The organism is Pseudomonas sp. MUP55 (assembly GCF_034043515.1).
In the GTDB taxonomy this organism is placed as follows: domain Bacteria; phylum Pseudomonadota; class Gammaproteobacteria; order Pseudomonadales; family Pseudomonadaceae; genus Aquipseudomonas.
Genome location: NZ_CP138214.1, coordinates 692,060 through 804,734 on the forward strand (window position 1 = coordinate 692,060; position 112,675 = coordinate 804,734).

Genomic DNA, 112,675 nt, shown 5'->3' on the forward strand with positions numbered 1-112,675 from the left:
TACCGGGCCGCCGATGCCGACGCGCAGGGGTTGTGTGTTCATATCGGGTTCTCCAAAAAAGCCTCAGGAACGGAACAGGCGGCTGTACTGGCGCTCGTGGGCCATGCACGCTAAAGACAGGCCGAAGGCGGCGCTGCCCAGATGATCGGGTTCGATGTGACCGGCCGCCTGCTGGGCCTGCTGCAACAACGGCAGCAGCTCGCTGGTCAGGCGCTGTGCGGCCTGTTGGCCCAGAGGCAGGGTCTTCATCAGCACGGCCAATTGGTTTTCCAGCCAGCTCCATAGCCAGGCGGCGAGGGCGTCGTCCGGGCTGATTGCCCAGGCCCGCGCGGCCAGCGCCCAGCCAAGGGCCAGATGGGGTTCGGGGTGCTGGCCAAGGAAGTCACGGGCGGCGGTGTCCAGCTCCGGCAAGCCCGTGAGCAGTTGTTGCAGGGAGTAGCCCATTTGCCGGCTCTCCTGGTACAGCTCGCGGGTTTCGCGGCTGGCACGGTGTTCTTCACACAACTGCGCCAGGCGTGGCCATGCCTGGTCAGCGGCGGCGCGGCAGTGGGCCAGCAGCAACGGCGCTTCGAACCGTGCGAGGTTGAGCAGCAATTGATCGCTGATCCAACGCCGCGCGCTGGCGGCATCGTTGACGCGGCCATTCTCCACGGCCATTTCCAGGCCCTGGGAATAGCTGTAACCGCCAATCGGCAACTGCGGACTGGCCAGGCGCAACAGCGCCCAGGCTGGGTTCATGGACGCACGCCGAACTGATGCAGCTTGGGTGCATAGTTGAAATCTTCATCGCCATGGCGCGAGTGATGATGACCGCCGCCGTAGGCGCCGTGTTCGGGCTGGAAGGGCGCCTCGATGGTTTGCGCATCGGCGCCCAGCTGTTCGAGCATGGCCTTGAGCACATAGTCGTCAAGCAGGCGCAGCCAGCCATCGCCGACCTGCAGGGCCACATGGCGGTTGCCCAGGTGATAGGCGGCGCGGGTCAGTTCGAACGCGTTGCGGCAGGTGACGTGCAGCAGTTGTTCAGGGCGTGCGCAGACGCGTACGACACGTCCGTCTTCGGCCTGTAGGAATTCGCCATCATGCAGCGGCGGTTGTCCACGCTCCAAAAACAGGCCGACGTCTTCTCCGTCAGCACTGAAACAGCGCAAGCGGCTTTTGCTGCGGGCTTCGAAGTTGAGCAGCAGTTCGGCGTCCCAGAGGGGTTGCGGTGCGATTCGGCGGTGGATCACCAGCATCGGAAGGTTTCCAGCTATGAACGATAAGGGAGCTAGAGCAAGGGCCTTGCCAACCGCGCAGGCGTGTAGGAAATCCGTGTAGGCAATTGCAGTATTGCCACCGAATAGGGCGTCAGCTCATTCACAAAATGTTTCAAATTGGTGCATGCCGAAAGGTATAGCACCGGAGGAGGGCGTTTTGCGCGCAAAGCGGCGGGTGTCTGCATGAAACTTTTTTCATCTTCTTCGTTGCGGCGGGTTTGGGAATTTTCCTACATGGCATGAGGATTTGGAGTTCAAGGCCTTACTTCGCGGTTGCTTAACATTCGCGCCGAATTTAACTCACCGCGATGTTTATCATGTTCAAGTCATTTATCTGCCTGGTTGTCGTCAGCCTGTCCTGTTTCATCAATTCTGCCGCTGCCAGTTTCCAGCATCGGGCACCCTTCGACGCTTCATTGCAATCCTCGCCGGTTGAGAATGTGATCGACCGTGCCCACCAACTGCTGGGCACGCCTTACAAGTGGGGCGGTACGTCGGCAAAGCAGGGTTTCGATTGCAGCAGCCTGCTGGTTTATCTGTTCAAGACCCAGGCCAATATCCAGCTGCCGCGCACGACCCAAGCGATGCATCGCTCCACCGCCGCCACCATCGGGCGTAACGCGCTCAAGCCGGGTGACGCGGTGTTCTTCAAAGGCAATGGGCGTGGGCAGGTCAGCCATGTCGGCCTTTATATAGGCGAAGGCAAATTCATCCATTCACCGCGTGCCGGCAAGAACGTGCGTATCGATTCGTTGAGCAATAGTTACTGGGACAGGAACTACACCACCGCCAAGCGCTTTCATAAGGCCGGTTGATCCGCTTACTCGGTACTGCCCAGGCCTTGCCAATGTTTGAGGCCGATAAAGATAAAGCGCAATTGCTGGGTGATCTTCGCCTGGGGCGTGAGGTGGGCAGGCAGGGCGTGGGCCGGTGGGTCGATGATGTCGGGCAGGGTGGCGAACACACTTTTGACGATGAGGTCAGCCATCACGTGCAACCCCTCGGCATCCAGGTGCTGCAGCTTGGGCATGCGCGTGAGGTCGGCCGCAAGGTCCGTGGTGATGTCTTCGCGCAGGGCTCCGATGGCTTGGCGCACGGCCAGGCAACCGCCATATTGTTCGCGGGCCAGGAACAGAAATTGGGAACGGTTGGCCGATACCACATCGAGAAAGATCCGCACGGACGCGTCGATGATCCCGCCCATGACGAATTCGTTGTGGCGCACCAGGCGAATCGTGGCGCGGAAGGTCTGCCCGACTTCACTGACCAGTACCAGCCCGAGTTGGTCCATGTCGGCGAAATGGCGATAGAAGCCGGTGGGCACGATGCCCGCTGTCTTGGCCACTTCGCGCAGGCTCAGGCTGCCAAACCCACGGCCGCACTCCATCAAATGACGAGCAGCGTCCATCAAGGCGAGGCGAGTCTGTTGCTTTTGTTCGGCACGGGGCAGCATGAGCGGATGGGCTTTGTCGGCAAGTACAGCGACGCACTCTAGCAAAACCGCTTCGCCGGCGTCGAACCTGGCAGGGGGCAGACGTGACGCGGTCTATAGAAAAGCGAAAGCCCGATCGACTGATCGGGCTTTTTTATGGGCCACCATGGGCTCAGCTCTGTGCTTGATGCAGTTCTTCCAGACGGTCGGCACCGCCTTCGGCAATACCCTGGGTGTAGGCGCGATCATTGGCTTGCTCGGCGCCGCCTTCGACCAGACCTTTTTCCTGCAGGCGGTCGTTACCACCTTCGGTCAGGCCTTCGGTGTAGGCGCGTTTGTTGGCCTGTTCCGAACCGTTTTCAGCGACAGCGCCTTTGGCGTAGTCACGGTTTTCGTCTTCTTGCGAACCGCTGCGCGCCAGGGTCTGGGCGGACTGGACGGCTTGGGCCTTGTTCTGTGGAGTGGCCTGTTCGGCGGCTGGCAGGGCAAAGGCACTGGAAGCCAGGATGGATAACAGGACGGTGGCGAGTACTTGGCGTTTCATGATGGTTGCTCCTTGGGAGGGCGATAAAGTGGGTACGGAGCTAATGCTACTCTTGATAAGTCGATATAAAAGTTCATAAACACAATGGTAATAATCAACAGAATTGATTGTTCTCGCCGGAGGCTCTAGAACGCGCCTCTCAAGCACGCGGTTTTGCACCGGTGTGGGTATTTTCGACACGAACCTGGGTAACAATGGTGCGCTGGGAAGGAGAAAATCTGTCTGCTTGATCAGGAAAATCGCTTTTTTCGGCTAAATCCGCCGTTGCGTTAAACGCTCGGGCACTTTGCCAGTCCTAGTCCTATAAGCTGTGTCAAAGGCTGTTGCCCAGCCAGTCGTATTCAGGAGTTTTGTGCAATGACGCGCACTCGCAAAATCGTCGCCTGGAGCTGCGCCAGCTTCGTTCTGTTAATTGCCATCGCGGTGTTGGTCCTGGTGTTTTTCGACTGGAACCGCATCAAGCCGCCCCTCAATGCCAAGGTCTCCGAAGAGCTGCACCGCCCGTTCGCCATCAATGGCAACCTGGCGGTGGTGTGGCAGCGTGAGCCCGATGAAGGCGGCTGGCGGGCCTGGGTGCCATGGCCGCATGTGATCGCCGAAGACCTGAGCCTGGGTAATCCCGACTGGTCCAAGCAACCGCAGATGGTCACGCTCAAGAAAGTCGAACTGCGTATTTCGCTCTTGGCGTTGTTGGCGCAGCGTGTGGTCATCCCGCGTATCGACCTCACCGAACCGAGCGCCGACCTGCAGCGCCTGGCCGACGGCCGGGCCAACTGGACCTTCACATTCGACCCCAAGGATCCCGACGCCGAGCCGTCCAGCTGGGTGGTGGATATCGGCGCCATCGGCTTTGACAAAGGCCACGTCACCCTCGACGACCAGACCCTCAAGACCCGCCTCGATGTGATCATCGACCCGCTGGGCAAACCGATTCCCTTCGGTGAAATCGTCGGTGACGCCGATGCCAAAAAGGCCCTGGAGAAGGGCTCCGCGCCGCAAGACTATGCGTTCGGCCTCAAGGTCAAAGGCCAGTACCACGGTCAGGCGCTCGCCGGCACCGGCAAGATCGGCGGCCTGCTCGCCTTGCAGGATGCGGCCAAGCCGTTCCCGCTGCAGGCTCAGGTCAAGATCGCCGACACCAGCATCGCCCTGGCCGGTACCCTGACCGACCCGCTTAACCTCGGCGCCCTGGACCTGCGCCTTAAGCTCGCCGGTGCAAGCCTGGGCAATCTCTACCCGCTGACCGGCGTCACGCTGCCGGATTCGCCGGCGTATTCAACCGACGGCCATTTGATCGCCAAGCTGCATGAAGCCAGTGGCGCGTCCTTCCGCTACGACAATTTCAACGGCAAGATCGGCAACAGCGACATCCACGGCAACCTGGCCTATGTCGCCAGCCAGCCGCGGCCCAAGCTCAGCGGCGCGCTGGTGTCCAACCAACTGCTGATGGATGACCTGGCGCCCCTGATCGGCGCCGACTCCAACGCCAAACAGAAAGCCCGAGGCGGTGAAAGCAAGCAACCGGCCACCAAGGTGTTACCGGTTGAAGAGTTTCGCACCGAGCGCTGGCGCGATATGGATGCCGACGTGGAATTCACCGGCAAACGCATCGTGCACAGCGCCGAGCTGCCCTTCACCGACCTCTATACCCACCTGGTGCTCAACGACGGCGAGCTGAGCCTTGAGCCCCTGCGTTTCGGCGTGGCCGGCGGCAAGCTCGACGCGCAGATCCGCTTGAATGGCCGTACCACACCGATGGAAGGCCGGGCCAAACTCACGGCGCGCAACTTCAAGCTCAAACAGCTGTTCCCCACCTTCGAACCGATGAAAACCAGCTTTGGTGAGCTCAACGGCGACGCCGATATTTCCGGGCGCGGCAACTCCGTGGCGGCGCTGCTGGGCACCTCCAACGGTGACCTGAAGATGCTGATCAACGACGGCGCCATCAGCCGTGGCCTGATGGAAATCGCCGGCCTCAACGTGGGCAACTACGTGGTGGGGCGTCTGTTTGGCGACAAGGAAGTGAAGATCAACTGCGCGGCGGCGGACTTCGGTATCAAGACGGGTCTGGCGACCACGCGCTTGTTCGTGTTCGATACCGAGAACGCGATCATCTACGTCGATGGCACGGCGAATATGGCGACCGAGCAGTTGGACCTGACCATTACGCCGGAGTCCAAGGGCTTCCGTCTGTTCTCCCTGCGCTCGCCGTTGTATGTGAACGGGCCGTTCATCAAGCCCAACGCCGGGGTCAAAGCCATTCCCCTGGCGCTGCGCGGAGCGGGCATGGTCGCACTGGGTGTGATCGCCGGTCCGGCTGCCGGGTTGCTCGCACTGGTCGCGCCAAGTGGCGGCGAGCCCAATGAGTGCGCACCGTTGCTGCAACAGATGAAAGAAGGCAAGGCGCCGAAAACCGTGAAGTAACTGAGCGAACCCGAAACCAAATGTGGGAGGGGGCTTGCCCCCGATAGCGGTGCATCAGCCAAACACTCTTTGACTGAGAAACCGCCATCGGGAGCAAGCCCCCTCCCACACGGGTATTGCAGTGTTGCGGATTACAGGTCCTGCAGAATATCCGCCATGTCGTCGGCGTGTTCTTCTTCCTGGGCCAGGATGTCTTCGAAGATGCGACGGGTAGTCGGATCTTTGTCGCCGATGTACTGGATGATCTCGCGATAGCTGTCCACCGCGATCCGCTCGGCCACCAGGTCTTCGTAGACCATTTCCTTGAGCGAGTTACCCGCCACGTATTGGGCGTGGGAGTTTTTCGACAACAGGTCGGGGTTGAATTCCGGCTCGCCGCCCAGTTGCACGATACGCTCGGCGAGTTTGTCGGCGTGTTCGGCTTCCTGGGTGGCGTGCTCCAGGAACTCATCGGCGGCGACGCTGGCTTTCAGGCCGCTGGCCATGAAGTAGTGACGCTTGTAGCGCAACACACAGACCAGTTCGGTGGCCAATGCTTCGTTGAGCAGGCGAATGATTTCTTCGCGGTCGGCGTCATAGCCTTCGGTCACGGCACCGTTTTCGACGTTCTGGCGGGCGCGGCTGCGCAGGGTCGCAACGTCAGTCAAGTGTGCTTCAGTCATCTCAATCTCCTGGGGCTAATCCGGTTATACGTCACACTCTGGCGGCGTGATCGCTCCAGGTTGTGAGTCCCGCAGGAGGCGAAAAGTTTTATCGGATTTAACAGGATGTGTCAGCAGAGCGCCTGACCGGTGTCGTCCAGCGTTCCGACAGGATCACCCCGCCCAGGGTCAGCAACCCACCCACCACGTGATACAGCGCCAGCTCTTCCTTGAGCACCACCGCTGCAATCAGCGCGGTAATCAACGGCAGCAAGTTGAAAAACAGCGTGGTACGGCTTGGGCCCAGGGCTTTGACCGAATGCATCCACGCCAGCGGCGCCAGCATCGACGCCAGCAGGCACGCATACAACACCAGCGGGATATTCGCCCAGCCCAGGCCGGCCTTGGCGGAGAACAGAAACAGCGGCAACAGCACCACCACCGCCACCAGCACCTGCAGGTACAGCAGCACCAACGGCGGCAGGCGCAGCTGCCATTTTTTCAGCAAGGTGCTGTAGACCGCGTAGGCCAGCGTGGCGATCAGCATCATGCCGTCGCCCAGGTTGACCCCATGTTGCAGCAACGTGCCCAGGCTGCCGGATGACACCACCACCACCACGCCCGCAAACGACAGCACCGCGCCCGTCAGCGCGCCAAAGGTCAGGCGCTGGCCCAGGCTGATGATGGCGGCGGTCAGTGCCATCAGCGGCATCAGCGAGAGGATGATGCCCATGTTGGTGGCGCTGGTCAGCGTGGCCGCGTAATAGGCCAGGCTCTGGTACACGGCCATGCCCAGCACGCCGAGAATGAAGATCTTGCCCAGGTTGGGGCGGATCAGCGGCCAGTTGGCGATCACCGGCTTGAGCATGAACGGGGTAAACAGCAGCGCCGCGAACAGCCAGCGATAAAAGCCGATTTCAGCGGGGAAGATCGAACCCACCGCCAGCTTGTTGACCACGGTGTTGCCGGCCCAGATAAAAATGGCCAGCAGGGGATAGGCGTATTGCATCGAAAACAATCCAGTGTGTTGATGAGGCGGGATTATCCCCTGTCTGGATCGAAGCCTATACTGCAATCCAGACAACCCGCCGCTGAATCCAGACAATATGTCCAGACACACCGTACGCCTGCCCGATTTCGCCAGCCTGCCCAGCCCCGTGTACTTCCGTTACTCCGACTTCGCCCCGGACACCGAATGCACCCCGCACCAGCACGCCTGGGGTTCGCTGGACTATTCGGCCAGCGGCGTGATGCGCATGGAAGTGGCCGGCAGCCGTTTCATGTCGCCGCCGCAGTACGCGGTGTGGGTGCCGCCGCATACCGAGCACAGTTCCTACAATGCCGAGGCGATCGTCTACCACTCGGTGGGCCTGGCGCCGCAGCTTTGCGAGCAACTGCCTCGGCAGCCTTGCACCCTGGCCATCAGTGACATCCTCAAGGCCATCCTCAAGGATTTTGCCCTGCGTGACGTCAATCAGCCGCAGACCGACGCCGATATCCGCCTGGCCCAGGTGCTGGTGGACCAGCTCAAGCAGGCGCCGATCCACGATGGCTTCCTGCCTTACGCGCGCCATGCCGGCCTGCTCGGTGTATTGGAAGGCATGCAGGCCGAACCTGGCGACAATCGCCCGCTGGCGCAATGGGCCGAACAGGTGCATGTCAGCGAGCGCACCCTGGCGCGTCAGTTTGTGCGTGAGCTGGGCATGAGCTTTGGTGAGTGGCGCCAGCGCCTGCGCTATCTGGCGGCCATCGAAGCCCTCGACAGCGAGCGCAGCGTGCAACACGTGGCGTTTGACCTGGGCTACAGCAGCGCCTCTGCGTTTATCGCGATGTTCCAGCGCCACGCTGGCTGCACGCCGGAGCACTACCGCCGGGCGAATATCCGTGGCCGGTGAAGTTGTAACCGGTTTTGACTACACTGCGCTGTAGGCCGCGCCCTTCGGTGCGGTAACAGGGAGAAAACTCCATGAAGATGCTGCGTATTCCGCTGTTGATGATGGGCCTGCTGCTGTGTTCCCAGGGTTTTGCCGCCACCGCCCAGCAAAACAAGATGACCACCTGCAATGCCGAAGCCTCCACCAAGACTCTCAAGGGCGACGACCGCAAGGCCTTCATGAAGACCTGCCTCTCGGCCCCGGCGGCCAATGACGCCAAGACCCTGACCCCGCAGCAGCAGAAGATGAAAGACTGCAATGCCTCGGCCAAAACCAAGGCGTTGGCCGGCGATGCGCGTAAAACCTTCATGAGCACCTGCCTGAAGAATTGATAGCCCCAGGCCATAGAGGCTGAGACACTCGCACACAGCCCCCTGTAGGAGCGAGCTTGCTCGCGAAGAACGCAATTACCCGCGTTTATTCAGAATAAACGCGTTATCGTTGGCGGCCTTCGCGAGCAAGCTCGCTTCTGCACACCTTTAACACCGTTCGTTTTGAGGCTGTATGCCAACGTTTTCTCAGCGTCATGTGTTGTTGCTTGCCAGCTACATCATTATTTTCGGCGGATTGCTGCTGGTGCTGCCGCTGAAGTTGCTGCCCAGCCTGCTGGCCGGCCTGTTGGTCTATGAACTGGTCAACATGCTCACGCCCCAACTGCAACGGCTGATCGAAGGACGGCGTGCGCGCTGGCTGGCGGTGGCCCTGCTCGGCACCCTGATCGTCAGCGTACTCACGCTGATCTTTGCCGGCGCCATCAGCTTCCTGCTTCACGAAGCGGAAAATCCCGGCGCCTCGCTGGATAAATTCATGCACGTGGTCGACCGCGCACGCGGCCAGTTACCTCCGTCCATCGATGCCTACCTGCCCGCCAGCGCCGCTGAATTTCGCGTGGCCATCGGCGACTGGCTGAGCAAGCACCTGAGCGAGCTGCAACTGGTCGGCAAAGACGCCGCGCATATGTTCGTCACTCTGCTGATCGGCATGGTGCTCGGCGCGATCATCGCCCTGCAGCGCGTGCCCGACCTGACCAAGCGCAAGCCCCTGGCCGCCGCATTGTTCGACCGCCTGCACCTGCTGGTCCAGGCGTTTCGCAACATCGTCTTCGCCCAGATCAAGATCGCCGCGCTCAACACCGCCTTCACCGCCGTGTTCCTCGCCGTGGTGCTGCCGTTGTGCGGTATTCACCTGCCGCTGACCAAAACCCTGATCGTGCTGACCTTCCTGCTCGGCCTGCTGCCGGTGATCGGCAACCTGATGTCCAACACCCTGATCACGATTGTCGCGTTGTCGCTGTCAATCTGGGTCGCGGTGGCGGCGCTGGGGTATCTGATCGTGATCCACAAGGTCGAGTACTTCCTCAACGCGCGCATCGTGGGTGGGCAGATCAGTGCCAAGTCATGGGAATTGCTGCTGGCGATGCTGGTATTCGAGGCCGCGTTCGGCTTGCCGGGGGTGGTGGCGGGGCCGATTTACTATGCGTATTTGAAGAGTGAGTTGAAGCTCGGCGGGATGGTTTAGGTTCTGTGTCGCCTGGGCTGAAGCCATCGGGGGCAAGCCCCCTCCCACACTTGATGGGAGCGATCTTCGGTGTCTCTGGGAGATGGTTTGACGCGTCAATGAAAGCCTTTGCGTCATGAGTTCTAAATGGATTACAGGGAGTTAAGCCGTGAATGACAATATCTACGCTCCGCCAACGGCGCAGCTGACCGAAGTGGTCAATGCCTCTTCCGAGTTTTATGTCATATCCAAAACGAAGTTGCTGACCCTGAGCCTGCTCAGTTTCGGGCTTTATACCTATATCTGGTCGTATAAGAACTGGAGCCTGTACAAGAAAGCCAACCAGCTGGATATCTGGCCTCTGGCGCGTGCGGTGTTCTTTATTTTCTTTATGCACCAGCTCTATCGCCGGGCCGATGATCGCATCGCCCGCAGCGGTCGCAAGTTCGATTTTGATTTCGAACAGTGGGCGACGGTATTCGTGGTGGTGACGGTCGGCTCGCGGCTTTTTGAAGTGGCGGCTAACCGAATCGAGGCGTGGTTTGCCTACAAGCCCTTGGTGCTGCTCGCGATTCCCCTGTGCGCCTACGTCCTCCAGCAGGCCCAAGGCCTGATCAACTTTGCCGCCGGTGATCCGGAGGGGCAAAGCAACGCTCGCTTTAACCTGTGGAACTACCTGGTGATCGTACCGGGTGTTGTCATGTGGGGCATGACACTCCTTGGACTGTGGGCCATTTATCATCGCTAGGCCGGGGTAATCGTCCCCTGTGGGAGGAGACAGGCGCCCCCCACATTCAGCGGGTGATGGTTTTGGGGCTGCTGCGCAGCCCAGCGGGAGCAAGCTCCCTCACCACGGGGAGCAAGCGCTCATTCGATCAGGAGCCGTAACGTTTGCTCGCCTCAATCGCCAACCCGCTGCCGATACTGCCGAAGATATTGCCTTCCACATGCCGCGCGTTCGGCAGCATCGCCGAGATGCTGTGACGCAGCGCGGGGATGCCGCTGGAACCGCCGGTGAAGAACACCGTGTCCACCTGGGCCACGCCCACCGATGCGTCATTGAGCAACTGGGTCACGCTGCCGCGTACCCGTTCCAGCAGCCCGTCGATGGCTGACTCAAACAGCGTGCGGCTCAATTCCACGCTCAATCCAGGCTCCACCCGGTCCAGCAGCACCAGGCGGCTGTCTTCGTGGGTCAGCTGGATCTTGGTTTCTTCGACTTCCATCGCCAGCCAGTGCCCGGCACGCTGTTCGATCAGTTTGAACAGGCGGTCGATGCCGCCGGTGTCTTCGATGTCATAGCGCATGCTGCCCAGGGCCAGCTGGGATTTTTGCGAGTACACCGAGTTGATGGTGTGCCAGGTGGCCAGGTTCATGTGGTGACTGGTGGGCATGTAGGCGCCGCTTTTCATGCGACTGCCGTAGCCGAACAGCGGCATCATGCCTTGCAGGCTGAGCTGTTTGTCGAAGTCGGTACCGCCGATGTGCACGCCGCCGGTGGCGAGGATGTCGCTCTGGCGGTTGTCGTTGTGGCGGCGATCCGGCGACAGGCGTACCAGGGAGAAGTCGGACGTACCGCCGCCGATGTCGACGATCAGCACCAGCTCTTCCTTCTCGATGGTCGACTCGTAGTCGAACGCGGCGGCAATCGGCTCGTACTGGAACGAGATGTCCTTGAAGCCGATCTTGCGGGCCACATCGACCAGGGTGTTTTCCGCTTCCTGGTCGGCCATCGGGTCGTCATCGACAAAAAACACCGGGCGCCCCAGCACCACTTCTTCGAACTCGCGGCCAGCGGTGGCTTCGGCACGGCTCTTGAGCTGGCCGATGAACAGCGCCAGCAGGTCGGTGAACGGCATTGCGGTGCCGAGCACGCTGGTGTCGTGCTTGATCAGCTTGGAGCCCAACAGACTCTTGAGCGAGCGCATCAAGCGGCCTTCGTAGTTTTCCAGGTATTCGTGCAGCGCCAGGCGGCCGTACACCGGGCGGCGTTCCTCGAAGTTGAAGAAAACCACCGACGGCAGGGTGATCTTGTCGTCCTCCAGCGCGATAAGCGTCTCCTCGCCGGGGCGGATCCAGCCGACGGTGGAGTTGGACGTGCCGAAGTCGATGCCGCAGGCACGGGCTGGGGATGGGTTTTTCATGTCTATCGGGTTCCGGTCGAAAAACGGCCGCGCAGTGTATGCCAGTCGACGCCGGATGCGTAGGCCGACCATCTGTTAAATCGTGCTTGAAAGTGCGGGATTTGCCCCCACATCTTGTGCATACGGCAAGTGCCGATAACACTTTGACGCACCCCCAGGGCGCAAGACTCAACACGTGCAAAGCAGCGCACCTTGTGTCCGGGCTGTGCGATCTCGATTAAGGATGGTGAACCACCGATGGATTTCAAAGACTACTACAAGATTCTGGGTGTCGAGCCGAGCGCCGACGACAAGGAAATCAAAGCCGCCTATCGCAAGCTCGCGCGTAAATATCACCCGGACGTGAGCAAGGAAAAAGACGCCGAAGCCAAGTTCAAGGACGCGTCCGAAGCCTATGAAGCGCTCAAGAGTGCCGACAAGCGTGCCGAGTACGACGAGCTGCGCAAGTATGGCCAGCATGGCCAGCCATTCCAGGGGCCACCGGGGTGGCAGAGCCGTGGCGGCTTTGGCGGTGGTGCGGGCACTGAGGATTTCTCGGACTTCTTCAGCTCCATCTTCGGCTCGCGCAGCGACGGATTCGGCGGCGGCCAGCGTCGCCCCGCCGGGCGCAAGGGCCAGGACGTGGAGATGCAGTTGTCGGTGTCCCTTGAGGAGACGCTGTCCACGGAGTCCAAGCAGATCAGCTTCCAGGTGCCTCAATACGACGCCTCGGGCCGGCATGTCAGCAACACCACCAAGAACCTGAACGTGAAGATCCCGGCCGGTGTGGCCGACGGTGAGCGCATTCGCCTCAAGGGCCAGGGCGCACCCGGCATTGGCGGGGGGGCCAACGGTGATCTGTACTTGATGATCAAGTTTGCGCCCCATGCCAGGTTCGAGGTGGATGGCGAAAACCTGATCATCAACCTGCCGCTCGCGCCGTGGGAATTGGCGCTGGGCGCGGAAGTCACGGTGCCTACGCTGACCGGCAAGATCAACCTCAAGGTGCCGGCCGGCAGCCAGAACGGCCAGCGCTTGCGCGCCAAGGGCCACGGGTTGCTCAACAAGGCTGGCCAGCGTGGCTACTTGTTCGTGCAACTCAAGGCAGTCATGCCCAAACAGGCCGACGACGAGACCATCGCGTTGTGGCAGGCATTGGCGAAAAAGGCCAACTTCAACCCTCGCGAAAACTTCTAAGCGAGCCGGTGCCGGGGCTGGCTAAGCGATATTTGTAGGAACGCGCTTGCTCGCGAAGCACTCAAGGTCACCGCGTTTATTCAGAAAGAACGCGTTGTCTGGGCGTTTTTCGCGAGCAAGCTCGCTCCTACAGTGAGGCGGTTGTCAGAACAGGAAATATCGCTGTGCCATTGGCAGCACATCCGCTGGTTCGCACCATAGCAACACGCCGTCAGCCTTGACCTGATACGTCTGCGGGTCCACCTCGATATCCGGCAGGTAGTCGTTGTGGATCAGGTCGGTTTTCTGCACATCACGGCACCCCTTGACCACGGCAATCTGCTTTTTCAAACCCAGCGCCTCGGGCAGGCCGGCGTCCTGCGCCGCCTGGCTGATAAAGGTCAGGCTGGTGGCATGCAGCGAGCTGCCGAAGCTGGCGAACATCGGTCGGTAGTGCACCGGCTGCGGCGTCGGGATCGAGGCGTTGGCATCCCCCATCAGGCTTGAAGCAATCGCCCCACCTTTGAGGATCAGCGTCGGCTTGATCCCGAAGAACGCCGGGCGCCACAACACAAGATCCGCCCATTTGCCGACTTCGATGGAACCGACGATGTGGCTGATGCCATGGGTGATCGCCGGGTTGATGGTGTACTTGGCGATATAGCGCTTGGCGCGGAAGTTATCGTTGCCCGCGCCGTCACCCGGCAGCGGGCCGCGCTGTTTTTTCATCTTGTCGGCGGTCTGCCAGGTGCGCGTGATCACCTCGCCGACGCGGCCCATGGCCTGGCTGTCGGAGCTGATCATCGAGAACGCGCCGAGGTCGTGGAGGATGTCTTCGGCGGCGATGGTTTCGCGGCGAATGCGGCTTTCGGCGAAGGCCACGTCTTCGGCAATGCTCGGGTCCAGGTGATGGCAGACCATCAGCATGTCCAGGTGTTCGTCGATGGTATTGCGGGTGAAGGGCCGCGTCGGGTTGGTGGAGCTGGGCAGCACGTTAGGAAAACCGCAGGCCTTGATGATGTCCGGTGCATGGCCGCCACCGGCGCCTTCGGTGTGGTAGGTGTGAATGGTGCGGCCCTTGAGCGCGGCGAGGGTGGTTTCGACGAAGCCGGATTCGTTGAGGGTGTCGCTGTGGATCGCCACCTGCACGTCGTATTCGTCGGCGACGCTCAGGCAGTTATCGATGCTGGCGGGCGTGGTGCCCCAGTCTTCGTGCAGCTTCAAACCGATGGCGCCGGCCTTGACCTGCTCCACCAACGGCTGCGGCAAGCTGGCGTTGCCCTTGCCGGTAAAGCCAATGTTCATCGGGAACGAATCGGTGGCCTGCAGCATGCGCGCCAGGTGCCACGGGCCTGACGTGCAGGTGGTGGCGTTGGTGCCGGTGGCCGGGCCGGTGCCGCCGCCAATCATGGTGGTGACGCCGCTGGTCAGCGCCTCCTCGATCTGCTGCGGGCAGATGAAATGCACATGGGAGTCGATGCCGCCGGCGGTGAGGATCATGCCTTCACCGGCGATCACTTCGGTGCTGGCGCCGATGGCCATGGTCACGCCGGGCTGGATGTCGGGGTTGCCGGCTTTGCCGATGGCGTGGATGCGGCCGTTCTTCAGGCCGACATCGGCCTTGACGATGCCCCAGTGGTCGATGATCAGCGCGTTGGTGATCAGGGTGTCGACCACTTCATGGGCGAGCAACTGGCTCTGGCCCTGGCCGTCACGGATCACCTTGCCGCCACCGAATTTGACTTCTTCGCCATAGACGGTGAAGTCCTTTTCGACTTCGACGAACAGCTCGGTGTCGGCCAGGCGCACCTTGTCGCCAACGGTGGGGCCGTACATGTCGGCGTAGGCTTGGCGGGTGATTTTCATGTGTGTGCACCTGATAAATATGTGTTGAATGTGAGACCGCTATCGGGGGCAAGCCCCCTCCCACATTTGGCCGTGTTCACAGATCAAAGGTGGGAGGGGGCTTGCCCCCGATGAGGCCCTAAAGGTCGCCCATGACCCGCCCGGCAAATCCGAATACCCGCCTTCCACCGCCCAAATCCACCAGCTCGACCTCCCGACTCTGCCCCGGCTCGAACCGCACCGCCGTGCCCGCCGGAATATTCAAACGCATGCCACGGCTGGCCGCGCGATCAAACTCCAGTGCGTCGTTGGTCTCGAAAAAGTGATAGTGCGAGCCCACCTGGATCGGCCGGTCGCCGCTGTTGGCCACGCTCAGGCTGAGGGTACGGCGGCCCACATTCAGTTCGATCTCGCCAGGCTGGATCTGATATTGGCCAGGAATCATGCAGGTTGCCCCAAGGTCTTGAAGTAGATAGCGGTCGGGCTGTAGCGCCCGTCCGGGCTTTGGCAGTAGTCGGGCAATTCGCCGACCTTGGTGTAGCGCAGCGATTGGTAGAAGGCCTCGGCGTCGGAGCCGGCTTCGGTGTCCAGGTACAGCAAGCCGCGCTTGTGCTGGCGCGCGGCGAGCTCCAGGGCATTCATCAATTGCTGGCCCAGGCCGTGGCGCCGCGCACTGCTGTGCACCAACAGTTTTTGCACCTCGGCGCGGTTCAGGCCGTTGGCTTTCTGGCACAGCGCCAACTGCACGCTGGCGACCACCTGTTCATCGCGCACCACCACCCACAGCAGCAGGCTGGCCTCTTCGATGCCGGCTTGCACGCCGGTCAAATACGCGCGCGCCTGCACCTCATCGAAGTCGGCCATGAAGCCGACCGAGGCGCCATGCCGGACCGCGTCCAGCAGCAGCTCGATCAAGCCGAGGCGGTAATGGGCAAAGCTTTCAGCATTGACTCGACGCAGTTGCGCAGCGCTCATCGATCTCACTCCTTGGGCGGTTCGGCGCCCGGATTCAAGGCCAGTTGCATGAAGGTCAGGTCGAGCCAGCGGCCGAACTTGATACCCACTTGCGGCATCTGCCCGGTGGTGATGAAACCCAGGCGTTCGTGCAGGCGGATCGAGGCAAGATTGCCGCTTTCGATAGCCGCGACCATCACATGCTTGTCGCCGCTGCGCGCGCGTTCGATCAGGGCCGCCATCAAGCGCGGGCCGAGGCCCTTGCCGCGCTGGTCGTTGCGCACGTACACCGAGTGTTCAACGCTGTAGCGGAAACCTTCGAAGGGCCGCCAGTCGCCGAACGAGGCGTAGCCGGTGACCTCAGCGTTTTCCACGGCCACCAGGACTGGATAGCCCTGCGCCTGGCGTGCACTGAACCAGGCCTGGCGGTTCGCCAGGTCCACCGGCTGTTCGTTCCAGATCGCGGTGGTGTTCAGGACGGCATCGTTGTAGATGTCGCGGATCGCCGGCAGGTCGTGTTCGGTTGCATCACGAATCATGGCCGTGCCTCAAGCGATGGGCTGGTGGACGGTGACCAGCTTGGTGCCGTCCGGGAAGGTGGCTTCCACCTGGATATCCGGGATCATTTCCGGGATGCCTTCCATCACTTGTTCACGGTTGAGCAGGGTGGTGCCGTAGTGCATCAGGTCAGCCACGGTACGACCATCGCGGGCGCCTTCCATCAGCGCGGCGGAAATATAGGCGATGGTCTCCGGGTAGTTGAGCTTCACACCCCGCGCCAGGCGGCGTTCAGCCACCAGGCCTGCGGTGAAGATCAGCAGTTTGTCTTTTTCCCGTGGGGTCAGGTCCATGGTTCAGTCCGTCTTGAAATACATTCGTTAATACAATGAAGGTCAAATGTGGGAGGGGGCTTGCCCCCGATAGCTGAGTGTCAGGCAATGCATCTGTCACTGAACCACCGCCATCGGGGGCAAGCCCCCTCCCACAGTTTGATCTTCATGTGTTCCAGATTCTCGGTGTGACCGCTTCGCGCTCAAGGACTGCCGGGCGGAGCAATTTCCATAAATCAATCAACCACCCCCGCGCCTGCAGCGCTTCACTGGCCAGGCAGCGTGCGACGAGCAAACCGGGCAGTTGGGTCAAGTCACCGCGCACCGCGTGGGGCAGTGAGCGACAGCGTTCCAGCAGTTGAGCATCAATTTCACCGGTCGCCAGCAAAGTGGCAAACACCGGTTGTCCATCCAGCCCGATGGGCGAATCCAGCAGCCCATCGCCGCCCACAATGCGCTGGCGTTCGTGCCAGAGCAACTGGCCGTCGCGACGGATATCCAGTCGGGATTGAAAGTGGCCGAGGTCGAAGCGCTCGTCACTGGCCGGGCGCCCGAGGGCGACCACGTCCCAGTAGAACAACCGCGCGTCGCCGTGCAGTTCGATGCGGGTGGTCAGTTCGGCCTGGGCGGCGCTGAACACAATGGTTTCCTGGGGCAGCCACTCCAGCGTCGCACCGGCTTGCACGGTCAGTTCAAGCTGCTGGAAGGCAGGGCCGCTGGCGCGGTACCACTTGGCCGCGCCGGGGCTGGTCAATTGGGCCCAGGCACCCTCGGCTACCTGCGCGCTGATGTCGAGGCGATCGCCGCCGGCAATGCCGCCGGGCGGGTGCACGATGATGTGCTGGCACACCTCGGGGCCTTCGGCGTACAGGTGTTTTTGCACGCGCAGCGGGCCGAGGTGGCGGCGCAGCACCGGGCGTGTGGTATCACCGAAACGCGCGTAGCCGAGTTCCAGCTTGGCGTGCCAGCTGGGGGTGAACAGGGCAGGGGTAACGGGCAGGTTCATGTTTTTTTGCTTATCGTTAGGACGCTACAGGTTAGATGGTTACCAGGCCGCGCACACCTTCGCTTTCCATATTTTCGCCTCGGCCCTGCTGCACGATTTCGCCCCGGGACATCACCAGGTACTGGTCGGCCAGTTCCGCGGCGAAGTCGTAGAACTGCTCCACCAGCAGGATTGCCATATCGCCGCGTGCCGCGAGTTTCTTGATCACAGCGCCGATTTCCTTGATCACCGACGGCTGGATGCCTTCGGTGGGTTCATCGAGAATCAACAGTCGCGGGCGGCTCGCCAGGGCGCGGCCGATGGCCAACTGTTGCTGCTGGCCGCCGGACAAATCGCCGCCGCGCCGGTGTTTCATCTGCAGCAGCACCGGAAACAGTTCGTAGATAAAGGCGGGCACTTCCTTGGCTTCGGAGCCTGGGAAACGCGAAAGGCCCATCAGCAGGTTTTCTTCCACCGTCAGCCGTCCGAAAATTTCCCGGCCCTGGGGCACGTAGGCGATGCCTGCATGCACGCGCTGGTGCGGCTTGAAGCCGGTGATCGGCTTGCCCTCCCAATTCACCGCGCCTTCCTTGGCCGGCAGCAGGCCCATCAGGCACTTGAGCAGGGTGGTCTTGCCCACGCCGTTACGCCCGAGCAGGCAGGTGACTTCGCCGATCTTCACGTCAAACGACAGCCCGCGCAGGATGTGGCTACCGCCGTAATATTGGTGAAGGTGTTGGACTTGTAGCATTGGAACTCCGTTAGTTGGGCTTCAAGTGGCAAGCTTCAAGCTGCAAGTAAGAGCGGGCGGGTGCCTGGCTTTGCTTCAAAACTTGCCGCTTGAAGCTTGTGGCTCGAAGCTGGCCGATGTATCACCGTCCTAAATACACTTCTATAACGCGCTCATCGGCCTGCACCTGCTCCAGCGACCCTTCCGCCAGCACGCTGCCTTGATGCAACACGGTGACGTGGTCGGCAATCGAGCCGACAAAGCCCATGTCATGCTCCACCACCATCAGCGAATGCTTGCCCGCCAGGCCCTTGAACAGTTCGGCGGTGAATTCGGTTTCGGCGTCGGTCATGCCGGCCACCGGTTCGTCCAGCAGCAACAGTTGTGGGTCCTGCATCAACAGCATGCCGATTTCCAGAAACTGCTTCTGGCCGTGGGACAGCAACCCGGCCGGGCGCTGTACCGAGGCGCTGAGGCGGATGGTGTTCAGCACCTCGTCGATGCGGTCTTTCTGCTCGCCGCTCAAGCGCGCCCGCAGGCTGGCCCATACGGACTTGTCGGTTTTCTGCGCCAGCTCAAGGTTTTCGAACACGCTGAGGGCTTCGAACACCGTGGGTTTCTGGAACTTGCGGCCAATGCCGGCCTGGGCGATCTGCACTTCGCTCATGCCGGTCAAGTCCAGCGTCTCGCCGAACCAGGCCTTGCCATGGCTGGGCCGGGTCTTGCCGGTGATCACGTCCATCAAGGTGGTCTTGCCCGCGCCATTGGGGCCGATGATGCAGCGCAGTTCGCCAACGCCGATGTAGAGGTTGAGGTCGTTCAACGCCTTGAAACCATCGAAGCTGACGCTGATGTCCTCCAGGGTCAGAATGGTGCCGTGGCGAGTGTTCAGGCCTTTGCCCGCGGCCTGGCCGATACCGATGGCCTCGCGACCGCTGCCCGCGTCGAAAACAGGTTCAAGCATGACGTTCCTCATTTCTTAAGCAGCCCGATAACGCCCTTGGGCAGGTACAGGGTGACGATGATGAACAGCGCCCCGAGGAAGAACAGCCAGTATTCCGGGAAGGCCACGGTGAACCAGCTCTTCATGCCATTGACCACCCCGGCGCCGAGCAACGGGCCGATCAAGGTGCCACGCCCGCCCAGGGCCACCCAGACGGCGGCTTCGATGGAGTTGGTCGGGGACATTTCGCTGGGGTTGATGATGCCCACCTGCGGCACATACAACGCCCCCGCCAAGCCGCACAGCACCGCGCTCAACACCCACACGAACAGCTTGAAGCCACGCGGGTCGTAGCCGCAGAACATCAGGCGGTTTTCCGCATCCCGCAGGGCGGTGAGCACACGCCCGAATTTGCTGCGGGCCAGGCGCCAGCCGATGTACAGGCTCGCCACCAGCAACAGCACCGTGGCCACGAACAGCACCGCCCGGGTGCCCGGCTCGGTGATGCCAAAGCCCAGGATGCTGCGAAAGTTGGTGAAGCCGTTATTGCCGCCAAACCCGGTCTCGTTGCGAAAGAACAGCAGCATGCCGGCGAAAGTCAGGGCCTGGGTCATGATCGAGAAATACACGCCTTTGATCCGCGAGCGGAAGGCGAAGAAACCGAACACCAGGGCCAGCAGCCCCGGCGCCAGCACCACCAGGCACAGCGCCCACCAGAAGTGTTGGGTGCCCGCCCAGTACCAGGGCAATTCGGTCCACGACAGGAACGTCATGAACGCCGGCAACGCATCGCCGGAGGCCTGGCGCATCAGGTACATGCCCATCGCGTAACCGCCCAGGGCGAAGAACAGCCCGTGGCCCAGGGACAGCATCCCGGCGTAGCCCCACACCAGGTCGAGCGCCAGGGCGACAATGGCATAGCAGAGGATCTTGCCGACCAGTGTCAAGGTATAGGCCGATATGTGAAACACATTTTCCGCCGGCAACAGCGACAGCAACGGCAGCGCCAGCAGCACCACAAGCAGGAGCGCGCCGACGGCAATCGTCACCTTGGGGCCGGCTTTCTGCGTGGCCGTAAGCATCAATGGCTGGTTCATCAGTCGATCACCCGTCCTTTCAGTGCGAAGAGTCCTTGCGGGCGTTTCTGGATAAACAGAATGATCAGCGCGAGGATCAGGATCTTGCCGAGCACGGCGCCGATCTGCGGTTCGAGAATCTTGTTGGCGATACCCAGGCCGAAGGCCGCCGTGACGCTGCCGGCGAGCTGGCCCACACCGCCCAGCACCACCACCAGGAACGAGTCGATGATGTAGCTCTGGCCCAGGTCCGGGCCGACGTTGCCGATCTGGCTCAGGGCGACGCCGCCCAGCCCGGCGATGCCCGAACCCAGGCCAAAGGCGAGCATGTCCACCCGCCCGGTGGGCACACCGCAGCAGGCGGCCATGTTGCGGTTCTGCGTGACGGCGCGCACGTTCAGGCCCAGGCGCGTCTTGTTCAGCAGCAGCCAGGTCAGCACCACCACGAACAGCGCAAAGGCGATGATCACGATGCGGTTGTACGGCAGCACCAGGTTAGGCAATACCTGAATGCCCCCGGAGAGCCAGGCGGGGTTGGACACTTCGACGTTCTGCGCACCAAACACCAACCGCACCAGCTGGATCAGCATCAGGCTGATGCCCCAGGTGGCAAGCAGGGTTTCCAGCGGGCGGCCATACAGGTGACGAATCACCGTACGCTCCAGCGCCATGCCGATGGCGGCCGTGACAAAGAACGCCACCGGCAGCGCGATCAGCGGGTAGAACTCAATCGCCTGAGGCACGTAGCGCTGCATCAGCATTTGCACCATGTAGGTGGAGTAAGCGCCGAGCATCAGCATCTCGCCATGGGCCATATTGATCACGCCCAGCAGGCCGAAGGTGATGGCCAGGCCCAGGGCAGCGAGTAATAGAATCGAACCCAGCGACATGCCACTGAACGCCTGGCCGAGTATTTCGCCGACCATCAACTTGCGTTTGACCTGGGCCAGGCTGGTTTCGGCGGCGGTGTGCACGGTGGCATCGGGTTCGACGCCGGGCGCAAGCAAGGTTTCCAGGCGGGTGCGGGCCAGCGGGTCGCCGGTGTTGCCGAGCAGGCGCACGGCGGCGAGGCGCACCACCGGGTCGGTATCGACCAGTTGCAGATTGGCCAGGGCCAGGCTGAGGGCGCTGTGCACATCCTCGTCGGTCTCGGCGGCGACCTGCTGGTCGAGGAATTTCAGTTGGGCCGGCACTGCCGTTTTTTGCAGGGTGCGCGCGGCATCAAGGCGCACCTTGGGGTCAGCCGCGAGCAACTGCTGGCTGGCCTGCACATTGTCGATCAGACCGCGCAGACGGTTGTTCAGGCGCAGGGTCTTGGTTTCGCCGTTGAGCGTGAGCTGGCCTTGTTGCAGCGCGTCCACTAGTTCGATACGCGCAGGATCTGGCTGGCCGGCCCAGTCCTGGAGGAGCTTGGCTTGCTGCGCCGGGTTGGCGTTGATGAAGTCTTCGGCATCGCTGGCGTGTGCGCCCAAAGGCAGCAATAGCAGGGCTGTAAGGATGAAACGGTGCAGGGCAGTGGGCATACAAATTGTCCTGAGCGTACGCGGTCAATTGTGGGAGGGGGCTTGCCCCCGATTGCGGTGTATCAGTGGGCACATTCGGTGCCTGACACTCAGCTATCGGGAGCAAGCCCCCTCCCACATTTGGCCTGTGGTGGGGCTTAGTTGCTCTTCACGGCGTAGTCCGGCTTTTTGTCATTGCCAGGGATGTACGGGCTCCACGGCTGTGCGCGGATCGGCTCATTGGTCTGCCACACCACCGAGAACTGCCCGTCGGCCTGGATCTCACCGATCATCACCGGCTTGTGCAGGTGGTGGTTGGTCTTGTCCATGGTCAGGGTGAAACCGGACGGTGCGGCGAAGGTCTGGCCGGCCAGCGCTTCACGCACTTTGTCGACGTCGGTGGACTTGGCCTTCTCTGCCGCCTGCGCCCACATGTGGATGCCCACGTAGGTGGCTTCCATCGGGTCGTTGGTCACTGCTTTGTCTGCCCCCGGCAGGTTGTGTTTCTTGGCGTAGGCTTTCCAGTCGGCCACAAACTTCTGGTTCACCGGGTTCTCCACCGACTGGAAGTAGTTCCAGGCCGCGAGGTTGCCCACCAGCGGCTTGGTGTCGATGCCGCGCAATTCTTCTTCGCCCACCGAGAAGGCCACTACCGGTACATCGGTCGCCTTCAGGCCCTGGTTGGCCAGTTCCTTGTAGAACGGCACGTTGGAGTCGCCATTCACGGTGGAGACCACCGCAGTCTTGCCGCCCGCGGAGAACTTCTTGATGTTGGCGACGATGGTCTGGTAATCGCTGTGGCCGAACGGGGTGTAGACCTCTTCGATGTCCTTGTCCGCCACGCCTTTGGAATGCAGGAACGAACGCAGGATCTTGTTAGTGGTGCGCGGGTACACGTAGTCGGTGCCGAGCAGGAAGAAGCGCTTGGCGCCGCCGCCTTCTTCGCTCATCAGGTATTCCACCGCCGGGATCGCTTGCTGGTTGGGCGCCGCGCCGGTGTAGAACACGTTGGGCGACATCTCTTCGCCTTCGTATTGCACCGGGTAGAACAGCAGGCCGTTGAGTTCCTCGAACACCGGCAATACCGATTTGCGCGACACCGAGGTCCAGCAGCCGAACACCACGGCGACCTTGTCCTGGGTCAGCAACTGGCGACCTTTCTCGGCGAACAGCGGCCAGTTGGACGCGGGGTCCACCACCACCGGCTCGAGCATCTTGCCGTTCACACCGCCCTTGGCGTTGATCTCGTCGATGGTCATCAGCGCCATGTCTTTGAGCGAGGTTTCGGAGATGGCCATGGTCCCGGACAACGAGTGCAGGATGCCGACCTTGATGGTCTCGGCGGCCTGGACGGTCCAGGTCAAGCCCATGGCGGCAATGGATGCCGACAAAGTGAAAGCCTTGATCAAGCTGCGACGCTTCATGGTGCGATCTCCGTAAAACCGATAGTTTTTGTTGGGCAGATACACACGACTTTGCAAAGGCTGTGCCTGCTACGCGAGGCGCGGGATTACAGGCGGTTCAGCGAGGCGAATCGGCACCGTGGCGCACCAGGATGGCGCCACGTTCCGTTGTTGAGTGCACGGCAAGCTTCAAAACAGGGCGTTGCGCACCAGGCCGTGCCGGCAGTGCGCAACCCGGTATTACGCGGTGACGCCGACCCGTGACAGCAGCACGCGGTCCAGCACCCACACCACCACCAGCGAGGCGCCCACCAGCGGGAAAATGATCGCCAACGCGAGCATGATCGCCATCGCGGTTTTCCACCTGGGCAGGTCATGGCGCAACGGCGGCACACCGAGCCCGCCCTGTGGCCGACGCTTCCACCAGATCACCACGCCGCTCACCGCGCTGAGCAGAATCATCAGGCAGATCACCAGCACGATCAGCTGATTGACCCAGCCGAACATCTTGCCCTCGTGCAGCATCACCCCGGTTTCGGTGGCACGTGCGACGCCGTTGTAATGTTCCCAGCGCACGTCGGCCAGGACCTTGCCGGTGTACTGGTCCACATGCAGCGTGGCGTCATTGCGAGGGTCGTTGGCGAATACGGCGATGGTGAACACGCCGGTGGCGGTGGTGGGGAAGGTGATGCTGTAGCCAGGTTCGACCTTGCGCGCAGTGGCCAGGTCGACCACCTGTTGCAGGCTGATGCCGGGCGCGGCGGGGCCTGCGTGCATGGCGCCGTGGTTCATGTGTTCGGCATGATTGCCGGACATCGGCATCGGCGTGTTTTCCATCGCCCAGGGCACTGTTTGCTGGCTGGCGGTATTGAGGGTGCGCGCCTGCTGGTCCGACTGCGGCACGTTGTTCCACATCGCCGCCGGGAAGGTGTTCCACAGGTCGGCGTATTGCTTGCCCCAGAAACCCGTCCAGGTCATGCCGCTGAGCAGCATCACCAGCAGGAACGCCGCGCCCCAGAAACCGGCGACAGCATGCAGGTCACGCCAGAGCAAGCGGCCTCGGCTGTTCAAGCGTGGCCATAACACCCCCGCCGGGGACCGGCCGCGCGGCCACCACAGGTACAGGCCGGACACCACCAGCATCACGCCCCAACCGGCGGCCAGTTCAATCAGCCGATCTCCGGTGGTGCCGATCATCAGCTCCCCATGCAGGGCGCGGGCGATGGCTTGCAGGTTGTCTTTGGCGTCCTGTTCTCCGAGCACGGTGCCGCGATACGGGTCGACGAATACGCTGATCTCGCGGCCCTGCTGCTGCATCACGAACTGCGCACTGCTGGTGGCATCGGCGGGTGGCAGGTATTTGCTGATCGCGGCCTGGGGGTAGACAGCCTTGGCCCGTTGCAACTGCTCGTCGGCGCTCAGTGCGTGCTCGGCTGCGGGTACTTTCAGCAGCTCGCCATACATCAGCGGGTCGAGCTGGGGTTTGAACAGGTAGATGATGCCGGTCAGGGCCAGCAGCACCATGAACGGGGCGACGAAGAGCCCGGCGTAGAAGTGCCAGCGCCAGGCCAGGTTGTAGAAGGAAACTGTTTGAGTGCTCATCGGGTGCTCCGCAAGGCTTTGATTTATCTGTGTCAGTTACACCGCTATCGGGGGCAAGCCCCCTCCCACACTTGACTGTGTTCACAATGCTCAATCTGTGAACCCAGTCCAATGTGGGAGGGGGCTTGCCTCCGATGCTCTTAGAAGCTCATGTCCACCTTGGTCCACAGGGTTCGCCCGGGCTCATTGATAGCCTGCGGGTCGTTCGCCGGGTAGCCGAACCCGGCGTTGCCGGCCAGGTTCAAATGCTCGGCGTAAGCCTTGCCGAACACGTTGTCGACACCGGTACTGACCTTGAAGTTTTTATTGATTCGGTACGCGGCGTTCAGCGAGAACACGCCAAAGCCACTGCTGGTGTCGTAATCCTTGCCCACCACGTTGCCTTTGTTCGGGTCGATGCGGTTCTGCGCCGCGACCACGCGCCACAGCGCGCCGGCGCTCCAGTCATCTTCGCTGTAGGTCAGGCCGAAGCGCGCATCCAGCGGCGGCATCTGCGGCAGGGCCTTGCCGTCGCTGCTGTTTTTGCCCCAGGCGTAGGCGAGGCTGGCGTCGGCTTTCCAGTGTTGCGTCAGCTTGTAGGCCGCGCCCAGTTCGCCGCCCATGATGCGGGCGTCGACATTGCGCGCCTGGGAGGTGGTGCCCATCATGCCCGGCCGGTAGTCGAACAGGATGAAGTCGCGCACCTGGCCGACGTAACCTGAGACCCAGGCTTCCAGGTCGGCGCTTTTGTATTGCGCGCCGAAGTCCAACTGCGTGGTTTTCTCGGGCTTGACGCCGTCGAAGGCGTTCACCGAACCGACCGCGCCGGTGTTGGGGGAAAACAACTCCCAGTAATCCGGGAAGCGCTCGGCGTGGCCCAGGCCCGCATACAGCGTGGTGGGGGTGTCCGCCAGATCGTGCTCGTAGCGTACAAAGCCGGACGGCAGGGTATCGGCGCGGGTGTCACCGGCGGTGGGGTTGGGGCGCGACATCATTGCCGAACCGGTGCGTTGGCGAAAATCCTTGGCCGAAGCACGGTCCAGACGCGCACCGCTGATCAGGCGGTCGCGGTCGGCGGCGTACCAGGTCAGCTCGCCGAACACGCCGTAGTTATGGAAGTTGGCGTCCTTGTCGCGGGGCAGGTCCTTGTAGGTGTCGACGCCCATGCTGCTGCGCGCGCGGTGTTCGTTGGTCTGCGCATCGAGGCCGCCGATCAGTTGCACATCGGCCCAGCGCCAGGTCGCCTTGATCCGGGCACCCAGGGTGCGGCGATCGACGTTGGACGCCATCGGCCCGGCCATCATCCCGGTGCCGGATGGCACGCGCAGGCTGTAGTTGTCCATCACGTGGTCGGCGTAGTTGTAGTAGACCTGAGCCTCGACCTTGTCCAGCACCTCGCCGAGGTTGGACTTCTCGAAGCGCAACCCCAGGCTTTCGCGCAGGAACTGCGAGCCGTCCATGCCGCGCCCGGCGTAACGCGCCTCGCCATCGCCACGGCCGGCGGTGAGTTCCAGCAGCGTATCCGCGTCGGGGGTGAAGCCTAGGGCAACGTCGCCATTCCATTTGTCGTAGCGCGAAGCGACGGTGTCGTGGTTGCCGTCTCTGTAATCGTCGGCATGGGCCTGGTTGCCGATCACCCGCACGTAGCCCAATGGCCCGCCGGCAGCGGCGTCGATGACCTTGTCGAAACGGCCGTTGGAGCCGGCCAGCACACTGGCGTTGACCCGCGTACCCAGCTCACCGAACTGCTCCGGCTCACGCTCGAACAAGATGGTGCCGGCTGAGGCACCGGGGCCCCACAGCACGGTTTGCGGGCCCTTGATCACGGTGAGCTTGTCGTAGGTTTCCGGCGAGATGTACGAGGTGGGCGCATCCATCCGGCCGGGGCAGGCGCCGAGCATCACGCCGCCGTTGGTGAGGATATTCAGGCGCGAGCCGAACATGCCGCGCAGCACCGGGTCGCCATTGGTACCGCCGTTGCGTACCAGGGCGAAGCCGGGGATGGTCTTGAGGTAGTCGCCACCGTCGCTGGCGGGCACCGGTTGGCGTGGGTCTTTCGGGTGGGTGACAACGGTGAGAGGCGAGCTGGGGGCAATCGCCGTGATCACCGTGGGGCTCAATTCGTGTTCGTCCGCGTGAGCGCAGGGGGCAAGCAGTGCGCCGCACAGTACGGCGAACACCGGGGCAGCGCCCAAACGGGTGTCGGCAGGAAACCTGGACATGACAAATTCCATCAATCAATCGTAAACAACACGGCCAGCAGCCTGCGGCTGTCTGTCTAAAGTCGGCCGGAGTGAAGTAACGCGATGAAGTGCTTACGAGGCGATGGGCGGCGCGCGGCTGCGGGCGCCGGGGAAGATGTTTTGCCGGGCATGGCCCAGGCGCGGCGCGCAGGGCAGGGCGTTGGCGGGTGGCGGGGCGTCGAGGCTGATGAAAGACGCGCCGCCGGGCAGGGCCGGGCAACTGAAGAGCAGGCTGCAATAGCCGCACTTTTCCCAGAGCACGTGGTGCTCGTCGGGGGCTTTGGTGGGGGTGGGCTCGCCATGGCAGCTGGGCATGTCCATCGACATACCGGCGTGATGGTCCATCGGCATCGCTTGGGAAATCAGCGGACCGATAAAAATCATCAGCATGGCGAACAGGCTGATCCAACTGCCGCGCATCAGGCGCGGGCGTTGAGACAACCTGGCGCGAGGGGCGCCCATCGAGGTGGTCCTACTGGGCGTGCTGATGCTCGTGGGCGACCATCGGCGGCGTCTTCTGGACCGACACGTTCACTTGGACCTTGCCGGCCTTTTCAAAGGTCAGGGTCAGCGGGAACTGCTTGCCGTCGGCCAGCAGGCTGCGGTCTTTGAGGCCCAGCAGCATCACGTGGTAAGCCATTGGTGCGAAGGTCAGGTCACCCTTGGCCGGCACGGCGACGCTGGGCACTTGTTGCATCTTCATCAGGTCGCCTTGCATCACGTGCTCGTGCAGCTCGGCTTTTTCGGCGACGCTGGTTTCAGCGCCGAGCAGACGGTCGGGGGCAGCGCCGGTGTTATGAATCACGAAATAGGCCGCAACAGTGGGCGCATTCGGCGGTAACTCCTGGGACCAGGGATCGCTGACCAGCAGGTCGCCGGCCTTGTAGTCATCGGCATTGGCGGCACTGAACACCGGCAGCAGCAATGCCGCCAGAAGCAGGGAAGATTTAAGCATGGCAGTTCTCCAGAACGGGTCTAAAACGCAGTTCACTTGCGAAGACGATCAAACCGTTGGAGAGGCGCGGGGATTGAGGCTCGGCCATTGCTGGCGTGGTTTGGGATTTTGCAAGGCAGGCGCAGGCAGGCTGCGCAGTGCTTCGAACCGCGTGACATACAACTGCGGCACATGCCCCGGCAACGCCAGCAACTGCGCGGAGCCCGAGCAACACCAGCAATGCTGCATGGCGGAGTGATCATCCTGTGGCGCCGGAACCTCCAGCTTGCCCAGGGCGATCGTCTTCAGGCTGGCGCCGTTGGAAGAACAAAAACTGCCCCACATCAGCCGCTTGACCGGGTCATCCGTCTGCTGCATCGCACTGGCCAACGGCATGGCAAACGCATTGAACAGCACTGCAAGGCAGGCGATCCAGGCAATTGCAAAGCGTTGACGGGCCATGGCGGATAATCCGTGGGGTTAATCGATCAGGCGGGTATTTAGCCTGATCGAAGGGGATAAGTAAAAAGGGGCGGTGTGGTTTGGTGTCGCAGTGCTATCAGATCGCCGTGGCGTGAAGCTTGAGGCCCAACGCCTTCATGACTTTCATGATAGTCGCGAACTCGGGATTGCCAGTGCTGGAGAGGGCTTTGTACAGACTTTCTCGTCCGAGGCCGGCATCGCGGGCTACCTGCGTCATGCCTTGGGCGCGGGCGATGTCGTTGAGAGCAGTGCGAATCAAAAGACCGTCACCCGCATCATCTTCGAAACAGGTCTCCAGATACGCGGCCATCTCCAAAGGTGTATTCAAATATTTTGCCGCGTCGAAGCGGGTAAAGGATTCGCTCATGATTTATTCCTCGCTACCAAATTCATTGCTATTTGCTTTGCACGCTTGATGTCTCGGCCTTGTGTTGATTTGTCACCGCCTATCAGCAGTAGATAAACCACTTCGTCGCGGCGGGTAAAGTAGACGCGATACCCTGGGCCGTAGTGGATTCGCATTTCGTACACTCCATCGCCTACAGGCTCACAGTCGCCGAAGTTTCCTGCTTCCGCCATTCGTAATCTTTTCACTACCCGAACTTTTGCGAATGGATCTCGAACTGCTTTTAGCCATTTGACAAACTCAATGGTTTCATCGAATTCAATTGTCATGAATCGTATTCCTTGGGATACGCGATGGCAAGCTGCGACGTGCTGCAAAAGCAGAGCGTCTCTATCGCGGGCGAAGACGCAAAACTGGGAGAGGGAGGTTAGGGCGCAGGGTTTTGGTTGAGCCAGCCAGCGGATTCGGAAGAGTTTGTAGGATGAATCGCCTTATTGAGGGCGCAGCTAAGCAACCAGCGTTTTCCAATTCGATCATTCCCACGCTCTGCGTGGGAATGCTGCCCAGGACGCTCTGCGTCTGCTCAAACAGAAATTTCCGACAAGGATTTGAGGTTGTCCCTAGGACACTCAATCTCTAGTCTCCGTACACCGCTGCAAACACAGCGGTCGGGCGTCGCGGCCCGGATTTCTATGGACGCTGAGCGTCATCGTCTGCTTTCAGTTGGCGCTTTTTTATCGTCTACTGTGCAGTGCTATGGCGGCTGTGCGCGGGATACCTCCGGGTATGCCGGGTTTCCTTAGGACCGGTCCGCGAACCTGCGTACAGCTGCCACCCCATCGCGTCGCGGCGATCAATGGCAGTTCCACTTTCCTAAGGAGCTCCACCATGATCAAACCCACCCCCAATCCCCCCATTCGGCTGTTCACCGTGGCCGACGGCATCAGTACCGAAGACCTGCTGGTCAACCTCAGCGAAACACTTGCCTCGGCCAATGCGCTGAGTTGCGACCTGGCCTTTGACCTGGAAGGATCGAAAAGAGAGGAGTTGCTGGGCGTCGCGCAGTTGATCGAGCTTGCCCAGTTGTTAGCCGAGCGGGCTCATGATGGTGTCGGGCAGGCCACAGCGGCAGGCGACTGAAAATCCGGTCCAAATGTGGGAGGGGGCTTGCTCCCGATAGCAGTGGATCAGCCAACAATTCAGTGAATGACTCGCCGCAATCGGGAGCAAGCCCCCTCCCACATTGGACCGGTGTTGTTCAGTGAGCGTGGATGGCCTCTAAGGCCGCTGCCACTGTAGTGAACTCCCGATCCACCGCCGCCAGCACCGGTCGCTTCAACACCAACACCGGTAGCCCCCGTTCCCGCGCCACTTCGAGCTTCGGCTCGGTGGCCGTGCTGCCACTGTTCTTGCTGATCAGCACATCAATCCCGCGCCGCTCAAACAGCGCGCGTTCTTCGTCGATCAGAAACGGCCCGCGGGCGCCGATCACTTCGCAGCGCTCGTTGCCCGGGTACACATCCAGTGCGCGCAATGTCCAGAATTGCCCCTCAGGGATTTCCTCGAGGTGCTGTAACGGTTCGCGTCCCAGGGTAAACAGTGGCCGCTTGAAAGGCTCAAGCGCTTCGATCAGCTCGGCCCAGCCAGACACTTCCCGCCAGTCATCCGCCGTTTGCGGCTGCCACGCCGGGCGCCGTAAGGCCCAGCACGCCACCCCGCACAACCGCGCGGCTTGAGCCGCGTTCCGGCTGATCTGCGCCGCATACGGATGAGTCGCATCGAGGATCAGGCTGATCCCCTCATCCCGAACATACTGCGCCAAACCCTCAGCGCCACCAAAACCGCCAACACGCACGTCGCAGGTGAGATCGGTGGGCACCCGCCCAACCCCGGCCAGGCTGTAAACATGCCCAGGTCCCAGGGTTCGCGCGATGGCCAGCGCTTCCGTCACGCCACCCAGCAGCAGAATCCTGTTCATACCGGCTTGACCACTTCCAGCAAGGTAATCGGCAGCGCCTGGCGCCACGTATCGAACTCGCCCAACGGCTGCGCCTGGGCCACATGGATGCGCGTCAGGTCACCACCGTGCTGGGCGCGCCAGTTCATCAGGGTCATTTCGCTCTGCAGGGTGACGGCATTGGCAACCAAGCGGCCACCTGGGCGCAGCTGTTGCCAGCAGGTATCCAGCACGCCCTCACGGGTGACGCCGCCGCCAATAAAGATCGCATCGGGCGCTTCCAGGCCGTCCAACGCCTGCGGCGCCGTGCCGCGAACCAGCTGCAGGCCGGGTACGCCGAGGGCGTCGCGGTTATATTCGATCAAGGCTTGGCGGCCTTCATCGGCTTCAATCGCCAACGCCCTGCAGCTGGGATGCGCGCGCATCCATTCGATGCCGATGGAGCCGCTGCCCGCGCCCACGTCCCAGAGCAGCTCGCCGGGCATCGGGGCGAGGCGGGCGAGGGTGATGGCGCGCACATCGCGTTTGGTCAGTTGGCCGTCGTGTTTGAAGGCCGCGTCCGGCAGGCCGGCGAGGCGTGGGAGGCGGGGTGCGTCGGGATCGGCCAGGCAGTCGATGGCGAGCAGGTTCAGGTCGGCCACCGCAGGCTCACCCCACGACTGCGCGATGCCGTCGATACGCCGCTCCTGCGCGCCGCCCAGGTGTTCAAACACGCTCAACCGGCTGGGGCCATAGCCGCGCTCGGCCAACAATGCGGCAATCAACGCCGGGCTGCTGCCGTCATTGCTCAACACCAGCAAGCGCACGCCACTGGCCAGGTGCGCATGGATCGCCGCCAGCGGCCGGGCCACCACGGACACGCTCACCACCTCCTGCAACGGCCAGCCCAGCCGCGCCGCCGCCAGGGATACGGAGGAAGGTGCCGGCAGGATCAGCAGTTCTTCGGCCGCCACCTGCCGCGCCAGACTGGCGCCCACGCCATAGAACATCGGGTCGCCACTGGCCAGTACGCACACCGGTTCACCGCGCCGCGCCAGCACCGGCTCCAGGGAAAACGGGCTTGGCCATAACTGGCGCTCGCCACTGATACACAGTGGCAAAAGGTCCAACTGGCGCTGAGCCCCTATAATGCGCGTGGCGCGCAGCAGGGCGTGCCGGGCGTTTCTGCCCAGGCCCTTGAAGCCGTCTTCACCGATGCCTACTACCGTCAGCCAGGGCGACATATCAATTCCTTGAACGACATCCGACGGGCAGGCTTTTCATGCCGTCGGACAAAGCAGGCATAATACCGCGCCTTTACCCGTCAACCGGTAGCCCCGTGAACCCAACGCCCGCTCTGAATACCTTGCGCCCCTCGGCTTGTCCGGGGTTGTTGCGTATCGTCCAGGCGCTGGACGGCGGCATCTGTCGGATCAAATTGGCCGGTGGCGCCATCAGCGCAGCCCAGGCCAACGCCGTGGCGGACGCTGCCCAGGCTTACGCGGGCGGGGTGATCGAGGCGACCAACCGCGCCAACCTGCAGATTCGCGGGATCGGCACCGAGCAGGACGCCCTCATCGCGATGCTGCTCGCCGCAGGCCTCGGCCCGAGCCACGCGGCCGGCGATGACGTGCGCAACCTGATGCTCAGCCCCAGCGCCGGCATCGACCCACAGATGCTGTTCGACACCCGCCCACTGGCCGGGCAGATCCTCGCCACCCTGGAAAACCATCCGCGCTTTCATGAACTGTCGGCCAAGTTCGCCGTGCAACTGGATGGCTTCGAAGCCTTGGCGATGCTGGAGCATCATCACGACCTGTGGCTATCAGCCTTCGAGCAGGCCGGTGAAACCCTGCTGGCGTTCGGCCTGGCCGGTTGTCCTGGGCGAGATGCGCCGCTGGCCGCTGTGCGCCTGGACCAGGGCCATGCGCTGGTGGTGGCGGTGCTGGAAGCCTTTCTCGACCTGGCCACGCCGGAACAAACGCGCATGCGCCACCTGGCTGTGGATAAGTTAATGAGCTGCCTGAAGGTGCCGCTACTGCCGGCGGACGGGTTCAAACGCCCGGCCAGCAGTGCGGCGGGCCACCTGGGCAGTTATCCACAGCACCAGCAAGACCTGTTCTATGTCGCCGCCGTCGCCCCCCTGGGCCGCCTGAACCCGGCGATGCTCAAGGGCGCCGCGCAACTTGCCGGCGAGCATGGCGACGCCACCTTGCGTTTCACTCCCTGGCAAGGCCTGTTGCTGCCCAACCTCACCCAGCCCGATGTGGTGATCGAGCAATTAACCCAATTGGGCTTTCTCTGCGCCGCCGACCAACCCCTGGCGCACATGATCGCTTGCACCGGTTCCAGCGGCTGCGGCAAAGGCCTGGCGGACACCAAGGCCGACGCCCGGCAGTTGGCCGCCCTGCAACCTGGCCACGCCGTTCACCTGTCCGGTTGCCCGCGCTCCTGCGCCGCTGCGCACACCGCGCCGGTGACCTTGCTGGCGGTGAGTCCCGGCCACTACGACCTCTATTTTCGCGACGCAGCCCATCCAGGTTTTGGCCGGCTGCACGCGCGCACCCTTTCTATTGAAGCGACGGGCGCCTTGCTGCGCGCTCGCCCACGGAGCAACACCGATGATTGATTACATCCGCGACGGTCAGGAGATCTACCGCAACTCCTTCGCCATTATTCGCGCGGAAGCCAGGTTGGAGCGCATCCCGGCTGATCTGGAAAAACTCGCGGTGCGGGTGATTCATGCCTGCGGCATGGTCGAGGCCATCGACGGCCTGCAGTTTTCCGAGGGCGCAGGCAAGGCCGGGCGCGAAGCGCTGGCGGCCGGCGCGCCGATTCTGTGCGACGCGCGGATGGTCTCCGAAGGCGTGACCCGTGCGCGCCTGCCCGCCAACAACCCGGTGATCTGCACCCTGCGCGACGACAGCGTGCCGGAGCTGGCGCGGGAGCTGGGCAATACACGTTCCGCGGCGGCCCTGGAGCTGTGGCGCCCGCACCTGGCCGGCAGCGTGGTGGTGATCGGCAACGCACCGACCGCTTTGTTCTACCTGTTGGAAATGCTTGATGCCGGCGCGCCGAAACCGGCGCTGATCCTGGGCTTTCCGGTGGGCTTTGTCGGTGCCGCCGAATCCAAGGCGATGCTCGCCGCCGACAGTCGCGGCGTGCCGTTCGTGATCATGCAGGGCCGCCTGGGTGGCAGCGCCATGGCCGCCGCCGCCGTCAATGCGCTCGCCACGGAGGTTGAATAATGCACGCACGCGGACGCCTGATCGGCCTGGGCGTGGGCCCCGGCGACCCGGAACTGATCACCCTCAAGGCGCTGCGCCTGCTGCGCGAGTCGCCGGTGGTGGCGTACTTCGTGGCCAAGGGCAAGAAGGGTAATGCCTTCGGCATCATCGAAGACCATCTGGTGCCCCAGCAAACCCTGATGCCGCTGGTGTACCCGGTGACCACCGAAGCGCTGCCGGCACCGCTGTCCTATGAGCAAGTGATCAGCGATTTCTACGACACGGCCAGCGTCGACGTGGCCGCGCACCTGGATGCGGGCCGCGATGTGGCGGTGATCTGCGAAGGCGACCCGTTCTTCTACGGCTCCTACATGTACCTGCACGACCGCCTCGCCGAGCGCTATGAAGCGCAAGTGATTCCAGGCGTGTGCTCGATGCTCGGCGGCGCTTCGGTACTGGGCGCGCCGCTGGTGTATCGCAATCAGAGCCTGTCGGTGCTGTCGGGCGTGCTGCCCCACGATGACCTCAAGCGGCGGCTGGCCGACGCGGATGCGGCGGTGATCATGAAACTGGGGCGCAACTTCCCCAAGGTGCGCCAGGTGTTGGAAGAACTCGGCCTGGCCGGGCGTGCGCTGTACGTGGAGCGCGCCACCATGGCCAACCAGAAGATCGTGCCCCTGGATCAGGTGGAGCCGATGTCGTCGCCGTATTTCTCGTTGATCATCGTGCCCGGTGAACGGTGGCAAGGTTGATGAGCCCGGCGATTGTCATTCTGGGCCAGGGCAGCCTGGCAACCGCGCGCCGGATCCAGCAGCTTTACCCGGCTGCGCTGATCCACGGCCTGGACGGTCGGGTTGAAGGGGCAGACCACAGCTACAGCGAATTCGGCGCCACGCTGCGCCAGCTCTACCAGCAGGGCACGCCGCTGATTGCGCTGTGCGCCGCCGGCATTGTCATTCGTACCCTCGCGCCGCTGTTGCTCGAAAAAGGTGAGGAGCCGGCAGTGCTGGCCGTCGCCGAAGACGGCAGCGCCGTGGTGCCACTGCTGGGTGGCCTGGGCGGCGTGAACGTGATGGCGCGGGACATTGCCGCTGCGCTGGGCGTGGCGGCGGCGATCACCACCAGCGGCGAGTTGCGCTTCGGCACCTGCCTGCTCAACCCGCCCCAGGGCTATGCATTGGCGGACCTGGAACTGGGCAAGCGCTTTGTCTCGGACCTGCTGGCCGGTGAAAGCGTGCGCATCGAAGGCGCGGCGCCCTGGCTGGACCAGGCCAACCTGCCGCAGGACCCCCACGCCCGCCTGGCGATCCATGTCGGCAGTGCCGAGCGTGCGCCCGCCGCCAACGAATTGCTGATTTACCCCAAGACGGTGTGCGCCACCTGCAAGCCGGGTGAGCATCTGGCGGCCCGTGTACGCACGGCCTTGAACGAAGCGGGCATTGCCGTGCAATCGTTGGCGTGCCTGCTGGCGAGCGACCTGCAGATGGCCGAGGCGTCGTTGCATGAGGCCGCGCTGGAGTTGGGCGTACCGCTGCGGTTTGCCCCGCTTGCGCCGCCTGCGGACATTTCCATCCGTGTGGCCGAGCAGCCGTTGGACCTGTCACAGGTAGGCCGCCCACGCGGGCGCCTCGCCGTGATCGGCCTGGGCCCTGGCGCCGCTGAATTGATGGTGCCGGCCGTCAAGGCCGAGTTGGCGCGTTGCACCGATGTGCTGGGCTATGAAACCTACGTGCGCATGGCCGGGCCGTTCCGTGATGACCAGGTGCAGCACTGCACCGACAACCGCGAAGAAATGCAGCGCGCCCGCCACGCCTTCGAACTGGCGGCCCAAGGGCGCTCGGTGGTGGTGGTGTCGTCCGGCGACCCGGGTGTGTTCGCCATGGCCGCTGCGGTGATCGAGGCGTTGCATGAGTCCAGCGACCCCGCGTGGCACCAGGTCGACTTGCAGATCCTGCCCGGCGTCTCGGCTTCACTGGCCACTGCTGCCCAGGCCGGCGCGCCGCTGGGGCATGATTTTTGTGTGATGTCGCTGTCGGACAACCTCAAACCGTGGTCGATCATCGAAAAGCGCCTGGACCTTGCGTCCCAGGCCGACCTGGCGTTGGCGTTCTACAACCCGATTTCCCGCGCACGGCCGTGGCAACTGGGGCGTGCGCTGGAGATTGTCGCGCAGCACCGCACCCCTGAAACACCGGTGGTGCTGGGCCGTGATATCGGTCGTCCCGGCCAGACATTGCGCGTCACCACGTTGGGGCAGCTCACCTCGGATCAGGTGGACATGCGCACCATGGTGCTGATCGGCTCGTCCACCACCTGCACCTTTGCGCGTGCCGGTGGCGGGGAGTGGGTATACACGCCGCGCTGGTACGGCGAAAAACCCGCCTCCTGAAAACGCCGAGGCGACGGCCGGAAAGCTCCGAATGACTCAAGGATTCTCCTGCGGTCGTTCGGGGCTTTTTCTTTTTTTTACGTCGAAACCACGAAGCCCTCCCTTGATGCCGCGCCGCTGCTGGGCGCTGCGTTTTGATTGGCTGGCCCAAGGCATGTTTGTCGCCTGGAAAGCCTGGCGGTGGGTGGACTAGTGTGGTTGCAAGCCCCGAGTCGGGGTGAACGTGGAGAATTGGAAATGGAGCGACATCATCGAAGGATCAATAGTAAAAAGAGGCGCAAGCTGATTGCCGCCTACAAATTGCCGGGCGCACCCGCAACGCCTGCGGCTCTGGCGCTGGACACCGAAGATGACTGCAATGCGGCGGTGGTCAACAACGGCGTGATTTCTTTTGCCGAGGGACTCTCCGGGCTTAACCGCGAGTACGTCCGCAAGAGCTACCTGTTGGCCAGCAGTTATGTGAGCGATGTACTGAACATTCGCCGGGGCACGGAGGCCTGGTACAACGAATTTATCAACGTGATGACCAGCTTGGGCTGGCTGCCGATGCGCAGTTGCTTCGAGCGGGTTTCGCGCTCGGGCAAAGGCCTGACGGTGCAACTGGCGGCACTCAACATCATCAGCGCGCTGCTCGCCTCGATGTCGTTGTCGGGGCCGTTGCTCGGCATGCTGCCGAAACTGGCGGCGGATGCGTTGGAAGCCTTGAAGCAGCAGCCGGCGTGTCTGGATCTGTTCAAGCGCAACAGCAGCTTGCACGAGGGCGGCGACTTCGGCGTGGCGTCCTGCGCTGAAACCAATGGCGAAGTCACGATGGTGCTGGTGACCTACAGCAGCCATGGCGTGGGCAAACAGGTGGGTTTGCCGTTTCTCGAGTGGGACAGTTCATCGTTCGAGGCCTTCAGCGGGCAGACCTGCCTGGTGCTGAATACCTCGGTGGTCAACGAAAAGACCCTGCAATTGATGCGCGACAGCGCGGGTGACAAAGTGCAGTCGGCCATTGCCAAGTACCGGATCTAGGGCACCAGATAGCCGCGGACCCCGGTAAAAATAATTTGCGCGGCCAGGGCGCACACAAACAAGCCCATCAACCGGCTGACAATCTGCAAGCCCTGGTCGCCGAGAATCCGTTCGATCCGATTGGACAGGTACAGCACCACGCCCACGGTGAGGCTGGCCAGCGCGATACTGAGGATGGCGGTGAGCTTGTCGTCCCAATGGGGCTGGCTCACGCCCATCACCAGCAGCGCACCGATGGTGCCGGGGCCGACCGTCAGCGGGATGGTCAGCGGCACGATGGTCACGTCCTGCTGCACGTTATCGGTCTGCACCGCCGACTTGCCTTGGGCCATGCCCAGGGCCGAGATAAACAGCACGCTGCCGGCACCGATGCGGAACGCGTCCACGGTGATGCCGAACACACTGAAAATCACCCGGCCGAACAGGTACAGCAGCACGCTCGACACCAGCGTCGCCAGTGCGACTTTCCAGGCCAGGCGTCGCCGCTCCTTGCTGGAGTAGCCACGGGTCAGGCTGATAAAGCAGGACAGCACGAAGAACGGGCTATAGAGCACCAGCATCTTCAGGTAAACGCTGAATAACACGTGGAGCATGAGGGCGGCTCGTGGCAGTAGAAGAGGTGTCGAGAGTCTAACAGGCGACATGACACAAATGTGGGAGGGGGCTTGCCCCCGGTAGCGGTTTGTCAGTTACAGGTACTGAGCCTGACACACTGCAATCGGGGGCAAGCCCCCTCCCACATTTGATCGCATTCCAAGTCAGGAGGGGGCGTGTTCGGGCCGCTGTTGGCGCTGCGCTACCCAGAACTCCACCAGCTCACGCAGCTGCGACAGCTCCACCGGCTTGGCCATGTGCCCGTCCATCCCGGCCTGGCGCGCGCGCTCCTTGTGTTCCGAGAGGATGTGCGCGGTCAGCGCCACCACCGGTGTGCGCACACGTTGGTGGCTGACTTCCCAGGCGCGTAGCTGCTGGGTGGCGGAGAAACCATCGAGGATCGGCATTTCACAGTCCATCAACACCAGGTCATAGCGCTGGGCTTTCATCGCCTCCAACGCTTCTTCGCCGTTGCTGGCGGTGTCGGGGTTGAGGTTGAGCTTGCCGAGCATGCCGCGTATCACTTTGGTGGAGATGCTGTTGTCTTCGGCCACCAGGATGCGGAAGTCGCTGGGCACCGTAATCGCTGCCGGCGCGACGGGGACGGGCCGAGGGTGGGTCACGCCCTTGCTGCGTTGGGTCAGCTCGTCGGCCAGGGTGGTCTTGAGGGTATAGCCGGCCACTGGTTTGGCGAGGATGCGCTTGATCCCGCAGTTGCGCGCGATGATCTTGCTCGGCGCATTGCTGATGCCCGTGAGCATGATCAGCAGGATGTCGTGGTTCAGGCTCGGGTCTTCCTTGATTTTCGCCGCCAGTTGCATGCCGGTCATGCCGGGCATGTTCTGGTCCAGCAGCACCACGTCGAAATAATCGCGCAGGTGCGCCTTGGTGCGCAGCAGGGCCAGGGCCTCTTTGCCCGATGCCACGGCGCTGACGTTCAGGCCCCAGGCCGAGCATTGCTGCAACAACACCTTGCGGCAGGTGTCGTTGTCGTCCACCACCAGCACGCGTGCGTCCTTGAGCGGGCCGTCGAGGTCGGAGGTCGGGTGTTCGAGGCGCTCCGGGTCCAGCGGCAGGGTCAGCCACAGGGTGCTGCCCTGGTGGCTGCCGCTTTTGATACCGAATTCGCCGTTCATCAACAGGATCAACTGACGCGCGATCACCAGGCCCAGGTGGCCGCTCAAGCGGGTCGCCGAGAGGAAGTTCTTGCTGTGCAGTTCGCTGTGCAGCAGGGCGTCGCGCTCGGCGGCTTCCATCGGTACGCCGCTGTCTTGTACCGCGATGCGCAGGCGTGGCTTGGCGCTGCGTTCGTCGAGGGCCACGACGATCAGCACTTCGCCTTCGTCGGTCTTGTGCAGGGCGTTTTCCAGCAGGCTCAACAAGGCCTGACGCAGGCGTGTCGGATCACCGCTGATCACGCGCGGCACCTGGGGCTGGATAAAGCTGATCAGTTCGACATTCTGCTGCTCGGCCTTGGCGCGGAAGATGCTCAGGCAGTCGTCGATCAGCGCGTTGAGGTCGAACTGCACATCATCGAGTTCGATCTGCCCCGATTCGAGCTTCGAGATGTCGAGAATTTCATTGATCAGCGTGAGCAACTCGTTACCGGCGCTGTGGATGGTCTGCACGTAGTCGCGTTGTTTCACCGACAACGGCGTACCCAGCAGCAACTCGGTCATGCCCAGCACGCCGTTCATGGGGGTACGGATTTCGTGGCTGATCTTGGCCAGGAATTCGGCCTTGGCGGCGATTTCGGCATTGCTCGCGGCCAGGTCGCGGCTGAGGCTGAAGCGGGTCTCGACAATGGCGCGCTGGCGCTCGCCGAGGGCCAGGCTCATCAACAGACCGCTGAGGCAGATAAAGCTGAGCAAGGTCACGATCAGGCCTTGCGGCGCCACCAGCGTGAGGCCGAGCAGGGCGGGCAGAATGATCAGCGTGCCGATGTTGAACACCACCATCCCCGCCACGAACAGGCGCGCCGGGCGGTAGCCTTTCTGCCAGTGATAGGCCGAGACAAACAGCATGCTCAGGCCGGCCAGCGCCACCAGGGCATAGGTGATGATGTTCAGCGGCAGGGTGTTGACGAACAGCAGCAGCAGGCCGCACAGCACGATCAACAGAATGTCGGCCATCAGCAGCTTGTTCAGCGGGTGCGGGCCCAGGGGCATGAAGAAGCGATAGGCAAACATCAGCCCGCACGGAGCGGTCAGCAGCAGTGCGAGGTAGGCACCGGGGGTTTGCAACGCGTGCCAGTTCGGCAGCCACGGGCCCATCACGTTGAGCAGCAATGCCAGGCTGAGCAGCAGCAGGCATTCGCAGGCGGCCAGCCACAGGCTGCTGCGCGAGCGGTGGTAGGCGAAGCGCGTCAGGTTATGCAGGATCAGCATCAGCAGCACGCCGAAGAGCAGGCCGTAGACCAGCGTCTGGTTCTGATTGGCGGCGGCCAGCACGGCCGGTTCCAGGGTGATGTAAGGGCGCAGCTCGTGCTCCGACACCAGGCGCAGGTAAACGTCGAGCGGGCGCTGGCTCTGTGGCATGGGCAGCATGAAGTCACTGCTGGGCAACGGGCGGTTGGCCTGGGGCTGGCGCGTGCCGGTGGTTTGCTGCTCCACCAGGGTATCGCCGTCCAGCACGTAGAGACTCAGGTGCGCCAGGTCTGGCGCAAATATGCGCAGCACTTGTTCATGCTTGCCCGGTTGCAGCTTGAAGCGTACCCACAACGCACCGTCCGGCTGCGCGGCGGTAATGCGGTCCAGTTCGATGGGGCTGAATTGATTGGTGTAGCGCGAGGAGCGGATATCGCTCAGTTGCAGGTCTGCCTGTTCATCGAGCAATACTGCCCAACCACTGCCTTGCGCAGCGGCTTGAGCCGGGGCCAGACAGAGCAGGGTCAGCAGGCTGACGGTAAAAGCTATGGCGATCCTGAGCCAGCGCACGGCGAAGTCCCTTCGTAGGTGAATGCACGGGTTAACTATGCGCGGGGCGGCATGAGTACGGCAAGGGCCAGAGGCCCTTACCTACCCGAACGGATAGCTACTCAGTTGCTCTCGCCACGTTCACGGGCAATGGCGCGGTAGCCGATGTCGGTGCGATAGAAGCAGCCTTTCCAGTCGATCTTCGCGGCCAGCTTGTACGCCTGTTGCTGCGCGGCGTCGACACTGGCGCCCATCGCGGTGGCGCACAGCACGCGGCCACCGGCGGTGACGACGTTGCCATCCTTCAGCGCAGTGCCCGCATGAAACACCTTGCCTTCCAGCGCCGCGGCCGCTTCCAGGCCTTCGATCACATCGCCCTTGGCGTAATCGGCAGGGTAACCACCGGCCGCCAGCACGATACCGACGCTTGGACGTGGGTCCCACTGTGCTTCGACCTTGTCCAGGGCCTGGGCCAGCGCGGCTTCCACCAGCAGCACCAGGCTCGACTGCAAACGCAGCATGACAGGTTGGGTTTCCGGGTCACCGAAGCGGCAGTTGAACTCGATGACTTTCGGGTTGCCGGCTTTGTCGATCATCAGGCCGGCGTAGAGGAAACCGGTGTAGACGTTGCCTTCGTCGGCCATGCCGCGCACGGTCGGCCAGATCACCAGGTCCATGACGCGTTGGTGCACCTGGGCGGTGACCACCGGTGCCGGGGAATAAGCGCCCATGCCGCCGGTGTTCGGGCCGCTGTCGCCGTTGCCGACGCGTTTGTGGTCCTGGCTGGTGGCCATGGGCAGTACGTTCTTGCCGTCGACCATGACGATGAAGCTGGCTTCTTCGCCGTCGAGGAATTCCTCGATCACCACGCGCGAACCGGCATCACCAAAGGCATTGCCGGCGAGCATGTCGCGCACGGCGTCCTCGGCTTCCTGCAGGGTCATGGCGACGATCACGCCTTTGCCGGCGGCCAGGCCATCGGCCTTGATCACGATCGGCGCGCCTTTTTCACGCAGATAAGCCAGGGCCGGCTCGATCTCGGTGAAGTTCTGGTAGTCGGCCGTCGGGATCTTGTGGCGCGCCAGGAAATCCTTGGTGAAGGCTTTCGAACCTTCCAGCTGAGCGGCGCCTGCGGTCGGGCCGAAGCAATCCAGGCCACGGCTGCGGAACAGGTCCACGACGCCCGCCACCAGCGGCACTTCCGGGCCGACGATGGTCAGTGAAACATTCTTCTCGGCAAAGTCTGCCAACTGCTCCAGCGCCAGTACGTCGATCGCGACGTTTTCGCACTTGGCTTCAATGGCGGTACCGGCGTTGCCGGGGGCCACGAAGACTTTCTGGACGCGTGGGTCCTGGGCAACTTTCCAGGCCAGGGCGTGTTCGCGGCCACCGCTGCCAATGATGAGGACGTTCAAGTCAGACTCCTTCGGAGGAAGTTACAAGCCACAAGCTGCAAGTTAGAAGCGATCTTCAGCGCTCCAAAGTGCAGCTCCAGCTTTGAATTAAAGATGCTGCAAGTGAGCGTAAAAGCAACACCGTCCTGCTTTTACTTGCCGCTTGCAGCTTGACCCTTGCCGCTCCACTTTAGTGACGGAAGTGGCGCATGCCGGTGAAGACCATGGCGATGCCAGCTTCGTCAGCCGCTGCAATCACTTCAGCATCACGCATCGAGCCACCCGGTTGGATCACGGCGGTCACGCCGGCTTTCGCGGCGTTGTCCAAACCGTCACGGAACGGGAAGAACGCGTCGGAAGCCATGACCGAACCTGCCACCTGCAAGCCGGCGTGTTCAGCCTTGATCGCGGCGATACGGGCCGAGTTCACGCGGCTCATCTGGCCGGCGCCGACGCCGATGGTCTGGCGGTTCTTGGCGTAGACGATGGCGTTGGATTTAACGTACTTGGCCACTTTCCAGGCGAAGATCAGGTCGTTGATCTCTTGCTCGGTCGGGGCGCGCTTGGTCACGACTTTCAAGTCGTCGCTGCCGATCATGCCGATGTCGCGGCTCTGTACCAGCAGGCCGCCATTGACGCGCTTGTAGTCCCAGGCAGCGGCGCGGTCGGCCGACCATTCGCCGCAGGCCAGCAGGCGTACGTTGGCTTTGGCAGCAACGATGGCGCGAGCCTCTTCACTGACGCTTGGCGCAATGATCACTTCAACGAACTGACGCTCGACGATGGCCTTGGCCGTCTCGGCGTCCAGTTCACGGTTGAAGGCGATGATGCCGCCGAATGCCGATTCGGTGTCGGTGGCGTAGGCCAGTTCGTAGGCCTGGCGGATCCCGCCTTCAGCGTCCGGGCTCACCGCCACGCCGCACGGGTTGGCGTGCTTGACGATCACGCAGGCCGGCTTGACGAAGCTCTTCACGCATTCCAGCGCGGCGTCGGTGTCGGCCACGTTGTTGTAGGACAGCTCCTTGCCTTGCAGCTGGGTCGCGGTGGCGATGCCCACTTCGGCAGGTTTGGCCTCAACGTAGAACGCCGCGCTCTGGTGCGGGTTCTCGCCGTAGCGCATTTCCTGAGCCTTGATGAACTGGCTGTTGAAGGTGCGCGGGAACTGGCTGCGGCCTTCTGTGCTCAGGGTGTCGGCGGCCTGGTTCACAGTGCCCATGTAGTTGGCGATCATGCCGTCGTAGGCCGCGGTGTGTTCGAATGCCTTGAGCATCAGGTCGAAACGCTGGGCGTAGGTCAGGCCGCCGGCCTTGAGGCTTTCGAGCACCTGGGCGTAGTCGCTGGCGTTGACCACGATGGCCACGTCTTTGTGGTTCTTGGCCGCCGAGCGAACCATGGTCGGGCCGCCGATATCGATGTTTTCGATGGCGGTCGGCAGGTCGCAGCCTGGCTTGTTGATGGTGGCTTCGAACGGGTAGAGGTTAACGGCCACCAGGTCGATCGGCTTGATGCCGTGCTCGTTCATGATGGCGTCGTCGATACCGCGACGGCCGAGGATGCCGCCGTGGATTTTCGGGTGCAGGGTCTTGACCCGACCGTCCATCATTTCCGCGAAACCGGTGTAGTCCGCGACTTCCACTGCGGCCACGCCGTTGTCCTGCAGCAGTTTGAAGGTCCCGCCCGTGGAGAGGATTTCCACGCCCAGGGCTTCCAGCTCCCGGGCAAATTCGAGGATCCCGGTCTTGTCGGAAACACTGATCAAGGCGCGGCGGATCGGCAGGCGGGTAGTCTGGTCGGTCATCTCAATTTCCATCAAAAGCAAAGGAGTCAGCAAAAAAGGCGACCGTTTTTACGCGGGCGCCTTTCTGGTTTGATTGAATGCTTACAGCAAATCGTATTGCTTGAGCTTTTTGCGCAAGGTGCCACGGTTGAGGCCCAGCAGCTCACTGGCTTTGGTCTGGTTGCCCTTGACGTAGTTCATCACGCTTTCGAGCAAGGGCGCCTCGACTTCGGAGAGCACCAGGTTGTACACATCCGTGACGGAAGCGCCCTCAAGGTGGGCGAAATAATTGTGCAGCGCCTTCTCGACACTCCCGCGAAGGGTCTGGCCTTCTTCGCTCGGCGTGTTGAGGTGCTGTTTCAAATTGACGTTGTCGCTCACGGGTGTTGTTCCACTCACTAAAGTCTCGGTCATCATCGTCATGCGGCCACCCCTTCTCCATCCCCTGTTCCCAGGCTCTTGTCACGTTCGGCGAAGAACTCACGAACGGTGGCGACCTGTGCCTGCGTTTCATCCAAACGGTTGAACTGAGCGCGAAATTCCTTGGCGCCCGGCAAGGTGGCGAGGTACCAGCCGACATGCTTGCGAGCAATGCGTACGCCCATCACATCCCCATAGAAGGCGTGCAGGGCGGCCAGATGCTCTAGCAGAATACGTTCCACCTCGGACAACTCCGGTGCCGGCAACACATCGCCGGTACGCAGAAAATGCTCGATCTCACGGAAAATCCATGGCCGCCCCTGGGCGGCCCGGCCGATCAACAAACCGTCGGCACCGGTTGCGTGCAGCACGCGCCGGGCTTTTTCGGCTGAATCGATATCGCCATTGGCAAACACCGGCATCGACACCGCCTGCTTGATCGCGGCAATCGTGTCGTACTCGGCTTCCCCGGTATAAAGGTCGGCGCGGGTGCGCCCATGCACCGCCAGCGCTGCAATACCTGCCTGTTCGGCGATCTTCGCCACCGTCAGGCCATTCTTGTTGTCCCGGTCCCAACCGGTACGAATCTTCAGCGTCACCGGCACATCGACTGCGGCGACAACGGCCTGCAGGATCTCGGCAACCAACTGCTCATCTTTCAACAAGGCGGAACCTGCGGCCTTGTTGCAAACCTTCTTGGCCGGGCAGCCCATGTTGATGTCAATGATCTGCGCGCCCAACTCCACATTGGCCCGGGCCGCGTCCGCCAGCATTTGCGCATCACCGCCGGCGATCTGCACCGAGCGTGGCTCGGGATCACCTTCGTGGATCATGCGCATCCGCGATTTGCGGGTGTTCCACAAGCTCATGTCGCTGGTGACCATTTCAGAGACTACTAGACCCGCGCCCAAACGTTTGCAGAGCTGACGAAAGGGCTGGTCGGTGACACCCGCCATCGGGGCGAGGATCAAGCCGTTGTGCAATGTATATGGGCCGATGCGTACCGCCGACATAGGACTTCCCTGTTGTGGGGCCGGATCATTAGAGTTCGAAAAAGGGTTGGCATGATACCCGCTCTCGATGACGGGTTAAAGGCTGAATTGGATAAAATCTGAACAGTTATTTTTTAATCGCCATCGGTTTGGTTGGCGCCTGAGCAGTCAATAATCCGCCGTCAAACCCTGGTTGCGGCGTGGCCTCATTCGGGGGAATGGAAGCTCAGGCTGTAATTCACCGCTTTGTTGCCTGGGTCGAGGATGTCCAGGGAGATGTGGATCGGTGTCTGCGAGGGCATTTCGCTGACGCCGGCCAACTCGCCGCTGAGGTACTCGGCGGGCTTGAAGCGCCGACTGGCGATCAGCCCGCCGTTCAGATCGGCAAAGCGCAGCTCCAGCAGCGGGAAGGGCTGGGAGAAGGTGGCGCGGTTGTAGATGATCGCGTCCACCACCAGCGCGCCGGCGAATTCCGGGTGGCTGCGCACCACCAGGTTGCTGCTCTTGATATGGGCGATATCGACCCGTGATGGCACGCTGCAGCCCAGTTTCGGGCACAGCTGCTGGAACCACGGGCGGTAGGCGTCCTGGCGGGCCAGTTCGTCGAATTGATAGGCGATGTACTGGCCGGCCAGGCCGGCGGCGGCGAGCAGCACCAGCACGATCCAGATCAGGCGGCGACCCAGGCCGGACGGGCGCTTCTGCGCATACAGGTGCAGCGGGTCGTCCTCCAGGTCCTGGAACACGTCGTCGTGGGCACTGGACTCGGTGCGCGCTCGCTTGCGTCGCGAGGGCGGGCGCTCATCGATGGCGTCCGCCGATGGCGTCAGGGGCGTAAACGGTGGGTCTGGATCGTCGTCCTCGTCGGGCGTCGAGCGCAGTGGTGGTTCGTCGTCGATGTCATCGCTGTGAAACGACAAGGACGGCTCGGTGCGCTCGCTCGGCTCCGGCTCGGCTTCAGCGGGCAGGGCGCGCTCCTGCGGCGGCTCGCTGAACAGGCTGGCGGCCCACTTTTCTTCCTCGGCCTTGACGGTATTGCGGCTGGCGCTGAGGGGTTCTTCCTTGTGCCGACGGTCGGTACCGGGCTGGCGGCGTTCCGCGCCAACGGGCTGGGTGTGCTGGATCTCGCGGCGCTCGAGCTTGGCCAGCTCTTCGTCCAGGTCGAGGTTGTCCAGGTCCAGTTCTTCGGCTGTCCACTGTTTCTGGCTGATTGCACGCGGCGGCGCAGGCGTTGGCTCAGCAGCAGTGGGCCGTTCAGCTTCCGTCGCCGACGCCTGGGCCCGTTGCTCCAGCAACTGGCGAGCGGCATTGAAGACCTGCAGGCACGAGCCGCAGCGCACCACGCCACGGGCCACGCTCAACTGAGCGTGGTTGACGCGAAAGCGTGCTTGGCAATGCGGGCACTGGGTGACGAAACTGTCGGTCATGCGGCCATCCGATTCAGACAAGCGCTCATTCTAGCGCCGACGACCGCTGATGCGTACCCAGCCGTCACGGTTGGCGATAGGGTCCAGCTCGAAATCCTTGGCGTAGGCCGCAGCGACGTCTTCACCCTGCTCGGCGAGAATGCCCGACAGCGCCAGGCGCCCGCCAGGCTTGACCAGGCTCGACAACTGCGGCGCCAGCGACACCAAGGGCCCAGCAAGAATGTTGGCGACCAGCACATCGGCCTGTACCTGGGGCAGGTCCTCAGGCAGATAGAGGGGGAATTTGCCTTCAGGGATGTGGTTGCGCCCGGCGTTGTCGCGGGAAGCTTCCAGCGCCTGCACGTCGATATCGGTGCCCACCGCCTCCTTGGCGCCCAGCAGCAGGGCGGCAATGGCCAGAATTCCCGAGCCGCAGCCAAAGTCGAGCACGTTGCTGTCGGTTAGGTCCTGGCCGTCCAGCCATTCCAGGCACAGCGCGGTGGTGGGGTGAGTGCCGGTGCCGAACGCCAGGCCCGGGTCCAGCAGCAGGTTGACCGCATCCGGCTCCGGGGCGGCGTGCCAGCTCGGGACGATCCACAGGCGCTGGCCGAAACGCATGGGCTGGAAGTTGTCCATCCAACTGCGCTCCCAATCCTGGTCTTCGATCACTTCGCTGTGATGCTCGGGCAGCGGGCCGCCGGTGAGCAATTCCATGTGGGCCAGTACGCTGGCGGCATCGGTGCCGTCTTCGAACAGGGCCAGCAGATGGGTATGGGACCACAGCGGGGTGGTGTTGAGTTCCGGTTCGAAGATCGGCTGGTCTTCGGCGTCCATGAAAGTCACGGACACGGCGCCGACTTCGAGGAACGCATCTTCGTAGGTTTCGGCTTGTTCTGGGCTGATGGCGAGACGGACTTGCAGCCAAGGCATGGCGGGCACCTTTGAAAAAATGGATGTGCAGCGGGGTGGGGCTGCGAAAGCGCGCAAGTTTACGCGAGCGAACAGCAGAAGACGACATTACTGAATGAATACGGACCAAATGTGGGAGGGGGCTTGCCCCCGATGGCGGTGGATCAGTTACAGGCACTGAGACTGACACACTGCCATCGGGGGCAAGCCCCCTCCCACATTTTGAACTGTGTACATCCAGTAAGCCGGGGTTCCAGAAACAACAAAGCCGCCCGAAGGCGGCTTTGTTGGGTGGAGCACTTACTGGTTGGCCAGCTTGTGTTCCAGGTAGTGAATGTTCACACCACCTTCGCAGAAGCCTTCATCACGAACCAGGTCCCGGTGCAGCGGGATGTTGGTCTTGATGCCGTCGACCACGATTTCGTCCAGGGCGTTGCGCATACGGGCCATGGCCTCGTCGCGGGTCGCGCCCCAGGTGATCAGCTTGCCGATCAGCGAGTCGTAGTTGGACGGAACCTTGTAGCCGCTGTACAGGTGCGAATCCACACGTACGCCGTTGCCGCCGGGCGCGTGGAAATGCTTGACCAGGCCAGGGCTTGGGATAAAGGTTTTCGGGTCTTCGGCGTTGATCCGGCACTCCAGGGAGTGGCCGTGCATCTTCACGTCGTCCTGGGTGAAGGACAGTACGTTGCCTGCGGCGATGCTGAGCATCTCCTTGACGATGTCGATACCGGTAACCATCTCCGAAACCGGGTGCTCTACCTGCACGCGAGTGTTCATCTCGATGAAGTAGAAACGGCCGTTCTCGTAGAGGAACTCGAAGGTACCGGCGCCACGGTAGTTGATGTCGATGCACGCCTTGACGCAGCGTGCCAGGACTTCCTGGCGAGCCTTCTCGTCCAGGCCCGGTGCCGGAGCTTCTTCCAATACCTTCTGGTGACGACGCTGCAGCGAGCAATCGCGGTCGCCCAGGTGGATGGCGTGGCCCTGGCCGTCGGACAGTACCTGCACTTCCACGTGACGTGGGTTGGTCAGGTACTTCTCCAGGTAGACCATCGGGTTGCCGAACCAGGCGCCCGCTTCGGAGCGGGTCTGCTTGGCGGCTTCGATCAGGTCTTCTTCCTTGTGCACCACGCGCATGCCGCGACCACCACCGCCACCGGCGGCCTTGATGATCACCGGGTAACCGACTTCGCGACCAATGCGCAGAGCGGTTTCCTCGTCTTCAGGCAGCGGGCCGTCGGAGCCGGGAACGGTCGGCACGCCGGCCGCGATCATGGCGTCCTTGGCCGATACCTTGTCGCCCATCAGGCGAATGGTTTCGGCTTTCGGGCCGATGAAGGCAAACCCGGATTTTTCCACCTGTTCGGCGAAATCGGCGTTTTCGGCAAGGAAGCCGTAGCCTGGGTGAATACCATCGGCGCCGGTCACTTCAGCCGCGGCGATGATGTTCGAGACTTTCAGGTACGAGTTCGTGGCCAGTGGCGGGCCGATGCAGATGCTTTCGTCCGCCAGTTTCACGTGCATCAATTCGGTATCGGCCGTCGAGTAAACAGCGACGGTCTTGATGCCCTCTTCCTTACAGGCGCGCAGGATACGCAGCGCGATCTCGCCGCGGTTGGCGATCAGGACTTTTTGCAGTTTCTTCGCAGGTTTCAACATCGAAGGCGCTCCGCGGTTCAAACGATGGTGAACAGCGGCTGGTCGTACTCAACCGGCTGACCGTTTTCTACCAGGATGGATTCAATGACGCCGGCTTTTTCAGCGGTGATGTGGTTCATCATCTTCATCGCTTCAACGATGCAGATGGTGTCGCCCACTTTCACGGTCTTGCCCACTTCAACGAAGGCTGGCGAGGTCGGTGCCGGGGTGCGGTAGAAGGTACCGACCATAGGCGACTTGACCACGAAACCGTTCAGCGCAGGGGCTGCCGGAGCGGCAGGCGCGGCGGCTGCTGGAGCGGCGGCAGGGGCGGCAGCGGCTGGAGCCGGTGCTTGCATCTGTGGCGCGTAGAACTGTTGAGCCGGGGTCTTGCTGTGGCGGCTGATCCGTACGGACTCTTCGCCTTCCTTGATTTCCAGCTCGTCGATACCGGATTCTTCCAGCAGTTCGATCAGTTTCTTAACTTTACGGATATCCATGAATCATCAACTCCCAAGGGTCGGTCAGGGGCGTTTAGCCTGTTCTTCAACGTGTTCCAGGGCGGCCTCCAGGGCCAGTCGGTAACCGCTGGCGCCAAGGCCGCAGATCACTCCTACCGCTACGTCGGAGAAGTAAGAGTGATGGCGGAAAGCTTCGCGTTTGTGCACGTTCGATAAATGCACTTCGATGAATGGGATGCTCACCGCCAGCAGCGCGTCACGTAATGCAACGCTTGTGTGCGTGAAAGCGGCGGGATTGATCAGAATAAAGTCCACGCCTTCGCCACGCGCGGCATGGATGCGATCAATCAACTCATACTCGGCATTGCTTTGCAGGTAGAGCAAATGGTGACCGGCAACACGGGCCCGCTGTTCCAGATCGAGGTTGATCTGATCCAGGGTCACTGCCCCGTAGACGCCCGGTTCACGGGTGCCGAGCAGGTTCAGGTTGGGTCCATGAAGAACCAGTAAGGTCGCCATCGGCTGTTCCTTGTTATTGGGTGGGGTACGGCAGAACCCGGCGACTATGCCGCAAAGCCTTTGTGACTGTCCAGTTCTATGCAGTAGCCAACACGATTAGCGAGGATAGCGAAAAATTTGTGACTGTGGCCTTGGATCTGGTCATTGGTAATACAGTCACAAGATCGCGCCGGATCCAATGTGGGAGGGGGCTTGCCCCCGATAGCGGTGCATCAGTTACAGATACTGGGACTGACACACTGCAATCGGGGGCAAGCCCCCTCCCACATTTCGATCTTCACTGGATGGAAGATCAGACGCGGAAGGCCTGCACCGCGGTGTTGAGCTGCCCGCCCAGCACCAGCAGGTGTTCGCCCTGGCGACGGCCTTGGCCGATACGCAGCAGGTTGTCCTCGCCCAACTGGTGAATCCGCTCGCTGTTGTCGCGGATCTCGCTCACCGCACCGCTTTGCTGCGCAGTCACATCCGCGATGCGCACGGCGGTCTCGGAGATGGTCTGGATCGCCCCGACGATTTCATCCAGCGCGCCATCGGCGGCCTGGGCTTGTTCGGCGGTGGCTTCGGCGTGTTCGACCTGCGCACGCATGCCCTGCACCGATTGGTGGGCGGCGGTTTGCAGGCCGGCGATCAGGCCCTGGATTTCGGCGGTGGCGCCCGCGGTGCGTTGGGCCAGGGAGCGCACTTCGTCGGCGACCACGGCAAAACCGCGTCCGGCTTCACCGGCGCGGGCCGCCTCGATTGCCGCGTTGAGCGCCAGCAGGTTGGTCTGGTCGGCGATCGAGCGGATCACCGTGAGTACGCCGCCGATGGTGGCGGACTCTTCGGCAAGTTTCTCGATCATCTGTGCGTTTTGCTGCACTTCACCCACCAGCGCATGCAGGCCGGTCAAGCTCAGGCCTATGACGCGCTGGCCTTGTTCTACTGCTATGCCCGCACTGCGACTGGCGCCTGCGGCCTGGCTGGCATCGCCCGCCACTTGCTGGATGGTCGCCTCCAGCTCGCCCAGGGAGTCACGGATCTGCGCGGTGTCCCCGGCCTGGCGTTCGGCGCCATCGTGCAGGCCGCTGCTCAGTTCGGCGAGGGCGCGGCTGCTGCCGGCGACGGCTTCGGCGTTGCCGCGAATCGTGCCGACGAGGGCCACCAGGTAGTCGCGCAGGCGGTTGAGCGAGGCTTCGATATCGTGCAGTTCACGGTTGGTCCGGCCCAGGGCGATCGGCTGGCTGAAGTTGCCTTCGGCCCAGGTGGACAGCGCCGGCGCGAGGTTGGTCAGCACCCGCGCCAGGCGGCGCTGCAGGGTATCGATCAACAGGGCGATCAGCAGGATCAGGCCAATCATCAGTCCCTGCATCAGGCGCACTTCGCCCTGGATCCTGGCGTGTTGCGCGCGCACTACCGGCTCCAGGCCGGCGATGGCTTGTCGCACCTGGGCGATCTTGATGTGGGTGGCGGCGGCAAGGTCGGTGCGTTGCTGGATCTGTTCGCGGGTGCGCTTGAGTTCGGCGGGGTAGCGGGTCAGCAGGCTGTTGAGTTCGCGCTTGAGGTCCACGCCGGTGTCCTGGGCTTCGGTTTTTTCGCTGTTCTGCAGGCCCATCAGCGCCGAAAAATCGTCGCTGCTGGATTCGACGCTGGCTTTGACGCCCAGCAAAGGCAACTGCGCCAACCGGTCGGCCTGGGTGCGGATAGCGGCGATTTCGCGTTCAACCTCATCGGCCAGTTCGGCGCGCCCGCTGCTGACCAGTTTGTCGCGGGCCAGGGACAGCTTGCCCAGGTGTTGCGCGGCGCCCAGTAGCGGTGGCAGATAGCGCGCCGCGTCCGCAGAATCGATAGCGCTGGCGTACTGGCTCAGTTGCTCCAGGTTCGCTCCCAGTTCGCGTTCGGCTTGCAGTAACAGCGCTTGCGGGTCGCCGGCCAGTTTGCCGGCGGCGAGCAGGTCGGTTTTGCTGAAGGCATCCAGCTCCGCGAGGCTGGGGCGCAGGCTCTGCGCCAACTCGGGCGGCAAGGGGGCGAGTTGCTGCAACAGGTCTTCCAGGCTCTGGGCGGCGCTGCTCAAGCGCAAGGCGTCGCCGCTGGCCAGGTAGTCGTCGATATTGCGTGCGGCCTGGTTTTCAAAGGCCTGGGACAGTCCCAGATAGCGTTCCATCAACAGGTACGGGCGCTCCAGCGCCCGTTGCGACCACCACAGCGTCGCCCCGAGGGCCAGGCACACGGCCACCAGCAGAAGGGTATTGAGATTGGTCAGCAGCTTCAGGCGCATGCGTGGTTTCAACCGACAGCAAAAGATAAGTGCCTGAAGTTATTGCGCTTTCGTTACAAAGTTATGACCGATTGGGTGGATTCCGGTGAAAAGATGGCACTTTGCTTTGATGTGCGCGCGGCTTGCACGCGGTTGCGTCCGGCATTCTTGGCACGGTACAGCGCCTCGTCGGCCTGGGCGGCCATCGTCAGGCTGTCGGAGCCGTCGCACAGCTCCACCAGCCCCGCGCTGAAGGTGCACCATAAATCCTGCGGCTGAGCCGGGTAGTGAATTTCGGCAAAGCGCCCACGAATTTCGTCCAGCACATTGCACGCCGATTCGAGGTCGGTGTCAGGCATGACGATGGCGAATTCCTCACCGCCATAGCGGCCGATGAAGTCGGTCTTGCGCAAGCGCTGCTTGAGAAACAACGCCAGGCTTTTGATCACGCGGTCGCCCATGGGGTGACCGTGGCTGTCATTGACCCGCTTGAAGTGGTCAATGTCGAGCATGGCAAAGCTCAACGGCTTGTTCTCGCGACGGGCGCGGAAGCTGCAGTCTTCGAGCAATTGCAGGATATGCGTGTGGTTGTACAGCCCGGTCAGGCTGTCGCGCACCATCCGCGCTTTCAAATTGCGAGCACGCGCGGCGCGGTTGCGCACGGTGGTGATCAGATGGCGCGGCTTGATCGGTTTGGTCAGGAAGTCGTCACCGCCTTCGCTCATCGCATCCAGCTGTTTGTCCAGGTCGTCTTCGGCCGACAGGTAGATGATGGGCACGCTGACATAGCGGTCGTTGTGGCGAATCACCTTGGCCAGTTCGGTGCCGGTACAGGCGGGCATGTACATGTCGAGGATGATCAGGTCGGGCTGGAAGTCCGCCAGCTCGGCCATCGCCTGGATCGGCTCGATCAAGGTGCGCGTGACGATGCCGGCGCTGTTGAGCAGGCGCTCGGTGTGCAACGCCTGGGCGCGGGAGTCATCGATGATCAGCACTTTGTACGGCTCATATTGAGCGACGCAGGTCAGCACTTCGATCTTTTCCAGCAGGCTTGAGGCTTCCAGCGTGCCGGTCAGGAATTCTTCGCCGCCGGCGCGCACGGCGGCCAGGCGGGTCGGGGTGTCGGTTTCATGCAGGCTGAAAAACAGCAGCGGCAGCTTCTGCTCCAGACCCTGCTGGGCTTCGGCGGCCAGCTTCAGTCCCAGCCCGGCGCCGCAGAAATCCACGTCCATCACCATTGCCGACGGCAGGCGCTCGGCCATGGAAGCGCGAAAAGCCGCGACGCTGTCCAGGGATTGGGCGCTCATGCCAAAGAATTCCAGCTGCTTGGCCAGGCGCTCGGCGCGGTCGTGGTCGGCCAGCATCACGTAGATCGGCTTGCGCATCGGCGGCAGCAGGGTTTGCTCAAGCTGATCACCCTGACGCAACCCGGTGCGCGACAGGCGCTGCATCAAGCGGTTGAGTTCGCTGATCAATTGGCTGCTCAAGCGGCCACGGTTTTCGTCCACCGCCTTGAGGGAGTCGCCAATATGCCGGGCCAGTTGGCTGTGTTCGGGCTGCTCGAAACGCTCGGCAAAGCGCAGCAGGCGCAGGTTGGCTTCGCTGAGCTCGGAAAAATCGGCGTTGGACCATTCGCTGCGTTGCAGGCGCTGCCAGATCTCAAGAATTTGACGTGCCTGATGAATTACCCGCTGGGCAAAGTGCTGCTTGAGACGCTCGCGGCTGGGGTCTTCTGGCTCGGTCATATCCGGACTACTGTGAGGGTGCGTGCTGAGGTTGGCTGGTGGCCTTATGCTAGCACCTCTTTTTCTGTTGCATGAGTGTCATACGTCAATTAAGTACAAGTCTGTGTCATTCATTTTCTGACCTCATGGTCGCGCTGTGTAAAACGCGTGCATCCTTTATAGTCCAACCGCTGGTATGCGCCAATTCGGTTTAAAAGCCCGCACCGATGGGCACGATGGGGTAGGGTTGTGGTCGGAGTGTTTGACCGCACCCGGACAATTGATGTGCATGAACTCAAGTGATTGAAAGGATATCGCCATGCTGGACTGGAAAAACCGCGAAGGCAGTGCCAAAGGCCCCGCCCCTGAGCCCAAGTCGGCCAACCGCAGCTACTTGCGCAACCTGCTGATGAGCCGCGCCTTGCTCAGCGTGATCTGCTTGTACCTGCTGGTCACCGGTGGCCTGGGTTGGTATTGGAGCCAGGAGCCGGCGCTGTTCCCGGTCCAGCAAAACGCCCAGCTTGCCGCCGAGAAGGAAGGCAAGCAGATGGTGATCGGCTACACCACCGTCGAAACCGTCAAGACCGTGGTCGGCACCTTGCTGAACAAGCCCGGTGGCTACATTTCCAACGACCGTTTCCCGCCAGGCCTGTGGATGGACAACATGCCAAGCTGGGAGTACGGCGTGCTGGTGCAGGTGCGTGACCTGACCCGCGCCCTGCGTAAAGATTTTGCTCGCTCCCAGTCGCAGTCGGCCGAAGACGCTGACCTGGCCAAGGCCGAGCCGCGTTTCAACTTCGACAACCGGAGCTGGGTGCTGCCGTCCAGCGAGTCGGAATACCAGGAAGGCATCAATTCCCTGAGCCGCTACGAAGCACGCCTGTCCGACCCGAACCAGAAGGGCGCGCTGTTCTACGCCCGCGCCGACAACCTGAACAACTGGCTGGGCGACGTCGCCACCCGCCTGGGTTCGCTGTCGCAACGCCTGTCGGCCAGCGTGGGCCGGGTCAAGCTGAACACCGCGCTGAAAACCGAGGCGCTGGCGCCGGGTGAAGTGCCGCAGGTCGATGAAGAAGTGGTGGAAACCCCATGGATGCAGATCGACAACGTGTTCTACGAAGCCCGCGGCCAGGCGTGGGCCTTGTCCCACCTGCTGCGCGCCATCGAAGTCGATTTCGCCGACGTGTTGGCCAAGAAGAACGCCACCGTGAGCGTGCGCCAGATCATTCGTGAGCTGGAGGCCTCGCAGGAACCGGTGTGGAGTCCTATGATTCTCAATGGCAGTGGCTTCGGTGTACTGGCGAACCATTCGCTGGTGATGGCCAACTACATTTCCCGGGCCAACGCTGCAGTGATCGACTTGCGTCAGCTCCTCAACCAGGGTTGATGATGGACGCTACTCAACGGGAGGCCGCACACCGCGCGGCTTCCGATGCTGAACTGATCTGCTGGGTGGACGAGCAGGACAACCTGCTCGGCCACCTGGTCAGGTCCGACCTTCGCCAGCGCGGCCTGATCGGCCGTTGCACCTTCATATTCCTGTTCAACACCAAGGGTGAGTTATGCGTGCATCGACGCACCCTGAGCAAAGCCTTGTACCCGGGGTTCTGGGACACGGCGGCCGGCGGCATGGTGGCGGCAGGCGAGAGCTATGCGGTTTCCGCGGCCCGCGAACTGGGGGAAGAGCTGGGGGTGAGCGGGGTGGAACTGACCGAGCACGACCATTTCTACTTCGAGGACGGGGACAGCCGGTTGTGGTGCAAATCCTACTCGGCGGTATGGGACGGGCCCCTGCGCCTGCAGCCTGAAGAAGTCATGGAAGCCTGCTTCCTGCCCATCGAAACGGTGCTGGCGCAGGCCCGGCAAAAGCCCTACTGCCCGGACGCCCAGGAAGGCTTGCGGCGCTATCTCGCCTCACGTCGCTAAAGTTGCATAAATTGGCGCCATTTGGCTCTTAGCAACGGGGCTTTTTGCCGTTACACTGCGCGCCTTTTCACCCGAACCGCGAATGTTTCATCCTGTAGGAGCGAGCTTGCTCGCGAAAAAACGCCAAGACACCGCGTGCTGCCTGAATGCCCGCGTTATCGTTGACGATCTTCGCGAGCAAGCTCGCTCCTACAAGGGTTGTTGACCTTGACGGTTCGGTAGCGCTGCCCCTGCCTGAGTGGGGCTTCGCGGTCGGTCACCGCCCTGTGCGGCGCCGATCTGTCTTCATCCTCCCAAGAGGATTGCCGGTGGCCAAAAAAGCCGCATCCTTCGCCGCCCTTGGTGGCCTGGTATTTTCCACCGACGCAGGTCGACACTGCCCGGACTGTCGTCAGCCCGTGGACGCGTGCACCTGCAAACAAACCCTGATCCCCGAAGGCGACGGCATTGCCCGCGTGCGCCGCGAGAGCAAAGGCCGTGGCGGCAAGACGGTGACCACCATCACTGGCGTGCCGCTGGCCGAAGATGCGCTCAAGGAGCTGGCCACCACGCTGAAAAAGCGTTGCGGCACCGGTGGCGCGTTGAAAGACGGGGTCATCGAGATCCAGGGCGAGCATGTCGAACTGCTGTTGGCCGAGCTGATCAAGCTCGGTTACAAGGCCAAGAAGTCCGGCGGCTGAAAGCCTCTTCCCAACCTGTGTCTAAACTCTGTCCTGCTAGCGAGGTCTACCTCCCTTACAGGCAAATCGTCATTTTCATTCTTTAGACTGCGCCAGCCTCCGCTTGAGGTGGCGCCTTCGCCTTCATATATAGGGGACTTCAATGTCCGTACGACGCACACGCAAAGACGATGGCAGCCAATGGACAGTTGCGGACAGCCGCAGTGTTTACGGGATCCGCCATTGGGGGGCCGGTTATTTCGCGATCAATGAAGCCGGTCGCGTAGAAGTCCGTCCGAACGGTCCGAACAGCACGCCCGTCGATCTGTACGAGCAAGTCGACGAGCTGCGCAAAAGTGGTCTGTCGTTGCCCTTGCTGGTGCGCTTCCCCGATATCCTGCAAGACCGTGTACGCCAGCTGACCGGTGCCTTCGATTCGAACATCGAACGCCTGGAATACCAGAGCAAATACACCGCGCTGTACCCGATCAAGGTGAACCAGCAGGAAGCGGTGATCGAAAACATCATTGCCACCCAGAACGTCTCCATTGGCCTGGAAGCCGGCTCCAAGCCTGAGCTGCTGGCCGTGCTGGCCCTGGCGCCAAAAGGCGGCACCATCGTCTGCAACGGTTACAAGGACCGTGAGTTCATTCGCCTGGCGCTGATGGGCCAGAAGCTCGGCCACAACGTGTTTATCGTGATCGAGAAAGAATCCGAGGTCGAGCTGGTGATCGAAGAGGCCGCCAGCCTCAAGGTCAAGCCGCAGGTGGGCTTGCGCGTGCGCCTGTCGTCGCTGGCTTCAAGCAAGTGGGCGGACACCGGCGGTGAGAAGTCCAAGTTCGGGTTGTCGGCGGCGCAACTGTTGTCGGTGGTCGAGCGCTTCCGCGCGGCAGGCCTCGATCAGGGCATCCGCCTGCTGCACTTCCACATGGGCTCGCAGATCGCCAACCTGGCGGACTATCAGCATGGGTTCAAGGAAGCCATTCGTTACTACGGCGAACTGCGCAACCTCGGCCTGCCGGTGGACCACATCGATGTGGGCGGCGGCCTGGGCGTGGACTACGACGGTACTCACTCGCGTAACGCCAGTTCGATCAACTACGACATGGACGACTACGCCGGTGTGGTAGTGGGCATGCTCAAGGAATTCTGCGACGCGCAGAGCCTGCCGCACCCGCACATCTTCTCCGAAAGCGGCCGCTCGCTGACCGCCCACCACGCCATGCTGGTGGTGCAGGTGACGGACGTCGAGAAACACAACGACGAAATCCCGACCATCGAGAACAAGGAAAGCCTGCCGGAAACCGTGCAATGGCTGGTGGACCTGCTCGGCCCGACCGATATCGAGATGGTCACCGAAACCTACTGGCGCGCCACTCACTACATGAGCGACGTGGCCACCCAGTACGCCGATGGCAAACTGACCTTGGCCGAGAAAGCCCTGGCCGAGCAGTGCTACTTCGCCGTATGCCGTCGCCTGCACAACTCGTTGAAAGCCCGTCAGCGCTCGCACCGCCAGGTGCTGGACGAACTCAACGACAAACTGGCCGACAAGTACATCTGCAACTTCTCGGTGTTCCAGAGCCTGCCGGACACCTGGGCCATCGGCCAGGTCCTGCCGATCCTGCCGCTGCATCGCCTCGACGAAGAGCCGCTGCGCCGCGCCGTGCTGCAAGACCTGACCTGCGACTCCGACGGCAAGATCAAGCAGTACGTCGACGAGCAGAGCATCGAGACCAGCCTGCCGGTACATGGCTTGAACGAGGGCGAAGACTACCTGTTGGGCATTTTCCTGGTCGGTGCCTACCAGGAAATCCTCGGTGACATGCACAACCTGTTCGGCGACACCGACTCGGTGAACATCTACCAGCGCGAAGACGGTTCGGTGTACAGCGCCGGTATCGAGACCCACGACACCATCGAAGACATGCTGCGCTATGTGCACTTGTCCCCGGAGGAGTTGATGACGCACTACCGCGACAAGTGCGCCAGCGCGAAGATCACGGCGTCCGAGCGTACCCAGTTCCTGGATGCGCTGCGCTTGGGTCTGACTCGCTCTTCTTACTTGTCCTCGTAAAAATGTGGGAGGGGGCTTGCCCCCGATAGCGGTATATCAGCAACAAACTTGTTGCCTGACACTCTGCTATCGGGGGCAAGCCCCCTCCCACATTTGGATCGGGTTTCTTCAGCTACCGCCCAGCCACAGTCCTTGCCGATTCAAGCGCCAGGCAATCGCCCACAGCGTCAGGCTGCGCACTGCCATGAACAACATGAAGGTTATCCACAACCCGTGGTTGCCCAACCCCTGTAGCGCCCACGCCACCGGCAGCACCAGCAGCACGGTCAGCAACATCCCGTTGCGCATCTCCCGCGCTCGCGTTGCGCCGATAAACAGCCCATCGAGCAAATAACTCCACACCGCAATCAACGGCAGTACCGCAAGGTAGGGCAGGTAGCGGTCGGCGGTTTCGCGCACGCTTGGAATATCGGTCTGCATCGCGATAAACAAATGACCGGCGAAGGTGAACAGCAACGCGAAACCAACGCTTGCGATCAGTGACCAGCCACAGGCAACCACTAATGAGCGCCTTAACGCCTGGCGGTCACGCGCGCCGATGGCGTGGCCGCACAGGGCTTCGACTGCATGGGCCAGGCCGTCCAGCGCGTGGGCGGTCAGCAGCAGCCCGTTGAGCAGCAGCGCATTGGCCGCCACGGTCGCGTCCCCCAGGCGCGCGCCTTGCACGGTGATCATGAAAAACACCGACTGCAACGCCAGGCTGCGGATAAAAATGTCGCGATTCACCGCCAGCAGCGGGCGCCAGCTTTGCCAGCGTTTCAGCGCCGCCCAGGCGATATGCCCAGGGTAGGCGCGCAGGGCTTTTTGCGTGAGGGCCAGGCCGAGCAGGGCGCCGGTCCACTCGGCAATCACCGAGGCGCGCGCCGAACCGACCACGCCCCAGTCCAGGCCGAGCACGAACCACAGGTTCAGCGCGATGTTGACCAGGTTGGTGGTCAGCAGGATCGCCAGCGGCGCACGGGCGTTCTGGGTGCCGAGGAACCAGCCGACCAGCGCGTAACTGGCGAGTGCGGCAGGCAGACCGAACAGACGCGTATGGAAGAACTCACGGGTCAGTTGGTTCAGTTCGGCGGAGGGCTGCATCCACGTCAGCGCCAGATGGCTGAGCGGAATGCCCACGGTGCCCAACAGCATTGCCAGCCCCAGCGCCAGCAGCAGGCCCTGCAGCAGGATCTGGCGCAAGGCCGCGCCGTCATTGCGCCCCGCGGCCTGGGCGGCAAAACCGGTGGAGCCCATGCGCAGAAAACCCATGGCCCAGGCGAGGAAGGTGTACAGGCTGGCTCCGACGGCCACGGCGCCCAGTTGGTGGGCGTGGGGCAGGTGGCCGATGACCATGCCGTCGACCAGGGCCACCAGCGGCACGGAGATATTCGACAGGATCATCGGTGCGGCCAGGGCCCAGACCCGGCGATGGGTGGGGCGGTGGCGCCAGTCGGCAAGCAGGGTGGTCATGAAGGCTCCTTGGTGGAGCGGCATTGTACCCGGCCCTTAGTCGCACAGCAGATCCAATGTGGGAGGGGGCTTGCCCCCGATGGCGGTACATCAGCAACAAATTTGTTGCCTGACACCCTGCTATCGGGGGCAAGCCCCCTCCCACATTTTGATCACCTGTGTGTGTGAGATTTGGCTGTAGTTTGAGTCCGCCGAGAACCGGCCTCACCCTCCGTCGGTCAATGTGATCGGCGCCACAGCGGCTTGGCTTGCGCTGATATATAGTTCACCCCCCGGTTTCCTCTGACTACGAGTGCCCCATGCTTAACAAAGGATTGTTCCTGGCCTGCGCGCTGGCCCTGCTGAGCGCCTGCGATTCTTCCGATAAACCGTCTGCGCCACCCGCCCCTGCGGCGAGCGTGGCACCCAAGCCGGCCAAGGCGGCGGTGGATGTGGCGGCGTTGAAGCAGCGCTACGCCGGGCGCGAGTTGAGTGTGGTGGACGTGTCCGAGGTGCAGTTGGACGGGGCCAGCACTTTGTCGGTGAGTTTTTCCATTCCGCTGGATCCCGATCAGAAGTTCGCCGACAAAGTCCATTTGGTGGACAGCAAGTCGGGCAAGGTCGATGGCGCCTGGGAGCTTTCGGACAACCTGATGGAATTGCGCCTGCGTCACCTGGAGCCACAGCGCAAGCTGGTGCTCACGGTGGACCCTGGCGTCAAGGCGGTGAATAACGCCCTGCTGCCCGCCGAGTACACCGCCCGCCTGGAAACCCGAGACCTGCAAGCCACCGTCGGCTTCGCCAGTCGCGGCACGTTGCTGCCCACGCGCCTGGCCGAAGGCTTGCCGGTGATCGCGCTGAACGTCGACAAGATCGACGTCGAATTCTTCCGTATCAAGGCCGAGTCCCTGCCGTCGTTTCTGGCGCAGTGGGGGCGCAATACCAGCCTGCAAAGTTACGAGTCCCGCGAGTTGCTGCCGATGGCCGACCTGGTCTACGGCGGGCGCTTTGACTTGAACCCGGCGCGCAACACCCGCGAAACCCTGTTGCTGCCGATCGCCGGCCTCAAGCAACTGCAGCAACCTGGCGTATATCTGGCCGTGATGCGTGCCTCGGGCACCTATAACTACTCACAACCGGCCACCTTGTTCACCTTGAGTGACATCGGCCTGTCGGTGCACCGCTACGCCAATCGCCTGGATGTCTTTACTCAGGCCCTGGAGGGTGGCAAGGCGTTGAATGGCGTCGAGCTGGAAATTCTCGATGCCGAAGGCCGCGTGCTCGGTCAGGGCAAGACTGAGGACGGTGGCCACGCCGAGTTGCCGTTGCCGAAAAAAGCCCAAGTGCTGCTGGCCAAACAAGGTGAACAGACCAGCCTGTTGCGTCTGGACAGCGCCGCGCTGGACCTGGCCGAGTTCGACATTGGTGGCCAGCCGTCCCATCCGCTGCAGTTCTTTGTGTTCGGCCCGCGCGACTTGTATCGCCCCGGTGAAACCGTGCTGCTCAACGCCCTGTTGCGCGACAAGGACGGCAACGCCGTCAAGCCGCAACCGGTGAGCGTTGAAGTGCGCCGCCCCGATGAACAGGTCAGCCGCAAATTCGTGTGGGACGCCGATGCCTCCGGCCTCTATCAATATTCGCTGCAACTGGCCGGCGAAGCGCCGACCGGGCGCTGGCAGCTGGTATTCGACCTGGGCGACGGCAAGCCGCAGCTGTATGAGTTCCTCGTCGAAGACTTCCTGCCGGAGCGCCTGGCGCTGGAACTCAAGGGCAGCGACACCGCGCTGAGCCCGGAAGATAACCCGGTGATCCAGGTCAACGGCCGCTATCTGTACGGCGCGCCGGCCTCCGGCAATCGGGTCAGCGGGCAGGTTTATGTGCGCCCGCTGCGCGAGGCGGTCAAGGCCCTGCCGGGCTACCAGTTCGGCTCGGTTACCGAAGAAGAGCTGAGCCAGGATTTCGAACTGGACGAAAGCACGCTCGACGCCAAGGGCCAGCAAGAACTGACCCTGGAAAGCAAGTGGGCCGAGGCCCGCTCGCCGCTGCAACTGATCGTGCAGGCCAGCCTGCAGGAGTCGGGCGGGCGGCCGATCACCCGGCGCCTGGTACAGCCGATCTGGCCGGCCGAGCAATTGCCGGGCCTGCGCGGGCTGTTTGACGGCACTGAAACCAACGGCGACGGTCCGGCGGAATTCGAAGTGCTGGTCGCCAACCAGGACGGGCAGAAACTCGCCGCGCAAAACCTCAAGGTGCGCCTGGTGCGCGAGCGCCGTGACTACTACTGGAACTATTCCGACAGTGACGGCTGGAGCTATCACTACAACGAGAAATTCCTCAACCTCGACGAACAGACCCTGAACATCAAGGCCGGCGACACCGCCAAGGTCAGCTTCCAGGTGGAGTGGGGCCCTTACCGCGTCGAGGTCGAAGACCCGCAAACCGGCCTGATCAGCAGCCTGCGCTTCTGGGCCGGCTACCAGGCCCAGGACAACACCGAAGGCGGCGCCGTGCGCCCCGATCAGGTCAAGCTGGCGCTGGACAAACCCGCCTATGGCGATGGCGACACCGCCAACGTCACCGTCACACCGCCGGCTGCCGGCAAGGGCTACCTGCTGGTGGAGTCCGCCGAGGGGCCGCTGTGGTGGCAGGAAATCGACGTGCCGGCCGAAGGCAAAAGTTTCGCCGTGAAGCTTGACCCGAAATGGTCGCGGCATGACCTGTACGTGAGCGCGCTGGTGATCCGTCCGGGCGAGCGCAAAGCCAATATCACCCCCAAACGTGCGGTGGGCCTGCTGCACCTGCCGTTGGATCGGACCCAGCGCAAGCTTGGCGTCACGCTGACCGCGCCGGAAAAAATGCGCCCCAAACAGCCGCTCACGGTGAAAATCGCGGCGAAAAATGCCGACGGCAGTGTGCCCAAGCAAGTGCATGTGCTGGTGGCTGCGGTCGACGTGGGGATTCTCAATATCACCGAGTACCCGACGCCGGACCCGTACTCCAGCCTGTTCGGCCGCAAGGGCTATGGTGTCGACCAGTTCGACATCTACGGCCAGTTGATCGAAGCCGGACAGGGCCGTCTGGCCAGCCTGGCGTTCGGTGGCGATGCGGCGCTGGCCAAGGGCGGCAAGCGCCCGGACACCAGCGTGACCATCGTCGCCCTGCAAAGCGCACCGGTCACGCTCAACGAAAAGGGCGAGGGCGAAGTCAGCGTCAATATTCCGGACTTCAACGGTGAACTGCGCCTGATGGCCCAGGCCTGGAGCGATGATCGCTATGGCATGGCCGAAGCCAAGACGGTCATCGCCGCGCCGCTGATTGCCGAGCTGTCGGCACCGCGCTTCCTGGCCGGGGGGGACCAGACCACCCTTGCGCTGGACCTGTCCAACTTGTCGGGCAAGGCGCAGAAACTCGACGTGCAACTGACCACCGAAGGGCAACTTGAACTGGCCGCCAATGGCGCGCAAAGCGTAGAACTGAAACAGGGCCAGCGCACCACCTTGCGCATCCCGGTCAAAGCCTGGGGCGGCCTGGGGCAGGGCAAAGTCAGGGTGACCGTCAACGGCCTGGACCTGCCCGGTGAAAACCTGCCGCCGTTCAGCCGTGAATGGACCCTGGGCGTGCGCCCTGCGTACCCGGCGCTGCTCAAGCACTACCGCGCCGTGCTCAAGGATCAGCCGTGGAGCTTGCCTGCGGGCACGCTGGAGCAGTTCGACAGCTCGGGACGCGAGGCGTTGTTGAGCCTGTCCAGCCGGCCGCCGTTGAACCTCGGCGCGCAAATCAGTGCGCTCAAGGCTTACCCCTATGGCTGCCTGGAGCAGACCACCAGCGGCCTCTACCCCTCGCTGTATGCCGATGACGCATTGCTTAAACGCCTGAGCATCAAGGGCGAGCCGGATGCCGAGCGTAAACGCAAGATAGAGCTGGGTATCGAACGCCTGCTGGGCATGCAGCGCTACAACGGCAGCTTCGGTTTGTGGGGCGCCGATGGCGAGGAAGAATATTGGCTGACCGCCTATGTCACCGACTTCCTGCTGCGTGCCCGTGACCAGGGCTTTGCCGTACCGGCCGAGGCACTGAAGAAAGCCAGTGAGCGTCTGCTGCGCTATGTGCAGGAGCGCAACCTGATCGAAGTCGACTACAGCGACAACGCCGAGCACACCCGCTTCGCTGTGCAGGCCTACGCCGGCATGGTCCTGGCGCGCAGCCAGCAGGCGCCGCTGGGAGCCTTGCGCAGTATCTTCGAGCGACGCAGCGATGCGCGGTCCGGCTTGCCGTTGGTGCAGCTGGCCATCGCCCTGCAGAAAATGGGTGACCAGCCGCGTGCGGACCAGGCATTACTCGCAGGCCTGGCCGCGCAGCGCAGCGCCAAGGAGTGGTTGGCCGACTACGGCAGCCCGTTGCGTGACCAGGCGATGATCCTCGCCCTGCTGGAAGAAAACGACCTGGCCAAGGGCAAGCGCGAGGAGCGCTTGTTCACCCTGGCGGACCAGCTGGCGGCCAGCCCGTACCTGTCGACTCAGGAGCGTAATTCGCTGTTCCTCGCCGGGCGACTTGGACTCACTCAGCCTGAGTCTGCCTGGAAGGTCGTGTTCAATGGCAGCGGCGGGGTGCATGAGCTGAACAATCAACAACCGACGCTGAACCTGGAAGGCAAGCTGCTGGCTGGCGATCTGAGCCTGACCAATCAGGGCGATGCGCCGGTCTACCAGCAACTGACGATCTCGGGTTATCCACAGGTACCGCCGGCAGCGGGCGGCGAGAACCTGAGCATTCGTCGCGAGTACCTGGGCATGAACGGCCAGCCGCTGAACCTGCACAGCCTCAACAGCGGCGACCTGGTGTTGGTGCACCTGGCGGTCAGCGCCAAGCAACGGGTGCCGGACGCCCTGGTGGTGGACCTGCTGCCTGCCGGTCTGGAACTGGAAAACCAGAACCTGGCGCAAAGCGCGGCCAGTCTGGAGAACGCCAGCAGCCAGGTGAAGGAATGGCGCGAGTCGATGCAGAACGCCTCGCTCAAGCATCAGGAGTTTCGTGATGACCGCTACGTGGCGGCGATGAACCTGGACGGCTATGGCGGCACCACGCACCTGCTGTATCTGGCGCGGGCCGTGACGCCGGGCACCTACCGTGTGCCGCCGCCGCAGGTGGAGTCGATGTACCGGCCCAACTGGCAGGCAGTGGGGGAAACGCCGGCAGACATGGTGATCAAGGGGCGCTGAAAAACCAATGTGGGAGGGGGCTTGCCCCCGATGGCGGTGGGTCAGTTGGCGGATGCATTGACTGACCCACTGCTATCGGGGGCAAGCCCCCTCCCACATGGGGACATCCTTGGGCTTAGTGCACAACCCAACTGAGCAGCCACAATCCCAGGAGCAACCAGATGATCCCCATGATGATCGACGCCCGCATGAATGCACGCACGGCCGAGTACAGCAGCATCAGGCCGACGATCAGGGTGATGATGCTGATGATCGACGTGTCCATGCCCAGGGTGCGCGACAGGCCTTCTACAAAGTTGCCGCCGGCATGGGTCAGGGCACCGAACAGGCCGCTGAGGCCGTCGACGATAAAGCGGATGACCGAACCGAGCGCCTGGCCCAGCCATTCGAAAAAGCTTTCTACCTGCATGTGTGTGTCCTGATGAGAGGGAGGGCGTATCTGTGCCTTTGGTTGTCGATAACGCGGGCGAGTTCCCTGTAAGCATAGAGGTTTGCCGGTTTGGATTTTAGATTAATCACGCAAGGGCGTACGCGGTCCGCTGCACGGCTATTGCGCTGGACCGTGGCAAGTGTGCTGCTGGTGATCGCGCTGCTATGGCTGGCCGACCGCATCTGGCCGTTGCCGCTGCCCCAGGACGACCTGGCGCGCGTGGTTCTGGCCGAGGATGGCACGCCGTTGTGGCGTTTTGCCGACGCCAACGGCGTATGGCGCTACCCGGTGCAGACCAGCGAAGTATCATCGTATTACCTGGACGCGCTGCTGACCTATGAGGACCGCTGGTTCTACCGCCACCCCGGCGTCAACCCGCTGGCCCTGGCGCGCGCTACGTGGCAGAACCTCACCGGCGCGCGGGTGGTGTCGGGCGGCAGTACCTTGTCGATGCAAGTGGCCCGTTTGCTCGACCCGCATTCGCGCACCTTCCTCGGCAAGTTGCGTCAACTGTGGCGTACCGCGCAGTTGGAATGGCACCTGTCCAAGGAGCAGATTCTCAACCTGTACCTGAACCGCGCGCCGTTCGGCGGTACGTTGCAGGGCGTGGCGGCGGCCAGTTGGGCTTACCTGGGCAAACCCCCGGCGCAATTGACCCATGCCGAAGCGGCGCTGCTCGCGGTATTGCCCCAGGCGCCGAGCCGCCTGCGCCCGGACCGTCATCCGCAGCGCGCCCAGCACGCCCGGGACAAGGTGCTGCGCCGCCTCGCCGAGTTCCAGGCCTGGCCACAGGCGGCGGTGGATGAGGCGTTGGAAGAGCCTCTGCTGCTCGCGCCGCGTCTGGAGCCGAGCCTGGCACCGTTGCTGGCGCGCCGCTTGAACCGCCCTGACAGCCCGCCTTTGATCCGCACCACGGTGGATGCCACGTTGCAGCGCCGTCTGGAAGACCTGCTGCTGGGTTGGCGCGCACGGTTGCCCGAGCACACCTCCGCCGCCATCCTGGTGGTCGAGGAAGAAACCATGGCGGTGCGCGCCTACCTCGGCTCGGTCGATATCAATGATGCCAAGCGTTACGGGCATGTGGACATGATCAGCGCGCTGCGCTCGCCCGGGTCCACCCTGAAACCCTTCCTGTATGGCATGGCCCTGGACGATGGCCTGATTCATTCCGAATCCCTGCTGCAGGACGTGCCGCGCCGCTACGGCGATTACCGGCCAGGCAATTTTTCCATGGGCTTTACCGGCGCGGTGCCGGCGAGCACGGCACTCTCCAGCTCGCTGAACCTGCCCGCGGTGCAATTGCTGGAAGCCTACGGGCCGAAACGCTTTGCCGCCCAGATGCGCATCGGTGGCATGCCGCTGGCGCTGCCGGCGTTGGCCGAACCGAACCTGGCGTTGATCCTGGGCGGTGCGGGCAGCCGCCTGGAGGACCTGGTCAGCGGCTACAGTGCCTTCGCCCGCGACGGCAAGAGCGCCACCCTGCGTTTGCAGCCGGATGACGTGCTGAGAGAGCGGCCGTTACTGTCGCCGGGGGCGGCGTGGATCGTGCGACGTATCCTCAGCGGCCAGGCGCGCCCCGACCGCGACCCGCGGGCCGAACTGGTGCAACGCCCGACGCTGGCCTGGAAGACCGGCACCAGCTACGGCTTTCGCGATGCCTGGGCGATTGGCGTGGGCCCGCGTTACCTGATTGGCGTGTGGATCGGTCGACCGGACGGCACGCCGGTGCCGGGGCAGTTCGGCCTGGCGTCGGCGGCGCCCTTGATGTTGCAGGTGCACGACGTGCTGACCAACCGCGACAGCCAGCGCGGCATCAGCGCACCGGTCAAGCCGGTGCCGGCCAATGTCGGCGTGGCGGCGATCTGTTGGCCATTGGGCCAGCCGATGAACCGCAGCGATCCCAACTGTCGGCGCCAGCGCTTTGCCTGGACCCTGGACAACACCACGCCGCCGACCTTGCAGGCGCTGGACCAACCGTTGAGCGTGGGCTTGATGGAAAGCATCTGGGTCAACGCCAAGGGGTTGCGGGTCGATGCCCATTGCCCTGGTGCCGAACCGAAACACATCGCCCTGTGGCCGGCGCCGCTGGAGCCGTGGCTGCCCAGGGTGGAGCGCCGTGAAGCGCGCATCCCGGCAGCGGACCCGCAATGCCCGCCGCCGGCACTGGCGGCGTCATCGCCGCTGTCCATCGTTGGCGTGCGCGAAGGCGACCAACTGCGCTTGCCCGCCGCCAGCCAACAAGCCCTGCGCCTGAAACTTTCCGCCCTGGGCGGCAGCGGGCGGCGCTGGTGGTTCCTCAATGGGGCGCCGCTGGGTGACAGTGCCAATCAGGATTTCATCAACGCCAGTTTCGAGCGATTGGGGCGTTATCAACTGAGTGTGCTGGATGAGGCGGGGCAGACGGCCAGGCTTGAGTTCAGTGTTGTTGACTAGGGCCTCATCGGGGGCAAGCCCCCTCCCACAATTTTGATCTGTGAATACGTTCAAAATGTGGGAGGGGGCTTGCCCCCGATGGCGTCCTCAAGACCCCCACCGCTATTCACTTGCCTTCAATCCCCATCCCCCTGAAGCTATACCCATTCAGGAGCCCCCAATGAACCTCGAACACCTCACCGAACGCCTGCACCGCATCCGCGATACCAACGACTGGAAGCAGTTCCACAGCCCGAAAAACCTGGCCATGGCGGCCAGTGTGGAAATGGCCGAGTTGGTGGAGATCTTCCAATGGCTGACCGAAGACCAGTCACGCCAGTTGCCGGCCGACAAGCTGGCGCACGCCGGCCAGGAAGTCGGCGATATCGTGCTGTACCTGCTGTTGCTGTGCAGCGAGCTGGGCCTGGACATGAACGAAGTGGTGCGCGCAAAACTGGCCGACAGCGAACGGCGGTTTGCCCATGAGTGACCGCCATTTCGACCAGTTGGCCACGCGCTTTGCCGAGAAGATCTATGGCGGCGCCAAGGGCGCGATTCGCCTGGCGGTGTTGCAGGCCGACCTCACCGAAGCCTTGCCGGACCGCCCGTTGCGGGTGCTGGATATCGGCGCGGGGTTGGGGCACATGTCGTTGTGGCTGGCCGAGCGCGGCCATCAGGTGACCCTGGCCGAGCCCGCCGAGCCCATGCTCGAAGGCGCACGCCAGCGCTTTGCCGAAGCCGGGCAGAGCGCCACGTTTATCCATGCGCCGTGGCAAGACTTGCTTGGCCAGCTCACCGAGCCCTACGACCTGGTGCTGTGTCATGCCGTGCTGGAATGGCTGGCCGAACCCCACGGGATCCTGCCGGTGTTGCACCAGTTGACGCTGCCCGGTGGCTGGCTATCCCTGGCGTTCTACAACCGCGATGCGCTGATTTACCGCAACCTGCTCAAGGGCCACTTTCGCAAGATGCGCAAGAACGACATGGCCGGCGAAAAGCAGAGCCTCACCCCGCAACAGCCGCTGGACCCGCGGGAATTGGCGGCGCAACTCGACGGGCTCTGGCAGGTCGAAAGCCAAAGTGGCGTGCGCGTGTTCCACGACTACATGCCGGTGGAGTTCCAGGCGCGCGCCGACCTGCAGGATCTGTTGGAGATGGAGCTCGCTCACCGTCGTCACCCAAGCTTTGCCGGGCTTGGGCGTTATTTACACTGGATCTGCCGCCCGGTTTAAGCGGCCCAGTCTGCGGAGGTCGAAATGCGTCGTCTCTGTTTGATCCTGTTGTCCCTCGGGCTGGGGGCTTGCTCCAGCCCCAACCCTTATGTCGCCGCTTCGGCGCCGATGCCGCCGGCCCCGGCCCAGGCGGCCAGTACCTTTGATGCCAGTGCGTACCCGGCACCGGTGCGCGACTACGGCGCTTACCGCACTTGGGCCTGGCGCAACGGCCAGTTGCCGGCCGGCACCGCCTGGGCGGACTCGGCCCAGGTGGCCGAAGCGGTCAGTGGCGCGCTGGACCAGCGCGGCCTGCGGCCCCTGCATGACAATCGTGCACCCGACCTGCTGGTCAGCGCCGATGTGCGTCTGGAAAAGCGTCTGCGACAGGTCCGGGATGACTATGGCTACGGTTATGGCGGCTACAACCGCTATGGCAATGGCTACGGCATGTACAACTCGGTGCCGGTGGTGCGTACCTATGAAGTGCAGGTCGTGGTGGTGCGGGTCAATCTGTTCGACGCCCGCAGCGGCCAGCCGGTGTGGAGCGCCAGCGCGGAAACGGGCAGCCAGGGCAGCCTCAGTGAACGCGCGGATGCGTTGCGCCAGGCTGTACAGAAGGCAATGACGGCCTACCCGCCGAGTTAACCGCTATTCTCATCTAAAGCCCGGACCGATCGTTGGAGAGCCACCATGTTTCGTCGTATCGCTACGCTTGCGTTTGTGCTGCTGCTGGGCGGTTGCCAGAGCAACCAGGTCAACCACGATTTTGACGCCAGCCGCGACTTTGGCGCCTACCGTCACTGGGCCTGGAAAGACCCGGCGCTGCAATACCGCCCGGATGACCCGCGCATCAAGAGCGACCTCACCGAGCAGCGCATTCGCCAGGCCGTGGGCGAGCAGCTTGACCAGCGCGGCCTGCGTCCCGCCGCGCCCGGCACCCGGGCAGACCTGACGGTGCAGGCCTACCTGATCGTCGAAGACCGCCAGCAGCAAGTCTCCACCAACTACGGCGGCGCTTGGGGCGGGCCGTGGAATGGCTACTGGGGCGCGCCGATGTACAACGAAACGCGCAACATCACCTACAAGGTGGCGACCCTCCAGATCGACCTGCTCGACGGCAAGGACGGCAAGCTGGTGTGGCGCGGCAGTGACGAGCAGATCATGGCCAGCTCGCCCAACCCTCAGGATCGCAGCAACGCCATTCGCAGCACGGTGGGCAAAATCCTCGCGAACTACCCGCCGCGCTGATGCAACCCTCTGGAAGCGCTGCGCCTGCAGCGCGTCTACACTCATCGGTACCCTCAGGAGAGTAAGCGCTCGGCGAGTCGCCGGCACAGGAGTGCTCGATGTCTCCCCACCTTCATGGCAAGCAACGCGGCGCTGTCGGCTTGATGGCGGCCGGTGTGTTGGCGCTGGTGCTGGCATTCACATTGCTGGCGGTCGACAGCGGCCGGCTTTACCTGGAAAAGCGCAGGCTGCAGGGGGTGGCGGACACGGCCGCGCTGGAAGCGGTCAGCCGCGGCGGCACCTGCGCGGCCGGCTTGAGCGCGGCGGCGTTTGCGGCGCAAAGCGTGGCGCGTAATCAATTCGTCCTGAGCGGCGGCAATACCCTGGCTATCCGCTGCGGTGCCGTCACCACCGGTGCGTCGGGCCAGCGCCTGTTCACAGCCAACCCCGCCGTGTCGTCAGCGATCGAGGTGGTGGTCGGCAAAACCGTCACCACCAGCGTGGCCGGTGGCGTCTGGTCGCTGTTTTCCGGGAACCCGGTCAGTCTCAACACCCCATTGACCGCCATGGCCGTGGCAGCCAAACCCACGCCACCGATGGCCCAGCTGAGCATCAAAAGCACCCTGGCCAACGTCGATACTGCCCGTGCCGGCATGCTCAACGCGATATTCAGCGGGCTGCTCGGCGGGGCGGTCAACGTGTCGGTGCTCGGCTGGAATGGCTTGCTCAACAGCAACATCAACATGCTCAGCTACCTCGACCAGTTGGCCCTGGACCTGCACGTAACCGCCGGTGACTACACCCAGTTGCTCAACACCACGGCGACCGCTTCGCAACTGCTGCAGGCGGCGATTACCGTGCTGGGCAGCAACCCGCTGACGGTGGATGCCGTGACTGCGCTGGGCACTATCAAAGCAGGGGTGACCAACCCGGTGCCGCTGACCCTCGGCAAAATCCTGCAAGTGCAAACCGGCACCAGCGCCGCTGCGCTGAATGCCAACCTGCAAGTCTTCCAATTGATTCAAGGCGTGGTGCAGCTCTCCGGTAATCAGAGCGCGGCGGCGGTGACACTGCCCGTCAATCTGTTGGGGTTGGCCAATATCAGCACGCAGATCAAGGTGATCGAGCCGCCGCAGTTGTCTGCCGTCGGCAATCCGCTGCTCGCGGCAGCCAATCCGTTGGGCCCGAATAAAATCTATGTGCGTACCGCGCAATTGCGCACCCAGATAACGCTGAGCTTGCCGCTGCTCAGCAGTGTGTCCGGCTTGACCACGGCGGTGAATGACCTGGTGGGCCCGTTGACACCGGTGCTCAACGGCCTGCTGAGCTTGAACCTGGTCACCACACTCAACTCCGCGCTTTGCCTGCTGGGGGCCGGTTGCCAACAGCTGGACATTATTCCGGTGCCGGGTAACGTGCCGCTCAAGATCGTGCTGGATGCCGGCGGCGCCAGCACGTATGTCACCGGCTACACCTGCCCGACGGGCAGCGCGGGCACCAAGAGCCTGACCGCCCATACCGTCAACTCAATCGCGTCGCTGAATGTCGGCAATATCAGCAACGCGTTTTCCTCCACTCTGCCAATGAGCGTGGCGCCGTTGCCGCTGGTCGATATCGGCGTCAAGACCTGCCACAAGATCCTCGGTATCGGCAGTTGTGACCCTCGCGTAGCGTTTGCCGGTGGCGGCATAGCGATCAACGTGCAAAGCCCGGTTGTGGGAAGCAACAGTGAGCAGAACCTGGTGTTTTCCAGCACCACGCCCTTCGCCACGCCGCCCAATGTGGGGCTGGCGCCCGCTTATCAGGCGGCGGTGCCGGCCAGTAATCTGGTGAGTGGTCTCTCCACCGCGCTCACGGGTGTGAGCATTACCGCCTATCAACCGGTGGGCAACAACCCAGTGGGCAGCCTGATCGCAAACACGGTGGCGTTGCTCAGCGGCGTCAACGCCTTGGTAACGCCCGTGTTGAATAATGCCCTGAGCCCATTGCTCAACCCCATCCTCAACAACCTGTTGAACAGCCTGGGCGTCAGCCTGGCAAACGTGACCGTGGGCGCCAACCTGAGCTGCGGCCAGACCGGCGAGGCCTACCTGGTGATTTAAACGTCGGTGGCCCTGGGCAGTTCCACGCAAAACCGCGCTCCGTGCTCACCGTTGCTGACGCTGAGGCGTCCGCCCATGTTTTCGACGATGCCGTAGCTCACCGACAGGCCCAGCCCGGTGCCCACGCCAATCGGCTTGGTGGTGAAGAACGGTTCGAAGATGCGCTCCAGCAGACGCGGGTCAATCCCGCCGCCGTTGTCTTCGACCCAGATGCGTACGTGACGGCTGTCGTGTTCGGTATGCACGGCAATCCACGGGCGCAATTCCGGGTACTTTTCCTTAAGGTTCAACAGCGCATCGCGGGCGTTGACCATCAGGTTGATCAGCACTTGCTCCAACTGGTCGGCGTAGCCGGTGACCCGCACCGAGATATCCGCCTGGGTCAGTTTTATTTCCACGCCCTTGCCGCGCAGGCCTTCGCTGAGCAGTGACAGGGTGCCTTCCACCGCCTGCGCCGGGTCGAAGGGCTGCTGCTCGACTTCCGAACGGCGGCCGAACACGCGCATGTGGTCCACCACCCGCGCCGCCCGTTGTACCTGGGCGTCGATGCGCTGAAGTTTCTCGGTCAGGTAGTCGATCTGCGCGTCGCCATTGCCCAGGCGCTTGAGTACGTTGACGATGGCCATGCGCATCACGTTCAGCGGCTGGTTGATCTCATGGGCCAGGCCGGTGGCCATTTCGCCGAGGGTGGCCATTTTCGCGCTTTGGGTCAGCTGTTGCTGGGAGCGCCGCACTTCGGTGTTGTCGCGGCCCACCGCCTGCACTTCGAGCAAGTTGCCCTGTTCATCGAACACGCCACGGTCCGACCACACCCACCAGGCATGCTCGCGCCCGGGCAGTTGCAGGCTGATTTCCGCCGTGCTCACGGGAAACTCCGGGGTCAGTTGCTCGATGCGCAGCACAAAGGCTGCGCGTTGCTCGGGCGACAGCCAGTGGCCCAGGTTAACCCCGGGCAATTGGTCGGGCAGGCATTCCAGGTAATTGGCCAGGGGCGTGTTGCCAAAAGTCAGGGTCAGGTCCGGACGGTAGCGGCAGATCATTGCCGGCGAGTCTTCCACGAGGATGCGGTAGCGCTCTTCGCTTTCCTTGACCTGCTGCGCGGCCAGGGTGGCGTCGGTGACGTCCAGCCACAGCCCCACCGCTTCCACCGGCAGGCCGAGGTCGTCGCGCAGCAGCTTGGCCTCGTCGAGGAGCCAGTGGTAATCGCCCTGTTTATCCTGCACCCGATAACGGCTGCGCACGCTGCCTTCACGCAAGAGTTGGCGCGTGCGCTGGAAGTACAGGTCACGGTCGTGCGGGTGGACCCATTGCACCAGGCTGTCGTGGTTGCATTCGGCAAGGGTGCGGCCCAGCAGCGGCAGCAGGCTGTCGCTGAAAAACACCGGTTGCAGGGCGCCGTTCTCATAGCGCTGCACATAGATCACCGCCGGCGAGCTGGCGATCAGGTTGTCCAGCCGGGCATGGGCCGCGTCGGCTTGCAGTTGCTGGTTCTTGATGTCGCTGATATCGAGCATGAAACCGATCCAGCGGCGCTGCTCACCCACGCCCAGCACCTGGCCCTGCACGCGGTACCAGGTGGGCGGCTGGTCGCTGTCGCCACGGTTCAGGCGCACGCTGGCCAGCAAGGGTTTGCCGAGGGCTTGCAGGTCGCGCAAGCGGCTATGCAATTCCTGGCGGTCAGCGGGGTGGATGAGGTTCAGCCAGGCGTCCAGGGCTTGCCGGGTCGGACCTTCTTCGGGGTCCAGGTTGCGCATCAATTGCGGCGCGAGCTGGATCTCGCCGCTGGCGGGCAGCAACTCCCACCAGCCGGTGCCGAGCAACCCCTGCAGGGCTTCCTGGCGCTCCAGCTGCAAGTGATGGCGGTGTTCGCGCAGGCGGCCGAGCAGCGGGGCGGCGAGGGCGGCGGCGAGGTTCAGCCAGTCACGTTCGCGGGTGTCGAGGTCGCCGCTGTAGGCCCCGCACAGCAGCCACGCGGCGACGCCCTGGCCATCGCGGTATGGCACCAGGAAACCCTCGGCATTGCCGAACACACTGTGCAGGCGCGGGTGTTCACCGCGACCGTAAGGCGCCTGCAGCTTCAATGGGGTGGTGCCGTTGAGGCTGTCCAGGCAGGTGCCGAGGCGCTGGCCGGGGTGCCAGAACAAAGGCGCGTCATGCTGGGCATATTGGCTGTAGACCACCCAGCCCTGGTCCTCCTGATCGAGCAGCGCCAGGGCGACACAGGGGATTCGCCAGCGCTGCGCCACGCTGCACAACTGTTCGTTGAACACATCGGGCAGGCGGTTGAGGCTGCACACGCGCAGTTGTTCGCTGACCTGGCTGGCCAATTGCTGATTCTGTTCGCGCTGTTCGGCCAGTCGCCGGCCCTGAAGCAAGTCGCCGATGTCCACTGCCAGCAGGCGCCAGCCCTGCTCGTAAGGTTCGAGGGTGCCGCGGGTATGCAGGACTTGCCCGCCGATGCCCTGGAAATCCAGGTCCAGGCTGTGGCGCTGCCAGTCGGCGGGCACGCCCTCCACGGCCACCGCGCTGTGGGCCGACAACAAGGCTCGCAGCGGCGACGCCTCGGCAGGGGACGCCAAGTGTGAGCGCAATGTGCCGCTGATTTCCAGCACCTGACCTTGCGCATCCAACTGTACCTGCAACCCGGCCGAAGGCGGCGCAGCGGGCGCGATGACCAACGCGCTGCCACGGCCGAGCAAGCGCCCGAACAGTTTGTCGCCCGAGGTCAAAACTGCAAGCTCGATTGGGCCTGCAGCGTCGTCGGCAACTGCGGCACGCTGCCAATGCCGGGCAGCACGATAAACGGCATCACGGCGTGCAGATTGGCGGAGGGGTAGTTGATCTGCACCGACAGCAAGCCATCCACGAAGCTGGTGCTGACCTGGGTCGCCGCATTGAAGTTGTAGGCGTTGGGGATCCAGCGCAGGCGGTTGGAAATCGCGCTCTTGGCGGTGGTTTGCACCGCAGTGCTGTAGCCCGGCATGGACGGGTCAAGCCCCACGCTCAGGCGCACGGCTTCGGCGGTGGCCTGGGTGAACGACTGCATCAACAGCAGCGGCAGGCTATAGCTGACCAGGCCGTAGAACACGGCGAAGAACATCACGAACACGGCGACGAATTCAATCGCGGCCGTGCCTTTCTGCTGCTTGGGGAGGCTAGTTTTCATCACCGCGTCTACCCTGACGGCTACTACTTGATATCAGCATAGAATCAATCGGCGAAAAGGGATGTTTTTTACGTGATCCAGGGTGCGGTGGTGCTGTTGTGGCTGGGCCTATGTGCGGTGCAGGACACGCGGCAGCGGTTGCTCGCCAATCGCCTGACCCTGGGCGTTGCACTGTTGGCGGCGGTCTACCTGTTCTGCACCGGCAACACATGGCTAGGCGCCTCCATCGGCCAGGGCCTGTGGGCGTTCGTTCTGGCGCTGCTGCTGACCTTGCCGGGTTATGCCTTGGGTCGACTCGGCGCAGGAGATGTGAAGCTGCTCGCGGCGCTGGCCTTGGTGTCGGATGCCGAGTTTCTGTTGGGTGCGTTTATCGGCGCTGCGGTGGCGACTGTGCTCTGGCTTTTGCTGGCACCAAAGCTTTGGCCGCTTATGGGTCAAGGGCTTAGGGATTGCCTGGGCCACCTGGCGCCTGAACCGTCAGAGAAACTGCCGTTTGCCCCGTTTCTGCTGGTGGGATTCGCGTTTTTCTGGTTTTGGATCCGTTAAACGTCGGAAGGGATTAACGCTATGTACATAGTCGGAAAGTACGTCTACGTTTAATGAAGCGTCGTGTAGGAATATTCGTAGTTTAGGGACGTTCAAATTTTTGGCTTGCCAGGCATGGAGTCGCGCGTGAACAAGCTTACCTCTGCAGTAAAAGTGCTCGTGGTCGACGATCAGCCGCTGATTGTGGAAGAGCTTTGTGAGTTTCTCGAGAGCAGCGGGTTCCGGTGTGTCCCGTGCGAGTCCAGTCAGCAGGCCTTGAAGCGCTTCAGTGAAGATACCGAGATCGGCCTGGTGCTGTGCGATTTGCATATGCCAGGCATGGACGGCATCGAGTTGGTCCAGACGCTGCAAAAAATGGCCGGCCGGCAGCGGGTGTTCGAGGCGATCATGCTGACCGGGCGTGCCGACAAACAGGACGTGATCAAGGCCCTGCGCGCCGGGATCGCGGACTATTATCAGAAGCCGATTAACCTGGCGGAATTGCTTGAAGGTTTGCAGCGTCAGGAAGCCGCGTTGCAAGAACGCAAGAATGAGCTGCAACTGGGTAACCTGAACCAGAAGCTGCAATTTCTCACCGAATCGATCAACGACCTGTACCAGGACCTCGATAAAGTGCGCCGCAGCCCGGCGAGTGAGGAGGCCTTGACGCAAGAAGCCGCGGTAGTGGAGATCCCACCGATTTTCAACCAGCTGTCGCCGCGTCAGCTGGATGTGGCCAGGCTCGTGGGGAAGGGGCAGACCAACTACCAGATTGCCTGTGAGCTGGGCATTACCGAGAACACCGTCAAACTGTATGTGTCGCAAGTGTTGCGGCTGACGCATATGCATAACCGTACGCAGTTGGCCTTGGCGTTATCGCCGAACAACTCGGCGCTGCGCCAGCGGGTGACGGCCCACTGATTGATCGTTCCCACGCTCTGCGTGGTAACGCCTCCTGGGACGCTCTGCGTCGCGCCAGCCGCTGCCAGTTTCGGCTACCGCGTACAGGTGACGCAGAGCGTCACGGGCTGCATCCCCACGCGGGAGCGTGGGGACGATCTCAGCGGGTGACGGCCCACTGATTGATCGTTCCCACGCTCTGCGTTGTAACGCCTCCTGCGACGCTCTGCGTCGCGCCAGGCGCTGCCAGTCTCGGCTACCGCGTACTGGTGACGCAGAGCGTCACGGGCCGCATCCCCACGCGGGAGCGTGGGGACGATCCTGACCGCACCGCTGATCGTTCCCACGCTCTGCGTGGTAACGCCTCCTGCGACGCTCTGCGTCGCGCCAGGCGCTGCCAGTCTCGGCTACCGCGTACTGGTGACGCAGAGCGTCACGGGCTGCATCCCCACGCGGGAGCGTGGGGACGATCTCAGTGGCTGCCTTCCGTTTTCCCGCCGATCTTCTGCTCGAAGAACGCCGGAATCTCATGCTTGAAGCTGTCCACCCAGCGCTGGGCGGCGACGTCGCGTTCGGTGGCGGAGGCTGTCTGTGGCGTGGTCGACGCCGCTGTGCCGCTGACCTGCAAGGTCAGCCAGTTCTCCGTGACAGCCTGCTGCGGGGAGGAGGGGCCTGGCTCGATGGCCATGGCGCACAAGGGCAAGGCCAGCACGGCCACGCTTGCGAGATAGGGCAGTTTCATCATCAATTCCTCGGGTTGCTGTTGGCGTCACCGACCGTGGCGATCTGGTCCCTGGCCTTGGCGGCGGACACGCTTGAAGCCTTGAGTTTTTCGGCGCGGGTCTGGGCTTCGGTGACTTGTTCAGGGCCCAAACCCATCTGGTTGACCACGCGCGCGGCTTGTTGCCAGTTGTCTTGATAGATCAGCAGTGTCACCAGGTTGATCGCGGCCAGTGGGTCGCTCTGCTTGAGTTCCATGGCGGTCATGAATTCAAACCGCGCGTCTTCCAGGCGCAATTGGTTGAGGTACACCACGCCCAAATCGTTGCGGATTTTCTCGTCGGTGGGCGCCAGCCGCGCCGCGCGCTGCAAGTGGGCCATGGCCTGGCCGTTGTCGCCTTTGGCCGAAGCCAGTTGCCCCAGGCCGTGTTCGCCCTCGGCCGCCATGCAGGTGCCGAGCAGGCTGCGGAACAGCGGCTCTGCCTCGCTGCGCCCGAGCACGCGGTAAGCCTTGGCCTGGCGCAGTCGGACCTGAGGCAAGCCGGCCGGCAAGCTCTGGAGGTTGGCCAGGCTGGCGTGCAGTTTGCCATCGTTGGCCATCTCGTCAGCCAGGTTCAACGACAGCTCCTGATCGGAACTGGGCTTGGGGCAGCTGCCGGGGGCTGTCAGGGCGCTCCATGGGGTTTGGCCATTGGTGGCGCAACCTCCCAGCAGCAACAGGCTCAAACCGGCGATCAAGGCTTTCATCGGGCGCTCCTCATAAGTTACTCAAGGCCCGGGTGATACCGATGAAGGCCGGCCCCCCGAGCACGATCAGCAGGGCGGGAAACAAAAACACCATCATCACCACCGACATCTTTGCCGACATTTTCGACACGAATTCCTGGATGCGCGTGAGGCGTCGGTCGTCGAGCAACTGCTTGAGCGCCAGCAGCGACTTCATCGCGCCGCCGCCCTGATGAACCAGTTGCTGGAGAATGACGCAGGTGTCGGTGAACTCATCCACCGCCAGCAGCCTGGCGGTGGCGCCCAGTTCCTCGCTGAGCTCCAACCCGGAATCGACCCGGTGCAGAATCAGCTGCAGTTCATGGGTGAGTGCCGGCAGCAGGCGTTGCGCTTCGATGCTCAGCACGCGTAACGCCTGTTCCACCGCCATGCCCGATTCGAACAGGATCCGCAGCAGCGGAATGAAGGTCGAGACCTCTTGGGCGATACGCTGCTGACGCGCCTTGGCCACGCTGGCCAGGATGCGCTTGGGCAACAGATAGCCGACCCCCAGTGCGATCAGCGGGACCAACCACGGCGAATCGCTCTTGGGAAACAGCACCTGCTGGGCGATTACTGCAACGACCAACAGCAGCACCGGCGTACCGATCTGGAACGCGGCGAACATCGAGCGCTGGCTGGCCTTGCGCCAACCGACGCGGTTGAGCAGCGTCTGGGTTTCGTTGTCCAGGCTGATCGACCGTTGCGCAAGCGGGCTGTTGCCCAGTTGCCGCATCATCGCCCCCAGGCGGTGTTCGCGGCCCATCCGGCCTTGCAGGCGTTGAGCAACCAGACGTTGACCACGGCGCTGCTTGAGCAGGTTGGCCAGTACCAGCGCCAGGGCGGCCAGGAACAACACGGCGCTGATCAGCAGCGAAATAGCCATCTCAAACGCTCCGCAACATGCGCCACAAGGCGAAGCAGCCGAGCACCTGCATACCCAGTGCGACGAATAACAGCATGCGGCCAGTGCCGTCGTTCCACATGGTCATCAGGTAGGCCGGGTTGACCGCCAGGAAATAGCCCACCATTGAAATCGGCAGCGCGGTGAGCACGTAGGCCGTCACCCGGGTCTCGCCGGTCAGGGCGCGCAGCTGGCGTGCGGCCTGCTCGCGCTCGCGGATCATCTTGATCAGGTTTTCCAGCAGTTCGCTGGCGTTGCCGCCATAGCGGTGGTTGACCTTCAAACCCAGGGCGAACAGACGAAATTCGTCGCGCTCATAGAATTCGGCGAAATCATGGGCCGACTCCGGCAGGCTGACGCCCAGTTGAACGTTGCGCTGTATGCGGCCCATGGCGGTTTTAAGCGGGTCCTCGGCCACCTCGATGCCGCCCAGTACCGCGTCGGCCAGGGTGCGCCCGGCCTTGAGGCTGCGCACGGTGTGGTCGAGCAGTTGCGGCATTTGTTCGATCATGCGCCTGATACGGCGTTGGTAACGCCAGGCCAGGTACAGGCGCAGCAGCACGGGCGGCAACACCAGCATCACCAGCAGGCCGGGCCAGCTGGCGAGCATCAACCCCAGTGCCACGCCCAGGCCCCACACCGCCAGCCACAGCCCGAGGCTGTCGCTGGGTTTGCCCAGGCCCGCGCGCAGGAACATGCGCTCCACGCCATTCCACGAAGCGGTTTGCTGGGCGAGCTGTGGCTGCCCTTCGGCGAGGCGGCCCAGCACGCGTTCGGTCTGGGCACGGCGCAAGCCATTCTGGAATGAGCGAATCGACAAGCCGATCAGGATCACGCAGATCAGTAGCAGGATGGCCCCGGTCATGCTCGATTCCCCTTCACGGCTAGGCCGGTTCGCGGCGCAGTTTGTCGCCGGCGGGGTTGACCGCCTCGCGCACGAAGCCGAAGCCAGTGCGCCGATCAAGGCGAAACAGGGTGTTGGTCACGTACACGTCCTCGCGGATGCCTACCACCTCGACCACTTCGCTGACACAGCGGCGGCCGTCCGGCAGGCGGGTCAGCTGGACCACCACGTCCAGCGCCGCGCAGATCATTTGCCGCAAGGTTTTTTCCGCGATGGCGCGACCGGTCAGGCCCACCAGGGTTTCCAGGCGCAGCAGGGCATCGGCGGCATTGTTGGCGTGCACGGTGCTCATGGAACCGTCGTGGCCGGTGTTCATGGCGGTGAGTACGTCGAGCACTTCCACGCCGCGAATTTCGCCGAGGATGATCCGGTCGGGGCGCATCCGCAGGGCGTTGCGAATCAGGTCGCTGGCCTTGACCTCGCCATGCCCCTCGGCATTGGGCGGGCGGGTTTCCAGGCGCACCACGTGAGGATGGCCCAGTTGCAGTTCGGCCACGTCTTCGATGGTGACGAGGCGTTCATGGGGGTTGATCAACTGGCTGAGAATATTCAGCAGTGTGGTTTTACCGGTGCCGGTGCCGCCGCTGATGAGGATGTTGCAACGCTTGCCCACCGCCTCCTGGAAAAAGTCGAAGATGTTCTGATCGATGGTCTGCATGGCCACCAGGTCGCTGCTTTTGAGCATGTCCTTGCGAAACTTTCGGATCGACAGGCACGGCCCGTCCAGCGCAATCGGCGGGATGATCGCATTGACCCGGCTGCCATCGGGCAAGCGCGCATCGACCATCGGCGACGACTCATCCAGGCGCCGCCCCAGTGGCGCAAGGATGCGTTGCATGACGCGCTCCACATGGTGGGCGTCGATAAACCGCAGGTCACTCTGGTGCAGCAGGCCGTCACGTTCGATAAACACCCGGTGCGGGCCATTGACCAGGATTTCGGTGACGGAGGGATCGCGCAGCAGCACTTCCAGCGGGCCGAAGCCGGTGAGTTCATCGACGATCTCTTCGGCCAGGCGCTCCATCTCGTAGCGCGAGATCGCCAGGTGCATGCGGTTGATGTACTCGGCCACTTTGTCGATGACAAATTGCGCCAACAACTGGCGCGAGCCTTCCAGCAGATTTTTTCCAGACTCTTCGAGGGCATCAATGATGTAGCGATGCAGCACCAGTTTCAGGCCATCGTGGTCGGCATTGCCACCGAGGCCGCGCGCGGGGGCGCCGAAGAGTTTTTCAGTGTTCATTTATCGGCTCCCAGCAGTCGCTCCAGCCAACGGCTGTGCGGTTTCCTGGTGGGGTCTTCGGAGCGTTTGGCCAAGCGCTCGCCCAGGGTTCTCAGCGCTTGCGTCAGGGCTTCGCGCGGCGCCAGCGCAAACAGGGTTTGCCCTTGGTTTTGGGCGTTCAGCCGTATCTCCGGGCTCAGTGGCAACACCGCGATCACTTCCAGTCCGAAGCTTTTGCTCAACGCGTCGGCGTCAGGCGCACAGCTTTTGATGTAGCGATCGATCAGCAGCTTGGCGTGGTCAAGCTTCATGCCCTTTTCCCGCCATTGGGTCAGTACCGCCAGGTTACGCCGACAGTCGAGCACGTTCTGGTCGGTGCACCACAGCAGCTTGTCGCAATGGCTGACGAAGGTGCGCAGGGCTTCACTGTCCGGCTGGCCGACCAGGTTCACCACAATGTGCTGAAAGTGCTGGCGCAGCGCGCTGAGCAGCATGTACAGCTCGGCGGCGCTGGTGCGCTCCAGAGGCTCATCGCTGGGCGCGTAGGCGAGCATGCGCAGGCCGTCTTCGGCAGCGGTGAACGCGCTGTTGATCAACGTAGCGTCGAGCCGCCGCATATGGCGCAAGGCATCGCCGAAATTGAACGAGCTTTCCAGACCCAGCAGCGCCAGGCTGTCGCCGCGTGGCAAGCCCAGATCAAGCAGCAGTGTTTGCTGGCCGCTCTTTTGCACCACCAGGGCCAAGTGGCTGGCCACCAGCGCGCCGTCGGAGTTGCCCTGGGTGCCGTACAGCACCGACAGCCCGCCCAGTTGCGTATTGGTGGCGACCGGGGGCAGGCGCTTGCTCAGGCGGCGGACCAGTCCGGCCACTTCGCTGGAGCGCGAGCCATAGGCGACGAAGTCCCGGGCTCCGGCGCGCATCGCGTTGAGCACCAACTGGTTGTCCATGCCGTCCCCGAGGGCGACGATGGCCAGCATCGGCTTGGCTTCCAGCGCGCCTTCGATCAGCGCGCTCTGGGCCACCAGATGCTCGCGGTCGAGGCCGATGAACACCAGGTTGGCGAAGGTCACGTCCACCAGCGCCAGCAATTCATCCAGGGTCCCGCTGCCGGCGCTGACCACTTGGCCAAGGGGCGCCAGCGCGCCCTGCAACCATTCCAGGTCGGTGGTGTTACGGGTGATTGCCAGGAAAGTCTGGCTCAGATGATCGCTCATCGGGACAACCCGTTGAGGCGGTCGAAATTGCCATTTTCCAGGAAGAACAGGCGGTACCAGTTCGGGTCGTAGTTGCGCATTTTCTCGCCGGGCAACGACGGCAGCTGGGCATTGGCCGCCAGCGGTTGTACCAGGTGCGGCGTGACGATCATCAGCAGCTCCTTGTCCTCGCGGCTGACCGACGAATCGCGAAAGAACGCCCCCAGGATCGGGATGTCGCCCAGGCCTGGGAACTTGCTGATGTTGGTGGTGGTGTTGCTGCTGATCAGGCCGCTGATCACGAAGCTTTCGCCATCGGCCAGGGACACGCTGGTATCGGTGCGGCGAATGGTCAGGGCCGGCACGCGGATATTTTCGAGGACCACGGCGTTGGTGTAATCCAGTTCGCTGACCTCCGGTGCCACCTTCAAGGAAATGCGGTTACGGTCGATCACGGTCGGCGTGAGGGTCAGGCGAATGCCGAATTCCTTGTACTCGATGGAGATGTTATCGCTGCCGCTGCTCGGCACCGGAATCGGTATTTCACCGCCGGCGAGGAAGGTTGCGCTTTGCCCGCTCATGGCAACCAGGCTTGGCCGGGCGAGGGTGTAGGCAAAGCCGCTGCTTTCCAGGGCGTTGATCATGGCCGAGACGCGGCCACCGCCAAAGCCGATGTTGAAGCTGTCCGCGCTCACCGGCAGTTTGAAGGTGCTGGGTGCAGGGGACAGCAAGTTGGGGCTGCCCAGGAAGAAGTTGTTGCCGATGCCCAGGATCTTGGTGCTGGCTTCCTTGAGTTTGGTGCGGCTGACCTCGACGAAACGGATATCGGTCTGGACCTGGCTGGGCAACGAAGGGTCATCGGCGGGCGACAGCGAAAGGCTGGTCAAGGCGGTATTGGCCTTGCCCTTGACGAACACCATGCTCTGGCGCGGCGTGGCCGAACAGGCGGTCCAGACCATCAGGCTGGTGGTGCCGGGGCCGACGCCGGTCAGCAGGAAACCACGGTCGCCATTGAGATGCACGTCGGCGATTTTCGGATCGCCAATGGCCAGCCGCGTGATCGCCACCGGCGATTGCAGTTCCTGTTGCAGGCCTTCGCCTACCGACAACGCGGCGGGCAATTGCCCCAGGCTGGCACAATTGCTCGCAGCCGCCATGGCCAGCCCGATCGACAGGTGCGACAGCAGCAGGGCACAGGTGATTCTCAGCGTGAACACCGGTATGAAACGTCGGTTCATGCACAGCATCCTTGTTCAGTCGGGTGTTTGTTGGGTTGCCTGGTTGCCGCGTATCACCTCCACGCCGGCGCGGCGCGGGGTGCTGCTCTGGGCCACTTTCCTGGGGGCCTGGGCGAAGGCCAGTTGGGTGAACTGATAGAGGTCGCGGTTCGCGTTCTGCAGGTTGCCCGGTGCGTCGCCTTCGCCGGCCCAGTAATGGCTCAGCAGACGTTCGTCGGCGCTGCGCACAGCCAGGCGCAAGGTGCCCGCCTGGGTCGCCAGCATCAGCCGGCTCAGCATCTGTTCGGGCACAGCCAGCACCACTGTGCGCGAGGGCGCATGGCGCTGGGCTTTCTCTTCGGCGGTCAGCGCGGGAGGGGAGGCGGGGATGCCATCGTTGGTCAGGCCCATCTGGTCGCCGACGCTGAGCAGGCGCATGGCGGGGATCACCACCTGGGCCGATTGTTCCAGGTTGGCGGCGTCCTGGCGCAGGTACAGCAGCACGTCCACATAGTCGCCAGGACTCAACTGGCCAGCCGCGCCGATCACTTCATCGACGGCAACCGCCAGGGCGCGCTCATCGGCACGGATCATGCGCGCCAGCGGCCCGCCAGGGGTGAAGCTTTCCTCATTAAGCCAGGTGCCTGCGCTGAGCCCGCGCCACGGGGTACGGCCAACGGCCTGGTCGATACGGCTCATGCTGCCAGCGGGTGCCGTGCGCAATTTTTCCAGGCTCAGGTCAGCGGCGTTCAGGGCTACGAAGGGGGGCACATCGCGGGCCAGCACGACGACCGACTGAAGGGTCTGGTCTTGCACCACGGCCACGGCTTTTTCAACAGGAGCAGCCGCTGGCGGCGGTGGCGGCGCCGGAGCAGGCTCACGGCTGAGGACCAACCCCCAATAACCGGCAAACAGCGCACCGATCAGTAACACACCGGCCAGTACCATGCTCAGACGCGTGTTCATGACGGCTCTCCTTATCCCGTTGCACCACTGCCCGTCCATCCAACAGGCTAATTCCGCAACCCGGCTGCTATGAACAGTGGCTCACTAATGCGACTAACTATTTCGCTATTTGAAGGTAGTTCAGCTAGGACGAAATGCCATTACTGACAGAAAGATTTCTTCTCGGTGTAGGGCGTGTCCTTTGAAAACACGCGTTTAGGGCGTCAGAAAAGCACCTACTACTTTAGGACTAATCAGTTCTTACAGTTGTGAGGGTGAGCTTTGTTGTCAATGCTCAGATGGCACATCGCAATTACTGTGCGGTACCGGGATAGGGCGCTTGGTCGCTTAAGGAGAAACCTCATGATCCTTGCTCTGCTGATGAAACTTCATGTTCAACTGCAGTTATTGTTTCATCGTAAAGACGGCGCGACAGCAATCGAATACCTGATCCTTGTGGCGATTGTGGCACTGGTAATTCTGGCAGCCGGGACGACACTCGGGCCGCAGATCACCGCATTTTTCAACAGGATCGGGGCTGCCCTTACGCCCACTTGACAGCTTATATTGAGCACAATCCTTATTGGCCGATGACGTTGTCAAGGTAATGCTCATGAACGCTGCCGTATCCCCCCGTCAGCAGATCCTGCTGGTGGACGACGAAGAAGATGCCCTCGTTGAACTGGCCGAATCGCTGGAGAACGAGGGTTTTGTCTGCTTTACCGCTACCTCGGTGACGTTCGCGCTGCAAGAGCTCACCCTGCACCCCGATATTGCTCTGGTCATCACTGACCTGCGCATGCCTGAGGAAAGCGGCATCTCGCTGATCAAGCGCCTGCGCGAACACACCTCCCGCTCCCACCTGCCGGTGATCGTCATGTCGGGGCATGCGGAGATGGATGACGTCAGCGACATGCTGCGCCTGCAGGTGCTGGACCTGTTTCGCAAGCCCATCTACCTCGCGCGACTGCTTGATACGCTCAACAGTTTGTTTCCGCTGACAGCAGCTACAAGCTTCAAGCCTTAAGCGGCAAGCGTGGGCGTCTCACCACGCTTGTAGCTTGTAGCTTGCAGCTTCGTCAGAGCTGATAACTGAAACTCAAGGTATAACGCGGCCGCCGGTTGAAGCTGTCCAGGGCGATGTCCGACATCGGCTTGGCGGCTTCCAGGGCGATGTTGTAGTACTTGTTGTCGCCAAAGCGCAGTCCCACCGCCGCCGAAGACATATCGCTGGCCTTGACCGGCAGGTCGTTGAACCAGGTCTTGGCGCGGTCGAGCACCACGTAAGGTTGCAGCACCTTCACCCAGTCGCCGGCACGGTTGAAGCTGTAGTTGACCTCGTATGCCACGCCCCATCCCTTGTCACCCGAGCCCTGGTCATCAGGGTAGCCACGGCCGAAGTTCTGCCCGCCAAACGTGGCGCGTTCGCTGTCGGGCAGGGTGTTGTTGCTCCAGTAGAGTGCGCCTGAAAGCACGCCTTGCCAGTTGTCGAAGAACTTGTCGCTCTGCACGCCGGACAGGCGCAGGCGGAAGAAGTCGAGGTCGGGTTTTGCCACGTCAAGGTCACTGCGGGCCTTGGCGCCTAAACCGTCGATGCCCTGATACAGGCCGCCGCTGAGGATGCGCAACTGTCGGGCGTCGGCCTTGCGCCAGTCGCCTTCAAAGGCCAGGGCGCGCAGGTTGGATTCGATATCGAAGCGCAGCGGGTAGCCCACCAGCTTATAGCGGGTGGTCTGGTCCACCGCGTACAGGCGCGTGCCCAGGGTGAGTGACTCGGTGGGCGAGGCAATGAAGGGGTGGCTCAGGCCGACGGAATAGCGATCGATCGACTGATGCGGTTTGAGCTCGAAGCCGCCGTCCAGTTGCACGCTGCTGCTGGGGTCGGCGCGATAACGCTCGGCGGCGAGTGCCAGTTGGGTGCCTTCGGCATTGACGAACTGGTTGTAGTCCACGCGGTAGTAGTGCTCTTTGTCTTCGCCGGGTGGGAACAGGCCGCTGAGCGCCAGCTGTTCGCCCAGAGATGTTTGAGCATTGCTGGTTGCGCTGAGCAAGGCCTGGGTGCCGCCACGGCTTTTCTGCACCAGGCTCATGCTGGTGGTGAAGGGTTTGCGGCTGGCCTGGATCTGCATGTGCGTGGCGCCATCGGTGGTGCCCGGTGGCGGCACCTGCGCCTGTACGGTGAGGCCGGGAATGCGGCTCATCAGGGTGGTGTAGCGTTCGAAGGTCTTGCGCGTAAGAGGGCGCTCGGCCAGCAGCTTTTGCGCCAGCTTGTCGACGTAGGCCGACACCGAGCCGATGTCGCCGGTTTGTTGATAATCCTTGATGTAGCCCTCCACCAGCACCACGCGAACCAGGCCGTTTTCGAAGTTCTGTTGCGGCAGAAATGCGTAGGACAACAGGTAGCCGTCCTGCTGGTAGCGCCGGGTGATGCCACGGGTGGCCTCGATCAGTTGCGCAAGGTTGGTCTCATGGCCAATCAACGGCGCGTAGGCCTGGGCCGTTTCGGTCAGCGGGTAGATCGTACCGCCTTCGATCTGCAGCTTGCGAATGGTGACCTTGGTGTCCATCAACAATGGCTGGCTCGCAGTAGGCGGCGCTTGCGGCACCTGGGTTTGCGGTGTGGCCGGTCGATAGGCGTCGGCGGGCAGGTTGGGGACCGGCAAGGTGCGGATGGTGTCGTTGCTGTTGAGGAAGCTGGGAAGGGTCTCGGCCTGTGCATAAGCGCTGAGGGTAAGCAAGAACAACGGCGTGAACACGCGCATAGGACACTCCATGGTCAACTGCAGCAGCGTTTCGGGCCCGCCGCGTTCTGAGCGCGGTTCGGGAGGGCGCTGGCTGTCTACATCCAGCAGCAGCCCATAAAAAAGACGAGAGACTTAGTCAGGGTCTCTCGTCTCAACCAAGCGTAGGCGCTGTAGGGGAGGCCGTCTAATCGGCCAGGTGCATTTCTATTTGCCGGTCAGGCCGTTCAGCAAACCGCCCAGGCCTCCGGTTGTGGCCGTGCTGCCGGTAGTGGTCGTGGTGCCTGTGGTGGTGCCGATATTCAGGCCGCCGAGCAGGCCGCCGCTGGTACCACCGGTGCCGCCTGTGACCAGGCCACCTACCGAGCCTACGGTGTTGCCGACGGCGGTTACGGTGGTGCCCAGGGTATTGGTGACCGGGTTGGCGTTGGCAGCGGTCAGGTTAGTGCCCAGACTGCTGACGGCACCGCCGACTTGAGTCACCAGACCATTGACCGGAGCGCCGACGCCCGTGGTGGTGCCGATGTTCTGGGTCAGTGCGGTGACGCCGGATGTCACGGGGTTCAAGGCTGCGCCGACACTCGTGGCCACAGTGGCGACCGGTGCCGTGGCGCCGGTGTTGGCGACACCCGTGCCACCGAGAACGGTACCTACTGAGGCAATGGTGTTGCCCAGTGCGCCACCGGTTACACCGGCGGCACTGACGGTGCCGTTGGTGTTGCCGATGTTCAGGCCGGTCCCGACGTTGTTCACCAGGCCACCGACCAGCTCCGGTAGACCAGGTGCTGCGGCACCACCGGTTGGCGCGACATAGCCGCCGGATTTGTCGAGCGTGCCGCCTACGCCCGCCAGCACGCTGCCGACGACAGTGGTCACAGGGTTGCCGGTCCCGCCGGTACTGGCGACCTGAGTGCCGAGGCTGGTGACGGTAGCGCCCAGTTTATCCACCAGGCCGTTCACAGGCGTGCCCAGGCCGGTCGCCTTGCCGAGGTTACCGGTGGTGTTTTCCACCAGTGAAACCACGGGCACCAGTACTCTGCCGCCCAGGGTGCCGGTCAGGGAACCCAATGGGCCGGTGGTGCTGGCAGTGCTGAGGGTGTCGCCGAGCATGGTCACCGTGGTGCCCACGTTATCCACCACGCCACCGACTGCGCCGCCTACGCCGCCGGTCAAACCGCCGACGACGGGAACGCCGCGCAGGGTCGTCGACAGCGATCTGCCGGTGACCGACAGGCCATCGCCCAAGTCAGCGACGCCAGTGCCGACACCCGCGACAGTGATGCCCAGTGAGTTGCTGTTGGTGCCCAGCGAGCCCAGGCCGGTGGTCACGCCAGTGCCGATGCTGGTAACGGCGGTGCCGGCCGAAGTGACCAGGCCGCCTGCCGTTGTGCCGACAATCGGGACCCCGTTCAAGGTCGAGCCGAGATCACCCACCGCTGCGCCAACATTGCCCACGGTGGTGCCGAGGGTGCCGGCGATCTGGCCAGTGACGAGGGGGGTGGTTGTGGAACCTGTGCCGCCACCAGTGCCGCCACCAGTGCCGCCGCCGGTACCACCAGTGCTGCCACCGGTACCGCCAGTGCCGCCACCGGTACCGCCAGTGCCGCCACCGGTACCGCCAGTGCCGCCGCCGGTACCACCAGTGCCGCCACCGGTACCGCCAGTGCCGCCGCCGGTACCACCAGTGCCGTCGCCGGTACCGCCAGTGCCACCGCCGGTTCCGCCAGTGCCGCCGCCAGTACCACCGGTACCACCACCAGTGCCGCCACCCGTACCGTCGCCGCCACCAGTGCCACCACCGGTTCCGCCACCCGCACCACCACCGGCACCTGCGCCAGCATCCGGCGAGGACGCCGCTACGTTGGATTTATGCCCGCCACCACCGCTGCTGCAGCCGCCGAGGCTCATGGCCAGAATCAACGCCAGCGCGGTACTTGCTTTCCAAAACACGAGTTGAGTTTTCATGATTGAGTTCCCTGCACCTGATACAACCTTGGTTGTTTCAAACGCTCGCTATTTATTGGGTTAGCGATACGTTTGTCCGTGTGGTTATCACAGACCGGTGCCGATGTTCTCGCAACGCTCAACTTGGTATTAACGATTTATATACATAAGGTTGTAGTCGGCTTAACGATTAGTACAAAGGATATAGTTTTTAAAAGATTGAGTTTTAGCGGGCTTGTAAATCAAGGGGTTAAATAAAAATAGCGAACCCGGCCGGGTCCGCTATCACTAAAGGTGTATATATACAATTATCAGCTGTTTTCAGACAATCGGCCGCCACTTCCCAAGCATATGCTGTATGTCGCCAGCGCCGCTCAACACTAACTCGCCACGTGAGCCGGTGCCGGTAGTCATCAGGCTTACTGCACTGGGCAGGCGCACGGGTTTCTTGAAGTGCACCTCTATTTCAAGGGGGGCGACTGGCAGTAGTTCGCCCATCGCCGCGAGCGTGCGCGCCTTGTTCCACAGCCCGTGGGCGATGGCCTGGGGGAAACCGAATAACTTGGCCGTCGGTGTGCTGAGGTGAATCGGGTTGTAGTCACCGGATACGCGGGCGTAGCGGCGACCGATATCGGCAGGTGCTTTCCAGCGTGTCAGTTCGCTGAGGGGCGCGTTTACCGACAATCCGTGTTCCTCGGCCTCGCCGTCAAGCTTCACGCCTCGGCATAACATCGTGCTTTGCGCATCCCAGAGCAGACCAAGGGCGTCCTCGACCACGGTCACCACATCGAAGGTCGCGCCCTTGGCATGGGGCTTGAGATTGTCCGAGTACACGCCGACCGTCAGCTCACCCACATTGCCCAGGGGCCGATGAATGCGAATGCGGTTGCTCAGGTGGATCAGCCCCAGCAACGGAAACGCGAACGCCTTGTCGGTGAGCAGTTGCATCTGCAGGCCGAACGCCAGGACATGGGGATAAGTCGCTGGCAGCATCGGGCTGTCGGCAAAGCCGCAGACCTTGCGGTACGCCGCGACCGCCTTGGGGTCGACGCGGACCTGGCAGCGCAAGCCGAACTCGGGCAGCGTGCTGCCGGTGATCTTGCGCTTGAGCGCCGCACGCCAGTACAGCGGCGGTAGAAATGGAGTGCTGTCCAACGTCTGCCATTGCATGGTCACGCTCCCAGAAGGCTTTGCCCACACACCCGCAGCGCCTGGCCGCTGACCGCGCCCGAACCCGGCTGGCTCAGCCAGGCGACGGCTTCGGCCACGTCCTGCGGCACACCGCCCTGGCTCAGGGAACTCATGCGCCGCCCGGCCTCACGCAGGGCAAACGGAATATGCGCGGTCATCTGAGTTTCGATAAACCCTGGCGCCACGGCATTGATGCTGATGCCACGGGTGTGCAGCAGCGGTGCCCACGCCTGGGCCAGGCCGATCAGCCCAGCCTTGCTCGCGGCATAGTTGGTTTGCCCGCGATTGCCGGCGATGCCGCTGATGGAGGCCAGCAGCACCACGCGGGCATGGTCGCGCAGGGTGCCGCTGTCGAGCAGCGCCTTGGTCAGCACCTGCGGCGCATTGAGATTGACCGCGAGCACGGCGTCCCAGTACTCCGGGGTCATGTTGGCCAGGGTCTTGTCGCGGGTGATGCCGGCGTTGTGCACCAGGATATCGAGGCCCTCGGGCAGGCGCTCGATCAACTGGGCGGCGGCGTCCTCGGCGCAGATATCCAGCGTGAGGGTGCGCGCATTCAAGCGGGCGGCCAGGGCGTCGAGGTCGGCCTTGGCCTGGGGCACATCCAGCAGGATGACGTCGGCGCCATCGCGGGCCAGGGTTTCGGCGATGGATGCGCCGATACCCCGCGCGGCGCCAGTGACCAACGCTTTGCGCCCGGCCAGTGGGCGCGTCCAGTCTTCGACCGGCGTGGCGCAGGCCTGCAGGCGAATCACCTGCCCGGAGATGTAGGCGCTCTTGGGCGACAGGAAAAACCGCAACGCGCCTTCCAGCTGGTCTTCGGCCCCCTCGCCCACGTACAGCAGTTGCAACACACCGCCGCTGCGCAACTCCTTTGCCAGGGAGCGGGTGAACCCTTCCAAGGCCCGCTGGGCGCTGGCGGCGAACGGGTCGCTGAGGCTTTCCGGCGCGCGACCAAGGAGCACCAGGTGGGCGCTGTGATCGAGGTTTTTCAGCAAGGGCTGGAAGAATTCGCGCAGCTGTTTGAGCTGATCGGTGTGCTGCAGGGCGCTGGCGTCGAACACCACCGCCTTGAGTTTGGGGCCGTGCCCGGGAATCCACGCCGGCACATCCAGTGCCTCGTCGCCGTAGCGGTAGATGGCATCGGTGAGTTTGTTGGCGAACGGCAACACGCGAGTTGCCAGCGCGCCACCGCCCAGCAGCAGCGCCCCTTCCACCGGACGCAGGCGCCCGGCTTGCCAGCGTTCCAGGCGTACCGGTGACGGCAGGCCAAGGGCGGCGACCAGGCGATGGCCGAGGCTGGAATTGGCGAAGTCGATATAACGGTCAGACATGGAACGCTCTCCGAAGGCTGGGGTTCAAAGGTTGACCATCCCAGGGTAGCAGTCGTTCGACTAGGCTCACTGATCAAGCCCATAACAGACAGAGGGAGCTTTTCATGACTCAATTGCGCCGTGTGGCGATCATTGGCGGTAATCGCATTCCGTTCGCCCGCTCCAATGGCCCCTACGCCACGGCCAGCAACCAGGCGATGCTCACCGCCGCCCTGGAAGGCCTGATCGAACGTTTCAACCTGCACGGCCTGCGCATCGGCGAGGTGGCTGCCGGCGCCGTGCTCAAGCATTCGCGTGACTTCAACCTCACCCGCGAATGCGTGCTGGGCTCGCGCCTGTCGCCGCAAACCCCGGCCTACGATGTACAGCAAGCCTGCGGCACCGGGCTGGAAGCGGCCTTGCTGGTGGCCAACAAGATCGCCCTGGGCCAGATCGACTGCGGCATTGCCGGTGGGGTGGACACCACCTCCGATGCGCCGATTGGCGTCAATGAAGGCCTGCGCAAGCTGTTGCTGCAGGCCAACCGCAGCAAGTCCCTGGCGGATAAGCTTAAAGTCCTGTTACAACTTCGTCCCCATCACCTCAAGCCGCAGCTGCCGCGCAACGGTGAGCCGCGCACCGGGTTGTCCATGGGCCAGCACTGCGAACTGATGGCGCAGACCTGGCAGATCCCCCGCGCCGAACAGGACGAACTGGCGTTACAGAGCCATCAGAACATGGCCGCCGCCTACGCCGAAGGCTGGCACAACGATTTGCTCACGCCGTTTCTGGGGCTGACCCGCGACAACAACCTGCGCCCCGACCTGACCCTGGAAAAACTCGCCGCGCTCAAGCCTGCTTTTGAACGCAGTGAAAAGGGCACGCTGACCGCGGGCAACTCGACACCGCTGACCGACGGTGCCTCGCTGGTGCTGCTGGGCAGCGAGGCGTGGGCCCGGGAACGCGGCTTGCCGATTCTCGCGTACCTGCGCGATGGCGAAGCGGCGGCGGTGGACTTCGTCAACGGCGCCGAAGGCCTGCTGATGGCGCCGGTGTACGCCGTCCCCCGTTTGCTGGCCAGAAACGGCCTGACCCTGCAGGACTTCGATTACTACGAGATCCACGAAGCATTTGCCGCTCAAGTGCTGTGCACGCTCAAGGCCTGGGAAGATGCGGACTATTGCAAGACGCGTCTGGGGCTGGATGCGCCGCTGGGCGCCATCGACCGCAGTCGTCTCAACGTCAAGGGCAGCTCATTGGCCGCCGGGCACCCCTTTGCCGCGACCGGTGGGCGCATTGTCGCCAACCTGGCCAAGTTGCTGGATGCGGCCGGTAAAGGGCGCGGCCTGATTTCGATCTGCGCGGCGGGGGGCCAGGGCGTGACGGCGATTATCGAACGCTGATTAGCCGGCAAATTGGCCTAATGAATGCATTCTTCGCGGGTCAGAGGTCGGTAGCCTCTCCCACCGGCGCGCCGATTGCCGTATAACGAGTGCCACACGCGTGTTTGGTAATACAGGACCCACAATAAAAGCTGATGAAGACTCCTAAACGCATTGAACCCCTGATCGAAGACGGTCTGGTCGACGAAGTGCTGCGCCCACTCATGAGTGGTAAAGAAGCAGCTGTTTATGTGGTGCGCTGCGGCAACGAATTGCGTTGCGCCAAGGTTTACAAGGAGGCGAATAAACGAAGTTTTCGTCAGGCGTCCGAATACCAGGAAGGCCGCAAGGTCCGTAACAGCCGCCAGGCCCGGGCCATGGCCAAGGGCTCCAAGTTCGGCAAGAAAGAAACCGAAGATGCCTGGCAGAACGCCGAAGTGGCGGCGTTGTTCCGCCTGGCCGGTGCCGGCGTTCGCGTGCCCAAGCCGTACGACTTCCTCGAAGGCGTGCTGTTGATGGAACTGGTGGCCGACGAATACGGCGATGCAGCGCCACGTCTGAATGACGTGACCCTGGAGCCGGACCAGGCGCGTGAATACCACGCCTTCCTGATTTCCCAGATCGTGCTGATGTTGTGCACAGGGCTGGTGCACGGTGACCTGTCGGAGTTCAACGTACTGCTTACACCGACGGGCCCGGTGATCATCGACTTGCCTCAGGCAGTGGACGCGGCGGGCAACAACCACGCGTTCAACATGCTGGAGCGGGATGTGGGCAACATGGCTTCCTACTTCGGGCGCTTTGCCCCGGAGCTGAAGAAGACCAAGTACGCCAAGGAAATGTGGGCGCTGTACGAAGCCGGCACCCTGCACCCAGCCAGTGTCCTGACCGGTGAGTTCGACGAGCCGGAAGAACTGGCGGACGTGGGCGGTGTGATCCGCGAGATCGAAGCGGCGCGGCTGGACGAAGAGCGCAAGCAGGCGATCCGCGCGGCCGATGATGCGCCACCGACCAAGACCGCCGAAGAACCGCCGCCGCCTTGGATGCAGTGATCTTGCGACACATGAAGATCTAAGTGTGGGGAGGGGGCTTGCCCTAATGCCAGTCAGTTAAGAAGTAGCACAAGCGGAAAGTAACCTGTGGCGAGGGAGCTTGCTCCCGCTGGGCCGCGAAGCGGCCCCAAACAATGGGCCTGCTGCGCAGTCCAGCGGGAGCAAGCTCCCTCGCCACAGGTACGGGTTCGCCTTAACTGACTGGCATTAGGGCTTGCCCCCGATAGCAGTGGTTCAGTCAACATATGCAGTGACTGATACATCGCCATCGGGGGCAAGCTCCCTCCCACATTTGGTTTTGCGTTGAGCCAGTTGGAATACCAGGCGCGACGGCTTCCGGATGCCTTGGGTGCAGTGATCTTCGACACATGAAGATCTAAGTGTGGGAGGGGCTTGCTCCCTGTAGGAGCGAGCTTGCTCGCGAAAAACGTCCAGGTAACGCGTTCATTCTGGATAAACGCGGTGGCCCTGAGTTCTTCGCGAGCAAGCTCGCTCCTACAAAAAGCCTGGGCAAAGCCCCATCCCACATTTGGTTTTGTGTTGAGTCAGTGGAACCTCAGGCGCAGCAGCTTCCGGAGGCCAATTCCTTGAGGATCGGGCAGTCCGGCCGATGGTCGCCCTGGCAGTGTTCTACCAGGTCCTGCAACGTATCGCGCAGTTGTTCCAGCTCGCGAATCTTCTGATTCAACTCATCGATATGCTGGCTCGCCAGGGCTTTTACGTCGCCGCTGGCGCGCTGGCGGTCTTGCCACAAGGTCAGCAGTTTGCCGACTTCTTCCAGTGAAAATCCCAGATCCCGCGAGCGTTTGATAAACGCCAGGGTGTGCAGATCGTCGGCACCGTAGATGCGGTATCCGGCGTCGGTGCGGTGGGCTGGCTTGAGCAGGCCGATGGATTCGTAGTAGCGGATCATCTTCGCGCTCAGCCCGCTTTGGCGAGCGGCTTGGCCGATATTCATGGGCGTTGGTCCTCCAGGTCCTTGGGTTTCCAGGTTTTGAGCAGCAACGCATTGCTCACCACACTGACGCTGGACAGCGCCATCGCCGCGCCGGCCAGCACCGGGTTGAGCAGGCCGAAGGCCGCCAGGGGAATGCCGATCAAGTTATACACAAAGGCCCAGAACAGGTTCTGGCGGATTTTCGCGTAGGTCTTGCGGCAGATCTCCAGGGCCGCCGGCACCAGGCGCGGGTCGCCGCGCATCAGGGTGATGCCGGCGGCGTGCATGGCCACGTCGGTGCCGCCGCCCATGGCGATGCCGATATCGGCTGCGGCCAGGGCCGGTGCGTCGTTGATACCGTCGCCGACCATGGCCACCCTGCCGGTCTTTTTCAGCTCGCCCACGGTGGCGGCTTTGTCAGCGGGCAGCACTTCGGCGTGTACATCGTCGATGCCCAGCGCCTCGGCGACCACCCGCGCGCTGCCGCGATTATCGCCGGTGAGCAGGTGACTGCTGATGTGCTGCGCCTTGAGTTGCTGCACGGCGTGCAGTGCGCCCGGCTTGAGCGTGTCGCCAAACGCGAACAGCCCCAGCACGCGGGGCTGTTCGCCTTGTTCGATCAGCCACGACAAGGTGCGGCCTTCGGCTTCCCAGGCGCTCGCTTGCTGGCTCAACGCGCCTGCATCAAGGCCGGCTTCTTCGAGCAGGCGCCGATTGCCCAGGGCCAGTTGCCGGCCGTCAAGGGTGCCGGCAATGCCGCGTCCGGTCAGGGACTGGCTGGCGCTGACATCGGCCACCTTCAGTCCCTGTTCTTCACAGGCCTCCAGCACCGCCTTGGCCAGTGGGTGCTCGCTGCCGCGCTGCAAGGCGCCCGCCTGTTGCAACAGTAACGACTCGTTGCCGTCCAGCGCCGCCAAATGCACGATCTTCGGCGCGCCCGAGGTGAGGGTGCCGGTCTTGTCGAACACCACGGCGCTCACCCCCTGGGCATGTTCCAGGGCTTCGGCATCCTTGATCAGAATGCCATGGCGCGCGGCAACGCCGGTGCCGGCCATGATTGCAGTCGGCGTCGCCAGGCCCAGGGCACAGGGGCAGGCGATCACCAGTACCGCGACCGCATTGATGATTGCGCTCTCCAGGGGCGCGCCGTACAGCCACCAGCCCACCAGGGTGAGCAACGCCAGAACCAGCACGGCCGGGACGAATACCTGGCTGACCTTATCCACCAGTTTCTGAATCGGTGCCTTGGCGGCCTGTGCGTCTTCGACCAGTCGGATGATGCGTGCCAGCACGCTCTCCGCACCCAGGGCGCGGGTGCGTACCAGCAGCCGGCCTTCGCCGTTGATGGCGCCGCCGGTGACCGTATCGCCTGGCCGCTTCGGCACCGGCAGGCTTTCGCCGCTGATCAGTGCTTCATCGGCATGGCTTTGGCCGTCGACCACTTCCCCGTCCACCGGGAAACGTTCGCCCGGCTTGACCAGAACCAGGTCGCCGAGCTTGAGTGCGCTGATGGCCACCTCTTCCTCGCGGCCCTCCAGCACGCGCACGGCCCGTTCGGGGCGCAAGGCTTCGAGGGCGCGGATGGCGCTGGCGGTCTGGCGCTTGGCGCGGCTCTCCAGGTATTTACCCAGCAGCACCAGCGCGATCACCACGGCCGAGGCTTCGAAATACAAGTGCGGAGCGGGCCGTGTGAGCCATTGATAGACGCTCAGGCCGTAACCGGCGCTGGTGCCGATTGCCACCAGCAGGTCCATATTGCCCGCACCGGCCCGCACGGCTTTCCACGCCGCGCTGTAAAAACGCGCGCCGAGGATGAATTGCACCGGCGTCGCCAGGGCGAACTGGACCCAGGCGGGGAGCATCCAGTGCACGCCAAAGGGTTCCATCAGCATCGGCAGCACCAGGGGCAGCGCCAGCAGGATCGCCAGCATCAGCGCCCAGCGCTCATGATGCAGGCGTTGGGCTTGACTGGCCTGGGTGGCGGTTTCGCTCTGGGGCAGGGTGGCGGTGTAGCCGGCTTTTTCCACGGCGGCGATCAATACGCCGGGATCCAGCTGGCCGACTACCTCAACGTGGGCACGTTCGTTGGCCAGGTTGACGCTGACGCGTTGCACCCCCGGCACCTTGCCCAGCGCGCGCTCCACACGGCCGGCGCAACTGGCGCAGGTCATGCCGCCGATGGGCAGGTCAAAGGCGGTGGGTCCATTCATGGGGCAGTCCTCCGTAAGACGATGCCCCTAGGATCAACCTTGACCCATGGGTAAGGTCAAGCGCGATCGACGATCGTCGACGATCGTTCCCACGCTCCGCGTGGTAATGCATCCCGTGACGCTCCGCGTCACCCTGGCGCGAATCAGAGGCCTGTGCGCGGGACGCGGAGCGTCCCATGAGGCATTACCACGCGGAGCGTGGGAACGATCAACCGCGGAGCGTGGGAACGATCAACGAAGTACGATCAGCGCTTTCAATATTCCAGATTTACGGCTTTGAGGTACATGCCGTCCGGGCCTTGGGCGATGCGCAGTTTGCGTACATCTCCGGCTTTGAGCGTGATGTTCTGTGCCGGCGGCGCGAGCATGCCCGGCAGGCAGCCCGGGGTCTGGCCCGGCAGCAGCTTGAGGCGCAACGACACATCACCCGGCGGCAAATTGAAGGAGGTGGCTTGTTCCTGGAACAGGCGCCCTGCCAACTGGTCTTGAATGTAGAGGCCGATCTCGCAGTTGGTTGGCACTTCCAGGCGCTCGCGGGAAATGATCAGCACCGCATAGTCTTCAGCGGCGGGCGCAACGGCAGAAAAACTCATCAGGCCGGCTAGGGCAAAAAACGACCAGCGCATGGCGAATGCTCCGTGGTTCACATCTATTGAAGGTGAAGCTTGGCCGACGTCGCCACCGAATGCCAGCCCGGCCGAGTTTTCCTAAACTTGACCTTGCCATGATGGCAAGGTCGAGACTGGGTCCAACCTCATCAAAGGAGTCATGTCATGCAAGTATTCAACGTGGAAGGAATGACCTGCGGCCATTGCGTTCGGGCGGTGACCCAGGCGGTGCAGGCCCAGGACGCCGATGCCAAGGTCACGGTGGACCTCGCGGCCAAGCAAGTCAGCGTGCAAAGCAAACTCGAGCGTGAAGAGATCGCCGGGCTGATCAAGGAGGAGGGCTACACAGTCGTCTGATTGTCGATAGTTAGCGAGCTATCTTAATGTTCAAGACGCCCAAGCACGGCTAGACTGTCGGGCTGCCGACTCACTTGGGTGTCTGATGAACCTTCGCATAATTCTGATTCTGGGCGCCTTGAGCGCCTTCGCGCCGTTGGCGATCGACTTTTACCTGCCGGGCTTCCCGGCGATGGCGAGCGCCTTTGCCACCGACGAAAAACACATCCAGTTGACCCTGGCGGTGTATTTCGGTGGGCTGGCCATCGGGCAATTGATCTACGGCCCGTTGGCCGACCGCTTTGGCCGGCGCGTACCGCTGCTCAGCGGCGTTACGCTGTTTACCCTCGCGTCGTTCGCCTGTGCCTATGCGCCGTCTTTGGAATGGCTGATCGGTGCGCGCTTCGTGCAGGCCCTCGGCGGTTGCGCAGGCATGGTGATTTCGCGGGCGGTGGTGAGTGACAAATGCGACGCCGTGGGCTCGGCCAAGGTGTATTCGCAACTGATGCTGGTCACCGGCCTGGCGCCGATTCTCGCGCCGCTGGCGGGTGGGATCATGGTGGGCATGTGGGGCTGGCAGTCGATTTTTCTGGCACTGTCGCTGTTCAGTGTGATGGCGGCCATTGCCGTGGCGGTGGGTTTGCCGGAAACCTTCCCGGCCCATCAGCCGCGCCAGCCGTTGTCCGGCTCGCTGCGTCGCTACGCCGCGCTGTTGTCGGACCGGGTCTACCTCGGCTACGCCTTGACCGGCGGCATCTCGATTGCCGGGATGTTTGCCTATATCGCCGGTTCACCGTTTGTGTTCATCAAGCTGTATGGGGTCCCCGCCGAGCATTACGGCTGGCTGTTTGGCTCCAACGCCGCCGGTTTTATCCTGGTGGCGCAATTGAATGCGCGGTTACTGGCCAAACGCGGCCCGGCATTTCTGCTTTCGCGTACGGTGTGGGTTTACGTCGCGGCGGCGCTGACTCTGCTGGGGATTGCAGCGCTGCGCACAGAAGCGCTGTGGCCGTTGCTGGTGCCGCTGTTTATCTGCATCGCCAGCCTGGGCTGCATTCTGCCCAATACCTCGGCTTGCGCCATGAATGGACAAGGCGCGCGCGCCGGCAGCGCGTCGGCGTTGCTCGGTTGCATTCAGTTCGGTGTGGCAGCGGGTGCTGCATCGCTGGTGGGTGTGTTGCACGACGGCACAGCGATGCCGATGGCGATGGTGATCAGCCTGTGCGGTGTGCTGGCGGTGACGATTGCGATGTCGACCCAGCGCCTGCAACGGGCCAGGGCCGTGCAGGCGCAGGTCTGAAGGGCCGATCAGCCAGTGGCGGCGCGTTGCTGGCTGAGTGGAAAACGGTGGGGGGCCTGGATGCGCGCTTGCAAGGTGTCGGCAAACGCGCGGGCCTCGGCTTCGGTGTGAAAAATAATCGACTTCTGGTCCAGGCGGACCTCCCACTGGGATTTTGCTAACGCTTTTATCAGGATCTTCATTGCTGACTTCCTCACGTAAAAGAATCGTGGCAAAGGCGGCCAATATAAACCTGTATGCGCTGGCAAATATGACAAACGTCAACTGTCGGACTAATGGTGTCGTCCGTTACTTACATCAGTAACGGACGACACTGACAGCCGTTTTTTAAAACCCCTCCAACACGATCTTGCCCTTGGCCTTGCCGCTTTCCAGCAGTGCGTGGGCACGGCGCAGGTTCGCCGCGTTGATCACGCCGAAGTGCTCGCCGACCGTGGTTCTCAGGGTGCCGGCGTCAACCAGCGCGGCCACGCGGTTGAGCAGGTTATGCTGCTCGATCATGTCCGGGGTCTCGAATATCGAGCGGGTGTACATGAACTCCCAATGCAGCGACAAGCTCTTGCGCTTGAGCTTGCTGACGTCCAGCGCCTTGGGGTCGTCGATCAAGGCCAGCTTGCCCTGGGGTTGCAGGGCTTCCACCAGTTGATCCAGGTGATGGTCGGTCTGGGTCAGGCTGGCGACGTGGGTCACGTGCGGGTGGCCGGCGTGCTTCAGCGCTTCGCTCAGCGGCTGGCTATGGTCGATCACCAGCTCGGCGCCCAAAGCCTTGGCCCACGCCTGAGTCTCGGGGCGCGAGGCGGTGCCGATGACTTTCAGCGCGGTGAGCTGGCTGGCCAGCTGGGTCAGGATCGAACCCACGCCGCCCGCCGCACCGACGATCAGCAGGCTCTGGCCCTGGTCCGCTGTGCCCTCCGGTACTTGCAGGCGTTCGAACAACAGCTCCCAGGCCGTGATGGCGGTCAATGGCAGCGCCGCGGCTTCGGCAAAGCCCAGGCTCTGCGGCATATGGCCAACGATGCGTTCATCCACGGTGTGCAGTTCGCTGTTGCCGCCTGGGCGAACCAGAGAGCCGGCGTAGAACACCTTGTCACCGGCCTTGAACAGCGTCACTTCACTGCCGACCGCCTTGACCACACCGGCCACGTCCCAGCCGAGCACCTTGGCAGCGCCATTTTCCGGGGCGACGTTCTGGCGCACCTTGGTGTCCACCGGGTTGACCGAGATGGCTTTGACTTCCACCAGCAGGTCGCGCGGCCCGGCAACAGGTTCGGGCAGTTCGATGTCTTGCAGGGCGTTGACGTCGCTGATGGGCAGGGACGTGTAGTAGGCGATGGCTTTCATGATTTCTCCGGGTAAGGGTCGCGTGGTCAGGCGAGAAACTGCAGGCGCTTGAGTTCGAAGTGTTCGATCACGTCGGCGGCCTGGGTTCGAAAGTTCTGGATATGCGCGCTCTGGTCGTGATCGGCCAGGGCCGCGTCATCGCTCCAGCGCTCAAGCATGTAGAACGTCTCGGGATGCTGCAGATCCTGGTGCAGGTCGTACTGCTGACAGCCGGGTTCCTGTCGAGTCGGCTCGAGCAGCTCACGCAGCAGGGTTTCCAGGGTGGCTTGTTGGCCGGGCTTGGCGATCAGTGTGGCAATGACGTTAAAGGCAGTAGGCATGATCAACTCCTGGTCGAAGATTTATGGGATGGCCAGATGATTGGCTATTTCCTGTGCAGATAAAAGCGGCTAAAACAGAGGGCTGTTTCAATAAAAAATTGATAATTGGCGGGAATGCATGCTGCGCTTTGATGATTTGCAGTTGTTTGTACGGGCGGCGGACCTGGGTAGCCTGTCGGCAGCCGCGCGGGTGATGGACCTGTCCCCGGCGGTGGCCAGCGCGGCGTTGAAGCGTATAGAGCACCAACTGGGCACGCGCTTGCTGGCGCGCTCTACCCGCAGCCTGCGCCTGACCGCCGAAGGTGAGGGGTTTCTCACCTACGCCCGCGCCGCGTTAAGTTCATTGGACGAAGGGCGGCGCCTGTTGGCCAGTGGGCAGGATCACGTCAGCGGCATGCTGCAACTGTCGGCACCTTCGGATTTCGGCCGCAACCAGTTGCTGCCGTGGCTGGATGACTTCCAGCGCCAATACCCGCAACTGAGCGTGCGCCTGTTGCTGGGTGACCGCATTGCCGACCTGTTCCGGCAGCCCGTGGATATTGCCTTGCGTTATGGCGAGCCCGAGGACTCCAGCCTGGTTGCGCTGCCCATCGCGCCGGAGAATGTGCGGGTGCTGTGCGCTGCGCCGAGTTATCTGGCCCGGCACGGCGAGCCGCGGCACCTTGAGCAACTGGCCCAGCATAATTGCCTGCTCTACATGCTCGCCGGCCGCGTGCATGACCATTGGCGTTTTTACGACGGCAAGCGCGAGGTCAGCCTGACCGTCACGGGGGATCGGGTCAGTGACGACGCCGACGTGGTGCGCCGCTGGGCGGTGGCGGGTGTGGGCATTGCCTATAAATCCTGGCTGGATGTGAGCAGCGACGTCGTGGCTGGGCGTTTACGCTTGATCCTGCCGGAGCTGCGCGGTGAGCGCACACCGCTCAACCTGCTGTGCGCGCATCGTGCGCAGTTGAGCAAACCCGTCAACCTGCTGCGGGAAATGCTCGTGGCCCGTTGTGCGACATTGACGGCGCAACGGTCGGAGCAATTCGCAGCGAAGTAATGGCCTCCAGCAAAGCAGGAAATTTCGCTCAAGTGCTGTCCTTGTCCAGGCTGTAAGACGCCATGGAACCGGCTGTTCCGGCCCCTATACTTTGGCGCCAACCGCAGCAGAAAAACGGTTCAACAGGGAGTCGAGAGATGGAACAGGCACCAGGTATCAGTCATATCGCCAGCTTGCTTGCCGAGCCCAAGCGCACTGCAATGCTGTGGGCGTTGATGGACGGTTCGGCGAAATCTTCAGAGGAACTGGCGACGGTCGCCGGGCTGTCTGCAGCATCGGCCAATGCCCATCTGGCGCGGTTGACCGGCAGCGGGCTGCTGCGGGTCGAGGCGCGTCGGGGCAAGCGGCTGTTTCGCGTGGCGGCCGCGGATGTCAGCGCCGCCCTCGATGCGCTGGCGACCACCACCATGGCCAGTGTGGAGCGCAGTGCGCGCCAGGCTCAGCCGCCTGCATTGCCGGTACCGCCGCTGTTGCGTCGCGCCCGCGTGTGCCAGGACCACCTGGGCGGCGAACTGGCGGCCGGTCTGTACCAACGCATGACGCAGGCCGGCTGGATCCAGCGCCACGAGCAACGTACCGAAGTCACGGTCAAGGGCACCCGGCAGTTGGCGCAGCTGGGTATTTTTATCCAGGCATTCTCATCGCCCCTGGTCTGCGACTGTTTCGACTGGAGCCAGCAGCAACCCCATGTAGGTGGGGCGCTTGGTGCAGGGTTGTTGCAACTGTTTTTGCAGTCGAACTGGGTCAGTGCGATCGACGAGTCCCAAGCCTTGTCCGTCAGCGACGCCGGGCTTTTGGAAATCAATCGGCTGGCCACGGCGCAGTAGCGTCGCTCCTGGTTTCGGTCGGGTCGCATCCAGCAACGCCAGGGGAGACGATGCCGCACACTCTTGGAGGGGATCTTCACAGGGGGGATGCGACATGGGTATACAGGGCTATAGCGCAGCAGAGCGGCTGGAACGGTTACCCATCAGTGGTTACCACCGGATCATTTTCATCATCATTGCCCTGGCGTTTTTCTTCGACTCCATGGACCTGGCGATGATGACTTTTCTGTTGGGCTCGATCAAATCCGAGTTCGGCCTGAGTACGGCCCAGGCCGGGTTACTGGCCAGTTCGAGTTTTTTCGGCATGGTGATCGGCGCATCGCTCAGCGGGATGTTCGCGGATCGCTTCGGGCGCAAGCCGGTATTTCAGTGGAGCATCGTGCTGTGGGGCGTCGCCAGTTACTTATGCTCCACGGCGCAGACGGTTGAGACCCTGACCCTGTTTCGTATCCTGCTGGGCATTGGGATGGGCATGGAGTTTCCCATTGCGCAGTCCATGCTGTCGGAGCTGATTCCGGCAAAGCGACGAGGGCGTTATATCGCCTTGATGGATGGGTTCTGGCCGTTGGGGTTTGTTGCCGCCGGGGTGCTTTCTTATTTCCTGCTGCCAGTGATCGGCTGGCGCGACATCTTCCTGGTGTTGGCCGTGCCGGCGGTGTTTGTGTTGGCCATCCGGTTTTTCATTCCAGAATCGCCACGTTGGCTGGAACAGGCCGGGCGCCACGAGGCGGCGGACAAGGTATTGCTTGGCATTGAACAAAAGGTGCGCAACTCCCTCGGCCACGCCGAATTGCCGCAGCCCATTGCCTTGCCGCGAGTGGCGAGTACGCCGGGCACATTCTTCTCGGCTTTCCAGCAGCTGTGGTCGGCGCAGTACCGCCAACGCACCCTGATGATCTGGAGCGTGTGGTTCTTTGCCTTGCTCGGCTTCTACGGGCTGACCTCGTGGCTGAGTGCGCTGTTGCAGCAGTCAGGCTTTGCCGTGACGCAATCGGTGTATTACACGGTGATCATTTCCCTGGGCGGGATACCGGGTTTCCTCATGGCCGCGTGGCTGGTCGAGCGTTGGGGGCGCAAGCCGGTGTGCGTGGTGACGCTGCTGGGCGGCGCAGTGATGGCGTTTTTGTATGGGCAAAGCGCGGTGTTTGGCGGCAACGTCGGGCTGCTGATTACGTCCGGCTTGTTGATGCAGTTCTTTCTGTTTGGCATGTGGGCGGTGTTGTACACCTATACGCCTGAGCTGTATCCCACTTCGGCGCGCGCCACCGGTTCCGGGTTCGCCTCGGCGATTGGGCGGGTGGGCTCGTTGCTGGGGCCACTGGTGACCGGGTTGGTGTTTCCAATCACCGGGCAGGGCGGGGTATTTGCCCTGGGCGCGTTGTGTTTCGCGGTGGCGGCGCTGGTGGTGTGGGTGTTTGGGATGGAGACCAAGGGCAAGACGTTGGAGGAACTCACCGAAATCTGAGGTTAACGCAAAACCCCTGTGGGAGGGGGCAGCCCCCTCCCACATTAGCCCGCCGTTAAGGCTTCACCAGTCGCGCATCCAGGCTGTTTTGCGCCAGGCGTTTGGCCTGGTCCTGGGTCATGCCCAGGGAGGTGTACAGCGCGTGGAAGTTCTCGGTGACGTAACCGCCGAAGTAGGCCGGGTCATCCGAGTTCACCGTGACCTTCACGCCACGCTCGAGCATGTCGAGGATGTTGTGCTGGGCCATGTCGTCGAATACGCACAGCTTGGTGTTGGACAACGGGCAAACGGTCAACGGGATCTGCTCGTCGATGATGCGCTGCATCAGGCGCTCGTCTTCGATGGCGCGCACACCGTGATCGATGCGCTGAATTTTCAGCAGGTCGATGGCTTCCCAGATGTATTCGGGCGGGCCTTCTTCGCCGGCGTGAGCCACGGTGAGGAAGCCTTCATGACGGGCACGGTCGAACACACGCTGGAACTTGCTCGGCGGGTGGCCCATTTCTGAGCTGTCCAGGCCCACGGCGACGAACGCATCACGAAACGGCAGCGCCTGGTCGAGGGTTTTTTCGGCTTCGGCTTCGCTCAGGTGACGCAGGAAGCTCAAGATCAAGCCGCTGGTGATGCCCAGTTGCTGCTCGCCGTCCTTGAGCGCGGCAGCGATGCCGTTGAGCACCACTTCGAACGGCACGCCACGGTCGGTGTGGGTTTGCGGGTCGAAGAAGGGCTCGGTGTGGATCACGTTCTGGGCTTTGCAGCGCAGCAGGTAGGCCCAGGTCAGGTCGTAGAAGTCCTGTGACGTGCGCAATACATCGGCGCCTTTGTAATACAGGTCGAGAAACTCTTGCAGGTTGTTGAAGGCATAGGCCTTGCGCAGGGTTTCGACGTCGTTCCAAGGCAGCGCAATCTTGTTGCGTTCAGCCAGGTCGAACAGCAGCTCAGGCTCCAGCGAGCCTTCCAGGTGCAGGTGCAGTTCAGCCTTGGGCAGGGCGTTGAGCCAATCGTACATGTCTAAAATCTCATCAGGTGCAATGGCGGCATTCTACAGGCCATGGCTGAAATAATCGGCAAAACCTGACCAGCAGGAGAGTATTTGATTTATTTGCACAAGGGCGGCGTGAACTAAGGTGTAACGAAACGTTAGCGGCGTGGCGCAGTCTGTACCCCAACGATGACTGATTTGCTGTACATAAAGGCCCCCCATGCTCACTTCCCTCAAGCAAGAAAAATTCATGCTGCTGGCGCTGATTGCCGCCATTGCCGCGTACCCGCTGGAACACTGGATGCTGCACAGCGGGCAGATGGTGGCATTGCTCGCTGGCCTCGCCTTGATTGCGTTTATCGTAATGGCGTCAATGCGTGTGGCCCATCATGCCGAGCAGCTCGCGGAAAAGGTCGGCGACCCCTACGGCACCATGATCCTGACCCTGGCGGCCGTGCTGGTGGAAGTGGTGATCCTGGCGATCATGATGAGCAACGAACCCTCACCCACACTGGTGCGCGACACCATCTATTCGGCGGTGATGCTCGATATCAACGGCATCCTCGGCCTGGCCGCGCTGATGGGCGGCATCAAGCATGGCGAGCAGTCCTACAACGATGATTCGGCGCGTACCTACAGCGTGATGATCCTCACCGCCATGGGCGTGTCGATGGTGGTGCCGGAATTTATCCCCGAGGCCGACTGGAAAATCTACTCGGCCTTCACCATTGGCGCGATGGTGGTGCTCTACACCCTGTTCCTGAGAATGCAGGTGGGCCCCCACAGTTATTTCTTCAGCTACAGCTACCCGGAAAAACGCCGCAAGAAATTACCGGAGCACGAGCAGGCGCCACCCGTGAGCCTGGCGTTCTCGATTGGCACCCTGGTGTTTGGCGTGATTGTGATTGGCGCGCTGGCCGAGGTGATGTCCAAGACCCTCGACCTGGGCCTGGAAGGCACGGGTGCTCCGCCGGTAATTACCGCGATTGTCGTGGCGGCCATTTCCGCCGCGCCGGAAATTCTCACGGCGCTGCGCGCCGCCTTGGCCAACCGCATGCAGTCGGTGGTGAACATCGCACTGGGTGCTTCTTTGTCGACGGTGATTCTGACGGTGCCGGTGATGGAAGCGATGGCGCTGTACACCGGCCAGCCGTTCCAGATGGCAATGACGCCGGTGCAGACGGTGATGGTGTTTATCACGCTGATCGTCAGTGCGATCAATCTCAACGACGGTGAGACCAATGCCATCGAAGGGATGACGCATTTCGTGTTGTTTGCGACGTTTATCATGCTGTCGCTGCTGGGGCTGTAACCAGCTTTCCAGAGCACCATAGAGCAAATGTGGGAGGGGGCTTGCCCCCCGATAGCTGTGGGTCAGCCAACGTGTAGGTGACTGGCACACCGCCATCGGGGGCAAGCCCCCTCCCACATTTGAGCTTCGTTTGGCTTAGGTGCCGGCGATCAGCTGGCGGGCCGCTTGGGTGTGATCGGCGATCAGGCCTTTGAGGTCCAAGCCTTCAACCTGCCCGTCGATGACCCGCCACTTGCCCCCGACCATCACCCGGTCTGCGCGGTCCGCGCCGCACAACAGCAGTGCCGAAATCGGGTCGTGGCTGCCGGAGAAGCGCAGCTCATCAAGTTTGAATAGCGCCAAGTCAGCCTGTTTGCCTACGGCCAGTTCACCAATATCCGTACGCCCCAGTAGCCGCGCCGAACCTTTTGTAGCCCAGCCCAACACCCCTTCGGGCGTGATTTTTTCCGCTCCGTAACGCAGGCGCTGGATGTACAAGGCCTGGCGCGCTTCGAGGATCATGTTCGAGGCGTCATTGGACGCCGATCCGTCCACGCCCAGACCGACCGGGGCACCGGCGGCGAGCAGGTCGAGGGTCGGGCAGATACCGGAGGCCAGGCGCATATTCGAACTGGGGCAATGGCAGATGCCCGTGCCGGCGGCGCCCAGGCGGGCAATTTCATCCGGGTTGAAATGTATGCCATGGGCCAGCCAGGTGCGCGGGCCAAGCCAGCCGACGCTGTCGAGATAGTCCACGGTGCGCAGGCCGAAGCGCTGCAGGCAGAAGTCTTCTTCGTCGAGGGTTTCCGCCAGGTGCGTGTGCAGGCGCACGTCGAGTGAGCTGGCCAGTTCGGCGCTGGCTTGCATGATTTCGGGGGTGACTGAAAACGGTGAGCAGGGCGCCAGGGCAATCTGGATTTGCGCGCCGTCGCCGCGCTCATGGTAGTGGCGGATCAGGCGCTGGCTGTCATCGAGGATCACTTGGCCTTGTTGCACGGTCTGCTGCGGCGGCAGGCCACCATCGGCTTCGCCCAGGCTCATGGACCCGCGGGTGAGCATGGCGCGCATGCCCAGTTCGCGCACGCTCTGGACCTGTACATCGATGGCATTTTCCAACCCGTCGGGGAACAGGTAGTGGTGGTCCGCCGCTGTGGTGCATCCGGAGAGCAGCAATTCTGCGAGCGCCACCTTCGACGCGAGGGCAAGTTTTTCCGGGGTCAGTCGGGCCCAGACCGGGTACAGGGTCTTCAGCCAGGGAAACAGCGGCTGGTTGACCACCGGCGCCCAGGCGCGAGTCAGGGTTTGGTAGAAGTGGTGGTGTGTGTTGATCAGCCCGGGCAGCACCACATGCTCGCGGGCGTCAAACATCTGCGCACAGGGGTGTGCGGGGGATTGCCCCTGGGCCAGCACTTCGGTGATGACACCGTCTTGCAGCACCAGGCCGCCACGGGCATCGAGGCCATTGGCAGTGAAGACAGCGAGGGGGTTTTTTAACCAGATACGGGTCGCAGGCATTGGCCGGCTCCTCTGAATGATGGGTTCAGGTTTGCCAGCTCAGTGTTGCCCTGTCTGCTGATCCAGGGTCGCCGGTAAAGGCGAGGCGGGTAGATTACGTGTTGGTCCACATGCGGGCAAGCGGACGCGGTCAATGTGGGAGGGGGCTTGCCCCCGATGACGGAGTGTCAGTCGACATCTACGTGACTGATCCGCCGCCATCGGGGGCAAGCCCCCTCCCACATTTTTATGGGCAGTCTTTTACCAGGCGATGGTGTCGCCCTTGTAGTCCACGAAGTGATGACCGCCCTTGCCGGTGTAGGCATTCACCTGATCCACCAGGCCGCGCACGCTGGTTTCAACGTCGATGTGCGCGTTCTCGCCGCCCATGTCGGTTTTCACCCAGCCTGGGTGCAGCGACAACACTGTCGGTTTGGGCTCGCCCAGTTGGGTGATGAAACTGTTGGTCATGGAATTGAGCGCCGCCTTGCTGGCCTTGTACAGCGCCAGGTCCGAACCGTCGGGAATGGTCACGCTGCCCAGCACCGAACTCATGAAGGCGAGCACGCCGGTGTCCTTGCGGATCTGCCCGACAAAGCGCTGGGCCAGGTTGATCGGGGCCACGGCGTTAGTGAAAAACAGTTGGCCGACTTCCGCCAGGGTCGCGTGGCCAGGCTCCTGGTTGGCGGGGCCCTTGACGCCGGCGTTGACGAACAGCAGGTCGAAGGTGCGGTCTTTCAGGCGCTGGGCCAGGGCGATCACGGCTTGCTGATCGTCCATGTCGAGTTTCTCGATCTGCACCGGGCCTGCGGCTTTCAGGGCGTCGGCCTTGTTCGGGTCGCGCACGGTGGCAGTCACGTCCCAGCCGTCCTGGAGCAGTTGCTTGACCAGGCCAAGGCCCAGCCCGCGCGAGGCGCCGATGATCAGTGCGGTTTTTGGCGTAGACATGAAAAGCTTCCTTTTAGAGTCGCGGTTCAGGGAGTACAGCAAACAACAGTATCAGTTTTTATCGTTGCAACAGGATGCGGCCACGGCTCAGGTCAGCGAGCTGGGTCTGCAGGGTATCGACCAGCGCTTCGCCCAGGGCCAATTGCAGCTCTACACCATTGGCGGTGAAGGTCTCTTCCACCACCAGGCCGCCGAGCTCGGCGACGCGCAGTTTGACCAGGTTCAGCTCGGCGAATGCGCAGGCGCAGCTCAAGGGTATGCGGCTGATCAGCTCGATGCGCTCGGCATTCTGCAGGCACTTGTTGGCGCCGCCGCCATAGGCCCGGGCCAGGCCGCCGGTACCCAGCTGGATGCCGCCGTACCAGCGGATGACCAGCACCGCGACCTGATCGAAACCCTGGGCTTCGATGGCCGCGAGAATCGGCCGCCCGGCGGTGCCGCCGGGTTCGCCGTCGTCGTTGCTGCGGTATTGATCGGCCAGCTTCCAGGCCCAGCAGTTGTGCGTTGCGTTGAGGTCGCTGTGTTTCTCGAAAAACGCCTGGGCGTCCTGCGGGCTGGTGATCGGCGCTGCCAGGGTGATAAAGCGGCTTTTGCGTATTTCTTCACGAAATTCGCAACAACCTGTAAGCGTGAATGGCATAAGTCGCTTCGTTTATTGGGCCGGCTTGATGCCGCAGCCCTTGAGAATGATGTGGATCAAATTGGTGCCGGCGTCTTCCATGTCCTGCTTGGTCAGCTTGGTGCGACCGGTGACGCGGCAGATCTGGGTGGCGAAGTCGGCGTAGTGCTGGGTGCTGCCCCACAGCAGGAAAATCAGGTGCACCGGGTCGACGGGGTCCATCTTGCCGGCATCGATCCAGGCCTGGAACACGGCGGCACGGCCGCTGAACCAGGCGCGGTAGTCCTGGCTGAAATATTCGGTAAGGCATTCGCCGCCGCTGATGATCTCCATGGCGAAGATTCGCGAGGCCTGTGGCTGACGACGTGAAAATTCCATCTTGGTGCGGATGTACCGGGAGAGGGCTACGGCTGGGTCATCCTCGGCGGTCAGCGCGTTGAACGTACTGTCCCACAGTTCCAGGATGTTGCTCAGTACCGCAATGTACAGGCCAAGCTTGTTGGTGAAGTAATAGTGCAAGTTGGCTTTGGGCAGCCCGGCACTGGCAGCGATGGTGTTCATGCTGGTGCCCTTGTAGCCATGGCGCGCGAATTCATCTTCAGCAGCCTGGAGAATCGCTTGTTCGTTCTTTTGCCGAATGCGGCTGGCGGGTTTACCGGCGTGGTTGCTGTGGGCAGGAACTTCGAGGCTCATGGAGGTTTCCGTGCTGATCGATGGGGGCGACGTGTGCACAGATAACCCACCCTCAAGCCTCAGACAAGTGTTGATGCAATAAATCCGTCAATGCGGTTCCAGGGAGTCGGGCTGCGGCGTGTGGTTTGCAATGGCGTGGGTGGTTTTAGCCTCGGGTAATAGCAGGCACAGCACCATGGCGGTCAGGCCGCCGCTGGTGATGGCAGAGTCGAAGACGTTCTGTACCAGGGCCGGCATCAAGTGCAGCAGGTTGGGTTGAGCGGCGATGCCCAGGCCGACCCCAAACGAGGTGGCGATGATCAGCATGCTGCGCCGGTCCAACGGTGCCTGCGCAAGGATACGCACGCCCGCTGCGGCGACGCTGCCGAACATGACCAGGGTTGCACCGCCCAGCACCGGTTTGGGAATTTGCTGCAACACCGCGCCGATCATGGGAAACAAGCCAAGACAAACCAATACCGCGCCGATGTACAAACCGACGTAACGGCTGGCCACGCCGGTGAGTTGGATCACGCCATTGTTTTGCGCAAAAGTGGTATTGGGGAAGGCACTGAACGTGGCGGCGATCATGCAACTGACGCCATCGCCCAATACGCCGCCTTTGAGTCGGCTTATATAAGACGCACCACTGATCGGCTGACGGGCGATCATGCAGTTGGCGGTAAGGTCACCGACGGTTTCGATGCTGCTGATCAGATAAATCAGCGCGATGGGCAGGAAGGCGCTCCAGTCGAAACTGAAACCAAAACGAAACGGCACTGGCAGGCTGATCAGAGGCAAGTCGGGCAAAGCCTGTGGCACCAGCTTGCCGCTGAACCAGGCGGCCAGGCTGCCGAACGCCAGGCCGATGATGATGGCCGAGAGGCGCACCCAGGGCGTGTTCGAGCGGTTGAGCAGGATGATCGTTACGATCACGAACAGGCCCAGGGCCAAGTTGGTGGGCGCGCCGAAGTCGGGGGCATTGAACCCGCCACCGAGATCGGTGATGCCCACTTTTATCAGGCTGATGCCAATCAGCGTAATCACAATCCCGGTTACCAGG

General features: G+C 62.7%; 105 protein-coding genes (2 of these 105 cut by a window edge). 36 read left to right on the plus strand and 69 right to left on the minus strand.

Annotated elements, in window-relative coordinates:
• The 3 genes in view from ureG to ureE are tightly spaced (at most 21 nt apart) and all read right to left on the minus strand, a layout consistent with a single transcriptional unit that may run on beyond the window.
• Positions 1 to 42, minus strand: the 5' portion of a protein-coding gene (gene ureG, locus SC318_RS02900) for an urease accessory protein UreG (RefSeq protein ID WP_057724209.1). It extends 573 nt beyond the left edge of the window; the window shows 42 of its 615 coding nt (coding positions 1-42); its start codon is at positions 40 to 42; the stop codon falls past the left edge of the window.
• Between the two features lie 21 nt (positions 43 to 63).
• Positions 64 to 738: an urease accessory protein UreF gene (locus SC318_RS02905; RefSeq protein ID WP_320429577.1), complete on the minus strand. Its 675-nt coding sequence runs from the start codon at positions 736 to 738 to the stop codon at positions 64 to 66.
• Entirely contained in the window at positions 735 to 1,235 is a 501-nt protein-coding gene (gene ureE, locus SC318_RS02910) for an urease accessory protein UreE (protein WP_320429578.1), read from the minus strand. The genes SC318_RS02905 and ureE overlap by 4 nt, the downstream gene beginning before the upstream one ends.
• A 338-nt stretch (positions 1,236 to 1,573) precedes the next feature.
• Here ureE and SC318_RS02915 point away from each other — a divergent pair, with 338 nt between their 5' ends.
• Positions 1,574 to 2,071, plus strand: coding sequence for a C40 family peptidase (locus SC318_RS02915; RefSeq protein WP_320429579.1), 498 nt, complete (start codon positions 1,574 to 1,576; stop codon positions 2,069 to 2,071).
• A 5-nt stretch (positions 2,072 to 2,076) separates the two neighbouring features.
• Here SC318_RS02915 and SC318_RS02920 read toward each other — a convergent pair whose 3' ends face one another.
• Both SC318_RS02920 and SC318_RS02925 read right to left on the minus strand, forming a co-directional pair.
• Positions 2,077 to 2,709, minus strand: coding sequence for a TetR family transcriptional regulator (locus tag SC318_RS02920; RefSeq protein ID WP_306491404.1), 633 nt, complete (start codon positions 2,707 to 2,709; stop codon positions 2,077 to 2,079).
• 151 nt (positions 2,710 to 2,860) lie between these two features.
• Positions 2,861 to 3,232, minus strand: coding sequence for a hypothetical protein (locus SC318_RS02925; protein WP_320429580.1), 372 nt, complete (start codon positions 3,230 to 3,232; stop codon positions 2,861 to 2,863).
• Positions 3,233 to 3,589: 357 nt separating this feature from the next.
• Between SC318_RS02925 and SC318_RS02930 the strand changes: the two genes are divergently transcribed.
• On the plus strand, positions 3,590 to 5,656 hold the full coding sequence (locus SC318_RS02930) for an AsmA family protein (protein WP_320429581.1): 2,067 nt from the start codon (positions 3,590 to 3,592) through the stop codon (positions 5,654 to 5,656).
• Between the two features lie 131 nt (positions 5,657 to 5,787).
• On the opposite strand, the gene SC318_RS02935 is transcribed toward SC318_RS02930, so the two are convergent.
• Complete coding sequence (locus SC318_RS02935) at positions 5,788 to 6,318, minus strand: ferritin-like domain-containing protein (protein ID WP_124384893.1); 531 nt, start codon at positions 6,316 to 6,318, stop codon at positions 5,788 to 5,790.
• Positions 6,319 to 6,415: 97 nt separating this feature from the next.
• A complete protein-coding gene (locus SC318_RS02940) occupies positions 6,416 to 7,306 on the minus strand; it encodes a DMT family transporter (protein WP_320429582.1) in 891 nt (296 codons plus the stop codon).
• Positions 7,307 to 7,403: 97 nt separating this feature from the next.
• Between SC318_RS02940 and SC318_RS02945 the strand changes: the two genes are divergently transcribed.
• The 4 genes from SC318_RS02945 to SC318_RS02960 all read left to right on the plus strand — a co-directional run bounded on the left by SC318_RS02945 (position 7,404) and on the right by SC318_RS02960 (position 10,476).
• Complete coding sequence (locus tag SC318_RS02945) at positions 7,404 to 8,192, plus strand: AraC family transcriptional regulator (RefSeq protein WP_320429583.1); 789 nt, start codon at positions 7,404 to 7,406, stop codon at positions 8,190 to 8,192.
• 71 nt (positions 8,193 to 8,263) lie between these two features.
• Complete coding sequence (locus SC318_RS02950; RefSeq protein WP_124384896.1) at positions 8,264 to 8,563, plus strand: PsiF family protein; 300 nt, start codon at positions 8,264 to 8,266, stop codon at positions 8,561 to 8,563.
• Positions 8,564 to 8,735: 172 nt separating this feature from the next.
• Positions 8,736 to 9,749: an AI-2E family transporter gene (locus SC318_RS02955; RefSeq protein WP_124384897.1), complete on the plus strand. Its 1,014-nt coding sequence runs from the start codon at positions 8,736 to 8,738 to the stop codon at positions 9,747 to 9,749.
• 148 nt (positions 9,750 to 9,897) lie between these two features.
• Positions 9,898 to 10,476 (plus strand): hypothetical protein, encoded by a 579-nt coding sequence (locus SC318_RS02960; protein ID WP_320429584.1) that lies wholly within the window; start codon positions 9,898 to 9,900, stop codon positions 10,474 to 10,476.
• A gap of 127 nt (positions 10,477 to 10,603) precedes the next feature.
• Here SC318_RS02960 and SC318_RS02965 read toward each other — a convergent pair whose 3' ends face one another.
• Complete coding sequence (locus SC318_RS02965; RefSeq protein WP_320429585.1) at positions 10,604 to 11,872, minus strand: Hsp70 family protein; 1,269 nt, start codon at positions 11,870 to 11,872, stop codon at positions 10,604 to 10,606.
• Positions 11,873 to 12,109: 237 nt separating this feature from the next.
• Between SC318_RS02965 and SC318_RS02970 the strand changes: the two genes are divergently transcribed.
• Entirely contained in the window at positions 12,110 to 13,048 is a 939-nt protein-coding gene (locus tag SC318_RS02970; protein WP_306491411.1) for a DnaJ C-terminal domain-containing protein, read from the plus strand.
• 144 nt (positions 13,049 to 13,192) lie between these two features.
• Here the strand turns inward: SC318_RS02970 and ureC are convergent, their stop codons facing one another.
• From ureC to SC318_RS03060, 18 genes are all read right to left on the minus strand, one after another.
• On the minus strand, positions 13,193 to 14,893 hold the full coding sequence (gene ureC / locus SC318_RS02975; RefSeq protein WP_320429586.1) for an urease subunit alpha: 1,701 nt from the start codon (positions 14,891 to 14,893) through the stop codon (positions 13,193 to 13,195).
• A gap of 118 nt (positions 14,894 to 15,011) precedes the next feature.
• On the minus strand, positions 15,012 to 15,317 hold the full coding sequence (locus tag SC318_RS02980; RefSeq protein ID WP_320429587.1) for an urease subunit beta: 306 nt from the start codon (positions 15,315 to 15,317) through the stop codon (positions 15,012 to 15,014).
• Complete coding sequence (locus SC318_RS02985) at positions 15,314 to 15,847, minus strand: GNAT family N-acetyltransferase (protein WP_320429588.1); 534 nt, start codon at positions 15,845 to 15,847, stop codon at positions 15,314 to 15,316. The genes SC318_RS02980 and SC318_RS02985 overlap by 4 nt, the downstream gene beginning before the upstream one ends.
• Positions 15,848 to 15,852: 5 nt before the next feature.
• Positions 15,853 to 16,365 carry a GNAT family N-acetyltransferase gene (locus SC318_RS02990; RefSeq protein WP_320429589.1) on the minus strand — a complete coding sequence of 171 codons (513 nt, stop codon included), beginning with the start codon at positions 16,363 to 16,365 and terminating at the stop codon, positions 15,853 to 15,855.
• Between the two features lie 9 nt (positions 16,366 to 16,374).
• The gene (gene ureA, locus SC318_RS02995; protein WP_104501479.1) at positions 16,375 to 16,677 is read right to left on the minus strand and encodes an urease subunit gamma; all 303 of its coding nucleotides are present in this window, start codon (positions 16,675 to 16,677) and stop codon (positions 16,375 to 16,377) included.
• Positions 16,678 to 16,822: 145 nt separating this feature from the next.
• Positions 16,823 to 17,662 (minus strand): urease accessory protein UreD, encoded by an 840-nt coding sequence (locus tag SC318_RS03000; protein ID WP_320429590.1) that lies wholly within the window; start codon positions 17,660 to 17,662, stop codon positions 16,823 to 16,825.
• Between the two features lie 31 nt (positions 17,663 to 17,693).
• A complete protein-coding gene (gene urtE, locus SC318_RS03005) occupies positions 17,694 to 18,392 on the minus strand; it encodes an urea ABC transporter ATP-binding subunit UrtE (protein ID WP_320429591.1) in 699 nt (232 codons plus the stop codon).
• A gap of 121 nt (positions 18,393 to 18,513) precedes the next feature.
• Entirely contained in the window at positions 18,514 to 19,347 is an 834-nt protein-coding gene (urtD, locus tag SC318_RS03010; protein WP_320429592.1) for an urea ABC transporter ATP-binding protein UrtD, read from the minus strand.
• Positions 19,344 to 20,411, minus strand: a complete 1,068-nt coding sequence (gene urtC, locus SC318_RS03015; protein ID WP_306491421.1) for an urea ABC transporter permease subunit UrtC — start codon at positions 20,409 to 20,411, stop codon at positions 19,344 to 19,346. Before urtC ends, urtD begins: the two co-directional genes overlap by 4 nt.
• Positions 20,411 to 21,913, minus strand: a complete 1,503-nt coding sequence (gene urtB / locus SC318_RS03020) for an urea ABC transporter permease subunit UrtB (RefSeq protein WP_320429593.1) — start codon at positions 21,911 to 21,913, stop codon at positions 20,411 to 20,413. The genes urtC and urtB overlap by 1 nt, the downstream gene beginning before the upstream one ends.
• A gap of 137 nt (positions 21,914 to 22,050) precedes the next feature.
• Positions 22,051 to 23,316, minus strand: coding sequence for an urea ABC transporter substrate-binding protein (gene urtA, locus SC318_RS03025; protein ID WP_124384909.1), 1,266 nt, complete (start codon positions 23,314 to 23,316; stop codon positions 22,051 to 22,053).
• 219 nt (positions 23,317 to 23,535) lie between these two features.
• On the minus strand, positions 23,536 to 24,897 hold the full coding sequence (locus SC318_RS03030; protein ID WP_320429594.1) for a PepSY-associated TM helix domain-containing protein: 1,362 nt from the start codon (positions 24,895 to 24,897) through the stop codon (positions 23,536 to 23,538).
• A 140-nt stretch (positions 24,898 to 25,037) separates the two neighbouring features.
• Positions 25,038 to 27,098 (minus strand): TonB-dependent copper receptor, encoded by a 2,061-nt coding sequence (locus SC318_RS03035; protein ID WP_320429595.1) that lies wholly within the window; start codon positions 27,096 to 27,098, stop codon positions 25,038 to 25,040.
• Positions 27,099 to 27,191: 93 nt separating this feature from the next.
• Entirely contained in the window at positions 27,192 to 27,581 is a 390-nt protein-coding gene (locus SC318_RS03040) for a DUF2946 domain-containing protein (RefSeq protein WP_306491425.1), read from the minus strand.
• A gap of 10 nt (positions 27,582 to 27,591) precedes the next feature.
• Positions 27,592 to 28,074 (minus strand): copper chaperone PCu(A)C, encoded by a 483-nt coding sequence (locus tag SC318_RS03045; RefSeq protein WP_320429596.1) that lies wholly within the window; start codon positions 28,072 to 28,074, stop codon positions 27,592 to 27,594.
• 48 nt (positions 28,075 to 28,122) lie between these two features.
• Complete coding sequence (locus SC318_RS03050) at positions 28,123 to 28,515, minus strand: DUF2946 domain-containing protein (protein WP_320429597.1); 393 nt, start codon at positions 28,513 to 28,515, stop codon at positions 28,123 to 28,125.
• A 97-nt stretch (positions 28,516 to 28,612) separates the two neighbouring features.
• Entirely contained in the window at positions 28,613 to 28,903 is a 291-nt protein-coding gene (locus SC318_RS03055) for an addiction module antidote protein (protein ID WP_320429598.1), read from the minus strand.
• A complete protein-coding gene (locus tag SC318_RS03060; protein WP_320429599.1) occupies positions 28,900 to 29,211 on the minus strand; it encodes a type II toxin-antitoxin system RelE/ParE family toxin in 312 nt (103 codons plus the stop codon). The genes SC318_RS03055 and SC318_RS03060 overlap by 4 nt, the downstream gene beginning before the upstream one ends.
• Positions 29,212 to 29,770: 559 nt before the next feature.
• Between SC318_RS03060 and SC318_RS03065 the strand changes: the two genes are divergently transcribed.
• Complete coding sequence (locus tag SC318_RS03065) at positions 29,771 to 30,022, plus strand: DUF6124 family protein (protein WP_320429600.1); 252 nt, start codon at positions 29,771 to 29,773, stop codon at positions 30,020 to 30,022.
• Positions 30,023 to 30,140: 118 nt separating this feature from the next.
• On the opposite strand, the gene SC318_RS03070 is transcribed toward SC318_RS03065, so the two are convergent.
• Both SC318_RS03070 and cbiE read right to left on the minus strand, forming a co-directional pair.
• A complete protein-coding gene (locus SC318_RS03070) occupies positions 30,141 to 30,860 on the minus strand; it encodes a cobalt-precorrin-6A reductase (RefSeq protein WP_320429601.1) in 720 nt (239 codons plus the stop codon).
• Positions 30,857 to 32,062 (minus strand): precorrin-6y C5,15-methyltransferase (decarboxylating) subunit CbiE, encoded by a 1,206-nt coding sequence (cbiE, locus tag SC318_RS03075; RefSeq protein WP_320429602.1) that lies wholly within the window; start codon positions 32,060 to 32,062, stop codon positions 30,857 to 30,859. Before cbiE ends, SC318_RS03070 begins: the two co-directional genes overlap by 4 nt.
• Before the next feature lie 38 nt (positions 32,063 to 32,100).
• On the opposite strand from cbiE, the gene cobG reads away from it, so the two are divergent.
• The 5 genes from cobG to SC318_RS03100 all read left to right on the plus strand — a co-directional run bounded on the left by cobG (position 32,101) and on the right by SC318_RS03100 (position 37,451).
• Entirely contained in the window at positions 32,101 to 33,447 is a 1,347-nt protein-coding gene (gene cobG / locus SC318_RS03080) for a precorrin-3B synthase (protein ID WP_320429603.1), read from the plus strand.
• Positions 33,440 to 34,066 (plus strand): precorrin-8X methylmutase, encoded by a 627-nt coding sequence (locus SC318_RS03085; RefSeq protein ID WP_306491432.1) that lies wholly within the window; start codon positions 33,440 to 33,442, stop codon positions 34,064 to 34,066. The genes cobG and SC318_RS03085 overlap by 8 nt, the downstream gene beginning before the upstream one ends.
• The gene (locus SC318_RS03090) at positions 34,066 to 34,797 is read left to right on the plus strand and encodes a precorrin-2 C(20)-methyltransferase (RefSeq protein WP_124384920.1); all 732 of its coding nucleotides are present in this window, start codon (positions 34,066 to 34,068) and stop codon (positions 34,795 to 34,797) included. Before SC318_RS03085 ends, SC318_RS03090 begins: the two co-directional genes overlap by 1 nt.
• Entirely contained in the window at positions 34,797 to 36,434 is a 1,638-nt protein-coding gene (gene cobJ / locus SC318_RS03095) for a precorrin-3B C(17)-methyltransferase (protein ID WP_320429604.1), read from the plus strand. Before SC318_RS03090 ends, cobJ begins: the two co-directional genes overlap by 1 nt.
• A 237-nt stretch (positions 36,435 to 36,671) precedes the next feature.
• Positions 36,672 to 37,451, plus strand: coding sequence for a hypothetical protein (locus SC318_RS03100; protein WP_320429605.1), 780 nt, complete (start codon positions 36,672 to 36,674; stop codon positions 37,449 to 37,451).
• On the opposite strand, the gene SC318_RS03105 is transcribed toward SC318_RS03100, so the two are convergent.
• The 13 genes from SC318_RS03105 to SC318_RS03165 all read right to left on the minus strand — a co-directional run bounded on the left by SC318_RS03105 (position 37,448) and on the right by SC318_RS03165 (position 54,457).
• The gene (locus SC318_RS03105; RefSeq protein WP_003171467.1) at positions 37,448 to 38,044 is read right to left on the minus strand and encodes a type III secretion system genes modulator TspR; all 597 of its coding nucleotides are present in this window, start codon (positions 38,042 to 38,044) and stop codon (positions 37,448 to 37,450) included. The genes SC318_RS03100 and SC318_RS03105 overlap by 4 nt on opposite strands.
• Before the next feature lie 165 nt (positions 38,045 to 38,209).
• On the minus strand, positions 38,210 to 40,981 hold the full coding sequence (locus SC318_RS03110; protein ID WP_320429606.1) for a hybrid sensor histidine kinase/response regulator: 2,772 nt from the start codon (positions 40,979 to 40,981) through the stop codon (positions 38,210 to 38,212).
• A 101-nt stretch (positions 40,982 to 41,082) separates the two neighbouring features.
• Positions 41,083 to 42,375, minus strand: a complete 1,293-nt coding sequence (purD, locus tag SC318_RS03115) for a phosphoribosylamine--glycine ligase (protein ID WP_306491436.1) — start codon at positions 42,373 to 42,375, stop codon at positions 41,083 to 41,085.
• Positions 42,376 to 42,544: 169 nt separating this feature from the next.
• Positions 42,545 to 44,152, minus strand: a complete 1,608-nt coding sequence (gene purH, locus SC318_RS03120; protein WP_320429607.1) for a bifunctional phosphoribosylaminoimidazolecarboxamide formyltransferase/IMP cyclohydrolase — start codon at positions 44,150 to 44,152, stop codon at positions 42,545 to 42,547.
• An 81-nt stretch (positions 44,153 to 44,233) separates the two neighbouring features.
• Positions 44,234 to 44,554 (minus strand): DNA-binding transcriptional regulator Fis, encoded by a 321-nt coding sequence (gene fis / locus SC318_RS03125; RefSeq protein ID WP_002555375.1) that lies wholly within the window; start codon positions 44,552 to 44,554, stop codon positions 44,234 to 44,236.
• The gene (gene dusB, locus SC318_RS03130) at positions 44,551 to 45,564 is read right to left on the minus strand and encodes a tRNA dihydrouridine synthase DusB (RefSeq protein WP_306491438.1); all 1,014 of its coding nucleotides are present in this window, start codon (positions 45,562 to 45,564) and stop codon (positions 44,551 to 44,553) included. The genes fis and dusB overlap by 4 nt, the downstream gene beginning before the upstream one ends.
• A gap of 185 nt (positions 45,565 to 45,749) precedes the next feature.
• The gene (locus tag SC318_RS03135; RefSeq protein WP_320429611.1) at positions 45,750 to 46,970 is read right to left on the minus strand and encodes a DUF3426 domain-containing protein; all 1,221 of its coding nucleotides are present in this window, start codon (positions 46,968 to 46,970) and stop codon (positions 45,750 to 45,752) included.
• 30 nt (positions 46,971 to 47,000) lie between these two features.
• A complete protein-coding gene (prmA, locus tag SC318_RS03140) occupies positions 47,001 to 47,879 on the minus strand; it encodes a 50S ribosomal protein L11 methyltransferase (RefSeq protein ID WP_320429612.1) in 879 nt (292 codons plus the stop codon).
• Positions 47,880 to 48,158: 279 nt separating this feature from the next.
• Complete coding sequence (gene accC / locus SC318_RS03145) at positions 48,159 to 49,520, minus strand: acetyl-CoA carboxylase biotin carboxylase subunit (protein WP_003188188.1); 1,362 nt, start codon at positions 49,518 to 49,520, stop codon at positions 48,159 to 48,161.
• Positions 49,521 to 49,537: 17 nt separating this feature from the next.
• The gene (gene accB, locus SC318_RS03150; protein ID WP_012721998.1) at positions 49,538 to 49,999 is read right to left on the minus strand and encodes an acetyl-CoA carboxylase biotin carboxyl carrier protein; all 462 of its coding nucleotides are present in this window, start codon (positions 49,997 to 49,999) and stop codon (positions 49,538 to 49,540) included.
• 24 nt (positions 50,000 to 50,023) lie between these two features.
• The gene (aroQ, locus tag SC318_RS03155) at positions 50,024 to 50,479 is read right to left on the minus strand and encodes a type II 3-dehydroquinate dehydratase (protein WP_065951442.1); all 456 of its coding nucleotides are present in this window, start codon (positions 50,477 to 50,479) and stop codon (positions 50,024 to 50,026) included.
• Positions 50,480 to 50,771: 292 nt separating this feature from the next.
• Positions 50,772 to 52,733 (minus strand): methyl-accepting chemotaxis protein, encoded by a 1,962-nt coding sequence (locus tag SC318_RS03160; RefSeq protein WP_320429613.1) that lies wholly within the window; start codon positions 52,731 to 52,733, stop codon positions 50,772 to 50,774.
• A gap of 53 nt (positions 52,734 to 52,786) precedes the next feature.
• Complete coding sequence (locus SC318_RS03165) at positions 52,787 to 54,457, minus strand: diguanylate cyclase (RefSeq protein WP_320429614.1); 1,671 nt, start codon at positions 54,455 to 54,457, stop codon at positions 52,787 to 52,789.
• A gap of 298 nt (positions 54,458 to 54,755) precedes the next feature.
• On the opposite strand from SC318_RS03165, the gene SC318_RS03170 reads away from it, so the two are divergent.
• The 4 genes from SC318_RS03170 to speA all read left to right on the plus strand — a co-directional run bounded on the left by SC318_RS03170 (position 54,756) and on the right by speA (position 59,098).
• Positions 54,756 to 55,823: a DUF2333 family protein gene (locus SC318_RS03170; protein WP_320429615.1), complete on the plus strand. Its 1,068-nt coding sequence runs from the start codon at positions 54,756 to 54,758 to the stop codon at positions 55,821 to 55,823.
• Between the two features lie 2 nt (positions 55,824 to 55,825).
• Positions 55,826 to 56,362 carry an NUDIX hydrolase gene (locus SC318_RS03175; protein ID WP_320429616.1) on the plus strand — a complete coding sequence of 179 codons (537 nt, stop codon included), beginning with the start codon at positions 55,826 to 55,828 and terminating at the stop codon, positions 56,360 to 56,362.
• A gap of 308 nt (positions 56,363 to 56,670) precedes the next feature.
• Positions 56,671 to 57,042 carry a translation initiation factor Sui1 gene (locus SC318_RS03180; RefSeq protein WP_049710213.1) on the plus strand — a complete coding sequence of 124 codons (372 nt, stop codon included), beginning with the start codon at positions 56,671 to 56,673 and terminating at the stop codon, positions 57,040 to 57,042.
• Between the two features lie 142 nt (positions 57,043 to 57,184).
• A complete protein-coding gene (gene speA / locus SC318_RS03185; RefSeq protein WP_320429617.1) occupies positions 57,185 to 59,098 on the plus strand; it encodes an arginine decarboxylase in 1,914 nt (637 codons plus the stop codon).
• 108 nt (positions 59,099 to 59,206) lie between these two features.
• Here the strand turns inward: speA and SC318_RS03190 are convergent, their stop codons facing one another.
• Complete coding sequence (locus tag SC318_RS03190) at positions 59,207 to 60,550, minus strand: MATE family efflux transporter (protein ID WP_320429618.1); 1,344 nt, start codon at positions 60,548 to 60,550, stop codon at positions 59,207 to 59,209.
• A 299-nt stretch (positions 60,551 to 60,849) separates the two neighbouring features.
• Here SC318_RS03190 and SC318_RS03195 point away from each other — a divergent pair, with 299 nt between their 5' ends.
• A complete protein-coding gene (locus SC318_RS03195; RefSeq protein ID WP_320429619.1) occupies positions 60,850 to 65,748 on the plus strand; it encodes an alpha-2-macroglobulin family protein in 4,899 nt (1,632 codons plus the stop codon).
• A 115-nt stretch (positions 65,749 to 65,863) separates the two neighbouring features.
• On the opposite strand, the gene SC318_RS03200 is transcribed toward SC318_RS03195, so the two are convergent.
• A complete protein-coding gene (locus SC318_RS03200; RefSeq protein WP_320429620.1) occupies positions 65,864 to 66,157 on the minus strand; it encodes a hypothetical protein in 294 nt (97 codons plus the stop codon).
• A 141-nt stretch (positions 66,158 to 66,298) separates the two neighbouring features.
• Between SC318_RS03200 and pbpC the strand changes: the two genes are divergently transcribed.
• The 6 genes from pbpC (at position 66,299) to SC318_RS03230 (ending at position 73,133) form a co-directional block, all read left to right on the plus strand.
• Positions 66,299 to 68,611 carry a peptidoglycan glycosyltransferase PbpC gene (pbpC, locus tag SC318_RS03205; protein WP_320431182.1) on the plus strand — a complete coding sequence of 771 codons (2,313 nt, stop codon included), beginning with the start codon at positions 66,299 to 66,301 and terminating at the stop codon, positions 68,609 to 68,611.
• Positions 68,612 to 68,771: 160 nt separating this feature from the next.
• Positions 68,772 to 69,080 (plus strand): MazG-like family protein, encoded by a 309-nt coding sequence (locus tag SC318_RS03210; protein ID WP_003188211.1) that lies wholly within the window; start codon positions 68,772 to 68,774, stop codon positions 69,078 to 69,080.
• Positions 69,073 to 69,822, plus strand: a complete 750-nt coding sequence (locus SC318_RS03215) for a methyltransferase domain-containing protein (protein WP_320429621.1) — start codon at positions 69,073 to 69,075, stop codon at positions 69,820 to 69,822. Before SC318_RS03210 ends, SC318_RS03215 begins: the two co-directional genes overlap by 8 nt.
• 24 nt (positions 69,823 to 69,846) lie before the next feature.
• Positions 69,847 to 70,449 carry a DUF4136 domain-containing protein gene (locus tag SC318_RS03220; protein ID WP_320429622.1) on the plus strand — a complete coding sequence of 201 codons (603 nt, stop codon included), beginning with the start codon at positions 69,847 to 69,849 and terminating at the stop codon, positions 70,447 to 70,449.
• A gap of 45 nt (positions 70,450 to 70,494) precedes the next feature.
• Positions 70,495 to 71,052: a DUF4136 domain-containing protein gene (locus tag SC318_RS03225; protein ID WP_320429623.1), complete on the plus strand. Its 558-nt coding sequence runs from the start codon at positions 70,495 to 70,497 to the stop codon at positions 71,050 to 71,052.
• A gap of 98 nt (positions 71,053 to 71,150) precedes the next feature.
• Positions 71,151 to 73,133, plus strand: a complete 1,983-nt coding sequence (locus SC318_RS03230) for a pilus assembly protein TadG-related protein (protein ID WP_320429624.1) — start codon at positions 71,151 to 71,153, stop codon at positions 73,131 to 73,133.
• Here the strand turns inward: SC318_RS03230 and SC318_RS03235 are convergent.
• Positions 73,130 to 75,862 carry a PAS domain-containing sensor histidine kinase gene (locus SC318_RS03235; protein ID WP_320429625.1) on the minus strand — a complete coding sequence of 911 codons (2,733 nt, stop codon included), beginning with the start codon at positions 75,860 to 75,862 and terminating at the stop codon, positions 73,130 to 73,132. The genes SC318_RS03230 and SC318_RS03235 overlap by 4 nt on opposite strands.
• Entirely contained in the window at positions 75,859 to 76,299 is a 441-nt protein-coding gene (locus tag SC318_RS03240; RefSeq protein ID WP_320429626.1) for a TadE/TadG family type IV pilus assembly protein, read from the minus strand. The genes SC318_RS03235 and SC318_RS03240 overlap by 4 nt, the downstream gene beginning before the upstream one ends.
• A 72-nt stretch (positions 76,300 to 76,371) precedes the next feature.
• On the opposite strand from SC318_RS03240, the gene SC318_RS03245 reads away from it, so the two are divergent.
• Both SC318_RS03245 and SC318_RS03250 read left to right on the plus strand, forming a co-directional pair.
• Positions 76,372 to 76,845, plus strand: coding sequence for a prepilin peptidase (locus tag SC318_RS03245; protein ID WP_320429627.1), 474 nt, complete (start codon positions 76,372 to 76,374; stop codon positions 76,843 to 76,845).
• Positions 76,846 to 76,971: 126 nt separating this feature from the next.
• A complete protein-coding gene (locus tag SC318_RS03250) occupies positions 76,972 to 77,745 on the plus strand; it encodes a response regulator transcription factor (protein ID WP_320429628.1) in 774 nt (257 codons plus the stop codon).
• A 451-nt stretch (positions 77,746 to 78,196) separates the two neighbouring features.
• Here SC318_RS03250 and SC318_RS03255 read toward each other — a convergent pair whose 3' ends face one another.
• The 8 genes from SC318_RS03255 to cpaB are packed head-to-tail and all read right to left on the minus strand — an operon-like array spanning position 78,197 to position 85,615.
• Complete coding sequence (locus tag SC318_RS03255) at positions 78,197 to 78,466, minus strand: DUF3613 domain-containing protein (protein ID WP_320429629.1); 270 nt, start codon at positions 78,464 to 78,466, stop codon at positions 78,197 to 78,199.
• A gap of 2 nt (positions 78,467 to 78,468) precedes the next feature.
• Positions 78,469 to 79,191 (minus strand): tetratricopeptide repeat protein, encoded by a 723-nt coding sequence (locus SC318_RS03260; protein WP_320429630.1) that lies wholly within the window; start codon positions 79,189 to 79,191, stop codon positions 78,469 to 78,471.
• A 10-nt stretch (positions 79,192 to 79,201) separates the two neighbouring features.
• Positions 79,202 to 80,095 (minus strand): type II secretion system F family protein, encoded by an 894-nt coding sequence (locus SC318_RS03265; protein ID WP_320429631.1) that lies wholly within the window; start codon positions 80,093 to 80,095, stop codon positions 79,202 to 79,204.
• Position 80,096: 1 nt separating this feature from the next.
• Positions 80,097 to 80,978, minus strand: a complete 882-nt coding sequence (locus tag SC318_RS03270; RefSeq protein ID WP_320429632.1) for a type II secretion system F family protein — start codon at positions 80,976 to 80,978, stop codon at positions 80,097 to 80,099.
• Positions 80,979 to 80,997: 19 nt separating this feature from the next.
• On the minus strand, positions 80,998 to 82,260 hold the full coding sequence (locus tag SC318_RS03275; RefSeq protein WP_320429633.1) for a TadA family conjugal transfer-associated ATPase: 1,263 nt from the start codon (positions 82,258 to 82,260) through the stop codon (positions 80,998 to 81,000).
• On the minus strand, positions 82,257 to 83,453 hold the full coding sequence (locus tag SC318_RS03280) for a CpaE/TadZ family protein (RefSeq protein ID WP_320429634.1): 1,197 nt from the start codon (positions 83,451 to 83,453) through the stop codon (positions 82,257 to 82,259). The genes SC318_RS03275 and SC318_RS03280 overlap by 4 nt, the downstream gene beginning before the upstream one ends.
• The gene (locus SC318_RS03285; protein WP_320429635.1) at positions 83,450 to 84,670 is read right to left on the minus strand and encodes a type II and III secretion system protein family protein; all 1,221 of its coding nucleotides are present in this window, start codon (positions 84,668 to 84,670) and stop codon (positions 83,450 to 83,452) included. The genes SC318_RS03280 and SC318_RS03285 overlap by 4 nt, the downstream gene beginning before the upstream one ends.
• A 15-nt stretch (positions 84,671 to 84,685) precedes the next feature.
• On the minus strand, positions 84,686 to 85,615 hold the full coding sequence (gene cpaB / locus SC318_RS03290; protein WP_320429636.1) for a Flp pilus assembly protein CpaB: 930 nt from the start codon (positions 85,613 to 85,615) through the stop codon (positions 84,686 to 84,688).
• 342 nt (positions 85,616 to 85,957) lie between these two features.
• Between cpaB and SC318_RS03295 the strand changes: the two genes are divergently transcribed.
• On the plus strand, positions 85,958 to 86,152 hold the full coding sequence (locus tag SC318_RS03295; RefSeq protein ID WP_320429637.1) for a Flp family type IVb pilin: 195 nt from the start codon (positions 85,958 to 85,960) through the stop codon (positions 86,150 to 86,152).
• Between the two features lie 55 nt (positions 86,153 to 86,207).
• A complete protein-coding gene (locus SC318_RS03300) occupies positions 86,208 to 86,621 on the plus strand; it encodes a response regulator (RefSeq protein ID WP_320429638.1) in 414 nt (137 codons plus the stop codon).
• A 52-nt stretch (positions 86,622 to 86,673) separates the two neighbouring features.
• Here the strand turns inward: SC318_RS03300 and SC318_RS03305 are convergent, their stop codons facing one another.
• From SC318_RS03305 to SC318_RS03320, 4 genes are all read right to left on the minus strand, one after another.
• Entirely contained in the window at positions 86,674 to 88,356 is a 1,683-nt protein-coding gene (locus SC318_RS03305) for a ShlB/FhaC/HecB family hemolysin secretion/activation protein (protein WP_320429639.1), read from the minus strand.
• 186 nt (positions 88,357 to 88,542) lie between these two features.
• Positions 88,543 to 90,300 carry a collagen-like triple helix repeat-containing protein gene (locus SC318_RS03310; protein ID WP_320429640.1) on the minus strand — a complete coding sequence of 586 codons (1,758 nt, stop codon included), beginning with the start codon at positions 90,298 to 90,300 and terminating at the stop codon, positions 88,543 to 88,545.
• Positions 90,301 to 90,600: 300 nt separating this feature from the next.
• The gene (locus SC318_RS03315) at positions 90,601 to 91,449 is read right to left on the minus strand and encodes a MaoC/PaaZ C-terminal domain-containing protein (protein WP_320429641.1); all 849 of its coding nucleotides are present in this window, start codon (positions 91,447 to 91,449) and stop codon (positions 90,601 to 90,603) included.
• 2 nt (positions 91,450 to 91,451) lie between these two features.
• Positions 91,452 to 92,804, minus strand: coding sequence for a 3-oxoacyl-ACP reductase (locus tag SC318_RS03320; protein ID WP_320429642.1), 1,353 nt, complete (start codon positions 92,802 to 92,804; stop codon positions 91,452 to 91,454).
• Positions 92,805 to 92,908: 104 nt separating this feature from the next.
• Here SC318_RS03320 and SC318_RS03325 point away from each other — a divergent pair, with 104 nt between their 5' ends.
• Both SC318_RS03325 and SC318_RS03330 read left to right on the plus strand, forming a co-directional pair.
• Entirely contained in the window at positions 92,909 to 94,186 is a 1,278-nt protein-coding gene (locus SC318_RS03325) for an acetyl-CoA C-acetyltransferase (RefSeq protein WP_320429643.1), read from the plus strand.
• Positions 94,187 to 94,320: 134 nt separating this feature from the next.
• Positions 94,321 to 95,217, plus strand: coding sequence for a PA4780 family RIO1-like protein kinase (locus SC318_RS03330; protein WP_177017446.1), 897 nt, complete (start codon positions 94,321 to 94,323; stop codon positions 95,215 to 95,217).
• 556 nt (positions 95,218 to 95,773) lie between these two features.
• Here the strand turns inward: SC318_RS03330 and cueR are convergent.
• From cueR to SC318_RS03345, 3 genes are all read right to left on the minus strand, one after another.
• A complete protein-coding gene (cueR, locus tag SC318_RS03335; RefSeq protein WP_320429644.1) occupies positions 95,774 to 96,175 on the minus strand; it encodes a Cu(I)-responsive transcriptional regulator in 402 nt (133 codons plus the stop codon).
• Entirely contained in the window at positions 96,172 to 98,364 is a 2,193-nt protein-coding gene (locus SC318_RS03340; RefSeq protein ID WP_320429645.1) for a heavy metal translocating P-type ATPase, read from the minus strand. The genes cueR and SC318_RS03340 overlap by 4 nt, the downstream gene beginning before the upstream one ends.
• Positions 98,365 to 98,618: 254 nt before the next feature.
• A complete protein-coding gene (locus tag SC318_RS03345; protein WP_320429646.1) occupies positions 98,619 to 98,990 on the minus strand; it encodes a hypothetical protein in 372 nt (123 codons plus the stop codon).
• A gap of 147 nt (positions 98,991 to 99,137) precedes the next feature.
• Between SC318_RS03345 and SC318_RS03350 the strand changes: the two genes are divergently transcribed.
• A complete protein-coding gene (locus tag SC318_RS03350; RefSeq protein WP_320429647.1) occupies positions 99,138 to 99,329 on the plus strand; it encodes a heavy-metal-associated domain-containing protein in 192 nt (63 codons plus the stop codon).
• A gap of 85 nt (positions 99,330 to 99,414) precedes the next feature.
• Entirely contained in the window at positions 99,415 to 100,608 is a 1,194-nt protein-coding gene (locus SC318_RS03355) for a multidrug effflux MFS transporter (RefSeq protein ID WP_320429648.1), read from the plus strand.
• 8 nt (positions 100,609 to 100,616) lie between these two features.
• On the opposite strand, the gene SC318_RS03360 is transcribed toward SC318_RS03355, so the two are convergent.
• The 3 genes from SC318_RS03360 to SC318_RS03370 all read right to left on the minus strand — a co-directional run bounded on the left by SC318_RS03360 (position 100,617) and on the right by SC318_RS03370 (position 102,269).
• Positions 100,617 to 100,790 carry a hypothetical protein gene (locus tag SC318_RS03360; RefSeq protein ID WP_320429649.1) on the minus strand — a complete coding sequence of 58 codons (174 nt, stop codon included), beginning with the start codon at positions 100,788 to 100,790 and terminating at the stop codon, positions 100,617 to 100,619.
• Between the two features lie 145 nt (positions 100,791 to 100,935).
• Positions 100,936 to 101,949 (minus strand): zinc-binding alcohol dehydrogenase family protein, encoded by a 1,014-nt coding sequence (locus SC318_RS03365; protein WP_320429650.1) that lies wholly within the window; start codon positions 101,947 to 101,949, stop codon positions 100,936 to 100,938.
• Between the two features lie 26 nt (positions 101,950 to 101,975).
• The gene (locus SC318_RS03370) at positions 101,976 to 102,269 is read right to left on the minus strand and encodes a putative quinol monooxygenase (RefSeq protein WP_320429651.1); all 294 of its coding nucleotides are present in this window, start codon (positions 102,267 to 102,269) and stop codon (positions 101,976 to 101,978) included.
• Positions 102,270 to 102,387: 118 nt separating this feature from the next.
• Here SC318_RS03370 and SC318_RS03375 point away from each other — a divergent pair, with 118 nt between their 5' ends.
• The 3 genes from SC318_RS03375 to SC318_RS03385 all read left to right on the plus strand — a co-directional run bounded on the left by SC318_RS03375 (position 102,388) and on the right by SC318_RS03385 (position 105,606).
• Complete coding sequence (locus SC318_RS03375) at positions 102,388 to 103,314, plus strand: transcription regulator VimR (protein ID WP_320429652.1); 927 nt, start codon at positions 102,388 to 102,390, stop codon at positions 103,312 to 103,314.
• A 137-nt stretch (positions 103,315 to 103,451) separates the two neighbouring features.
• The gene (locus SC318_RS03380) at positions 103,452 to 104,141 is read left to right on the plus strand and encodes an ArsR/SmtB family transcription factor (protein WP_320429653.1); all 690 of its coding nucleotides are present in this window, start codon (positions 103,452 to 103,454) and stop codon (positions 104,139 to 104,141) included.
• A gap of 94 nt (positions 104,142 to 104,235) precedes the next feature.
• Positions 104,236 to 105,606: an MFS transporter gene (locus tag SC318_RS03385; protein ID WP_320429654.1), complete on the plus strand. Its 1,371-nt coding sequence runs from the start codon at positions 104,236 to 104,238 to the stop codon at positions 105,604 to 105,606.
• 55 nt (positions 105,607 to 105,661) lie between these two features.
• On the opposite strand, the gene SC318_RS03390 is transcribed toward SC318_RS03385, so the two are convergent.
• A complete protein-coding gene (locus SC318_RS03390) occupies positions 105,662 to 106,615 on the minus strand; it encodes an adenosine deaminase (protein ID WP_320429655.1) in 954 nt (317 codons plus the stop codon).
• A gap of 193 nt (positions 106,616 to 106,808) precedes the next feature.
• On the opposite strand from SC318_RS03390, the gene SC318_RS03395 reads away from it, so the two are divergent.
• Positions 106,809 to 107,900 (plus strand): calcium:cation antiporter, encoded by a 1,092-nt coding sequence (locus SC318_RS03395; RefSeq protein ID WP_320429656.1) that lies wholly within the window; start codon positions 106,809 to 106,811, stop codon positions 107,898 to 107,900.
• A 135-nt stretch (positions 107,901 to 108,035) separates the two neighbouring features.
• Here the strand turns inward: SC318_RS03395 and SC318_RS03400 are convergent, their stop codons facing one another.
• From SC318_RS03400 to SC318_RS03420, 5 genes are all read right to left on the minus strand, one after another.
• Positions 108,036 to 109,394 (minus strand): 8-oxoguanine deaminase, encoded by a 1,359-nt coding sequence (locus SC318_RS03400; RefSeq protein WP_320429657.1) that lies wholly within the window; start codon positions 109,392 to 109,394, stop codon positions 108,036 to 108,038.
• 240 nt (positions 109,395 to 109,634) lie between these two features.
• Positions 109,635 to 110,321: an SDR family oxidoreductase gene (locus SC318_RS03405; RefSeq protein ID WP_034134634.1), complete on the minus strand. Its 687-nt coding sequence runs from the start codon at positions 110,319 to 110,321 to the stop codon at positions 109,635 to 109,637.
• Positions 110,322 to 110,379: 58 nt separating this feature from the next.
• Positions 110,380 to 110,961, minus strand: a complete 582-nt coding sequence (locus SC318_RS03410; RefSeq protein ID WP_320429658.1) for an IMPACT family protein — start codon at positions 110,959 to 110,961, stop codon at positions 110,380 to 110,382.
• Positions 110,962 to 110,973: 12 nt separating this feature from the next.
• Positions 110,974 to 111,633, minus strand: coding sequence for a TetR/AcrR family transcriptional regulator (locus SC318_RS03415; protein ID WP_306491485.1), 660 nt, complete (start codon positions 111,631 to 111,633; stop codon positions 110,974 to 110,976).
• Between the two features lie 87 nt (positions 111,634 to 111,720).
• On the minus strand, positions 111,721 to 112,675 hold the 3' portion of the coding sequence (locus SC318_RS03420; protein ID WP_320429659.1) for a uracil-xanthine permease family protein. 440 nt of this gene lie beyond the right edge of the window; the window shows 955 of its 1,395 coding nt (coding positions 441-1,395); its start codon lies beyond the right edge, outside the window; the stop codon is at positions 111,721 to 111,723.

Excerpts from the sequence above, each read along its gene's own strand:
- SC318_RS02905 (WP_320429577.1), bottom strand. The coding sequence starts at position 738 with ATGAACCCAGCCTGGGCGCTGTTGCGCCTGGCCAGTCCGCAGTTGCCG.
- ureE (WP_320429578.1), bottom strand. The coding sequence starts at position 1,235 with ATGCTGGTGATCCACCGCCGAATCGCACCGCAACCCCTCTGGGACGCC.
- SC318_RS02915 (WP_320429579.1), top strand. The coding sequence starts at position 1,574 with ATGTTCAAGTCATTTATCTGCCTGGTTGTCGTCAGCCTGTCCTGTTTC.
- SC318_RS02920 (WP_306491404.1), bottom strand. The coding sequence starts at position 2,709 with ATGCTGCCCCGTGCCGAACAAAAGCAACAGACTCGCCTCGCCTTGATG.
- SC318_RS02925 (WP_320429580.1), bottom strand. The coding sequence starts at position 3,232 with ATGAAACGCCAAGTACTCGCCACCGTCCTGTTATCCATCCTGGCTTCC.
- SC318_RS02930 (WP_320429581.1), top strand. The coding sequence starts at position 3,590 with ATGACGCGCACTCGCAAAATCGTCGCCTGGAGCTGCGCCAGCTTCGTT.
- SC318_RS02935 (WP_124384893.1), bottom strand. The coding sequence starts at position 6,318 with ATGACTGAAGCACACTTGACTGACGTTGCGACCCTGCGCAGCCGCGCC.
- SC318_RS02940 (WP_320429582.1), bottom strand. The coding sequence starts at position 7,306 with ATGCAATACGCCTATCCCCTGCTGGCCATTTTTATCTGGGCCGGCAAC.
- SC318_RS02945 (WP_320429583.1), top strand. The coding sequence starts at position 7,404 with ATGTCCAGACACACCGTACGCCTGCCCGATTTCGCCAGCCTGCCCAGC.
- SC318_RS02950 (WP_124384896.1), top strand. The coding sequence starts at position 8,264 with ATGAAGATGCTGCGTATTCCGCTGTTGATGATGGGCCTGCTGCTGTGT.
- SC318_RS02955 (WP_124384897.1), top strand. The coding sequence starts at position 8,736 with ATGCCAACGTTTTCTCAGCGTCATGTGTTGTTGCTTGCCAGCTACATC.
- SC318_RS02965 (WP_320429585.1), bottom strand. The coding sequence starts at position 11,872 with ATGAAAAACCCATCCCCAGCCCGTGCCTGCGGCATCGACTTCGGCACG.
- SC318_RS02970 (WP_306491411.1), top strand. The coding sequence starts at position 12,110 with ATGGATTTCAAAGACTACTACAAGATTCTGGGTGTCGAGCCGAGCGCC.
- ureC (WP_320429586.1), bottom strand. The coding sequence starts at position 14,893 with ATGAAAATCACCCGCCAAGCCTACGCCGACATGTACGGCCCCACCGTT.
- SC318_RS02980 (WP_320429587.1), bottom strand. The coding sequence starts at position 15,317 with ATGATTCCTGGCCAATATCAGATCCAGCCTGGCGAGATCGAACTGAAT.
- SC318_RS02985 (WP_320429588.1), bottom strand. The coding sequence starts at position 15,847 with ATGAGCGCTGCGCAACTGCGTCGAGTCAATGCTGAAAGCTTTGCCCAT.
- SC318_RS02990 (WP_320429589.1), bottom strand. The coding sequence starts at position 16,365 with ATGATTCGTGATGCAACCGAACACGACCTGCCGGCGATCCGCGACATC.
- ureA (WP_104501479.1), bottom strand. The coding sequence starts at position 16,677 with ATGGACCTGACCCCACGGGAAAAAGACAAACTGCTGATCTTCACCGCA.
- SC318_RS03000 (WP_320429590.1), bottom strand. The coding sequence starts at position 17,662 with ATGAACCTGCCCGTTACCCCTGCCCTGTTCACCCCCAGCTGGCACGCC.
- urtE (WP_320429591.1), bottom strand. The coding sequence starts at position 18,392 with ATGCTACAAGTCCAACACCTTCACCAATATTACGGCGGTAGCCACATC.
- urtD (WP_320429592.1), bottom strand. The coding sequence starts at position 19,347 with ATGAGGAACGTCATGCTTGAACCTGTTTTCGACGCGGGCAGCGGTCGC.
- urtC (WP_306491421.1), bottom strand. The coding sequence starts at position 20,411 with ATGAACCAGCCATTGATGCTTACGGCCACGCAGAAAGCCGGCCCCAAG.
- urtB (WP_320429593.1), bottom strand. The coding sequence starts at position 21,913 with ATGCCCACTGCCCTGCACCGTTTCATCCTTACAGCCCTGCTATTGCTG.
- urtA (WP_124384909.1), bottom strand. The coding sequence starts at position 23,316 with ATGAAGCGTCGCAGCTTGATCAAGGCTTTCACTTTGTCGGCATCCATT.
- SC318_RS03030 (WP_320429594.1), bottom strand. The coding sequence starts at position 24,897 with ATGAGCACTCAAACAGTTTCCTTCTACAACCTGGCCTGGCGCTGGCAC.
- SC318_RS03035 (WP_320429595.1), bottom strand. The coding sequence starts at position 27,098 with ATGTCCAGGTTTCCTGCCGACACCCGTTTGGGCGCTGCCCCGGTGTTC.
- SC318_RS03040 (WP_306491425.1), bottom strand. The coding sequence starts at position 27,581 with ATGGGCGCCCCTCGCGCCAGGTTGTCTCAACGCCCGCGCCTGATGCGC.
- SC318_RS03045 (WP_320429596.1), bottom strand. The coding sequence starts at position 28,074 with ATGCTTAAATCTTCCCTGCTTCTGGCGGCATTGCTGCTGCCGGTGTTC.
- SC318_RS03050 (WP_320429597.1), bottom strand. The coding sequence starts at position 28,515 with ATGGCCCGTCAACGCTTTGCAATTGCCTGGATCGCCTGCCTTGCAGTG.
- SC318_RS03055 (WP_320429598.1), bottom strand. The coding sequence starts at position 28,903 with ATGAGCGAATCCTTTACCCGCTTCGACGCGGCAAAATATTTGAATACA.
- SC318_RS03060 (WP_320429599.1), bottom strand. The coding sequence starts at position 29,211 with ATGACAATTGAATTCGATGAAACCATTGAGTTTGTCAAATGGCTAAAA.
- SC318_RS03065 (WP_320429600.1), top strand. The coding sequence starts at position 29,771 with ATGATCAAACCCACCCCCAATCCCCCCATTCGGCTGTTCACCGTGGCC.
- SC318_RS03070 (WP_320429601.1), bottom strand. The coding sequence starts at position 30,860 with ATGAACAGGATTCTGCTGCTGGGTGGCGTGACGGAAGCGCTGGCCATC.
- cbiE (WP_320429602.1), bottom strand. The coding sequence starts at position 32,062 with ATGTCGCCCTGGCTGACGGTAGTAGGCATCGGTGAAGACGGCTTCAAG.
- cobG (WP_320429603.1), top strand. The coding sequence starts at position 32,101 with ATGCCGTCGGACAAAGCAGGCATAATACCGCGCCTTTACCCGTCAACC.
- SC318_RS03085 (WP_306491432.1), top strand. The coding sequence starts at position 33,440 with ATGATTGATTACATCCGCGACGGTCAGGAGATCTACCGCAACTCCTTC.
- SC318_RS03090 (WP_124384920.1), top strand. The coding sequence starts at position 34,066 with ATGCACGCACGCGGACGCCTGATCGGCCTGGGCGTGGGCCCCGGCGAC.
- cobJ (WP_320429604.1), top strand. The coding sequence starts at position 34,797 with ATGAGCCCGGCGATTGTCATTCTGGGCCAGGGCAGCCTGGCAACCGCG.
- SC318_RS03100 (WP_320429605.1), top strand. The coding sequence starts at position 36,672 with ATGGAGCGACATCATCGAAGGATCAATAGTAAAAAGAGGCGCAAGCTG.
- SC318_RS03105 (WP_003171467.1), bottom strand. The coding sequence starts at position 38,044 with ATGCTCCACGTGTTATTCAGCGTTTACCTGAAGATGCTGGTGCTCTAT.
- purH (WP_320429607.1), bottom strand. The coding sequence starts at position 44,152 with ATGACCGACCAGACTACCCGCCTGCCGATCCGCCGCGCCTTGATCAGT.
- fis (WP_002555375.1), bottom strand. The coding sequence starts at position 44,554 with ATGACGATGATGACCGAGACTTTAGTGAGTGGAACAACACCCGTGAGC.
- dusB (WP_306491438.1), bottom strand. The coding sequence starts at position 45,564 with ATGTCGGCGGTACGCATCGGCCCATATACATTGCACAACGGCTTGATC.
- SC318_RS03135 (WP_320429611.1), bottom strand. The coding sequence starts at position 46,970 with ATGACCGACAGTTTCGTCACCCAGTGCCCGCATTGCCAAGCACGCTTT.
- prmA (WP_320429612.1), bottom strand. The coding sequence starts at position 47,879 with ATGCCTTGGCTGCAAGTCCGTCTCGCCATCAGCCCAGAACAAGCCGAA.
- accC (WP_003188188.1), bottom strand. The coding sequence starts at position 49,520 with ATGTTGAAACCTGCGAAGAAACTGCAAAAAGTCCTGATCGCCAACCGC.
- accB (WP_012721998.1), bottom strand. The coding sequence starts at position 49,999 with ATGGATATCCGTAAAGTTAAGAAACTGATCGAACTGCTGGAAGAATCC.
- aroQ (WP_065951442.1), bottom strand. The coding sequence starts at position 50,479 with ATGGCGACCTTACTGGTTCTTCATGGACCCAACCTGAACCTGCTCGGC.
- SC318_RS03160 (WP_320429613.1), bottom strand. The coding sequence starts at position 52,733 with ATGCGCCTGAAGCTGCTGACCAATCTCAATACCCTTCTGCTGGTGGCC.
- SC318_RS03165 (WP_320429614.1), bottom strand. The coding sequence starts at position 54,457 with ATGACCGAGCCAGAAGACCCCAGCCGCGAGCGTCTCAAGCAGCACTTT.
- SC318_RS03170 (WP_320429615.1), top strand. The coding sequence starts at position 54,756 with ATGCTGGACTGGAAAAACCGCGAAGGCAGTGCCAAAGGCCCCGCCCCT.
- SC318_RS03175 (WP_320429616.1), top strand. The coding sequence starts at position 55,826 with ATGGACGCTACTCAACGGGAGGCCGCACACCGCGCGGCTTCCGATGCT.
- speA (WP_320429617.1), top strand. The coding sequence starts at position 57,185 with ATGTCCGTACGACGCACACGCAAAGACGATGGCAGCCAATGGACAGTT.
- SC318_RS03190 (WP_320429618.1), bottom strand. The coding sequence starts at position 60,550 with ATGACCACCCTGCTTGCCGACTGGCGCCACCGCCCCACCCATCGCCGG.
- SC318_RS03195 (WP_320429619.1), top strand. The coding sequence starts at position 60,850 with ATGCTTAACAAAGGATTGTTCCTGGCCTGCGCGCTGGCCCTGCTGAGC.
- SC318_RS03200 (WP_320429620.1), bottom strand. The coding sequence starts at position 66,157 with ATGCAGGTAGAAAGCTTTTTCGAATGGCTGGGCCAGGCGCTCGGTTCG.
- SC318_RS03210 (WP_003188211.1), top strand. The coding sequence starts at position 68,772 with ATGAACCTCGAACACCTCACCGAACGCCTGCACCGCATCCGCGATACC.
- SC318_RS03215 (WP_320429621.1), top strand. The coding sequence starts at position 69,073 with ATGAGTGACCGCCATTTCGACCAGTTGGCCACGCGCTTTGCCGAGAAG.
- SC318_RS03220 (WP_320429622.1), top strand. The coding sequence starts at position 69,847 with ATGCGTCGTCTCTGTTTGATCCTGTTGTCCCTCGGGCTGGGGGCTTGC.
- SC318_RS03225 (WP_320429623.1), top strand. The coding sequence starts at position 70,495 with ATGTTTCGTCGTATCGCTACGCTTGCGTTTGTGCTGCTGCTGGGCGGT.
- SC318_RS03230 (WP_320429624.1), top strand. The coding sequence starts at position 71,151 with ATGTCTCCCCACCTTCATGGCAAGCAACGCGGCGCTGTCGGCTTGATG.
- SC318_RS03240 (WP_320429626.1), bottom strand. The coding sequence starts at position 76,299 with ATGAAAACTAGCCTCCCCAAGCAGCAGAAAGGCACGGCCGCGATTGAA.
- SC318_RS03255 (WP_320429629.1), bottom strand. The coding sequence starts at position 78,466 with ATGAAACTGCCCTATCTCGCAAGCGTGGCCGTGCTGGCCTTGCCCTTG.
- SC318_RS03260 (WP_320429630.1), bottom strand. The coding sequence starts at position 79,191 with ATGAAAGCCTTGATCGCCGGTTTGAGCCTGTTGCTGCTGGGAGGTTGC.
- SC318_RS03265 (WP_320429631.1), bottom strand. The coding sequence starts at position 80,095 with ATGGCTATTTCGCTGCTGATCAGCGCCGTGTTGTTCCTGGCCGCCCTG.
- SC318_RS03270 (WP_320429632.1), bottom strand. The coding sequence starts at position 80,978 with ATGACCGGGGCCATCCTGCTACTGATCTGCGTGATCCTGATCGGCTTG.
- SC318_RS03275 (WP_320429633.1), bottom strand. The coding sequence starts at position 82,260 with ATGAACACTGAAAAACTCTTCGGCGCCCCCGCGCGCGGCCTCGGTGGC.
- SC318_RS03280 (WP_320429634.1), bottom strand. The coding sequence starts at position 83,453 with ATGAGCGATCATCTGAGCCAGACTTTCCTGGCAATCACCCGTAACACC.
- SC318_RS03285 (WP_320429635.1), bottom strand. The coding sequence starts at position 84,670 with ATGAACCGACGTTTCATACCGGTGTTCACGCTGAGAATCACCTGTGCC.
- cpaB (WP_320429636.1), bottom strand. The coding sequence starts at position 85,615 with ATGAACACGCGTCTGAGCATGGTACTGGCCGGTGTGTTACTGATCGGT.
- SC318_RS03295 (WP_320429637.1), top strand. The coding sequence starts at position 85,958 with ATGATCCTTGCTCTGCTGATGAAACTTCATGTTCAACTGCAGTTATTG.
- SC318_RS03300 (WP_320429638.1), top strand. The coding sequence starts at position 86,208 with ATGAACGCTGCCGTATCCCCCCGTCAGCAGATCCTGCTGGTGGACGAC.
- SC318_RS03305 (WP_320429639.1), bottom strand. The coding sequence starts at position 88,356 with ATGCGCGTGTTCACGCCGTTGTTCTTGCTTACCCTCAGCGCTTATGCA.
- SC318_RS03310 (WP_320429640.1), bottom strand. The coding sequence starts at position 90,300 with ATGAAAACTCAACTCGTGTTTTGGAAAGCAAGTACCGCGCTGGCGTTG.
- SC318_RS03315 (WP_320429641.1), bottom strand. The coding sequence starts at position 91,449 with ATGCAATGGCAGACGTTGGACAGCACTCCATTTCTACCGCCGCTGTAC.
- SC318_RS03320 (WP_320429642.1), bottom strand. The coding sequence starts at position 92,804 with ATGTCTGACCGTTATATCGACTTCGCCAATTCCAGCCTCGGCCATCGC.
- SC318_RS03325 (WP_320429643.1), top strand. The coding sequence starts at position 92,909 with ATGACTCAATTGCGCCGTGTGGCGATCATTGGCGGTAATCGCATTCCG.
- SC318_RS03330 (WP_177017446.1), top strand. The coding sequence starts at position 94,321 with ATGAAGACTCCTAAACGCATTGAACCCCTGATCGAAGACGGTCTGGTC.
- cueR (WP_320429644.1), bottom strand. The coding sequence starts at position 96,175 with ATGAATATCGGCCAAGCCGCTCGCCAAAGCGGGCTGAGCGCGAAGATG.
- SC318_RS03340 (WP_320429645.1), bottom strand. The coding sequence starts at position 98,364 with ATGAATGGACCCACCGCCTTTGACCTGCCCATCGGCGGCATGACCTGC.
- SC318_RS03345 (WP_320429646.1), bottom strand. The coding sequence starts at position 98,990 with ATGCGCTGGTCGTTTTTTGCCCTAGCCGGCCTGATGAGTTTTTCTGCC.
- SC318_RS03350 (WP_320429647.1), top strand. The coding sequence starts at position 99,138 with ATGCAAGTATTCAACGTGGAAGGAATGACCTGCGGCCATTGCGTTCGG.
- SC318_RS03355 (WP_320429648.1), top strand. The coding sequence starts at position 99,415 with ATGAACCTTCGCATAATTCTGATTCTGGGCGCCTTGAGCGCCTTCGCG.
- SC318_RS03360 (WP_320429649.1), bottom strand. The coding sequence starts at position 100,790 with ATGAAGATCCTGATAAAAGCGTTAGCAAAATCCCAGTGGGAGGTCCGC.
- SC318_RS03365 (WP_320429650.1), bottom strand. The coding sequence starts at position 101,949 with ATGAAAGCCATCGCCTACTACACGTCCCTGCCCATCAGCGACGTCAAC.
- SC318_RS03370 (WP_320429651.1), bottom strand. The coding sequence starts at position 102,269 with ATGCCTACTGCCTTTAACGTCATTGCCACACTGATCGCCAAGCCCGGC.
- SC318_RS03375 (WP_320429652.1), top strand. The coding sequence starts at position 102,388 with ATGCTGCGCTTTGATGATTTGCAGTTGTTTGTACGGGCGGCGGACCTG.
- SC318_RS03380 (WP_320429653.1), top strand. The coding sequence starts at position 103,452 with ATGGAACAGGCACCAGGTATCAGTCATATCGCCAGCTTGCTTGCCGAG.
- SC318_RS03385 (WP_320429654.1), top strand. The coding sequence starts at position 104,236 with ATGGGTATACAGGGCTATAGCGCAGCAGAGCGGCTGGAACGGTTACCC.
- SC318_RS03390 (WP_320429655.1), bottom strand. The coding sequence starts at position 106,615 with ATGTACGATTGGCTCAACGCCCTGCCCAAGGCTGAACTGCACCTGCAC.
- SC318_RS03395 (WP_320429656.1), top strand. The coding sequence starts at position 106,809 with ATGCTCACTTCCCTCAAGCAAGAAAAATTCATGCTGCTGGCGCTGATT.
- SC318_RS03400 (WP_320429657.1), bottom strand. The coding sequence starts at position 109,394 with ATGCCTGCGACCCGTATCTGGTTAAAAAACCCCCTCGCTGTCTTCACT.
- SC318_RS03405 (WP_034134634.1), bottom strand. The coding sequence starts at position 110,321 with ATGTCTACGCCAAAAACCGCACTGATCATCGGCGCCTCGCGCGGGCTG.
- SC318_RS03410 (WP_320429658.1), bottom strand. The coding sequence starts at position 110,961 with ATGCCATTCACGCTTACAGGTTGTTGCGAATTTCGTGAAGAAATACGC.
- SC318_RS03415 (WP_306491485.1), bottom strand. The coding sequence starts at position 111,633 with ATGAGCCTCGAAGTTCCTGCCCACAGCAACCACGCCGGTAAACCCGCC.